Source organism: Cobetia sp. 2AS, from assembly GCF_029846355.1.
Classification (GTDB): domain Bacteria; phylum Pseudomonadota; class Gammaproteobacteria; order Pseudomonadales; family Halomonadaceae; genus Cobetia; species Cobetia amphilecti.
Map to the genome: position 1 here is coordinate 1 of NZ_JARWKQ010000007.1, position 115,343 is coordinate 115,343.

Sequence of the window (115,343 nt, forward strand, 5' to 3'; positions counted from 1 at the left end):
TGTGAGAGTAGGTCATCGTCAGGCACTTATCCCGAACCGCCCCTGCAGCCTTGCTGCAGGGGCGGTTCTCTTTGTGCTCAGGAAAAATTGGCGCAATAGAAAAGCCGTGAGCAGAAAGACGTGCATGGAAAAGTGGTGCGAGAGATAAGCCCTCCCAGGCTGCGCAAGAAGAAAGTCTTTGGCTCATCATCGTGCTGTGATGGTTCTGCCATTGATGGAAAATGATGTGCGCTTGTTATTTATCTCTGGTTTTGCCAAGAACCTCCCCTGCAGATTTTACTGTGGGGGTGTATTTTTATGCGGCTTAAAGTGCTTGGCATGGAGCTCTTAGCGGTGGGCCCATCATATTGATATTCATTTGGTAGTGTAGAGTTTCTTCATGTGAGAGTAGCGGATGGCCGCCCCGATTCTCGTCAGGCACTTATACCGAACCGCCCCTGTAGCCTTGCTGCAGGGGCGGTTCTCTTTGTGCTCAGGAAAAATGGTGCTCAGGAAGCGTTGGCGCAAAAGAACTGCCGTGCTGGGCTAAATGCGTATAGCACAAGACATAGCTACATGAGCTATATGATACAAAGATGCCTCTATCACTTCTGTGATAGAGGCATCTTTGTTTATGGATCAGTATCACTGAGAAAACGTGCTGGCTCTCCATTGAGTGTACTTGATCGACAAGCATTCCACGCTGTTGCGAGATATCTTTATCGGGAGATATCTTTACTGTTGCAGCACCTGCTCGGTGTCTGCGCTGTCATTGAATATCACTCATTGAAGTTAGCCATGAACAGGCGCAAGGAGGCGACATGTCGAGGGGCTTTTCATATTCGTTATCAAGGCTTCTAGTGGCAGGGATGATGGCCCTTTTGATGGGGCTGATGTCATCAGAAATGGTATCTGCCGGGGAGCGAGAGAGGAAGATAGAGCGCTGTCAGTTCATCAAGGACAAGATCGAATATTATACCGATAGGCGTCGCGGCGGCGGGTCGTCGGGCCAGATGCGAAGTTGGCAGTCCCAGCGCAATGACTACAAGCAGCGCTATCGGGATGAAAACTGCACGCGCGTCAGGACAGCACTGAAGTGACTCCTCTATTGACGCGATAATAGTGAATCGCAGTGCGCTATTCTCAGCGTTGTAGGTTGTAGATAGACGCAGCCAAACATGACAATGCCCCTCCTGAGAATGTCTCAGGAGGGGCATTGTTGTTCAGGACGATTAGCTCAGGATGATTCGTTCAGGGGCGTTTGCGCAGGCGTGTCAGGCCTTCCTGGGCGCTGGATGCCACCAGTTCACCGTGCCGGTTATAGAGGCTGCCACGAGCGAAACTACGTGCGCCTCCCGCCCACGGGCTATCCATCTCGTAGAGCAGCCAATCATTGACGCGTACATCGCGGTGGAACCATAGCGAGTGATCCAGGCTCGCCATTTGCAGTTCGGGCGAACCGAACTGCACACCATGTCCGCCGAGGCCGGTCGCCAGCAGGTTGAAGTCGGAGCTATATGTCAGCAGGTAGCGATGCAGGGCATCATCTTCCTGCAGCTCGCCTGCCAGTCGGAACCATAGCCGCTGGCGTGGTGGGGGGCAGGCGTCATCATCACTCGCCGTGATCGGCACCTTCAGGCGCAGGAACTCGATGGGATGGCCCTCGTAGCGCTCGATACGTGCCCCCTGTTCGATCAACTGCTCAGGGGATTCGATATCGGGCATGGCGAGCTGATGCTCGAAGCCTGCCTCCTTGCCATGGAAGGAGGCGCTGCAGAAGAAGATGGTATTGCCATTCTGGATGGCACTGATGCGGCGGGTCGTGAAGCTGCCGCCATCACGCACGCCATCAACCTGATAGATGACAGGCTTGTGGGCATCGCCCGGGCGCAGGAAGTAGCCATGCAGAGAGTGAACCTGGCGTTCGACCGGTACCGTGCGTGTCGCTGCGGACAGCGCTTGTCCGAGTACCTGTCCGCCAAACAACTGAGGGAAGCCGAGGTCCTGACTGTGCCCTCTGAACAGGTTCTCTTCCAGGGTCTCAAGACCCAGCAGGGTGACCAGTGCCTCAAGAGGCGCAGTGGCTGTTTGGGTCATGGATCTATCCTTGTACTGAGGGGCAGGCGCTCGGAGCAGTGCCAGGCTGCGCGGGTCGGCAATGCAGGAGGATGCGCGAGCGCCAAGCCGTTATCATGGTGAGCTAAACAATGGCTTCAGGATACCGGAGAACAACGGTGAGTGACGAGTTGGCGATAGCGCCGCAGGCCCGGAGTGGGCCACGTGGGGATCATTACTATATGCATCGGGCGCTGGACCAGGCGCGGCTGGCATTCGGGGCTGGCGAGGTGCCTGTCGGCGCGGTGGTGGTCAATCCCCAGGGCGACATCATCGGCACTGGCTACAATGCGCCGGTCAGCACCCCGGACCCGACGGCACATGCCGAGGTGCAGGCCTTGCGCGCGGCGGCGGCCCGTCTCGGCAACTATCGTCTCGACGATTGCACGCTGTATGTGACGCTGGAGCCCTGCATGATGTGCAGTGGCGCCTTGATCCACGCGCGGGTGAAGCGGGTCGTCTACGGGGCGGCAGAGCCGAAGACCGGCATGGTGGAATCGCGTGCCAATCTGTTTGCACAGCCCTGGCATAACCATCACGTCGTAGTGGAAGGGGGGCTATTGGCCGCTCACGCCAAGCGCTTGCTCAAGTCCTTCTTCGCGGAGCGGCGCGGTGAGCTTCCGCGCTGATCCTTTCACGCTGAACCTTCCGCTCAGATCCGCCCGAGCTGAACCTTCCGCTCAGCTCCACCCGCGATGAGCCTCCCGCACAGATCTCTCCGCGTTGCGATCGTGTTGGTCTCCATGAACCGTCAGGCGGCGACCTGAACCTGATTGCGACCACTGGACTTGGCGCGATACAGCGCCTCATCCGCTGCCTGCAGCAGTGCATCCAGCCTCAACGGAGCGCGCGCCACGCATGCCATGCCCACGGATACCGTGACGACGCTGTCCGTGGCAGGCTGCGGCAGTCCTGCAGCCTGCACGGCACGCCGCAGCTCTTCCGCCAGAGTGCGGCCTACCGCGCGCGGGCATTCCGGAATGCACACCACGAACTCCTCGCCACCGAAGCGCGCCAGTATGCCGCCGGCAGACTCCACGGGCGCCCGTGAGACGGCGGCAATCTTCTGCAGGTAGCGATCTCCCTCCAAGTGACCCAGTTTGTCGTTGATCGTTTTGAAGAAGTCGATATCCAGAATCATGACTGTCAGAGGCATCTTGCCGCTGAAGCTCTGCACCTGCTCGAGGAAATAGCGACGATTGGGCAGCTGGGTCAGCTCGTCATGACGCGCCAGCCACTGGATCTCGTTCTGCAGTCGCTCTCGCCGCACCATCTCTTCGCGAAGTGCATCGTTGGCATTCTTGACGATGCCGTGCTCCTGCGAGACGCGGCGATACATGTAGATCACGAGGAAGAGCAGGTAGGCCAGCAGCATGCCCGTCAGCAACGTCACCTCCGGCAGACGGCCACGAGTGGCCGCCAGGAACTGCTGTGTCGGCTGCAGGCCTAGTGTCAGGTCGGTGGCGGGCAGCTCGATGGGGATGCGATGCCCCCAGGGCGCCAGACGACTTTCCGGGCCGACATGGATATAGATGTTGCCGCGCTCTGACAGGGTGACCGCAAATGCCTCATTGCGTGCCGTGTCCATGGCCCTGTCGAGCAGAGGGGCCAGATCTACCACCATGGCGATCGCCCCCAGGATGGTGCCATCACGAGGATCGCGCACCGGCAGGTAGGACACCATGCCCTTGCCGCCCTGAATCAGGTCGATGATGCCGGTATGGCCCTCGATGCCGAGTTCCAGCGGATTGCGCAGCGGCGTGTCCGGCTGAGCATCCAGCAGGCGTACGCCCAGCACGTCATGATTGCGGCCCTTGTCCGGGAAGACGCGCGTTATCACGCTGTCCGGGTCGATGAAGGCGATGTTCTGGAAGTAATCGAAATCCTTGTAATAGCTGCGTGCCAGGCGTTGCCACTCTCCGCGTGACGGTGTCTGCCCCATCAGGCTCCAGAAACCGGCGAAACGCCGCATCGCATTGAGCTGGTCGTTGATCTCGCGAGACAGCTCCGTGGCGATCTTGTCGCCCAGTACGTAGGTCGACTGGTTGATGCGATTGTTCTCGTCCTGGCTCTGCTGCTGCCAGGCGAGCAGACATACCAGGGTGATCGAGGAGGAAATGATCAGCGGTATGAGATTGCGGCGCCACATCTGCATGAATGCCGGCTGTAGATCGATCCATTGAGCGATCAACAGCAGACTGACGAAGCTGGTCAGCGTGATGCGTTCCGGGCCTGCCAGCACCATGCTGGCGACGGAAAGACTGGCGTCGGACATCATGGCAAACAGCAGCAGCAGCGTGACTTGCGTCAGCTGGATGGCAGAGCCGAATCCCAGTCGCATGCGCAACAGGGCGCAGGTCGTGAGGCCGAAACAGGCAAACAGGATCAGGATAGGCGGGCGGATATTGGCGATATGCCAATCGCCCGGCAGATTGATCAGCAGGTCTCCCCAGTGGTCCACCCCCACCCAGCTTTCCGGTAGCAGGAAGGTACAGATCAGCAGGATATTGAGGATCAATGAGGCGCTGAGGAACAGCTGACTGAGGGAGGTATTGCGCCAATGCCAGGCAGCCTGGCCGGCGGCTTGCAGGGTCAACATCATCAGCAGTAGCGCATTGGCTTCATTGCCGGCAGACGGCCAGAGCCCCAGCAAGGCGATGCCGAACGCGATCAGGCTTAGCGACATCAAGACGAGTCTGCGTGTCATTCCCTGTCCTTAGAGGCTCTTGATGCGTGGTGAAGATGCGTGCACTTGAGGCACCGGAGTGCTGACGGTCCGAACTCCATCCTCAGAGAATCGGAGGCACAGTATCGAAGGGATTGCTGTCGCCTTCGTCGTCGGTAATCGGACGCTCATCCAGCTGATAGAACTGCTGCTGGCTACGGTAAACATAATTCAGTATTTCATAATAACGACGGATATTGCGGACATAGATGACAGGTTCTCCGCCGCGTGCATAACCATAACGGACTTTCTGGTACCACTCACGATTCTGCAGCAAGGGCAGGGCTTCGCGGACATCCTTCCAGCGATTCGGGTCACCGCCCTTCATCTTCACGATACGTCTGGCGTCAAACAGGTGACCCAGGCCGACATTGTAGGCCGCCAGCGTCATCCAGGTGCGATCCGGTTCCTTGATCTCGTCCGGCAAGCGTCCCTTTATACTCACAAGATAGCGTGAGCCACCATCGATGCTCTGAACGGGGTCCAAACGGTTGGCGATCTTCATTTCGCGCGCCGTCACATTGGTCAGCATCATCAGGCCGCGCACCCCTGTAGGAGAGGTGGCCTTGGGCTGCCAGTGCGATTCCTGATAGCCCGTGGCGGCCAGCAGTTTCCAGTCGATACCGGTTTCGCGTGCGGCTTCCTTGAAGGTATCGATATAGCGCGGCAGGCGGTCGCGTGCCTGGCGGATGAAGGTACGTGCGCCGACATACTCGAGATAGTCATCATGGCCGAAATAGCGTTCGACCAGTTGATCGAGGGTGCCATCCTGGCGGCGTGTCTCGAGAAAATCATTGGCGGCGGTCAGCAATGAGATGTCGCCATGTGCGGGGAAGGCCCAGGCCAGGGTCAGAGGATCGCCCACGTCGAAGCCGTTCTCCACATTGGGGAAGAACAGGCGATTGAGCTTGAATTGATGGGCATAGACGACCGCCGCATCCAGCTTGTCTTCCTCGATGCGTTGCAGCAGGTCCGCCACCTCAAGCTCGCCGGTTTCCATCCAGCTGAGCTCGGGGATGTCCTGCTGGACTTCCCGCAGTACCAGGCTGGTGCCGGCGCCCTTGATGACGCCGATGCGCTTGCCGACCAGGTCCTTCAATTCCTTGGGCGGATGCATCCCGCGCCGATAGACCACCATCGCCTGCAATTCGAGGATGGGGCGCGAGAAGCGCAGGTCCTGTTCGGAGAGATCCAGCGGCAGGGTAGCGGCCGCAAGATCGGCCTGATCATTGAGCACGCTCTGGGTCAGGCTCTCGATATTGTGCTCGGAATCCATCGACAGACTCACGCCAAGATAATCGGCGAAGTCCCGTGCCAGCTCGTATTCGAAACCGGTGGGCCCCTGACGGCCACGATAGAAGGTCGTGGGGGTATTGCGCGTGGCGACCTGAATGAAGTCGCGCGCGCGGACATCGTCCAGCCGCGTGGGCATCTCGATGAGGGTGCGCTCGGGCAGTATCAGCAAGGCGAGGGCCAGCGCCGCGACGAGGAAACGCCGCGCGTGGCGCAGCCGCTGTCGCACGGGCGGAATGAGAGAAGAGGGCGAAGTCTTGAGCATGCGTCAGCATCATTCACGGCAGGGCTTCCACCATACCGGCAGCTCAACACACTGTCATCCAACGCATGTCACCTGCGGGCTTCGTTAAGGCTCGCCTTTCACGTATGATATGCGCTTGCTGCCGCCGTTTGGCGGTTGTCCGTTCACGCTGCTTCAGAGGCTTTCCCTGACCATGCTCGAACTGCGAGGCGCGCCTGCCCTTTCCGCCTTCCGTCACACCCGTCTACTGGCTTCGTTACGCGAGCTGGTGCCGGAGGTGGAATCTCTTCATGCCGAGTACCTTCATCTGGCCGAGGTCGATGGTGAACTGAGCAGTTCCGATCGGACAACACTGGAGCGCCTGCTGGACTACGGCCCCAGTCGTGACGAGAGCGCTCCGGAAGGACATCTCTTCCTCGTCATCCCCCGCCTCGGCACGCTGTCTCCCTGGTCTTCCAAGGCCACGGATATCGCCGCCAACTGCGGCCTGCCGCAAGTCCGCCGCCTCGAGCGTGGCATCGCCTACCGCATCAAGCTGGACGCGCCCCTGAGCGAAGAGCTCTTCGCCACGCTGTCCTCCCGACTGCACGACCGCATGACCGAGACGGTATTGACCCGTACTCAGGACGCGGCACGTCTGTTCCAGCATCAGGCACCTGCCAAGCTTGCCCATGTCGACATCCTCGGCGGTGGCCGCGAAGCCCTGGCCAAGGCCAACGGTAGCCTGGGGCTGGCGCTGGCCGATGACGAGATCGATTATCTGGTCGAGTCCTTCAAGACTCTGGGCCGCAATCCTGCCGACATCGAACTGATGATGTTCGCTCAGGCGAACTCCGAGCATTGCCGCCACAAGATCTTCAATGCGGACTGGACCATCGACGGCGAAGCGCAGTCGCACTCGCTGTTCAAGATGATCAAGAACACCTACCAGCATCATCCGGATGGCGTGCTGTCCGCCTACAGTGACAACGCCGCCGTGATGGAAGGTCCGACTGCCGGGCGTTACTTCCCGACAGGCGAAGACCACATCTATCGCTACCATCAGGAACCGATCAACATCCTGATGAAGGTCGAGACCCACAACCACCCGACCGCCATCGCCCCTTATCCGGGCGCCGCGACCGGTGCCGGTGGCGAGATTCGTGATGAAGGCGCGACCGGTGTCGGCTCCAAGCCGAAAGCGGGTCTGACCGGCTTCAGCGTCTCCAACCTGCGTATCCCGGGCTTCGAACAGCCCTGGGAGCACGACTACGGCAAGCCGGAGCGCATCAAGACCGCCTACGACATCATGCTCGAAGGCCCGATCGGTGGCGCTGCGTTCAACAACGAATTCGGCCGTCCCAACCTCAACGGCTACTTCCGTACCTACGAGCAGGATGCCTTCGGTGCCGGCGGCATCGAGCGTCGCGGCTATCACAAGCCGATCATGCTCGCCGGCGGTTACGGCAACATCCGCAGCCAGCACGTCGAGAAGGGCGATATTCCGGTCGGCGCCAAGCTGATCGTGATGGGCGGCCCGGCGATGCTGATCGGTCTGGGCGGCGGTGCTGCCTCTTCCATGGCCTCCGGCAGCTCCAGCGAAGACCTCGACTTCGCCTCCGTGCAGCGTGACAACGCCGAGATGGAGCGTCGCGTGCAGGAAGTCATCGATCGCTGCTGGGCGCTGGATGACAAGAACCCGATCTGCTTCATCCACGACGTCGGCGCTGGCGGTCTGTCCAACGCACTGCCGGAGCTGGTCAAGGATGGCGGTCGCGGTGGCCTGTTCGATCTGCGCGCCGTGCCGAGCGCTGAATCCGGCATGAGCCCGCTGGAAATCTGGTGCAACGAATCCCAGGAGCGCTACGTGCTGGCGGTGGCACCGGAGAATCTGGCCACCTTCGAAGCCCTGTGCGAGCGTGAGCGTTGCCTGTACGCCGTGGTCGGTGAAGCCCTCGAGGAGCACGAGCTGGTCGTCAAGGATGGTCACTTCGATACGCGTCCGGTCGATCTGCCGATGGACGTGCTGTTCGGCAAGCCGCCCAAGATGTCACGCAGCTTCGAGCGCCAGACGCTGGAACTGCCGGCGTTGGGCCTCGACAACCTCGACCCGCGCGAAGCGATGACCCGTGTGCTGCAGCTGCCCACCGTCGCCTCCAAGAAATTCCTGATCACCATCGGTGACCGCTCGATCACCGGCATGGTCGCGCGCGACCAGATGGTCGGTCCGTGGCAGGTGCCGGTGGCCGATTGCGCCGTCACCACCAGCTCCCTCGACAGCCATGTCGGTGAAGCGATGGCGATGGGCGAGCGTACGCCGGTCGCGCTGATCTCGCCGGCGGCGTCCGCGCGTCTGGCCGTGGCCGAGGTGATCACCAACCTGGCCGCCGCGCCGATCGCCAAGCTGTCTGACATCAAGCTGTCCGCCAACTGGATGAGCGCTGCCGATCACACCGGCGAGAATCAGGCGCTCTACGAGGCCGTCCACGCCGTCGGCATGGAACTGTGCCCGGCGCTGGACCTGACCATTCCGGTCGGCAAGGACTCCATGTCCATGCGCACCGCCTGGCAGGACGAGAATGGCGAAGACAAGTCGATCACCGCGCCGCTGTCGCTGGTGATGACAGGCTTCGCGCCGGTCACCGATGCCATGCGTACCCTTACGCCGCAGCTGCGTCGCACGCTGAATGGCGAGGCCGTGGAGACGGACCTGATCCTGATCGATCTCGGCCATGGCGCTCACCGTCTCGGTGGCTCCGCGCTGGCGCAGGTCTATGGTCAGGTCGGCAATGAAGCGCCGGATCTTGCCAAGCCCGAAGACCTCAAGCACTTCTTCGAGGCCATCCAGCGCTTCAATGTCGAAGGCAAGCTGCTGGCCTATCACGACCGCAGCGACGGTGGTCTGTTGACCACCTTGATGGAAATGTCCTTCGCGGGACGTGTCGGTCTCGACATCTCCCTCGACTGGACCGCCGCCGAGCCGGGTCAGGCCACCGGCGCGCTGTTCGCCGAAGAACTGGGTGCCGTGGTGCAGGTGCGTCGCGAACATACCGAGTCCATCCTCGCCGAGCTCAAGGCCGTGGGCCTCGAGCACAGTGGCGTGATCGCCACGCCGCGTGCCGATGAGCAGATCAACATCACGCTGCTGGGCCAGAACCTGCTCTCCACCACCCGCGCCAGTGCCGAGCGCCTGTGGGCCGAGACCAGTTATCGCATGCAGGCCGCACGTGACAACGCCGATTGCGCCAAGAGCGAATTCGAGTCCATCAACGACGTGCGTGACCCGGGCCTTACCGCCCAGGCCACCTTCGACGTCAACGAGGATATCGCGGCGCCGTACCTGAACACCGGTGCACGTCCGCGCATGGCGATCCTGCGCGAGCAGGGCGTCAATGGTCAGCTCGAGATGGCGGCAAGCTTCGACCGTGCCGGTTTCGAGGCCGTCGATGTCCACATGAGCGACATCCTCGAAGGGCGTGTCGATCTGGACACCATGCGGGGGCTGGTCGCCTGTGGCGGCTTCTCCTACGGTGACGTGCTGGGCGCCGGCGGTGGCTGGGCCAAGTCGGTGCTGTTCAATGCGCGTGCGCGTGAACAGTTCGAGCGCTTCTTCAACCGCGACGACAGCTTCGCGCTGGGCGTCTGCAACGGTTGCCAGATGCTCTCCCAGCTCAAGGAGCTGATCCCGGGTGCCGAGGCCTGGCCGCGTTTCGTGCGCAACGAGTCCGAGCAGTTCGAGGCGCGTGTCGCGATGGTCGAAGTCGAGAAGAGCGCCTCGCTGTTCCTCGATGGCATGGAAGGCTCGCGCCTGCCGATCGCCATCGCGCATGGCGAAGGGCGTGCCGAGTTCCGCGACAGCGCTCACCTGCGCAAGATGCAGAGCAGCGGCCAGGTCGCGCTGCGCTACGTCGACAACTACGGCCAGACCACCACGCGCTATCCGGCCAACCCGAACGGCTCGCCGTCCGGCATCACCGGTCTGACCACCGATGATGGTCGCGTGACCATCATGATGCCGCACCCGGAGCGTGTGGCGCGTGCCGTCACCAACTCCTGGCGTCCGGACGACTGGCAGCAGGATGGCGCCTGGTTGCGCATGTTCCGCAATGCCCGTCGCTGGGTTGACTGAGCGACGTGACGCGCCAGCGACTCGGCCTCCTCGGTCGATGAGGCTGGCGCACGCCACCAGTGGCGAAATGCAGTAACGGGAGACGCCTTCGTGGTTCACGCCACGAGGGCGTCTTCTTGTTTACAGACATGCTGAGAGCACCGTGGTGCGACTGGCTCAACAGCGGATTCCACCGTTGAGCAGGACAGTCGGCCCGGCATGCGGCAGGCTGGCGTCATCGTGATGTCGCCATCGCCATCGCCATCGCCATCGCCATCGCCATCGCCATCGCCATCGCCATCGCCATCGCCATCGCCATCGCCATCGCTATCGCCATCGCTATCGCTATCGCTATCGATGATGATGCCTGCCTGCCTGACAGGCATGGTGTGTTCCGTGGCCGCTGCACTGGACGCAGCCCGTGGTCGCAACTCTTGATCGCAGTCCCTGGGCGCAACCCCTGACCGCAACCCCTGACCCGCCCACAACGACAGCCCTGACATTGCTGTTCGCTGGCAAAGGAAGCTTTGATGAAACTGAAATGGTCGCTGTTACCTCGCTACTCCGTCTTCGGGCTCTGTGTCCTCGGCTTGCTGGTCTGCCTGGGGCTGTCGGAGCTGACGCCCTGGATATGGCCGTTGACGCTGCTGATGGCCTTTCTGGTCGCCGTCGGCATCTACGACATGCAGCAGCCGGATTACGCCGTGCGTCGCAACTATCCGGTGATCGGCAACATGCGTTATCTGTTCAAGGCGCTGCGTCCGGAAATGCGTCAGTACCTGTTCGAGTCGGACACCGATCAGCTGCCGTTTTCCCACAAGCAGCGCGAGCTGGTCTATGCGCGTGGCCGTCAGCACAATTCCTCCCAGCCGTTCGGCACCTTGCTCGATGTCTATTCCGACAGCTATGAGTTCATCGGCCACTCCATGCAGACCTCGAGCGTGCCGGACCCCAAGGGTTTTCGTCTCAACGTCGGCAACTCCCAGTGCTCGCATCCCTACAATGCCTCGCTGTTCAATATCTCGGCGATGAGTTTCGGCTCCTTGAGCGCCAACGCCATCCGCGCCCTGAACAAGGGGGCCAGGCTGGGCAACTTCGCCCATGACACCGGCGAAGGTAGCATCAGCCCCTATCACCGCGAATTCGGGGGCGATCTGATCTGGGAGCTGGGCAGTGGCTACTTCGGCTGCCGCGACGAGGAAGGGCGCTTCGATGGCGAGAAGTTCGCCCGTCAGGCGGCCAGCGAGCAGGTCAAGATGATCGAGATCAAGCTCAGCCAGGGTGCCAAACCCGGCCACGGGGGCGTCTTGCCGGCCAGCAAGATCAGCGAGGAGATCGCCGAGACGCGCGGGATTCCGATGGGCAAGGACTGCATCTCGCCCTCCAACCACGGTGAGTTCTCCACACCCCTCGAGCTGTTGAGCTTCATCCAGCGCCTGCGCGAGCTGTCGGGCGGCAAGCCGGTGGGCTTCAAGCTGTGCCTCGGTCAGCCGTGGGAGTTCATGGCCATCGTCAAGGCGATGCTCGAGACCGGTATCGTGCCCGATTTCATCGTCGTCGATGGCAGTGAGGGCGGTACCGGCGCCGCACCGACCGAATTCACCGACCACCTCGGCACCCCGCTGCGTGAAGGGCTGCAGTTCGTCCACAACTCGCTGGTGGGCGCAGGGCTGCGTGATGAGGTGCGCATCGGGGTCAGCGGCAAGATCATCAGTGCCTTCGATATCGCCTGCGTGATGGCTCTGGGCGCGGACTGGGTCAATGCCGCACGCGGTTACATGTTCGCGCTGGGCTGCATCCAGTCACTGAGCTGCCACACCAACAAGTGCCCGACGGGGATCGCCACCCAGGATGATCTGCGCCAGAAATCGCTGGTCGTGGAAGACAAGGCCGATCAGGTGCGTCACTTCCACCACAACACCCTGCATGCGCTGGCCGAGATCCTGTCGGCGGCGGGCCTGCACACGCCCTGGCAGATCACCCCGGACCACCTGGTGCACCGTGTCTCCGAGAATGAGGTCAAGCTGTTCTCGCACCTGCATCCCTTCCTGACCAAGGGCGCACTGCTGACGCAAGGGGACGACTATCCCTTCTATCGCCGTGTCTGGGCGATGGCCCAGGCCGAGAGCTTCCAGCCGCGATCGCTGTCAGAGGTCTCGGGCGCCAAGCGCGAGTAGACAATCGTCACCTCTGCGACCAAACGACCGTTCAACAACCGGGCGCAGGCAGTCACACTGAGACGTAGCGAGTCATGCCCGTGGGCAGCTCGACGAACGCAGTGTGGTTGCCTGCGCCTTTTGGGTTTATCACTGGATGAATGCCATCGCTCGGCACTGTCGTGAAATCGTTCGAGCGCGTGCTTGCTCGTTATCCGTCGCAGGGAGACCGCCATGTCTGACGCTACCCACCTCACGCCTGAACGTTATGTGACCCTCTCGATCAGTGAGCATGTCGCCGACGTGCGCCTCAATCGCCCTGACAAGCACAACGGCATCGACTGGAAGATGATCGATGCCCTGCTGGCGGTACAGCAGGAGTTGCATGCCCGCGCCCGGGAATCAGGCCTGCGCGCCATCGTGCTGTCGGGCGAGGGGCCCAGTTTCTGTGCGGGGCTGGATATCGCCGCCATCATGGGCGACGCCGCCCGCGTACCGCAGTTGCTGGTCGCGGGGGCCAATGGCTGTGCGCCGCAGCGCAATACCGTGCAGCAGCTGGCGCTGGGCTGGCGAGATATCGGGGTGCCGGTCATCGCCGCCTTGCATGGCAACGTCTTCGGTGGCGGTCTGCAGATCGCGCTGGGGGCGGACATCCGCCTGTGTGATCCTGATGCGCGTCTGGCGGTGCTCGAGATCGACTGGGGCATCATTCCGGACATGGGCATCAGCGTCACCGCGCGTGGCGTGCGACCGGACTGGCTGCACGAGCTGACGTGGAGCGGACGCAAGGTCGAGGCCAGCGAGGCGCAGAGCGCCGGCCTGGTCACGCGCATCATCTCCAGCCCGCAGGAGGAGGCCTTGGCCTTGGCGCGCCAGATTGCCGGGCGCTCTCCCAGCGCCATCCGCGCGATCACGCGTCTCTATGACGAGGCCCTCGCTGCGCCGGAAGCCGAGGCGCTGGCGCTTGAGGCAGAGCTGCAGTCCTCGCTGCTGGGGCGCGCGGAGCAGACCGAGTGCATCAAGGCCAAGCTCGAGGGACGCGCGCCGCGCTTCTGATCCTGTCGGGCCAAGACTTACGGGCCAAGGTTGGCGGGCTCAGGTTATCCACACCCACTTTGCCGCTGCAGTCGCTGATGCGGATAATGGGGACATTGTCCCTTCCTGCGATTCGGCGGCCCCTTGATGTCAATGTTCCTGTCAGCCCTCACGCCCCTGTCAGTCCTCACGTCCCTGTCAGCCATCACTTCCCTGGGCCTGCCTGCCGGCTGCGCTCCCACTCGCGTATCTCGCTGGACGGCGCTGCATGTTTGAGCTGCGTCCGTATCAGCAGGAGGCCGTGCGGCGTACCGTCGAGCACTTTCGCCGCAGTGATGAGGCGGCGGTGATCGTGCTGCCCACCGGCAGCGGCAAGTCACTGGTGATCGCGGAGCTTGCGCGTATCGCGCGTGGCCGTGTGCTGGTGCTGGCGCATGTGCGCGAGCTGGTCGAGCAGAACCACGCCAAGTACGAATCCTATGGCAAGGACGCCGACATCTTCAGTGCCGGCCTCAAGCGCAAGCAGGCCTCGCGTCAGGTGGTGTTCGGCTCGGTGCAGTCAGTGGTGCGCAATCTTGATGCCTTCACGCCGGCTGAGCCGACGACTGAGGGGCAAGCGGCGCCCTTCACGCTGCTGGTGATCGATGAGTGCCACCGGGTCTCGCTGGAGAAGGACGCCAGCTATCGCAAGGTCATCAATCATCTGCGCGAGCACAATCCGCGTCTCAAGGTGCTGGGGCTGACGGCGACGCCGTATCGTCTCGGTCAGGGCTTCATCTTCCATCGTCACTATCACGGCATGGTGCGCGGGGATGACGACTGCTTCTTCCGTGATTGCGTCTTCGAGCAGCCACTGCGCCTGATGGTGCGGCAGGGCTTTCTGAGTGAGCCGCGGCGTGTCGATGTCGCGGTGGCGCGCTATGACTTCTCGCAGCTGGCGCCCGGTATCGGCGGCAGCTTCCAGGAGGCGGAGCTCAACGAGGTGGTGCAGGGCTCGCGCGCGACGCCGGGCATCGTGCTGGATATCGTCGCCCAGGCACGCGAGCGGCGCGGCGTGATGGTGTTCTGTTCCACCGTCGAGCATGCCGAGGAAGTCACCGCTCTCCTGCCTGACGGCGAGGCGGCGCTGATCACCGGCGAGACGCCCGGCGAGGAGCGCGAGCGGCTGATCAATGCCTTCAAGGCCCAGCAGCTCAAGTATCTGGTCAATGTCGCGGTGCTCACTACCGGCTTCGATGCGCCGCATGTCGACCTGATCGCCATCCTGCGGCCCACGGAATCCGTCAGTCTCTATCAGCAGATCGTCGGGCGCGGCCTGCGTCTGAGCCCCGGCAAGACGGACTGTCTGATTCTCGACTACGCCGGCAACCCCTGGGACCTCTACGCGCCGGAGGTGGCGACGCCGAAGCCGGCCGGCGACACAGAGGTCGTGCAGGTCGAGTGCCCGGTATGCGGCAATGCCAATCTGTTCTGGGGACGCAAGGATGGTGAGCTGGTGGTCGAGCACTTCGGGCGCCGCTGCCAGGGGCTGGTCGAGTCGCCGGAGGGCGAGGGCAGGCCGCTGGTGCAGTGCGACTTCCGCTATCGCGCCAAGGCCTGCCCGCAGTGTGGCGAGGCCAATGACATCGCCGCCCGCCATTGTCATGCCTGTCAGGCGCGACTGGTCGACCCGGATGACAAGCTGCGCGATGCGCTCAAGCTGCGTGACGCACGGGTGCTGCGCGTCAGCGGCTGGCAGCTGGAGGAGACGCGCAACGGGCGCGGCCTGCCACGTTTGAAGGTGACCTATTACGACGAGGATGGCACCGATCTGTCCGAGTGGTTCGCGCTCGAGACCTCCGCCCAGCGCCACGCCTTTCGTTTGAGCTTCCTCGCGCGTCATCTGCGCGCGCCGGGCAGTGACTGGGCGCCGAAGGACATCGCCGAGGTGCTGGCAGGCGAGGAGCGCCTCAAGGCGCCGGACTTCGTCATCGGGCGCAAGAGCGGGCGTTACTGGCAGATCCGCGACAAGCTGTTCGACTACGCCGGGCGCTATCGCACCGGTATCGCCGCCGGCTGACAGGCGCGCTGGCCGCTGCGTGATCCGGTCGCGTGGCGCATGTTGTCAGGGACACGACGTCGCGGGGATGCTGATCGGGGCCTCGGGTTGCTAGACTGGCGGCTTCATACGCCTCAGGGAGAACTCACAAGGTGAGTGCCACCGATACCTCGGCCAGGCTGGTGTCCGGCTTACGCCCCACCGGACACCTGCAACTCGGACACTATCAATCAGTGATCCGGCGCTGGACCGAGCTGCAATACCATCACGATGCCTATTTTCTGGTCGCCGACTGGAACGCGCTGGCGGTCAGCGGTCACGCGCCTCACGAGATCGAGCAATACAGCTGGGCGATGGTGATCGACTGTCTCGCCTGTGGGGTCAATCCCAAGGTCGCTACCCTGTTCATCCAGTCGTGGGTGCCGGAGCTGACCGACGTGCACATGATCCTGGCCAGCGTCACGCCCAAGGCCTGGCTGGAGCGTCTGCCCAGCTACCGCGAGATGGTCGCCGGGCTTGGTGAGCAGCAGGGTGCCAGTCTGGCCATGCTCGGTGCGCCCCTGATGCAGGCGGCCGACATTCTGGCGCTGCGGGGGCAGGTGGTGCCCGCCGGCCCCGAGCAGCGTGCGCATATCGAGTTCACCCGTGAGGTCGCTCGGCGCTTCAATCATCGCTATGGCCGCGATGCCGGCTTCGAGGAGCAGGCCGAACGCGCCATCGCGCGCCTGGGCAAGAAGAGCGGTCGCCTGTATCGCGAATGGTTGAGCGACTACCAGGAAGAGGGCGATCTCGAGGCTTTCGAGCGTGCGCGCGGCCTGCTGGCCGAGACCAGCAAGCTCAACCGCAACCAGCAGGAGCGCCTGCTCGGCTATCTGGAAGGTGGCGGGCGACGCATCCTCGGCGAGCCGGAACACTGGCAGGGCGAGGTCGAGCCGTTGCTGGGCATGGAGCTCAAGACGCACAAGGCCGCACGGGAAGACGCCATCTTCCTGCGCAGCGGGCGCGACGATATCGCGGCCTGCGTGCGCGAGATGCCCACCGACCCTGCGCGCGTGCGCCGCAAGGACCCCGGCGACCCGCAGCGCTGCCCGCTGTGGACACTGCATGAAAGCTTCACGCCCGCCTCGGACCGCCAGTGGGCGGAGGAGGGCTGCCGTGATGCCAGCATCGGCTGCCTGGACTGCAAGGGCTGTCTGATCGAGCATGTCGACGCGGCTCTGACGCCGATTCGTGAGCGTGCCGAGGCGCTGGAAGGGGAGCATGGCAAGGTGCGCACCATGATGACAGAAGGCGCCGAGCGGGCCCGCGACACCGTGCGTGACACCCTGGATGAGCTGCGGCGCGTGATCGGCCTGACCTATCGCTAGAGGCGGGCGGCGCCGAGCGCGGCCCCGGCGTATCACCGGCGGCGTAAAGACTTGGGGGATGGGGCGCGAGCCGCTAGAATGCCCGTCCCCCAGACCCACCTTCACCCGCCTCCTGCAGGAGATGTCATGAGCGACCTGCTCGATGGCGCCAGTTTTGCCCTCACCGATGGGCATCAGCCCGCACCTCTCGTCACGCCCCCGACGGCGGCGTCGACGGTGCTGGCGCGCGTCAACGACACCGCGCTCACCGAGATGCCGCAGGATCTGTACATCCCGCCGGAGGCGCTGCGTGTCTTTCTCGAGACCTTCGAGGGGCCGCTGGATCTGCTGCTCTATCTCATCCGTCGCCAGAATCTCGATATCCTCGCCATCAATGTCGCGGCCATCACCCATCAGTACATCGAGTATGTCGAGCTGATGCATGCCATGCAGATCGATCTGGCCGGTGAATACCTGCTGATGGCCGCGATGCTGGCGGAGATCAAGTCGCGCAGCCTGCTGCCGCGTCAGCCCAAGGCGAGTGATGACGACGAGGAAGAGGACCCGCGCGCCGAGCTGATTCGCCGCCTGCAGGAATACGAGCAGACCAAGCTGGCCGCCGAAGGGCTGGATGAGATGCCGCGTCAGGGCCGCGACTGGTTCGTGGCCACGGCAGACCTGCCCGAACTCGAGACGCGCGTGGTGCACCCTGATGTCGACCTGTCGGAATTGCTCGGCGCGTTGTCCGGCCTCCTGCGTCAGGCGGACCTCGTCCAGGCGCACACCATCTCGCGTGAGGTGATGTCGACTCGCGAGCGCATGCTGGCGATCATGAATCTGTTGACCCATGAGCACTTCACGCCCTTCGAGAAGCTGTTCACGCTCGAGGAAGGGCGTGCCGGGGTGGTGGTCAGTTTCATGGCGATTCTGGAACTGGCCAAGGAGTCGATGATCGAGATCGTCCAGAATGCGCCGCTGTCACCGATTCACGTGCGCGCCCGCACGCCGGAACCGGACCCCGAGGATGACGAGGACTGGCTGGCGCTGGAATTCGCCGACGAAGACGAGGTGGCGGCCGATCAGGGGGCGTTCGATGACGCAGCGTACGATGACGCAGCGTCCGATGATGCGCAGACGTCACCTTCCTTACCCCCATCCGACGAGCAGGAGAACGCGGCGTCATGAGTTTGCGCGATGTCCCGCTGGACCAGATCATCGAAGCGGCCCTGCTGGCCGCCGGCGAGCCGCTGACGCTTGAGCGCCTGGCCGGTCTGTTCGATGAGTATTCAAGCCCGACCAGGCCTGCGCTGCGCGAGGCGTTGGGCAAGCTGGAGGCGCGTCACCCGGCCGACAAGAGCGCGCTGGAGCTGATCGAGACCGCCAGTGGCTGGCGGCTGCGCGTTCGCCAGCAGTATTCCCCCTGGGTATCGCGGCTGTGGGAAGAGCGTCCGCAACGTTATTCGCGCGCCTTGCTGGAGACCCTGGCGCTGGTGGCCTATCGTCAACCGGTGACCCGCGGCGATATCGAGCAGGTGCGTGGCGTGACGGTCAGCTCCTCGATCATGCGTACCCTGGTCGAGCGCGGCTGGGTGAGAGTGGTCGGTCACCGTGATGTGCCGGGGCGCCCGGCGGTATTCGCCACCACGCGTCAGTTCCTCGATGACTTCGGGCTCAAGACGCTGGAAGAGCTGCCGCCGGTACATGAACTGAAAGGCTTCGAAGGACTCGAACAGCTTGAGGCAGACCTGTATGATGTGCCGCCCTCTCAGACCTTGCCATTGCCGGATGACCCGGACGGCGAGACGGAGGAGGCACCGGCAGACGGCGCTGATGCGGGGGCTGATCCAGAGCATGAGACAGCGCCTGAGTCAGCACCTGACGCAGAGACTGGGGAAAAGACTGAATCAAGCGCTGAGACAGGGCTTGAGACAGGTCTTGAGACAGGGCTTGAGACCGAATCTGGCACCCCGGTGCCCGACGACTGGCAGCCGCCGGACGTCACCGCCGAGCAGCTGGAAGAGGCGCTGAAGATGCGCGCACTCGATACCTCCGGCGCCTCGGCTGACACACCGAACACAGCAGCACCCTCCGCCTCACAGGCGGAAAATGACCACGCCGGGATGGCGTCCACCGGCTCGGGGTTCGACTTCGCCACACTCGAAGCGCGCCTCAGCCAACGTTTGCGCGGTGCAGACGAGGATGACGACGCTGCCGATGCGCAGCCGCACGACTCCTCCGCTGCCGGGACCGTCGATGATGACGACCCTGCGTAGGCGAAACTCCTATAGATGAAATGGTTCATGTCATGAGCAAGACAGACTCTGATAAGCGCAAGACCTCTCGCCCCGGCAGCAGCCAGGTAGGCAACAAGCAGGCTGGCGGCAAGCACGCCGGTGGCAAGGCCGTGACCGGCAAGGCCTTCGCGGACAAGAATGTCACGGACAAGCGCGCGGCAGATTCTGCCGACAAGCGTGGCGAGCAGGCCCGCCCGACCCGTGATACCGGCAAGTCCACGCGCGGCAGCAAGGCCAATGTCGGCAAGAAACCGGCCGCCGCCGACGCGCCGGAACTGCGTCCGTTGCCGCCGCAGGCCAAGGGCGACAAGCTGGTCGAGGACGAGAAACTGCAGAAGGTGCTGGCGCGCTCCGGTCTCGGCTCCCGCCGTGAGATGGAAGTCGCCATCAGTGCCGGTCGCGTCAAGGTCAACGGCAAGGTCGCCCAGCTGGGCGATCGCGTCGGCCCGCGTGACCAGGTCAGCCTCGATGACCGCCCGCAGAGCCTGAAGGGCGCCGAAGAGACGGCGCGTCGCGTCATCATGTACAACAAGCCGGAAGGCGAGCTGTGCACGCGCAAGGACCCGGAAGGCCGCCGCACCGTCTTCGAGCGTCTGCCGCGTCTGAAGGGCGAGCGCTGGATCGCGATCGGTCGTCTCGACATCAACACCAGCGGTCTGTTGCTGTTCACCACCGATGGTGAGCTGGCCAACCGTCTGATGCACCCGTCGACCCAGATCGAGCGTGAGTACGCCGTGCGTGTCATGGGTGAGGTCAAGCGCGAGCACGTCGTCAACATGGTCAATGGCGTGATGCTCGAAGATGGCCCGGCACGTTTCACCGATGTGCAGGAATTCGGTGGCGAAGGCATCAACAGCTGGTTCCACGTCGTGATCATGGAAGGCCGCAACCGTGAGGTTCGCCGTCTGTGGGATTCCCAGGGCCTGACCGTCAGCCGCCTGAAGCGCGTGCGCTACGGCAACATCTTCCTCGACAAGCGTGCTCGCGCCGGTGAGTGGGTGGAGATGGAGCAGAGCGAGATCGATGAACTGTCCACGCTGGCAGGTCTCGAGCATCGCAAGGCGCCGGCCCTGACGCCGGACGAGCAGAACCGCTGGAGCCGCGACAAGCAGAAGCGTCGTCCGGTGCGCGCCATGAAGAAGCCGCCGCAGCGTACGCGCAAGCCGCGCTGATGGCGCAGTCGGTGAGGGCGGCGATGCGCCGTCATTCACTGACATGGCATAAGCTCGTGGATATGCCACAAGCTCGTGCGACCTAAGTGGTAACCCGCAAGCCCGCGCCCATCGCGGGCTTGCGTGTCTTTGTCACAGGGGCTGGCCCACGCGCTGTGCATGCGCTGGCGCGGGCGTTTCGCGAGGTGCCAGCGGACAAGCTGGTCATTTACTTGAAGTTTTTTTGCAAAAGGCTTGCGTCGAAACGGGATCGGCGGTATCTTACGTCCCGCTTCGCAAGGGTCGTTAGCTCAGTGGTAGAGCAGTTGGCTTTTAACCAATTGGTCGAAGGTTCGAATCCCTCACGACCCACCATTCTCTGGAATGGTCTCTTGCAAGGCACCCGGCGGCGGGTCGTTAGCTCAGTGGTAGAGCAGTTGGCTTTTAACCAATTGGTCGAAGGTTCGAATCCCTCACGACCCACCATCCGCCACCCAGTTTTGGGTCGTTAGCTCAGTGGTAGAGCAGTTGGCTTTTAACCAATTGGTCGAAGGTTCGAATCCCTCACGACCCACCAGATCTTGCCCCGTGCCTTCATTGGCGCGGGGCAATTTTTGTTACGCGAAAGGAAAGAGTCCGTTGCCCCCAAGTCGACTGGAGCCGCGATCGCGCCAGGCGTATCCTTGTGGGCGAGCCGAGGCTCATGTCCGCCCAGTGCGGACGACGCTGCGGGCGATAGACGCCCAAGGCACACGCCGCAGTCTGGGGAGCCCAGCTGCAGCGCTGGCAGGGCCGCCACGGGCCGTTCGTGTCCGGGCCGAGTCCTGACCCACTCAGCACAGGGGGAGCCCCTGTGGGCTAGGTGAGAGACACATGAATAGCCTGACTAATGCCATGCCGGGTCGTGAGGCCCACAATGCCGTCCGTGAGCAGGTGCGCGAGCATCTGGCCCGCGCTTACTGCCCGACACGCCCCGCCGCCGAAGATGCCGCGCTGATCGACGAGATCAAGCAGCTGCTCATCGAGCGTGATGCCGCACTGGTCGCGCATTACTACTGTGACGACGCCATCCAGCAGCTGGCCGAGGAAACCGGCGGCTGCGTCGCCGACTCGCTCGAGATGGCACGTTTCGGTGCCCGCCATGACGCCTCGACGCTGATCGTCGCTGGCGTGCGCTTCATGGGTGAGACCTCCAAGATCCTGTCGCCGGAGAAGCGCGTGCTGATGCCGACGCTGGAGGCGACCTGCTCGCTGGATCTCGGCTGCCCGGAAGACGAGTTCGCGGCCTTCTGTGATGCCCATCCCGATCGCACCGTGGTGGTGTACGCCAATACCTCGGCGGCCGTGAAGGCGCGTGCCGACTGGGTGGTGACTTCCTCGATCGCCGTCGATGTCATCGAGCACCTGCACGCCCGGGGCGAGAAGCTGATCTGGGCGCCGGACAAGCATCTGGGCGCCTACGTGCAGAAGCAGACCGGTGCCGACATGCTGCTGTGGGACGGCGCCTGTATCGTCCACGACGAGTTCCGCGCCCAGGGCATCAGTGACCTGCTCAAGGTCTACCCGGACGCCGCGGTGCTGGTGCACCCGGAATCACCGCAGTCGGTGGTCGAGCTGGCTGATGTGGTCGGTTCCACCTCGCAGCTGATCAAGGCTGCCGTCGAGCTCGACAATCAGCAGCTGATCGTCGCGACCGATCGTGGCATCTTCTTCAAGATGCAGCAGGCCGCGCCTCACAAGCAGCTGTACGAGGCGCCGACCGCCGGCAATGGCGCGACCTGCAAGAGCTGTGCGCACTGCCCGTGGATGGCGATGAACGGCCTGGAGAATCTGGCCGCCGTGCTGCGTCGCGATCCGGCGGAAGCCAATGCCGAGGAAGTCTTCGTCGATGATGACCTGCGTGAGCGCGCCCTGAAGCCGTTGACGCGGATGCTGGAATTCAATCGCGGCTGAGCGCTGACGCTGATCGCTACCGATTGATGTATGCATGAACCAGAACCGCCGCTCCCGATTTCCCGGGGCGGCGGTTTTTGTTTGCCTGGTGAAGCGAGCGGGGGCTGCCTCAGAACTCCTCGATGGCGTTGCGGTAGCGCTTGAAGTCCTCCCGGCGTGAACTGATACGGTTGGCCATGCTGAAGTCGCCGTTCTTGCGTGCGGCCTCGTCGGCCAGCTTGAGCTGAGCGAAGGCCTTGTCCATGCGGCCCTCCAGCTGGTCGAATTCGGCGCGATACAGGAAGGCCTCGGCGGTGTGGCCGCTGCGCCCACTGGCCTCGGAGGCCAGGCTCCAGACCTTGGGGTCATCGGGATGATCGCGGCGCATGTCCTCCAGCTGCTGGCGCGCGGCGGCGGGGTCCTGTTGCAGCGCGACTTCCGCCATGGCCAGCCGGGTCGGCAGGTAGTCGGGTTGCAGGCGCAGCAGGCGTCTGGCGCGGCGGGTCGCCTCCTCATAACGCCGGGCATCCCGCGCGACCTCGACCGCACTGGCGCTGATCAGGGTCAGGTCAGGGTGCTTGTCGTGCAGGCGATCCAGCGCGGCCAGCGCCTTGTCGACCTGGTTGTGCTCCGCCGCGGCCAGCGCCTGGTAGTAGGCAATCGCGTCGGGGTCGGGGTTGTCTTCGCGCAGTGTCGTCAGCCCCTGCTCGGGCTGGCGCAGGTTGAGCGCCAGCAGGGCGCGGGCACGGATCATCGCGTAGGCGAGCTGCGCGAGCGGGTCGGGAGTCACCTTCTGCATGGCGTCGGCACGGGCCTGGGTGTCGCCGATGCGCGCCTCGGTCACCGGGTGCGTGAGCAGAAATTCCGGTGCGTTGCCGCCTTGCAGGCTGGCCATGCGTTGCATGGCGCGGAACATGCGCGGCATGGCTTCGGGGTCGAAGCCGGCGCGTGACAGCGCATCGATGCCGACGCGGTCGGCCTCCTGCTCGAAGCGACGTGAATAGGCCAGCTGGTCGGAAATGGCAGCGGCCTGGGTGCCGGCCATGGTCGCGATGCCCGCTGAACCGCCTCCGCCCGCCGCGATCACCATGCCGGCGAGGAAGCCGGCCAGTGTCGGCAGGCGTGTCTCGGCCTGGCGCTCCATGTTGCGCGCGAAGTGATGCTGGGAGAGGTGGCCCAGTTCGTGGGCGAGCACCGAGGCGAAGGCGTCGCGGTCCGGCGCGAAGGCGAACAGCCCCGTATTGACGCCGACCACGCCGCCGGGCACGGCGAAGGCGTTCAGCTGGCTGCTGGCGACCAGCGTGATGATGAAATTGCGCTCATCCAGCTCGCTCCACGGCGCCAGTTGACGCACGATGCTACCGATCCAGTCCAGAGTGATGGGATCATCCCATTCACGCACATGGGCGCGGAACTGACGCAGCCAGGCGCGACCGATACGATATTCATCGTTGCTGGAGATGCCGCCACTCGCACTCCCCAGGTCAGGCAGTCCATAGTCGTTGTGGGATGCGGCCGGCGCACTGGCGACCGGCGCGCCCATCAGCAACAGGCCGAGCAGGGCGCTCGACAGGGGGGCAAGCCCGCGGCGTCCGATGCGGATACGTCCGCTCAAGGGGGGCAGCAACGACATGCAGGCAATCCTCTTCGATATGGCGCAAGGTGCGGCCGGCTCGCAGGATTGCCGGGCGCCGCACTGGCGTTGACGGCCCTGCGCAAGTCCGGGCAAGACGCAGCCGCGCAGGGCGGAAAGTTGCTTTGTCAGGCAAGGTGCCCTTAAATCGGGGCGTTTTCAAGCTGCACCCTCCATGGCGTGCGGCAGAACATCATAACGAGAACGGAAGGGCAGATGGCATTCGAACGACCTGGCGCTGAGACTGCGAATCCGATGGCTGACTCCACGGCCGATACCCACCTGCAGACGCTGGATGCGCGCGGCCTGCACTGTCCGTTGCCGCTGCTGCGCACCAAGCTCAAACTGGCTGGCATGAGTGCCGGCGAGCAACTCGAGGTCCTCGCCAGTGACGCTGGCGCCTGGGGCGACATCCCTGCCTATCTGGCGCTGAGCGATCACGCGCTGGTCTCGCGTGAAGAGACGCCAGAGGGCGATTATCGCTTCGTGATCAAGGCGCTGTGCGAGGAAGATCCGTCATGACCATGAAGACGTTGTTGCGTGGCTGGATCGAGCGCTATTTCTCCGACGAAGAAGCGGTGGTGCTGTTTCTGGTGCTGGTGCTGGTGTTCGCCGCCGTCATTCTGCTCGGCAGCATGCTGGCGCCATTCTTCACCGCCCTGATCGTCGCCTTCCTGCTGCAGAGTGGCGTCAGCTGGATGGAGCGCCGTGGCCTGCCGCGCCTGGCGGCGGTCAGCCTGATGACGCTGGTGTTCATGGGCATCATGCTGGCCAGTGCGCTGATCCTGCTGCCGCTGGTCTGGCATCAGCTGGCCAACCTGATACAGGAGATTCCCGGCATGTTCGCCTCCGGGCAGCGCTGGCTGGGCGAGCTGCAGGAGCGCTTCCCCGGCCTGATCACGCCGGAGCAGGTCCAGCAGTGGGTCGGTGCCGCCGGACGAGAGCTGACCCAGTTCGGGCAGCGCGCGGTATCGCTGTCGCTGGCGTCGCTGGGCAACCTGATGGGCGTGGTGATCTACCTGGTGCTGGTGCCGATCCTGGTGTTCTTCATGCTCAAGGACCGCGAGCGGCTGGTGGACTTCACGCTGGCGCTACTGCCGCGCAAGCGTCTGCTGATGAGCCGGGTCTGGAACGAGATGGATGACCAGATCGCCAACTTCGTGCGCGGCAAGGTGATCGAGATCGTCATCGTCGGCGGCGTCAGCTACGTCACCTTCGTCGCCTTCGGGCTGCCGTATTCGGCGCTGCTGGCGATCGTGGTCGGCTTCTCGGTGCTGATTCCCTACATCGGCGCGGCAGGGGCGACCTTGCCGGTCGCCGCCGTCGCCGGTTTCCATTACGGGCTGGGCGACACCTTCATGTACGTGATGATCGCCTACGGCATCATCCAGGCGCTGGATGGCAACGTGCTGGTGCCGCTGCTGTTCTCGGAGGCGGTCAATCTGCATCCGGTGGCGATCATCCTCGCGGTGCTGTTCTTCGGCGGCATCTGGGGCTTCTGGGGGGTGTTCTTCGCTATCCCGCTGGCGACCCTGATGAAGTCGCTGCTCTATGCCTGGCCGCGCCGTGCGCGCGCCGAGGAGAATCGGGTCGCGGACAAGAGCGCCTGATCGAAAAAGCCCCGCCAATCGGCGGGGCTTTTTCATGGCTGAGGCGGCTGGCGCACAGGCGCACTCCGCTCAGCTGTTTCTCCACGAGCTGCTGTCACACGGACCGCTGCCACTCGAGCTGCTGCCATTCGAGACTAGCGGTCAGCGTTGAGCTCGCGGGCGGCTGCCAGCACTTCCTCGACATGGCCCTTGACCTTCACGCCACGCCATTCGCGCGCCAGATTGCCGTCGGCGTCGATCAGGAAGGTGGAGCGCACCACGCCGAGACTTTCCTTGCCCATGAATTTCTTCATGTGAATGACGTCAAAGATCTTGCACAGGGTCTCGTCCGGGTCGCTGATCAGCTCGAACGGGTAGCCCTGCTTGGCGCGAAAGTTCTCGTGGGTGCGCAGGCTGTCGCGGGAAACGCCGAGAATCACGGTGTTGGCCGCTTCGAATTCCTCGAGGTTGTCGCGGAAGTCACCGCCTTCGGTGGTGCAGCCCGGCGTGTGGTCCTTCGGGTAGAAATAGATGACGGCTTGCTTGCCCTTGAGGCTGGCCGGAGTGACTTCGGTGTCACTGGTGGCCTGGGCGGTAAAGTCGGGAATTGGCTGACCGAGGCTGACGCTCATCGTGCTCTCCTGGCGATGACTGGCGGCCATGTGGCGGCTGACAGTGCTGAATGATGAAAAAAACTGGCAGTGATGGGCATCGCGCTTGCCCGCTTCTGCGGCGTGTCCTGCATTACACGCAGGGCGTCCTGACTTGTCAAAGACAGGGCAGAACTCTTGTGTTTCACCGTCTTGGCGACCGACGCCATCGCGCCCATCCGCCGTGCATCTGCCCCATGGACAGGCGAGGGAATCCACCGCTTTGCACAACGGGTGCAGATGGCGTCTGTACAGGCTTCGATGGTCTTTGTAACATCATCACCCTTGACGCGACTCGCGTGTCGGCGTGCCCACGCAATCAGAGTCCTGCGTCAACCAATTTATGTCAGATGTCTGTCCCCGAGATCCGTTGTTTCAACAGCGCAGGGACACGCCTGGCGCATCAGGCACCAGAGGAGAATTCGAGGGATGATCACAGGTAGCATTGTCGCACTGGCGACCCCGATGAAGGCCACCGGCGAGATCGACTGGGACGCCCTGCGCCAGCTGGTCGCCTTCCACCTCGAAAATGGCACCGATGCCATCGTCGCCGCCGGCACCACCGGCGAACCGACCACCATGTCCTTCGCGGAGCACTTCGATGTCATCCGCTGTGTGGTCGAGACGGTCGCCGGCAAGATTCCGGTCATCGCCGGCACGGGCGCCAACGCCACCTCCGAAGCGGTCGAGCTGGCTCGCTACGCCAAGGAAGTCGGTGCGGATTACTGCCTCTCCGTGGCACCGTACTACAACAAGCCGACCCAGGAAGGGCTCTACCAGCACTTCAAGGCCGTCGCCGAGCAGGCCGGTATCCCGGTCATTCTCTACAACGTGCCGGGTCGTACCTGCTCCGATATCTACAACGAGACGGTCTTCCGTCTCGCCGAGCTCGACAACATCGTCGGCCTCAAGGATGCCACCGGCAACCTGGAGCGCGGTCAGGAACTGATCGACCGCCTCAAGGGCACTGACTTCGCGCTCTATTCCGGCGATGACCCCACGGCCTGTGACTTCATCCTGATGGGCGGTCACGGCGATATCTCCGTGACGGCCAACGTCGCGCCGCGCCTGATGCACGAGATGTGTGAAGCCGCCGTGGCCGGCGATGCCGAGCGCGCTCACCAGATCAACACGCGCCTGATGCCGCTGCACTCCGCGATGGGCGTCGAGTCCAACCCGATCCCGGTCAAGTTCGCCATGCACCGCATGGGCCTGTCGCCGGAGTCCGGCGTGCGTCTGCCGCTGACCTGGCTGTCCGAGCAGTATCACTCCACGGTCGAGGAAGCACTGCAACTGGCAGAGGTGCTCAACTGATGAGTCAGCGTTTCGTGCCACTGGCCCTGCTGACGGCGCTCGCGGTCGCAGGCTGTTCCAGTGATGGCTACTACTACGATCGCAACAGCGAGTATGCCGATGCCAGCATCGCGCCGCCGCTGGAGCTGCCGGACACGATCAATCGTGGTGATTACCAGGATTCCATGCCGGTGCCGCAGGCCAGCAGTGACTTCCTGGCCAGCGACGACTTCGAGGCACCGCGTCCCCAGCCGCTGGCGACCAGCGAGCAGGGCGGGCGTGAGTTCGTCGCCATGCGTCAGAGCGGCGATGCCCGCTGGTTGGCCGTGAACGCCGCGCCGGCAGCGGTGTGGACGCGTCTGCAGTCCTTCGTGCGCGACCAGGGCCTGGATGTGCAGAGCATCGATGCCGGCAAGGGCGAGATCACCACGGCCCAGGGCATCATCAGCGTCAGCCAGGGGCTGCGTGCCGATGCCTCCGAAGTGCGTTGTCAGCAGGGCGGCGATGTCGCCGGCAGCTGCCTGAACGCGTTGAGCGGCTATCTGGCCGCGTCTTCCGCCGATAGCGGCGTCTCGCTGGCGGCCCAGTCGCTCAGTCGTGATGACCGCGTGCGCCTGGAAGGCCGCGATGGCACCTGGCAGGTTGATCTGGCGCTGGACACCGAGCGCAGCTGGGCCGAGCTGCTCTATCAGTTGCAGAAGAACTTCAACACCGACTACCAGACGCTGACCGATCAGGACCGCTCGCGTGGCGAGTTCATGGTCGATTACATCCCGCGTGAAGAGCGTGATGGCGGCTGGTTGGGTATCGGCGGCGATGGTGACCCGGTGCCGATGGTACTCAAGCTGCGCGCCGAGAATGACCACACCCTGGTCACGGCGACCCGTGCCGATGGTGAAGAGACCACGCCGGCACTGGCGCGTGAGCTGCTCGACGCCGTGGCGTCGACACTGCGCTGAGCATGTGGCTCGACACGCCTTGCGCCGCCTCATCTGACGACTCGTCGGGTGAGGCGGCTGCGTCGTTTCAGATCCCCCTCCCGGTGGCAGGCAGTGGGGCGCTGGCGGCTGGCCTGACGGCCGCCCGTGGGCCGAGTGACGGCGCCCAGGGCGTGATGGCGATGGCGTCTCTGGGCAGCGGCAGCAAGGGCAACGGCACGCTGATCCGCACCCGCGAGGCACTGGTGCTGGTCGATTGCGGCTTCACCCTCAAGGAGACCGAGGCCCGCCTGGCGCGCCTCGGGGTGCATCCCTCGCAGCTGGACGCCGTGCTGGTCACGCATGAACATGGTGATCACCTGAGCGGCGTGGGGCCGCTGGCGCGTCGCCATGGTGTGCCGGTGCATCTGACCACCGGCACCTGGCTTGCCGGGCGTGCCAAGAAGCTCGGCGCGCTGCCGAGTCGTCATCTGATCACGCCGCAGCAGGAGTTCGCGATCAAGGATCTCGAGATTCTGCCGGTCACGGTGCCCCACGATGCGCGTGAGCCGGTGCAGTTCGTGTTCAACCGGCGCGGTGAGACGGCCACGCGTCGCCTCGGCGTGCTGACCGATCTCGGCCATGTCAGTGAGCATGTGCTGCAGTGCTTTGCCGATTGCGATGCGCTGGTGATGGAGTTCAACCACGATCCGCAGATGCTGGCCAGCGGGCCGTATCCGCCCAGCCTCAAGCGGCGGGTCGGGGGGCGGCTCGGTCACCTGGCCAATGCCCAGGCGTGCGCCGCCTTGCCCTATCTGGGGCTGGCGCGCCTGCAGCGGCTGGTGGCCTCGCACCTGTCGGAGAGCAACAACCATCCGTCATTGGCCCGGGAGGCACTGGCCCCCTGGCTTGCGGATGACGATAGTCGCCTGATCATCGCCGCGCAGGACAGCGGCTTTGGCTGGCAGGCCATCGCCTGATATTCATGACGCCCGGTCGCTTCGCGATCGGGCGTTTGTGATTCTGGATGAGCTGACCAGATGGACAGCTCTCGAATCACGCCATACACCAACGCCACAGTCCTTCTCGACTGGGCGTGACAGATTCAAGCGTGATCGATTCATCGTCGACCGCCTCAACACTCGACGCGTCTAGCGTCATCAGGGGGAATCTCATGGAAAAGCGTGAAGAGCTCTACGCTGGCAAGGCCAAATCCGTCTTCGTCACTGACGACCCGGATCTTCTGCTGCTGGAATTCCGCGACGATACCAGCGCCTTCGACGGCAAGCGTATCGAGCAGCTGGATCGCAAGGGCATGGTCAACAACAAGTTCAATGCCTTCATCATGGAGAAACTCAAGGCGGCCGGTATCCCGACCCACTTCGAGCGTCTGGTCAGTGACAACGAGTGTCTGGTCAAGCGTCTCGACATGATGGCAGTGGAGTGCGTGGTGCGTAACATCTCCGCCGGCTCACTGGTGCGTCGTCTGGGTGTCGAGGAAGGCATCGAGCTCAATCCGCCGACCTTCGAGCTGTTCCTCAAGAACGACGAGAAGGGCGACCCGATGATCAACGAGTCGCTGGTCGAGACCTTCGGCTGGGCAGAGCCCAAGCACCTGGCACGCGCCAAGGAACTGACCTTCCAGGTCAACGACATCCTCAAGCAGCTGTTCCTCGACGGCGGCATCCTGCTGGTCGACTACAAGCTCGAATTCGGTGTCTTCAAGGGTGAGGTCGTGCTGGGTGACGAATTCTCGCCGGACGGCTGCCGTCTGTGGGATGCCGAGACGCGCGAGAAGCTCGACAAGGACCGCTTCCGTCAGGGTCTGGGCGGCGTGATCGAAGCCTACGAGGAAGTCGGTCGCCGTATCGGTATCGATTTCTCGGCCTGAGCCTGAATCTGGGTCTAAGTCTGAGGTGATGCACTGACGCTCTGACGTCACAGACAGCGCATCAAGGAACGACCCCCTGCCAATGGCAGGGGGTCGTTCCTGTTTGGCAGGCGCCAAGTGTCTGGCCGGGAACGTAGCTGTGAGGAAAGAGGCGTGGCGCTTCAGGAGGCGCGCAGACTGGCCAGGTCGATCACCTGGCGGGCGACAGCCGCGAGGGCGTGGTCCTGGCCTTCGTCATCCAGGCTGCCATCCTCGTGGAAGGCGCTGGCGGCACGCGAGACCGCGATCTGCTGTGGCGCGACCAGCATGCCGAGATTGTTCAGGTACAGGCGCACGAAGGGCAACGCCCGCATGCCGCCCATGGCGCCGGGGGAGGCCGAAACGATGCCGACCGGCATGCCGCGCAGGGCGTCCATGCCGCTCTGGCCATCCGCCGCCGGGCGTGACAGCCAGTCGAAGGTGTTCTTGAGCAGCGGACTGAAGAAGCCGTTGTATTCCGGCGTCGCCAGCAGAAGCCCCTGATGGCTGGCCAGCATCTCCTGCAGGCGGTCGGCGCTGGCGGGACGGCCATTGGCCTCTTCGCTGTCGCCATCGTAGAGCGGCATCGGGAAGTCGTTGAGATCGAGCAGACTGATCTCGGCACCTTCCTGCCGGGCGTGGTGCGCCAGGCGCTCGATCAGGCGTCGATTGACGGAGGCCTTGCGGGTACTGGCGGCAAAGGCAAGCAGACGGATACTCATGCGGCGGACTCCCGGTGAAACGAGTGGAGATGAAGGAACGCACGCCCAGTATGGTCAGGTCTCGTGACGGTTTGCCAATCCAATCTGGCATTGTCTTGATCTGGCGCGCGCAATCCTTCGATCAGCTTCATGCAAGGCGTGGACCCCCACTGGGCAAGGCGCTGCTCTGACTCGCGCAGGGGGTTGATCAGACGGTCACGATGGCCGCGACCTCCATCGTCAAGGAGCCATCGGGTTGCGTGCGGGCCGTGAAGCGCACATCCACGTCCACCAGCCGCACGCCATACTGGCGCTTGCCATCGGCGGGCCTGGCGGCGTGATAGGCGGGGCGCGGGTCCTGGGCGAGCACTTCCTCGATCAGGGCGCGCAGCGTGGCGCTGTCGGCCCGGGTCGCCAATGTCTGCTCGGCCGGTGCGCTGAAGGCGACGGCGTGACGTGGCGGTGGCGCAGGCGCGTAGCCGGCACGCGCCTCGGGCACCGCATCGACCCACGGCAGATACGGCTTGATGTCCATCACCGGCGTGCCATCGAGCAGGTCGTGGCCGCGCAGCAGCAGGCGCACGCCGTTGCGCTTGCCCGACTGCCCGCCATCCGGCGTGGTATTGGCCGCCGTCTCGACGCCTGCCAGTTCGACCACCGACTGCCCCAGTCGGTTGGGACGGTGGGTGCTGCGCGAGGCGAAGACGCCGGTGCGCGCGTTGCCCCCCAGGCGCGGCGGGCGGATCAAGGGCGTCCAGCGTGTGGGGCTGGCGTGGAACAGGAAGTGGATCCATAGATGGCTGAAGCCCTCGATGTCGCGCACACAGTCCGGATCATCGAAGGGTGGCAGCAGATGCAGTATGGCGGTGGCGTGGCGCGCCAGCCCCGGCTGGCGGGGAATGCCGAACTTGTCCGGGTAGCAGCTTTCGATGATGCCCACCGGCTGCATGGCCTGTTGCCCCAGCGCCGCGGTCTGCTCACGCAGATGAGGGGGCAGCAGCGGCAGGCGCCTGGCCAGTGCGGCGTCGCTCATCGGGCGCTCGGCCGTGTCGGCGGTCGGGTGGGGGCTGGCGGGCTGATCGGAAGAGGACATGGCAAGACCGTGGCAGAGGCTGAAGTGATGATGGCGCAGAATGTCGTGTGACATTCCAGGCCGCCATGATGCCATGCCCGTCGTCGCGCGGCATGACTGGTCTCACTGGGTCGGCTTGTGTAGTCTGCCGCGAGAGCAGCGCCGCGTGGCGCTGAATCGTGATGCTGGCGACGGGGCGTGAATGCCCCGCGCGACTCTTGAGGGCAACTTTGATCATGTCAGACCCTATCGCCATTGCCGCTGCCGACGGCCTGCCGTCGACACTGGACCTCGACCGCCTTGCACTGGCGAGCCAACAGTTGATCGAGGCCGGTCAGGCGCTGGATGCTGCCGGGCAGGTGCCGGCCACCGGAGGCAACTTCTCCTGTCGTCTCAGTGATCGCCTGATGGCGGTCACCGCCTCGGGTTGCCACAAGGGCCGCCTGACCAGTGGCGACATTCTGGTCAGCGATTTTGCCGTCAGGCTGCAGGGCACTTCCCGCAAGGCCTCTGACGAGGCGCGCCTGCATGGTCAGCTCTACGAAGACCTGCCCCACGCGCAGGCGATTCTGCATACCCACTCCAGGGCCGCCACCGTGCTGTCGCTGTGCCATGAGGGCGACACCCTGAGCCTGGAGGGTTTCGAGCTCAACAAGGCGCTGGAAGGCGTCAAGAGTCATGAGACGGCGGTACGTCTGGCCGTCTTCGACAATACTCAGGATATCGAGGCGCTGGCGCTGGACGTGCGCGCCCGCCTGGCCGCCGATGCCGGTCTGCACGGCTACCTGATTCGCGGCCATGGTCTCTACACCTGGGCCAGCAGCATGACGGCCTGTCGCCGCCATGTCGAAGCGCTCGATTTCCTGATGGGTTGTGAACTGGAACTGAGGAGACAGCGATGAGCTTTCTGGCCATCTACGCCGAGCAGGACGCCTCGCGTCCGCAGTTGATCACCAATGATGGCGCGCAGATCGCCAGCGAACTCGAGGCCGAAGGCATTCGCTTCGAGCGCTGGACGGCGGGCTGCGAGATGAGTGACCCCACCGACCAGACCCAGGTGCTGGCGGCCTACGCCGACGATGTCGCGCGTCTCAAGTCCGAGAACGGCTTCGTCACTGCCGACGTGATCGGCCTGACGCCGGATCATCCTGACCGCGACGCTCTGCGCGGCAAGTTCCTCGATGAGCACCGCCACGCGGAGCATGAAGTGCGCTTCTTCGTGCGCGGCAGCGGCATCTTCTATCTGCATCTGGGCGAGCGCGTGCTGGCGGTCGGTTGCGAGAAGGATGACCTGATCGCCGTACCAGCCGGCACGCCGCACTGGTTCGACATGGGGCCGACGCCGGACTTCACCGCCATCCGACTGTTCACCAATCCGGAAGGCTGGATCGCCAACTTCACCGACAATGACATCGCCGCCCGCTTCCCGCGTCATGAAGCGCTGGCCGAGCACTTTACCCAGACCGCAGCCCCGCATTCCCAGGAGTCCGCATGATTCGCGCCATCGTCACCGACATCGAGGGCACGACCGGCTCGATTCGCTTCGTGCATCAGGTGCTGTTCCCCTATGCGCGCGCCAATCTGGGCGATTTCGTGCGTGCCAACGCCGAGCGTGAGGACGTCGCCGAACAGCTGGCCGCCACCCGCGAGCTGGCCGAGGCGCCGAAGGCTGATCTCGAGGCCGTGATCGCCATTCTGGAAGGCTGGATCGACGCTGACCGCAAGGCCACGCCGCTCAAGGCGCTGCAGGGCATGGTCTGGGCACAGGGCTACGCGGACGGTGACTTCACCGGCCATGTCTATCCCGATGCCGTGAAGGGATTGCGTGACTGGAAGGAACGCGGCCTGTCCTTGTATGTCTACTCTTCAGGCTCCATCCAGGCCCAGAAGCTGCTGTTCGGGCATTCCGATGTCGGCGATCTGACTCCGCTGTTTGCCGGCTACTTCGACACCACTACGGGCCCCAAACAGGAAGCCGAGAGCTATCGCCGCATCGCCGGTCAGCTGGGCATTCCGGGCGCGGAGATCCTGTTCCTGTCGGATGTCGTCGCCGAGCTGGACGCCGCTGCCGCCGCCGGCTTCCATACCTGGCAGCTGGTGCGAGAACCGGACATGGTCACGGGAGATCACCCCCGGGCCAGCCGCTTCGATGAGGTGTCCTTCAGCGGCTGAGCAGGGCGCTTCAGTGACAGGTGACAGCCGTGAGCCTGTCAGGGTTTCATGAATACATCGTCCTCGTTCGAGGACACAAGGAGGACGAACGATTGCACAGCCAGACCGATAGCCGTGAAGTGGCCAGGGAGCGTGTTCATATCGTGGCGGCGCAGCCGAAGCATGCTGCGGATCAGGCTGAGGTGTTCTACCAGGCCGTCATGCAGGGCGCTGCCGGTCATTATGATCTGGCGCAGCGACAGCAGTGGGCCTCGCGTGTCCCGCGCGACGCCGAACGCTGGGCCGCGCGTCAGCATCGCTTCGAGGTGCTGGTGGCGGAGCGTGATGGCCGCTGCATCGGCTTCTGCGAGTACGCCCCCGAATGGCCGCTGGCGCGCATCGAGATGCTTTACGTCTATCCGAGTCTGATGGGGCAGGGCATCGGCAGCCAGTTGCTGGCGGCAGCCGAGCGCGACCTGCGCGAGCGCAAGGTGCGCGTGATGAGTCTGGAGGCCAGTCTGACGCTGTCGCCGGGCCTGGCCCGCCGTGGTTGGCACAGTCTGGGGCTTGAGCACGTCAAGCGTGATGGTATCTGCCTCAAGCGCGAGCGCTTCGAGAAACGTCTCGACGAGTGAAGCGCCTGGAGGAGTGAAGCGCACAGCACTGTGATGCTGAACATGAAGAAGCCCCCACCGGTCGCCCGGTGGGGGCTTCTTGTGTCTGGCATGGTGTCGCCTCTGGCATGGTGTCAGTCATGCCGCGTGATCAGACGATCAGGCCATGGTGTCGACGATGCCGCCTTCCACACGCAATGCGGCGCCGGTGGTGGCGCTGGCCTGCTCGGAGGCAGCGTAGACGCTCATGTTGGCGACTTCCTCGGGGCTTGCCAGGCGCTGCAGGATGGAGGTCGGGCGGGCCTGTTTGACGAAGTCGGCCTCGACCTCTTCAAGTGACCTGCCTTGCTCCTCGGCGTTCTGCTTGAGCATCTCGAGCACGCCCTCGGAACGGGTCGGCCCCGGCAGGATGGCGTTGACGGTCACCCGGGTGCCGGACAGCACCTTGGCGAGCCCGCGCGAGACGGACTGCACCGCCGATTTGGTCATGCCGTAGTGGACCATCTCGCTGGGGATGTTGAGCGCCGATTCGCTGGACAGGAACTGGATGCGGCCCCAGCCGCGCTCCTTCATGCCGCGCGCATAGTGGCGGGACAGGCGTACCGCCGACATCACGTTGACCTGGAAGAACTGCTCCCAGGTGTCGTCGTCGGTGTCGAAGAAATCCTGCGGGGCGAAGATGCCGACATTGTTGATCAGAATGTCGGTGTCCGGCACGGCGTGAATCAGCGTGTCGCAGCCTTCGCGTGTGCCCAGGTCCGCGGCCACGCCCTGTACCTCGCTGCCGGGCGCCTTGTCTCTGAGGCTGGCGACGGCCTCATCGACACGCGCCTGGGTGCGGCCGGTCAAGGTGACGCTGGCGCCTGCGCGGGCAAGCCCTGTGGCGATGGCGAAGCCGATACCGGCAGTGGAACCACTGATGATGGCGCTGCGGCCGCGTAGATCAATCTGCATGCAAACCTCCTTGCAGGGAGCGACGGCGACGAGAGCCCAGGCGGGTGCCTCGAGCCGTGCCGCTTTCGTCATCCGGGTGTGCTCATTGCGTGGCGATGCCGAACGCGCAATGCAAGGGGGGAGCGGCGGTGCAGATCAGATCTTGCGCAGATGCATGTGGCGCAACGCCCCGCCGGGGCCGAGGTCGCGGTCCTCGAGTCGCTGCACCGCATGGCCCTCCAGCAGGTTGTCCAGCGGCACATTGAGGTTGGTCGCCACCAGCCGGGCCAGAGGATTGAGCAGACGACGCAGCCGCCCGGCAGGGCGATTGCCGCGCAGGCCCTTGTCGAGCAGTGACAGCTCGCCATCACTGGCCAGCACGCGCAGCGCTTCATCGAAGGCGCGCTGGGGCTGGGGCACCACGGCGATGATCAGGTGGGCGATGACGACATCGAAATAGCCATCGGGGAAGTCGAGCGCCATGGCGTCGCCCAGCTTGACGTTGGCATCGAAGCCCAGCGTCTCGGCGCGCTCGCGACAGCGGCGCAGCATGGCGGGGGAGGCGTCGATCACCTCGAGCTCGATGTCGCGGGGCAGGAAGGGCAGGTCGAGCCCGGTGCCACCGCCGAGCAGCAGCACGCGGGTGCCCGCCTGGATATCGAGGGTCGCGATGGCGTCGCGCCGCGCGGAGCGCAGGATGCGAGCGGCCACACGGTCATAGATCGGCGCGTAGAGGCTCCAGCGGCGAGTCTGCCAACCGCCGCCTGATGACCTTGGGGCTTCAGGCGGCGGCTGATGAGGAGATGGCGGGGACATGGGGCGCCTCCCTGGCGGCATGGCAATGTGTCGTGACAGATGGGCCGGCGTCAGCGGCGACCTCTGCAGGACAGGAGTTGGCCAGCAGGAAGGCATTCACCTGACGTTGGCTAGCGGGTCTCGACAGTGTAGATGCGCATCGACAGGTCGATGGAGGTCACGTCCTTGGTCAGTGCGCCGATCGAGATGCAATCCACGCCGGTGGCGGCGATACCCGGCAGGGTCGCCTCGCTGACGTTGCCGGAGGCTTCCAGCACGCCCGGCTTGGCATGCGCCTTGTTGCGCGCCACGGCCTCGATGAGCTGATCGTTGTCGAAGTTGTCGAGCATGATGACGTCGGCACCGGCATCCAGCGCCTGGGCCAGCTCCTCGAAATTCTCGACTTCCACTTCACAGGTGACGTCGGAGGCGATGTCGCGCGCCTCACGTACCGCCGCCGCGATGCTGCCACAGGCGGCGATATGGTTTTCCTTGATCAGGAAGGCGTCATAGAGGCCGATGCGATGATTGTGGCCACCGCCGCAGCTGACGGCGTACTTCTGGGCGACACGCATGCCCGGCAGGGTCTTGCGGGTATCGAGCAGGCGCACGCCACTGCCCTCGACCAGCGAGGCATAGTGGCTGGCGCGGGTCGCGGTGCCGGAGAGCGTCTGCAGCAGGTTGAGCGCCGCACGCTCGCCGGTCAGCAGCGAACGTGCCGGGCCTTCCAGCTCCAGGAAGGGCGCATCGGCCTCGAGGCGATCACCGTCGCTGGCCAGCCACTTGAGGCTGACGCGCGGATCGAGGCGCCGAAACAGCTCATCGACCCAGGGCACACCGCACAGGATGGCCGGTTCGCGACTGATCACGCGCGCCTTGGCCCACTGGCGCTCCGGAATCAATTCGGCGGTGATATCGCCACCGCCGACATCCTCGGCGAGCAGGCGGGCGGCGCTGGTACGGATATCCTCGGCGAGGGCGTCGTGGAAGTTCATGCGCGTCTGATCCTTGTACGAAGAGTGCTGCCGGAGCCGGGGGCTGTGCGTGTGCCGGGGCAGTGACACAGACCCGTGGCTGCCGAGCATGCCATAATGTGCGCCATTATAGGAAAAGCCACGCGAGCGGTCAGTCCCCGCGTGCGACGACCTTCCCGTCTGGAGTCTTCGATGCCCCCCTTGTCCTCTTCCCCGCGGTCGGGCCACCTGACGCGTCTGGCGGTCACCCCCGAGCACTGGCTGGAGAGCGCCCGTCAGGTGCCGTCTCCCAATCACAATGCTCGTCCCGAGGGAGAAGTCTCGGCGCTGGTGCTGCATTCCATCAGCCTGCCGCCCGGACGCTTCGGTGGCCCGGCCATCGAGCAGCTGTTCACCAACCAACTCGATCCCGGCGCCCACCCTTACTTTGCCGATATCCATCAGCTGCGCGTCTCGGCGCACGTGCTGATCCAGCGCGACGGTCGCCTGGTGCAGTTCGTGCCCTTTGATCGTCGAGCCTGGCACGCCGGTCGCTCGCGCTGGCATGACGGTCAGCGTGAACGCGTCGAGCTCAATGACTTCACCATCGGCATCGAGCTCGAGGGCGATGAGGTGCATCCCTATCGCGATGTCCAATATCGCACCCTGGCACGCACCGTGGCCGGCCTGATGGCGAGCTATCCCGCGCTGACGCGCGAGCGCATCACCTCGCATGCGCGGATTGCGCCGTTGCGCAAGACGGATCCTGGCCCGGCCTTCGATTGGGCTTACTTCGATCGCCTGCTGGACGACATTCAGGACTAAGGTCGCAGGTGCCTCGCGATGGTGCATTGCAGCATTATGTGGCGTCTCCAGGCAGGAAACGCCCAGTGGCGGGGCGCGTTGGTAGTTTTACTACATCACGGCTATCGAGGGCGGCTCAGTCTGGCGTATGAGTCCCGACCGCAAGGCGCATGAGGCCAGTGCTGCCGCGGGGCAGCCAAGCCTTGCACCTGCCCGGTGAGTCTTGCTGCCCTGAATTGGCACGCGGGGGTGTTTGCGGTATCTTTCACGCCAAATGACTGCATCTTGTGCCCTGCTTTGGCGCAGGATGCGCGTCGAGATTGACGGCCGGCAAGACCCGGTCACGACAGGTCTATCGGAGATGCGACCCACTCAGAAGGTCGTGCCCACACTGAAGAGCGCCACTGGTTTCGATATCGCTGTTCGTCGAAACGTTTGACAAAAAATTTCTTCACTCGGAGAGACGTCTATGAGTCTGGAGGCAAGAGAAGATCTCGATCCGATCGAAACCACGGAATGGTTGGACTCCCTGGAATCGGTTCTGGATCGTGAGGGTGAGGATCGTGCCCAGTACCTGATGTCACGCCTGGCCGACCGCCTGCGTCGTGATGGCCATCAGGTGCCCTTCTCGGTGACCACGCCCCATCGCAACAGTATCCCCGTGCACCGCGAAGCGCGCATGCCGGGCGACCTGTTCATGGAGCGTCGTATCCGTTCGCTTATCCGTTACAACGCCATCGCTCAGGTGATCCGCAACAACCGTGCCCACAAGGGCCTGGGCGGTCACATCTCGAGCTTCATGTCCAGTGCGACGCTTTACGACGTAGGCTTCAACCACTTCTTCCGTGCACCGGAAGGAGATTTCGAAGGCGATCTGCTTTACATCCAGGGTCACGTGGCGCCGGGCATCTACGCCCGTTCATTCCTGGAAGGTCGTCTCAGCCAGGAGCAGATGGACAGCTTCCGTCAGGAAGTCGACGGCAACGGCCTGTCTTCCTATCCGCACCCGTGGCTGATGCCGGATTACTGGCAGTTCCCGACCGTCTCCATGGGTCTGGGCCCGATCCAGGCGATCTACCAGGCGCACGTCATGAAGTACCTCAACTCGCGTGAGTTGAAGTCCATGTACGACCGCAAGGTGTGGTGCTTCATGGGTGACGGCGAGTGTGACGAGCCGGAATCCCTGGGTGCCATCTCGCTGGCTGGCCGCGAGAACCTCGACAACCTGATCTTCGTCATCAACTGCAACCTGCAGCGTCTTGACGGCCCGGTGCGCGGCAACGGCCGTATCATGGACGAGCTGGAAGGCGTCTTCCGTGGTGCCGACTGGAACGTGCTCAAGGTCACCTGGGGTCGCTTCTGGGATCCGCTCTTCGAACAGGACAAGAAAGGCATCCTGCAGAAGCGCATGGACGAAGCGGTCGACGGCGACTACCAGAACTACAAGGCCAATGGCGGCGCGTACACGCGTGAACACTTCTTCGGCAAGTACCCGGAGACGGCCGATCTGGTCAAGGACATGTCAGACGACGATATCTGGCGTCTGAACCGTGGTGGCCACGACCCGTACAAGGTCTACGCGGCGTATCACGAGGCGGTCAACAACGCCAATGGTCGTCCGACCGTCATCCTGGCACACACCGTCAAGGGTTACGGCATGGGCATGGGCGATGGCGAAGCAGCCAACGAAGCCCACCAGGTCAAGACCATGGAACACGAAGCGCTGAAGACATTCCGCGATCGCTTCGGTATCCCGCTGACCGACGAGCAGCTCGAGGAAGTGCCGTACTACAAGCCGGCGGACGACAGCCCGGAAATGAAGTACATGCACCTCATGCGCGAACGTCTGAACGGCTACCTGCCGCAGCGTCGCACCGAGTATGAAACGCTGGAAATCCCGCCGCTGGACGACAAGATCTTCGCGTCCCAGCTCAAGGGCTCCAACGGCCGCGAAGTGTCCACCACCATGGCCTTCGTGCGCGTGCTCAACGGTCTGGTCAAGCACAAGACCCTCGGCGAGCGTGTCGTGCCGATCATTCCTGACGAAGCGCGTACCTTCGGCATGGAAGGCATGTTCCGTCAGCTGGGCATCTACACCGCGGCAGGCCAGAAGTACGAGCCGGTCGACAAGGGTCAGATCATGTATTACCGCGAGGACCAGAAAGGTCAGGTCCTCGAGGAAGGTATCTCCGAAGCAGGCGCCATGTCTGCGTGGGTGGCGGCGGCAACGTCCTACGCCAACCACAACCTGCCGCTGATGCCGTTCTACGTCTACTACTCGATGTTCGGCTTCCAGCGCATCGGTGACCTGGCGTGGGCCGCAGGCGATCTGCAGGCACGTGGCTTCCTGGTCGGCGGTACTGCCGGTCGTACCACCCTGAACGGCGAAGGTCTGCAGCACCAGGATGGCCACAGCCATATCCTGGCCTCGACCATCCCGAACTGCCGCACCTACGACCCGACCTACGCTCACGAAGTGGCGGTCATCGTGCAGGACGGCATGAAGCGCATGTTCGAGCAGCACGAGCCGGTCTTCTACTACCTGGCGGTGATGAACGAGAACTACGAGCAGCCAGCACTCGAGACGGTGCCCGCAGAGGACATCATCAAGGGGATGTACCTGCTCAAGGAAGGCGGCAAGGACGGCAAGGCACGCGTTCAGCTGCTGGGTTCCGGCACCATCCTGCGTGAAGTCGAGGCAGCCGCCGAGATGCTCAAGCAGGACTACGGTGTCGACGCCGACATCTGGAGCGTCACCAGCTTCAACGAGCTGCGTCGCGAAGCGCTGGAACTGGATCGTCAGGCCTTCCTCAAGCCGGAAGAGACCCCGGCCAAGCCGCACATCACTCAGTGTCTGGAAGGACGTGACGGCCCGGTCGTGGCTGCCACTGACTACATGAAGCTGTTTGCTGACCAGGTTCGTGCCTGGGTGCCGGCTGACTATCACGTGCTCGGTACCGACGGTTTCGGTCGTTCCGATACCCGCGAGAAGCTGCGTCACTTCTTCGAAGTCGACCGCAACTTCGTCACCGTCCAGGCCCTGAAGGCGCTGGCGGATCGTGGTGAGATCGACCGCAAGGTGGTCGCGGAAGCGATCAAGACCTACGGCATCGACCCCAACAAGCCGAATCCGCTGAACGTCTGAGCGGAGATCGCGGAACAGGCGAGCGGCACTCCCTCCTCGACATCATGATGATGCGCAGGTGATTCGGGTGTCGCTCCCCGTGCACGTTTTGGAAGGAGCACGATCTTGAGCAGCGAAATCATCAAGGTTCCCGACATTGGCGGTAGTTCCGATGTCGAGATCATCGAGATAGCGGTGGCGGTGGGAGATGTCATCTCCGCCGAAGACACCATGATCACTCTTGAGTCCGACAAGGCCAGCATGGATGTGCCGGCACCGAAGGGCGGCAAGGTGGTGAAGATTCTCGTCAAGGAAGGCGACACCGTCTCCGAAGGCGACGATATCCTGGAGCTGGAAGCCGAAGGCGGTGGTGACACCTCCTCTGACGCTTCTGGCGAGCAGGAAGCGCCGAAGGAAGAGGCTCCCAAGCAGGAAGCCTCTGAGCAGCAAGCGCCGAAAGAGTCCGCTTCTGCGCCGAAGGCCGCTTCCGGTGGCACCCAGACCGTCGACATCGTCGTGCCGGACCTGGGCGACTCCGAAGCCGTGCCGATCATCGAGATGGCCGTCTCCGAAGGCGACGAAGTCGACGCCGAAGATGCGCTGATCACGCTGGAATCCGACAAGGCCAGCATGGACGTCCCGAGCCCGCACAAGGGCAAGATCGTCAAGCTGACCGTCAAGGAAGGCGACAGCGTCGCTTCCGGTGATGTCATCGGTCAGATGGAAATCGCCGGTGAAGGCGGCGACAGCGCGTCTTATTCCGCGCCGGCCGAGCAGGCTTCCTCCTCCGAGTCCACCTCTGAAGACACGTCTTCCGAGGCACCGGCTGCTGAAGAAGAGCCGGCCTCCGGTGAGCCGGAGCGCAAGGAATTGCGTGTCCCGGATCTGTCCGGCAGCGACAGCGTGCCGATCATCGAGATGGCCGTGGCCGTCGGCGACGAGGTCAACGAGGAAGACGCGCTGATCACGCTCGAGTCCGACAAGGCGACCATGGACATCCCGAGCCCCTACAAGGGCAAGGTGGTGGAGCTTTCCGTCAAGGAAGGTGACACCGTCTCCGAGGGTGACCTGATCGGTTACATCGAGGTCGCGGGTGCCGCGCCTGCGCCGAAGGCTGCCAAGTCCGAAGCGCCGGCTGCTCCCAAGGCGGAGAAGAGCGAGCAGAAGCCGGCTCCGACACCGGCCGGTGCGCCGAGTCCGGAAGCCCAGATGGCCGCTCACAAGCCGAGCAAGGGTGCCAAGGTCCACGCAGGGCCTGCGGTTCGCCTGCTGGCACGTGAGTTCGGTGTCGACCTGGCGGACGTCTCCGGCAGCGGTCCGAAGGGCCGTGTGGTGAAGGAAGATGTCCAGGCCTACGTCAAGCAGATGATGCAGAAGGCCAAGTCCGCACCGGCAGCCCCTGCCGCGCAGGCCACCGGCGGTGCCGGTATCCCGCAGGTGCCGGATCAGGACTTCAGCCAGTTCGGTGAGATCGAAGAGAAGAAGATGGGCCGCCTGATGAAGGCCGGTGCCACCAATCTGCATCGCAGCTGGCTCAACGTCCCGCACGTGACCCAGTTCGATGAAGCCGATATCACCGAGCTCGAGGCCTTCCGCAAGTCCATGAAGGCCGAGGCGGAAGCGGCAGGTGCCAAGCTCACGCCGCTGCCGTTCATGATCAAGGCGGCGGCTCACGCGCTGGCCAAGTATCCGCAGTTCAACGTCAGCCTCAAGGCTGACGGCGAGACCCTGGTGCACAAGAAGTACGTGCACATCGGTATCGCGGTGGATACGCCGGACGGCCTGATGGTGCCGGTGATCCGCAATGCGGATCAGAAGAGCCTGCTGGACCTGGCCAAGGAGTCCGTGGAACTGGCCAAGAAGGCGCAGACCAAGAAGCTCAAGCGCGAAGAGATGACCGGTGGTTGCTTCACCATCTCGAGCCTTGGCTCCATTGGCGGTACTGCCTTCACGCCGATCGTCAACACGCCGGAAGTCGCCATCCTGGGCGTCTCCAAGGCGCAGATGAAGCCGGTGTGGGACGGCGCTGCCTTCCAGCCGCGTCTGATGATGCCGCTGTCACTGTCCTACGATCACCGTGCGGTGAACGGGGCGGATGCAGCACGCTTCACGGCGTATCTGGCTCAGGTGCTGACCGACGTGCGTCGCATGCTGCTCTGATGATGCCTGTGGCATGAAGCGCGGGTGCCGTGACCTTCCTGGAAGGTTTCGGCATCCGTCGCTGACAGGTCTGGCTGACAGAACGGCCTCCTTCGGGAGGCCGTTTTTTTTGTGCATGTCCGTTGGCGTGGCAGGGCGGCGACCGCTGTTGCTGCCCTGCACAACATGCGATGCTTCACGCCAACCTACCGTGATCTGTCGCATCGTGCTGGCACGACCCGGGAAGGCCGGTTCTCGCAACACACAAGGAGCAAGACAATGGAATGGTTGATGGACCCTTCGGCATGGGTGGCCCTGGCGACCCTGACCGCGCTTGAGATCGTGCTGGGCATCGACAACATCATCTTCCTGTCGATTCTGGTCGCGCGGCTGCCCGAGTCCCAGCGTCAGCGCGGGCGCATGATCGGCCTGGGCCTGGCGATGGGCATGCGCATCGTGCTGTTGATGTCGCTGTCGTGGCTGATGTCGCTGACCGCGCCACTGTTCAGCGTGGCCGACTTCAGCTTCTCGGGACGCGATCTGATTCTGGTCTTCGGGGGCCTGTTCCTGCTCGGCAAGAGTACCCACGAGATCCACGCCAACCTGGAAGGCGAAGATCCCGCCGAAGAGGGCGCGAAGAAGGGCAGCGCCAGCTTCATGGCAATCATGGTCCAGATCGCCTTGATCGATATCGTCTTCTCGCTGGATTCGGTGATCACGGCGGTGGGCATGGTCGACCACCTGATGGTGATGGTCATCGCCATCGTCATCTCGGTGGGCATCATGATGGTGGCCGCCAAGCCCATCGGCGATTTCGTCGATCGTCACCCGACCATCAAGATGCTGGCGCTGTCCTTCCTGATCATGGTCGGCATGATGCTGATGGTCGAAGGCTTCGGTGTCCACGTGCCCAAGGGCTACATCTACGTGGCGATGGCCTTCTCGCTGGCGGTGGAAATGCTCAACATCCGTCTGCGCAGCAAGCGCGCCAAGGCAGTGCGTCTGCGTCGCAGCAGCCAGGCGGAAGACGTCACCGAGTGAGACATTGGCACAGCAACGGCTGACATGACCCAGCCTGATCACGCCACGGCGACTGAGCAAGGTGGCCCGGCGTGAGTGGAAAGACGCCCTCTGCGACCGCGTGCCGCAGGGGGCGTTTTGGTGTCATGACAGCCGTGTATGGCAGGTCGGCAACCGGCGAGGAGGGCGACAGGCCCTCCTGCGCGCCAAAACAGTGCCAAAGGGCGGCATACGCGCCTTTGGTGTGCTTGTGCCGGCGTCGTGTGAACGGTATCGTCAGCTCTACATTGCATGGCGATGACATAATGAGATCATCCGTGCGCGCCGTCATTTCGCGCAGCATATATTGGTCCGCTACCCATATTCATCCTGGTCATCGATACGCTCGATGCGTTCGGCCCTCATGAGGTAGTCGAGCGTCTCGACGCCGCGAGTTTCGCCGCTTCACCTCGATCGTGTCGACGACCAGAGCGCCTTGGATGGCTATCTGCCGCCGAGGGCAAGGTGCACCAGCGCCAGATGACCCTTTACACCGTTTGATGCTTTTCATTTGCACACTCAAGGAGCAGTACCGATGCGTTTGATCCTGTTGGGCGCCCCCGGCGCCGGCAAGGGCACCCAGGCCCAGTTCATCTGCGAGCGTTTCAACATCCCGCAGATCTCTACCGGAGATATGCTGCGCGCCGCGGTCAAGGCCGGCAGCGAGCTGGGACTCAAGGTCAAGGAGATCATGAACACCGGCGGACTGGTGTCCGACGAGATCATCATCGCCCTGGTCAAGGAGCGCATCAGCCAGCCCGATTGCGAGAACGGCTTCCTGTTCGACGGCTTCCCGCGCACCATTCCGCAGGCTGACGCCATGAAGGAAGCGGGCGTGAAGCTGGACCACGTGGTCGAGATCGCCGTCGCTGACGAAGAGATCGTCAAGCGCCTGTCCGGTCGTCGTGTGCACCCGGACTCCGGTCGTGTCTACCACATCGAGTACAACCCGCCGCGCGAAGAAGGCAAGGACGACGTCACTGGCGAAGCCCTGATCCAGCGTGAAGACGACCGCGAAGCCACCGTGCGCAACCGTCTGTCCGTCTATCACGAGCAGACGGAACCGCTGGTCGAGTACTACTCCAGCTGGTCTGCCACTGGCGATGCCCAGGCACCGGCCTACCACCGCATCGAAGGCGTCGGCTCCGTCGACGACATTCGTGCTCAGCTGGTCAGCGCGCTGGAGCACTGATTGCCTGGCACGCCTCAGGTGGCTCAGCTGCAACAGATCTGATCGCGCTGGTGAAGCCGGCCGCCTGACGAAGAACGCCCGTAGACATTGTCTGCGGGCGTTTTTTTGTTCTTCGCATACTGGCGCGAATCAGGAATCAGGCGTTGCGGCAGGCCGCTTGACGGCGTGGGCGTGGGGGTTGCAGCAGGAGTGACGCCCGCGACCGACACCAGCCGTGGACAGCCTGCGTCTTTTGCTGCCCGCGGGGGACGGGTAGAATCGCGTCACATTTTTCTGACGACGAACCGCCCATGACCACGCTTCTGGCCATCGATGCATCCTCTTCCGCCTGTTCCGTTGCCCTGTGGCAAGACGGCGTTGTTACTGCCGAGCGCTGTGAGGCTCCCCGTCAGCACACCCAGCGCATGATGCCGATGATCGAGGCGCTGCTGGCCGCTGCCGATCTGACCCTCAATGACCTCGACGCCCTGGCCTATGGCCACGGACCGGGCTCGTTCACCGGGTTGCGCATCGCCGCTGGCACCATCCAGGGCCTCGCCTTCGGTCTCGATGTGCCGGTGATCGGCGTCTCGACGCTGGCGGCCCTGTCACTGCAGGCCCACCGCCTGCATCACGCGCGTTTCGTGCTGCCGATGCTGGATGCACGCATGGGCGAGCTCTACACCGGCGCCTATCGTGTCGTGACGCGCGCTGACGGCGAGATCGAGGTCGAGCAGGTGCTACCCGAGCAGGTCTGCGCTCCGGGCCTGCTGGAGCTGCCTGCGGCGCTGCGCGAACACGACTGGCTGGCGGTCGGTTCGGGGCTGGTGATGCACGACGAGCTGCCCGAGAGCGTGCGTGCCAGCCTGGCACTGCAACTGCCCGAGCCGCAACCGGATGCCGAAGCCATGGTGATGCTGGCCGCCCAGGCATATGCCCGCGGTGAAGCGGTGTCGGCGGTCGAGGCCCAGCCGGTCTATCTGCGCAATGAGGTGGCATGGCGCTGATGGCGCCAGGGATTGCCATCTCGTTGCGTCATCGTGGGTTCAGCCAAGGCTGACATAAGGTTCGCGCATCATCATGTCGCGCCCGACACTCGCGGCGCGGCTTGACGCAAAGCGTTGTTCTGTCACTACGGCACGTGCAGTGCCACAGACGATGTCTGTCGTCCGTGTGGGCCACTGAGGCCCGTCTCTCTTAAAAGGATGTTTCATGGAACTCATGCATGTGGTGGCGTTGGCCGTCATTCAAGGTCTGACGGAATTTCTGCCGATTTCCTCCTCCGCCCACCTGATTCTGCCCTCCCAGGTGTTCGGCTGGCCGGACCAGGGGCTGGCGTTTGATGTCGCGGTACACGTCGGTACCTTGCTGGCCGTGGTGATGGCCTTCCGCAAGGATGTCGCCAACATTCTCGCTGGCTGGTTTGGTCAGTTCAGCGGCAGCGGCACGCTGGCGGCGCGCCAGACCGAAGACAGCCGTCTGGGCTGGGCGGTGTTGCTGGCGACGCTGCCGGCCGTGATCTTCGGCGGCCTGCTGGGCGATGTGGTGGAAACGGCCGGGCGCTCGATCGCGGTGATCGGTACCACCACCATCGTCTTCGGTCTGCTGCTGTGGTGGGCGGACGTCAAGGGCGCCCGCACGCGTGACCTGGCGACGCTGACGCTCAAGGGCGCGCTGATCATCGGCCTGTTCCAGGCGCTGGCCCTGATTCCCGGCACCTCGCGTTCGGGCATCACCATCACCGCCGCGCTGCTGCTGGGCTTCGAGCGTCAGAGCGCCGCGCGCTTCTCCTTCCTGCTGTCGATTCCGCTGATCGTCGCGGCCGGCCTGCTCAAGGGCCTGGAGCTGATCGAGACCGGCAGTGAGGCGCAGCTGTTCGATGTCGCCCTCGGCGTGGTGCTGTCCTTCGTCTCCGCGCTGGTGTGCATCAAGCTGTTCCTCAAGGCTATCGACAGCATCGGCATGCTGCCCTTCGTCATCTACCGCCTGCTGCTGGGCATGATGCTGTTCGGCATGCTGTTGCTGCTGTAAGCCATGCGCGCGATGACGTAAGCTTGTCCCCTGACGGCGTCGCTCTTGCGGCGCCGTCGGCGTTTGTCAGCCTGATCGCATGCCATGCGAGTTTCTCTTTTCCTGCGTTCACCGTTCCTCTTCACCGTTTCTCATAGAGCCGATCCATGCTGCCACCCGAAGACTCTCTCGTTGCCCATGATGCAGCGGCCGATGCCGCTCCCGTGATCGCCATTGCCCGTTCACGGCTGCAGGCGCGCCCGGAACTCGCCATGCTGGCGGCACATTTCGGTATCGCACTGCGGGAAGATGACGAGATGCCGGCGCTCAAGCTCGAGGTGGCGCTGGACGAGCAGGGCGCACCGCGCCTGGTGATCGCCGGAGACGAGCGCGAATACGGCAAGCCGCTGTGCGTCGACTTCGTCGCCGGTCGTGCCGATCATCGCCGTCGTTTCGGCGGGGGGCGCAACCAGCTGATCGCACGCGCCTGTGGTCTGAACCGAGGCGCACTGCCAAGCATCGTCGATGCCACCGCAGGGCTCGGGCGCGATGCCTTCGTGCTGGCGAGTCTCGGGGCACCGGTATTGATGATCGAACGCGTGGCGGCCACGGCGGCGATTCTGGTCGATGGTCTGACCCGGGCACAGGGCTGCGCAGATGATGAGATTCGCGAGATCGCGCTGCGCATGCAGGCGCTGCACGGTGATGCCACGCGGGAGCTCGGGGAGTTGGTAGCGCAGTGGGACCAGCCGCCTCAGGTGGTGCATCTCGACCCGATGTACCCGCATCGTGACAAGTCGGCACTGGTCAAGAAGGAGATGCGTGTCTTCCGCGCCCTGGCCGGCGATGATGCGGATGCCCCGGCGTTGCTCGAGGCGGCGCTGGAGGTCGCGACGCATCGCGTGGTGGTCAAGCGGCCACGCAAGGCCGAGCCGATCGGCGGGCTCGCGCCGAGTCATGTGGTCGAGGAGAAGACCAGCCGCTACGACGTCTATGTGAAGCAGGCGCTGCGCTGATAGCGCTGCCGCCTGACGATGGCGGTCCCAGCGCGCTCTCCCGCCAAACGCAAAAGCCCCCGCTCGCGATCTGATCGCGGCGGGGGCTTTTTTGCTCTATGGGCCTCGGCCCATCATCTCATTCGCGCTGAGAGGAGGTGTCGGACGCCTTGCGGTCTGCTGATGCAGTTTCGTCAGCGGCCTCGCTGTCGTCGAGGGCTGGAGCCTGCTCCTCGTCCATGCCTTCAGTCGGGGCGTCGTTCTCTTTCTCGGTCTCGTTCTCGCTGTCGCTGTCGCGCAGGCGCACATGCTGCAGGCGGTGGCGCAGGGCGGGATCGAACAGATCACGCCCGTGCACCTGCAGGTCTTCCAGCGCTTCGCCAAAGCATAGCTGGCCGCTCTCCAGCCAGATGAACTCCAGCTCCAGCAGGGTATCGAGCAGGCCGCTGAACAGACGCTTGTCGAAGAACTCCGGCGCATTGAGGCCCGACAGCAGGGTCAGGCGTTCGGCCAGGGCGCCGGAATGGCTCTCGAGGGACTCGCGGTCCAGCGTGCCGCTGCCGTGCTGCAACAGGGCGGCGATCAACAGATAGCCGCGTTCCAGCGTCGGTTGTACCGGCTGAGCCAGCAGGCGCAGCTGCTCGGAAGGCTCCTGACTGGCCACCGGACGTGACCAGCGCTCCGGAGTGTCGCCAGTCGCGGCTTGATGCTCCAGCAGACCTTCCTCGCTCATCAGAGCCAGCGTGGCGGCGATATCCGCCTTCAGCTCAGGGGCCTCGGGGACGAACAGCTCGCGCACCAGCAGCGGCCAGGCGGGACTGATCTGGTCTTCCAGTGCCTCGAGGGTGTACTGGGCCGTATTGCGGAAGGCGAAGGCGATCAGCGCCGGCAGCGCCAGCAGGTGCAGCACGTTGTTGCGATACCAGGTCAGCAGACTGGCCTGCTCCGGGGTGGCGATCACCAGCTCGCCAAGACTCTGCGGGCGCAGGGTGACCAGCCCCAGATGGGCACAGTGTGCGACCCACTCTTCCGGCGTGCCCTCGGGCAGGCTGTGGTCATGGCGACCCGGCAGCTTGTCGGCGAGACGCACCAGCATCGCCAGCTGGCGTTGCAGCAGGCTGGCCTCGATGGCGTGGTGGGCGGTGGACAGCAGCACCAGCGCCGTCAGCGAGACCGGATTGAGCGCGGCGGCGGCATTGATGCGCGTGGCGATTTCATGCCCCAGTTGCGGCACCGCCTGGGTCAGCCATTCTGGGCGGCGCTGATGACGGCTGGCCTTCCAGTCCGGCGCGGTCTCATCCAGCCATTCGCCCAGCTTGAGCGGCTCGCCGATGTTCAGGTAGACCTTGCCGAAGGGTTGCTTGAGCTGGCCGAGCACGCGGATGAGGTCCAGCGGTGATTCCTTCTTCTTGCTGGCCCCCGACAGCTCGCGCTGATAGCTCAGGCTCTCGAAGACCTTCTCGTAGCCGATGTAGACCGGCACGAAGGCCACTTCGCGGCGCGTATCACGCAGGAAGGAGCGCAGGGTCATCGCCAGCATGCCCGGGCGTGGGGGCAGCATGCGGCCGGTGCGCGAACGGCCCCCCTCGATGAAGTACTCCAGCGGGTGGCCACGGGTGATCAGCTGGTGCACGTACTCGTCGAAGACGGTGGCATACAGGCGATTACCGCGGAAGCTTCTGCGCAGGAAGAAGGCGCCGCCACGGCGCAGGATCGGGCCGATGATCGGCATGTCGAGATTCTTGCCTGCGGCGACGTGGGGCGTCATCAGGCCCTCGTGGAACAGCACGTAGGACAGCAGCAGGTAGTCGATATGGCTGCGATGACAGGGCACGTAGATCAGCTCGCAGTCGCCGGCGATGGCCTTGACCTGCGACATTCCACGCACCTCGACGCCGTCGTAGAGCTTGTGCCACAGCCGCTTGAGGGCATGCGCCAGAAAGCGCTGCACCGGATAGCCCATGTTGGAGGCGATCTCGCGACCATACTGCAGGGCGCGCTTCTCCAGGCGTGCCGGCGGCTGATTCTGCTCGCGTGCCAGCTCGCTGATCACGTCCTGCACGGCGGGCGCCTTCTGCAGGTTGCGAATCATGGTGTGGCGGTGGGAGAGGTCTGGCCCCAGCAGGCGGGTACGCACGCGCCGGAAGTGCACGCGCAGCAGGCGCGAGATGCGGCGATGCGCCAGCGCCGAGTCCTGCGGGCCTTCCCTGAGCGCTTCATGCAGCCTGAGCGGCTGACCGAAATGCACATCCACCGAGCGCCCATGCGCCAGAATCGCGATGGCGCGGCGCAGCACGCCCGTCACCCGCCAGCTATCGGCGGAGATGAACTTCCAGAAGCCGAACTCCTTGCCCGGGGCACGCCCCCAGAACACGCTGACCGGCACCAGCTGCACCTCGACATCACTCGGGGCGTCTTCCAGTGCGGCGATCAACTTGGCCAGTCGACGTGACAGCAGGCTCCTGTCGCTGCGCGAGCGCCGCAACAGACGGAGACGGGAGTGGCTCAGGCGCAGGTCGCCTATGCTCAGAGGCAGAGTCGGCGAGGGCAGGCCGCGTGCCTCGCACAGCTGCTCGACCACCAGCTCGTCGGACAATGCCTGGTACGGGAAGACGTAGACCACCGGCAGCGTCGGATCGAGGTTCAAGGCGCTGTGGTCCAACGCATTGATGTCGGGCTCCACCGCGCGCAGCTCCACCCACTTGTCCAGCAGACGGCGACTGACATTGCGCAACGGGCGCAAGACTAAGGTGACTGGCGACATGGTGAGGCTCTCGCAGGTGTGGACAAGGACGGACTACCGGAAACGACAATCTGTCGGCGTTCACGAATAAAGCATCGGGACGATGAATGAGGGTTGATTGCGACGTTTTCATGGTCTGGCTGGTAGCGCTCAGCGCGAGCATGATATTGAACATTATACGCATTCTGCCCGCAGACGCCGTGCAGAGTGCGTAGTGACGAAGCGCACAGTGGCGGCATCTGGCGGTGCACCGTCATGGGCATCGTCATCTGTATCGTGCCGTGCAGGGAAATGACGGGAGGCAAGGCATGCTGGGAATGTGGCGATCAGGCAATCGATTCACCTTGCTGCCGGAAGGCGCGCGTTTTCTGCCCAGCATGCTGGAGGCGGTGGAATCCGCGCGCCATTCCATCCTGCTCGAGCTGTATCTGGCCGAGAGCGGCCACCTCAGTCGCGTCCTGATCGATGCGCTGTGTGGCGCGCGCCGCCGCGGCGTGACGGTGCTGGTGCTGCTGGATGGCTTCGGCTCGCTGGGCCTCGAGGAAGTTGATCGCCAGCGCATGATCGAGGCCGATATCCAGCTCAGGATCTACAACCCGCTTTCCTGGTGGCGGCTGGGGCGCAATCTGACGCGTGACCATCGCAAGCTTTTGGTGGTCGATGGGGAGGTGGGCTTTACCGGCGGCTTCGGTGCGGTGGACGTCTTTGCCGAGGCCTGGTCGGAAGTCGCGATACGCATCGAGGGGCCGTGCATCAGTGACTGGGTGCGCCTGTTCGCACGCGTGTGGGACTCCGCGGCCAGTCGTGGTCATGGCAGTCGGCTGGCGGTGCGCAGCATCAATGTGCGGGCGTGCCGGGTCGAGGGCTATCTGAGCATGCGTGGGCGGGTGGTCTGGGGGCATGGTTTCCGCTATCAGGCCATCCGTCATTCCCTGCAGCATCAGGCCAGCAGCTCACGCAAGCGGCTGTGGATCTGCACGCCATACTTCGTGCCGACCTTCAGCATGCGGCGGCGCCTCAAGCGTGCGGCGCGCCGGGGTGTCGATGTCCGTTTGCTGATCGCCGGGCAGCATCATGATCACCCGGGCGTGCGCTCGGCGGGGCAGCGCTTCTACGCCGGGCTGCTCAAGGCGGGCGTGCGTATCCATGAATTCCAGCCCCGCTTTCTGCATGCCAAGTTCTCGCTGGCGGATGACTGGGTGACGCTGGGGTCGTGCAACTTCGATCATTGGAGCCTGCAGTGGAATCTGGAGGCCAATCAGGAAGTGCAGGACCATCGCTTCGCCGCCGACGTCGCCACGCTGTTCGAGCATCATTTCGCCCACAGTGTCGAGATCACCCAGGCCGCCTGGCAGCGTCGGCCGCTGATGCAGCGCTGTCGCGAGTGGGGCTATGGCACTCTGGATAGCCTGGTGACGCGGCTGCGCTGACCGGTTCGCAGCTGTTTCAACAGACGCGGCTGCGTGGAACCAAAAACGCCGGACGACCCATGAGGTCGCCCGGCGTTGTCGTTTTCAAGGCTGCATGGCGTTAAGAGCGCCATGGCGGGATCAGCGCTTCTTGCCGCCGCCCTTGCCACCGTTCTTGTTGCCACCCTTGCCAGCGCCCTTGTTGCCGGCGTGCTTGCTGCGCGGAATGCCGGCTGCGCCCGGTGCGGCGGAACCCTTGCGACGCGGCGACGGCTTGGGGCTTTCCGGCGGGACACGGTAGAGCAGGTAGAGGTCCAGCAGCAGTTCCGGCAGCTGGTTGACGAAGCGCTGGGCACCGATCGGGTCGGCGATCAGCTCGCCGATCTCCGGGTCTTCATCGTCGAAGACGCCGGAGATTGCCATGAACGGCAGCAGCAGTTCGGCGGCCGCCTCTTCCTGGGTGCCGAACCAGGCCTCCTCGTCCATGAACACGCCTTCCATGAAGCCGGCGCACCAGTCGCCGATCGGTGTCTCGACCGGGTCGGCACCGCCCAGTTCCAGCTCGAACAGCAGTTCCGGCAGCACGCCGTGCTCGAGGGCATCGATGGCGTTGGCGCGCATCTGCTCGAACAGGGAGACGACTTCTGCTTCCTGCTGCGGGCTTTCGTAGCTTGGCTGCCCCTGGAAGAGTTCCGGCAGCCACAGGCTGGAGGGCACTTCGCGCGGTGCGATGGCCAGTGCCAGCATGAAGCCATGCGCACTGATGATATCGAGAGCTTCCGGGCCGACGATGTCGGACTCGAGGAATTCGTCGAGGATGTCGAGGGATTCATCATCCAGCAGCGGCTGGGTCTGGACAGGCTCGGCCATGGGGGAGTCTCACGTGCGATAAGGGGAGAAGTCGAACAGTGCTGCCTGGCTACCAGGGTGAACCAAGGGGAACCGGGCAGGCGTGAATGGCGCTAGTGTATCATTTCACGCCTCGAGGAGTGGTACGCTCGCTCGTCATCAGCTCATCCGTTCCATCGCTCTGCTGTCTGGTCATCGTGTCATGTCATCATCCACTCGTCGTGTCGTCAGTCGACACCGATTTGCGCCCGATCATGCCCTGGCCTGCCTGGGGGAGACCCCCGCGACGCCACTGCCGCTGGCCGATGCCGCCGCGCTTGAGGCGCTGACGGCGCCTGCCCTGCACGCGACACTGGAGGCGCAGGTGCTGGCATGTCTGGCACGCGCGCGTGCCCTGTTCCCCGAGCTGCGCATGCCGTCGGTCTCCTGCCGCCTCAAGGGACGCACGGCGGGCACGGCGGATTCGGCGCGCCAGCGGCTGCGCTTCAATTGGCAGCTGCTCAGCGAGAACCGCCATCACTTCCTCAGCCAGACCGTCCCCCACGAGGTCGCGCACTGGGTGGTGATGGAGGTGGTCGAGCGCGCCGGCAAGACACGCGTCAAACCACATGGCCCCGAGTGGCAGCAGGTGATGACCAACCTCTACGGCATCCCGCCGGAGGTGACGCATCGCATGGATGTCTCGACTGCCAGTCCGGCGCCCTGGGCCTATGGCTGTGGCTGCGATACCGCGCACTATTTCAGCTCGCGACGCCACGCCAATGCCCAGCGCGGCCACCGCTATCGCTGTCGACGCTGTGGCCAGGAATTGAGCGGTCCCTTGAATGACCCGGCGCGCAATGCGTCGACTGCGCGTTGACGATCATTTCACTCGCTGGCGCGTCATTGCAAAGTGCGAGTCGCGCCAGAAGGTGCCTTTTCAGGCGGTTTCTGTCCTCCGAACGTCGCTGTGACCTTGGTGTAATTTGTTGATAAACAGTTGAAATAATTAGTAAAAATTTATCTACCAAGGTCTAGTGTGTGGCCCCCCCATGCTTGGGTTTAAGCTGAAATGGACTTGCCTCGGCTCGCCTGCGCTTCACGCATGCCGCGTGGGACAGCGAGTCGCCAGCCAATCCGTCAGAGGTCACGCCACATGAGCGAACATGCCAAGGTTCATCCGGTCACTCCCGATGCCGCCGCCCACGCCTGGGCAGACCGCGAGCGCTATCAGGCCATGTATCAGCAGTCCGTCGAGGCGCCGGAGACATTCTGGGCCGAGCAGGCCCAGTCACTGGACTGGTTCGATGCGCCCTCGGTGATCCGCAATACCAACTTCGGCCCCGGTGATGTCGATGTGCGCTGGTTCGAGGACGGCAAGCTCAACGTGGCGCACAACTGCCTCGATCGCCACCTCGCCGAGAGGGGCGATCAGGTCGCCATCATCTGGGAAGGGGACGACCCGAACGAGTCCCAGTCGATCACCTATCGCGAGCTGCACGCGCGTGTCAGCCAGTTTGCCAATGGCCTCAAGGAGTTGGGCGTCAAGCGGGGCGATGTGGTCACGCTGTACATGCCGATGATTCCCGAAGCCGCGATGGCGATGCTGGCCTGTACGCGCATCGGTGCCGTGCACTCGGTGGTGTTCGGTGGCTTCTCGCCGGACGCGCTGGCGGGGCGTATCGTCGATTCCAGCTCGCGCATCGTGATCACCGCCGATGAGTCACTGCGGGGTGGCAAGCGCGTGCCGCTAAAGGAAAACGTCGATGAGGCGCTGGAGCGTGATGGCACCGACTGTGTCGACCACGTGCTGGTGGTGCGGCGTACCGGCGGTGAGGTGAACTGGGGCAGTCGCGATGCCTGGTTCCATGAGCTGGTGGACCGCCAGTCCAGTGACTGCCCGGCCGAGGCGATGGGCGCGGAAGACCCGCTGTTCATCCTCTACACCTCTGGTTCCACCGGCACGCCCAAGGGCCTGAAGCACACCACGGGCGGTTATCTGCTCTATGCCGCGATGACCCATCGCTACGTGTTCGATTATCACGATGGCGATATCTACTGGTGCACGGCGGATGTCGGCTGGGTGACCGGCCACAGCTATATCGTCTACGGGCCGCTGGCCAATGGCGCGACCACGCTGATGTTCGAGGGCGTGCCCAGCTATCCGACCCACGGGCGCATCGGCGAGATCGTCGACAAGCACCAGGTCAACATTCTCTATACCGCCCCGACCGCCGTGCGTGCGCTGATGGCACACGGTGACAGCGTGATGGACTCAAGCTCGCGCACGAGCCTGCGGCTGCTCGGCTCGGTGGGCGAGCCGATCAACCCCGAGGCCTGGGAGTGGTTCCACCGCGTGATCGGCAATGGCAATTGCCCGCTGGTGGACACCTGGTGGCAGACCGAGACCGGCGGCATCATGATCGCGCCGCTGCCGGGCGCGACCGATCTCAAGCCGGGCTCCGCCACGCTGCCGTTCTTTGGTGTGCAGCCGGCGCTGGTCGACAACGAGGGCAACATCCTCGAGGGCGCGACCGAAGGCAACCTGGTGATTCTCGACAGCTGGCCGGGGCAGGCACGTTCGATCTGGGGCAATCACGAACGCTACGTGCAGACCTACTTCTCCACCTATGCGGGCATGTACTTCACCGGTGATGGCTGTCGTCGCGACGAGGATGGCTACTACTGGATCACCGGACGCGTCGATGATGTGCTCAACGTCTCTGGCCACCGCATGGGCACCGCCGAGATCGAGTCCTCGCTGGTGGCGCATGAGGCGGTCGCCGAGGCCGCCGTGGTCGGCTATCCCCATGACATCAAGGGTCAGGGCATCTACATCTACGTGACGCTCAACGACGGCATCGAAGCCAGTGATGAGCTCAAGAAGACGCTGACCCAGTGGGTGCGCAAGGACATCGGCCCGATCGCCTCGCCGGATGTCATCCAGTGGGCGCCGGGGCTGCCCAAGACGCGTTCCGGCAAGATCATGCGCCGCATCCTCAGGAAGATCGCCGCCAACGAGACCGACGGCCTCGGCGATACCTCGACCCTGGCGGACCCGTCAGTGGTGGATGATCTGATCGAGCAGCGCGCCAACCGCTGAACGCGTCGAGTGACAGTCATCGAGGCCTGACAAGACACGCAGCGACAGCGAAGCGCGGGAGCCTGGCTCCCGCGCTTTTTTGTGCGCCTGTCTGGGGGCATCTGTCTGTTCGTATTCCTGGCCCGCGCTTTTGCGCTGTGCGAGACGTGAAAGGTTGGCCATCGAGGAGGCGCTGGCTTGATAATGATGCGCCGGCGCATGTGCCCGCGGAGTCCATTCGCGCCTCGCTGCGCATTTCCCCAATCAATTCATGATCAAGGCCGCCCCCATGTCAGCAGGCAAGTCGGATGCATCCTGCCCCGCCTCTCAGCCAGCCCGTTCTCCCGCCAGTTCTCCCGCCGCCGCGTCGTCCACTGAGGGCGAGAATCGTCCTCGCGCGGTCATCCTGATGTGCCTGTCGGCGATCTCGTTCGCGCTGATGGGGGCAATGGTCAAGCTGAGCGGCGACCTGCCGCTGTTCGAGAAGGTCTTCGTGCGCAACCTGGTCAGTCTCGGCGTGGCGGTGGTGATGGTGCGCATGGCGGGCGCGCGTCTGCTGGGTCACTGGCATCACCAGCCGATGCTGATGGCGCGGTCACTGATCGGCCTCGGCGGCGTGATGAGCTTCTTCTACGCCATCGATCATCTGCTGCTGGCAGATGCGACTATTCTGAATAAGCTATCGCCGTTCTTCGTCAGCCTGTTTGCCGGCCTCTTCCTGGCCGAGCGCCTGGGTGGCTGGCGGCTGGTCGGCATGCTGGTCGCCTTCTCTGGCGCGGCGCTGGTCATCAAGCCGCAACTGGCATTTGCCGAGGGTGGGGTGGAGGCATTGTTGCCCGCCATGGTCGGGTTGGGTTCGGCAATGCTGGCGGGGGCGGCCTATACGCTCATCCGTGCGATGAGAGGGCGCGAGGCCTCGGCGACCATCGTGCTGCATTTCTCGCTGGTCTCCAGTGTGGTGACATTGGTGCCGATGTTGATGAATCCGGTGATGCCGAGTGGCCCCCAGGCGCTGGCCTTGCTGGGCATCGGCATCTTTGCGGCCGGCGGTCAGATTCTGATGACCACCGCCTATCGCCTCGCACCGGCGGGGGAAGTGTCGATCTATTCCTATCTGACCATCGTGTTTTCGGCACTGGCGGGCTGGGCCATCTGGGGGGAGGTGCCGGATATCGCCAGTCTGATCGGCTTCGTGCTGATTGCCGGTGTCGCATTGATCGGCTGGTATGCCAGTCGCGTTGCGGGTAGGGTTGTCTGACTCACCATCCCCAGGATGCTGTCAGAATCAGCGCACGGATTGTTCGCTCGCCGGGCATCAATCCGTGCGATACTCGTGTTCCCCGAGCGAAACATCAGTACATCTTCCGATGGTGGGCTGCTTTGTTAAACGCACGTTTTATGGGGTAACATGCCAGAAAATAACGGCGATTGTTGACCGGCCAGGAAGGTCGGTGATGATCACCATCGGGGTTTTGGAGGAGACTCAATGGCCTTTGCCCAGAAGTTCATCGTTGCAGACGATCACCCGCTCTTTCGTGCCGCACTGACCCAGGCGCTTAGACAAGTCGCCTCTCAGGCGGAGATCGTCGAGGCTGACAGCATGGAAGCGACCAACGAAGTCGTTGCCCGCCATCCCGATGCCGACCTGATCCTGTTGGACCTGCACATGCCGGGAGCCCACGGCTTCTCCGGTCTGATCCAGTTGCGTGGCCAGACACCGGACATCCCGGTGGCGGTCGTGTCCGGTAGCGAGGAGCCCTACGTGGTGCGCCGCGCCATCGATTATGGGGCCTCCGGCTTCATTCCCAAGTCCGCCAGCCTCGACGTCATCGCCGAAGCCATCGGCGAGATCCTCGAAGGTGAGGTCTGGCTGCCGACGGATATCGCCGAGGCCATGGGCGAGTCTTCCGAAGATGAATCGCGCTTCGCCGAGGCGATCGCGTCACTGACGCCGCAGCAGTTCCGCGTGCTCAACATGCTGACGGAAGGTCTGCTCAACAAGCAGATCGCCTATGAGCTGAATGTGTCCGAGGCCACCATCAAGGCCCACGTGACCGCCATTCTGCGCAAGCTGGGCGTGCATTCGCGCACCCAGGCCGTCATCGCGGCCCAGCGTCTGGAAGTCGAGCCGCCGAAAGTCCGCTCCTGATCCTGCGTCAGCGCTTGAGCTGAGGCTCTCCTCGAGAGTCGCGCCTTCAAGCCGCAAAAAGCCCGCCCTGTCGCTGACAGGGCGGGCTTTTTGCGTCATGGATAAAAGAGTTAAGGACGAAAGAGCGACAGGCCAGCCCGCCTGATCAGGGGGCTGGGTCATCCGTCGCGGCGTCGGGGGCATCACTCGCGCCACTGGTGTGCTTCTCGGCGCGGTTGGCCTGCAGGGTGCGCGTCAGCAGCGCACGCAGCGCGGCGGGTCGCACCGGCTTGAGCAGCAGGTGATAACCCGCACGGCGCACTTCCTCGGCGACCTCATCGGTGCGGTCAGCGGTGATCACGATGCCCGGCACCGAGCCTGCCAGACGTTCATCCAGCGCATCCAGCGCCATCAGGCCAGTCACCTCGTTGTCGAGGTGGTAGTCGGCGAGGATGGCATCCGGATCACCATCCAGGTTGCGGATCACCGACTTGGCGCCGCCGATCGAGGTCGCCGTGAATACCTCGCAACCCCAGCCGGACAGCATCGCCTTCATGCCCTCGAGAATCAGGCTCTCGTTGTCGATGCACAGGACACGAGTGCCGGTCAGCTTGTTGCCGGCGCGCTTGCGAGCCGGCACGGCATCCGGCAGCTCGGCCGCCGGCAGCTCCTTGCTGATCGGCACGCTGACGGCGAAGACGGTGCCGATGCCGACCCAGCTGCGCACCGTGATCGGGTGGTCGAGCACCCGGCTCATGCGTTCGGCGATCGACAGTCCCAGGCCGAGCCCCTTCTCGCTTTCCTTGTGACGCTCGGTCTGGTCGAGACGCCGGAATTCCTGGAAGATCTCGGTCAGCTTCGACTCGGGAATGCCGGGGCCGGTGTCCCAGACCTCGATGCGAATGCGATCGCCCAGACGGCGACAGCCCAGCAGCACATGGCCCTGGCGGGTATAGCGCACCGCGTTGGAGAGGAAGTTCTGCACGATGCGTCTGAGCATCTGGCCATCGGAATCCACCGCCAGCTGCGTCATTACCACTTTCAGGTCCAGTCCGCGGTCTTCCGCCATTACCTCGAACTCGGCCTTGAGCGGCTTGAGGATGTCGGAGAGGCGGAACACGCTGCGGCGTGGCGCCAGTGCCCCGGCATCCAGCTTGGAGATGTCGAGCAGGGTGCTGAGCAGTTCCTCGGCGGCCTGCAGCGAGTTGTCGATGTGATTGGTGGTGGTCTTCATCTCGCCTTCGACCTGCTGGGCGAGGGCGGAGGTGAACAGACGCGCCGCATTCAGTGGCTGCAGCAGGTCGTGGCTGGCCGCGGCCAGGAAGCGTGTCTTGGAGGCGTTGGCATCCTCGGCCAGTTGCTTGGCCTGACGCAATGCCTGCTCGGCTTCGGCGCGCACGCGGTTCTCGGTGCGCAGGGCCTCATTGACCTGTGAAAGTTCCTGGGTACGCACGCGCACGCGCTCCTCCAGGTTCTCGTTGGTCTCCTTGAGGGCGATCTCCGCCAGGCGTCGCTCGGTGATGTCCTGATAGAGCGCGAAGAAGCCGAGGATGTTGCCCTTGGTGCTGAAGTGCGGCGTATAGGTGACCAGCATGTAGCGCACGCCGCCTTCCGGGGCTTCCAGCGAGATCTCGAAGGAGACCCGTTCACCGGATAGCGCGCGCGTCATCCACGGCGCGCGTTGGCGATAGATGTCTTCCGGCATCGCCTCTTCGGCGGGCTCGCCGATCACGGCGGTACGGTCGATGCCCATCACCGCTTCATAGGCACGGTTGGTGAAGAGGTAGCGACACTCCTTGTCGAAGTAGGCGATCAGCGCCGGCACGTTATCGGTGTAGATGCGGATGTTGTTTTCCGAGCGGATCAACGCCTCTTCGGTGCGCTTCTGCTGGGTGATGTCCTGATAGGTGTAGACGAAGCCGCCACCGGGCATCGGATTGCCCTGGATCTCCATCACGCTGTCATCCTGGCGATAGCGCACGTAGCGGTGCGGCTCGCCGTTGCGGATGGCGTCCAGCAGCTGGTCGACGTGCTCTTCGGGGTCGCCCGGGCCGTATTCGCCGTTGTGGGCGTTGTAGCGGAAGATGCGATCGATGGGCGCGCCGACCCGGATCAGGTTGTCAGGGAAGCGGAACATGTCCAGGTAGCGCTGGTTCCACACTACCAAGCGCATGTGCTGGTCGACCACGCTGATGCCCTGGTGGATGTTCTCGATGGTCGCCTGCAGCAGGGCGCGGTTGAATTCGAGCACCTGCGAGGCTTCATCGACGATGGAGATGACATCCGAGATGCCGATGCCGCGACCCTGCAGCGCCGAGTTGACGACGATGCGTGCCGAGGAGGCGCCGAGTACCGAGGCCAGGAAGCGCTCGGTGAACTGGATCAGGTCGATGGAGGCGCGTGCATGCAGCTCCAGCGGCTGGCCGCTGCGGCGTGCGTAGTCCTCGAAGGCGCGCTCGACCTGCTCGTGGCTGAGGAAGCGCTCGCACAGGACGCGCAGGTCCGAGACGGAGGTGGAGCCGGTCCAGGGGCGCGAGACGCTGGTCTGGCGGGTCTCGACACTGTCGACGAACAGCGAGGCCTGGATGCGCTCGACCACGCGCTGCGGCGTCATCTGCGAGACGAAGATGTAGCAGAACAGGTTCAGGCCGAGCGACAGCATCACGCCGTGGGTCAGCGGGTCATTGAAGCGGAAGCCGAACAGGCCATGCGGCGACAGCCAGTCGATGCCCAGCGGCCCTTGGTTGACGATCTCGGCCGGCATCAGGCCCGCCTGTGCCAGTGCCGGCACGAGCAGGGTCCAGGCCCAGACCGCGAAGCCGACATTCAGGCCGACGATGACGCCGAGGCGATTGCCGCGCTTCCAGTAGAGGCCACCCATCAGCGAGGGTGCGAACTGGGCGACGGCGGCAAACGACAGCAGGCCGATGGCAGAGAGGGTGCTGTATTCGGCGATCAGCAGATAGAAGCCGTAGGCCAGCGCCAGGATCATCACGATGGTCAGACGGCGCGCCAGCAACACGATATGGCTGTAGTCGCGCGCCTCGGTATCGAACCAGCGCAGGCGGAACAACAGCGGAATCACGATCTCGTTGGAGATCATGATCGAGACCGCGACGGCGGCGACGATCACCATGCCGGTGGCGGCGGAGAAGCCGCCGATGAAGGTCAGCAGGGTCAGCCAGGTCTGGTCCGCTGCCATCGGCAGCGCCAGCACGAAGCTGTCCGGTGACACCGAACCATCGGGGAACATGGTCAGGCCGGCGGCGGCGATCGGCAGCACAAAGAAGGAGATGGCGACCAGGTAGATCGGGAACATCCAGCGCGCACGGCGGGCGTCATCGTGGTGGGTGTTCTCGACCACCGCGACGTGGAACTGACGCGGCAGGCAGAAGATCGCCAGCATCGCCAGCAGCGTCTGGGCCCAGAAGCCGGTGCCGAAGGTCTGGGTCTCCAGCTGCTGTTGCAGCTCCAGATAGGTATCGGCCTTGGTGAACAGATCGCCCAGGCCATTGAACATGCCCCAGGTGACATAGACGCCCAGGGTCAGGAAGGCGACCAGCTTGACCAGCGATTCGAAGGCGATCGCCTGCAACAGGCCGACATGGTGCTCGGTGGCGTCGGTGTGGCGGGTGCCGAACAGGATGGCGAACAGCGCCATGATCGCCGCGACATAGAAGGCAGTATCGCCCAGCCAGGCGGTTCGCGTGACATCGCTGGTGTCGGTGAGTACCTGATAGGCGCTCGAGACGGCCTTCAGCTGCAGGGCGATGTAGGGCAGGGTGCCGACCAGGGCCACCAGCGAGGCGAACACCGCCAGCGACTGCGTCTTGCCGTAGCGCGAGGCGATGAAATCGGCGATCGAGGTGATGTTCTGGCGCTTGGCGACCCGAATCATCTTGAGCAGGATCGGCCAGAACAGCAGACAGGCCAGAATCGGCCCGATGAAGATGCTCAGATAACTCCAGCCGCTGGTCGCGGCCTGCCCGACGCTACCGTAGAAGGTCCAGCTGGTGCAGTAGACCGCAAGCCCCAGACTGTAGACCGCTGGGCGCCGATTCGGCGACCCGTGTTTCTTGGCGTTGCGATCCCCCCGCCATGCAATCGTGAACAGCACCGCGATATATGCGAGTGCCACTGCGATCAGCCACCAACCCTGGAACATGTCGCTCTCCTCTCTGGAAGCGCCATTCTACGCAGCCCCGCCACGAGTCCCAAGCATTGTGCATGACAGACTCAGCGTCTTGAGAGTCGTGGGGAAGAGGCCGTGTCATCCATTGCCACGCAGACGCCTCGATGATTGGCGTCAAGAAGCCGGAAATGGCGTCTGCACAACGGGCCTGTTTTCCGGCATTGGCCAATGTCATGCGCGCAATACGTCGAAGCTTTCGCCGATCATTCTTCGCCCATTTGGCCAATAGACCAAGGGATTGCATCTTTAGGATATGAATCAACTTGTTGATTTCAAATGAATTGCATCGTTCTCAACTTTGCTCCATCAGGGATGGCTGACATTCTCGACTAAAGTCAGCCTGCAGCGTTGCAGGGCCTTGTCTACTGTCAGATTCGAGTCGCCAAGTTTCCTGTCATGCCTTGAAAGGCGCAGGAAATACCCATCAGCCGCCGAGAAAGGATCATCCGCTGACGGGTGGTCATCGATCTCCGGATCGCCAATCACTCCACTTCGCCAATCACAATAACAATGCGAGAACACCATCATGAAGGAAGCGAATGCCAAGGCGTATTGGTCCGCCAATATCAAACTGATCATGGGCTATCTCGTGGTCTGGTTCGTGGTGTCCTATGGATGCGGGATATTGCTGGTGGACGTGCTGAACAACATCCAGTTCTTCGGTTTCAAGTTGGGCTTCTGGTTTGCGCAACAGGGGGCAATCTACTTCTTCCTCGCGCTGATCATTCTGTATGCCCGTTCGATGAACAAGCTCGATGAGCGCTTCGATGTTCACGAGCAATGAGTCAGTGACACGCCGGGCACAGGCCGCTCGTCGTGCCGCGCCGTTGTGTGAATAAGAACAATATGATCGACATCGCCAAGGACACTGCCAATGGATGTTCAACTGCTGACCTATCTGTTCGTGGGCGCGTCATTTGCGCTCTATATCGGGATCGCGGTGTGGTCGCGAGCCGGTTCCACCAAGGAATTCTATGTCGCCGGGGGTGGCGTTCACCCCATCGCCAACGGGGCAGCGACCGCCGCTGACTGGATGTCGGCAGCCTCGTTCATCTCGATGGCGGGCATCATCGCCTATGTCGGCTATGACGCCTCCGTCTACCTGATGGGCTGGACCGGCGGCTACGTCCTGCTGGCCATGCTGCTGGCGCCGTACCTGCGCAAGTTCGGCAAGTTCACGGTGCCCGACTTCGTCGGTGACCGTTACTACTCCAGCGTCGCGCGCACCGTGGCGGTGGTCTGCGTCATCTTCATTTCCTTCACCTATGTCGCCGGCCAGATGCGCGGTACCGGCATCGTCTTCGCGCGCTTCCTCGAGGTGGACGTGAACGTCGGCGTGGTGATCGGCATGGCGATCGTCTTCTTCTATGCGGTACTCGGCGGTATGAAGGGCATCACCTATACCCAGGTGGCCCAGTACTGCGTGCTGATCTTCGCCTTCCTGGTGCCGGCGGTGTTCCTGTCGATCATGATGACGGGCCACGTGCTGCCGCAGACCGGTTTCGGCGGCACCCTGGTCGATGCCCAGGGCAATGACACCGGCGTCTATCTGCTGCACAAGCTCGATCAGGTGGTGACCGATCTCGGCTTCCGCGAGTACACCGAGGGTTCCAAGTCCACCATCGATGTCTTCTTCATCACCGCCGCGCTGATGTGCGGTACCGCGGGCCTGCCCCACGTCATCGTGCGCTTCTTCACGGTGCCGACGGTCAAGGATGCACGTATCTCCGCCGGTTGGGCGCTGTTCTTCATCGCACTGCTCTATACCACTGCGCCGGCCGTGGGTGCCTTCGCGCGGGTGAATCTGGTCGAGACCGTCAACGAGACGGCCTATGAGGAGCTGCCGGGCTGGTTCTACAACTGGGAGAACACCGGGCTGATCGGCTGGGTCGACAAGAATGGCGACGGCATCATCCAGATGCGTGGCGGTGATCCCTTCGCGGGCAAGCCGAGCTACGAAGGCAGCGCCGACAGCCAGGCGGCCCGCGGTGAGTACGGTCAGCGTCTGGTGAGCAACACGCCTACCGACAACGAGAGCGAGGTCTACATCGATCGCGACATCATCGTGCTGGCCAACCCGGAGATCGGCAACCTGCCGGCATGGGTCATCGCGCTGGTGGCGGCGGGTGGGGTGGCGGCAGCACTCTCGACGGCGGCCGGTCTGTTGCTGGTCATCTCGTCGGCCATCTCGCATGACCTGCTCAAGAAGACCTTCAAGCCAGACATCAGCGAGAAGCAGGAGCTGATGGCGGCACGCATGGCGGCGGCCGTGGCCATCGTGATCGCCGGTTACTTCGGCATCAATCCGCCAGGCTTCGTGGCGCAGGTGGTGGCCTTTGCCTTCGGGCTTGCGGCATCGAGCTTCTTCCCGGTCATCCTGCTGGGGATCTTCTCCAAGCGCATGAACAAGGAAGGTGCCATCGCGGGCATGCTGGTCGGCCTGGTCTTCACCTTCAGCTACATCGTCTACTTCAAGTTCATCTCGCCGGAACTCAACAGCGCCGAGAACTGGTTGCTGGGTGTGTCGCCGGAGGGGATCGGCTCGCTGGGCATGGTGCTCAACTTCGTCGTCGCGGTCATCGTCTGCAAGATGACTCCGCCGCCGCCCGAGCACATCCAGCATATCGTCGAGGACATTCGTGTTCCGCGCGGGGCCGGAACAGCAGTGGATCACTGATTCAGGCAGCAGGGCCTGTTCGCGCAGCACGCAGCATCGGTGCGAACAGGCCCCCGTTTCCCGAAGCCCCGTCTTGCACCTGCAGGCGGGGCCTCGTGGTTTGAGGGCTCGTGCATCGATCAGCGCTGCACGCGCAGAGGGGAGTCGCTGTCATGCAAGCGTCACTGGTGGATATCGCGTTCGAGGAGCCGCCGTTCAGTCTGCTGGATGAGCGTCTTCGGCAACGGCTGGCCGAAGGGGTGGACCTTCACTATTTCGAGGCGCTGGCGCAGCCGCTGGTGCCGGGGGCCGTCGGTGAGGCGGTCTACATCATTCACAAGGGCGAGGTGGCGGAACTGGCCGCCGATTCGGCACTGCCGGACGCCGCCACGCTCGACAAGGCGCAGCGCGAGGGGCTGGATGCCTGGGTCAGCCTGCGCATCGGTCATTACACCGCGGGGGACCTGTTCGGGGCGCTGACGCTGCTCAATGGCCATTGCCGCACCCGCTTCGTCTGTGAGCAGGAGACGCTGTGCTATCAGCTGCCCGCACAGCTGTTCTTCTCGCTGTGCGACGAGTGTCCTGACTTCGGTGAGTACTTCCAGCACAGCCTGAGTGACAAGGCGCGGCTGCTGGCGGCGCAGCGTGACACCCGTCAGGGCGCGAGTCGCGACCAGGCGGGCTTCATGCTGGCGCGGGTGATGGACTGTATGCGTCCGCCGCTCAAGCTGGCGGCCAGCGCCAGTATCGAGCAGGGCGTCAAGGCCATGCAGACGTCGGGGGCGGACAGCCTGATCATCTCTGTCGAGGGGCGTCAGGGCGTGGTGACACGCACGGACCTGCTCAATGCGCTGGTGATTCAGGGCTTGGCTGCCAATCATCCGCTCGCCTCGCTGGGCAGCTTTGCGCTGGTGGCGGTCACGGCGGAGGAATATCTGTTCCAGGCGCTGGTGCAGATGACTCGCCACCGGGTCGCGCGGGTCGTGGTCAAGGAGCGCCTGACGCCTGACGCGGCGGTCGTCGGGGTCATCGAGCTGACCGACGTGCTGGGGTTCTTCTCCAATCGCAGTCAGCTGGTGAGTCTCGAGATCGAGCGCGCCTCTGACATGGCGGCGCTTGAGCAGGCCAGTGCGCGTCTGCCGGAAATGGTCAGGGCGCTGGCGATGCAGGGAGTCCACATTCGCCATGCCATGGCGCTGTTGAGTGCGCTCAACGGGCGCCTGATCGAGCGCACCTTCGCCATGCTGGTGGAGGAGGAGCACCGGACCTCGAGTTGCCTGATGCTGATGGGCAGCGAAGGGCGCGGCGAACAGATCCTCAAGACCGATCAGGACAATGGGCTGATCATCGCCGATGGCCACCAGTGGCCCGAAAACGAGGACACCCTGCAGCGCTTCAGTGACGCCCTGGCGGGTCTCGGCTATCCACCATGCCCGGGCAACATCATGGTCTCCAATCCGGAGTGGGTCGCCACCGAGTCGCGCTGGCGCGGCAAGATCGCACGCTGGTGCGCCGGGCGCGATGGCGAGGCGCTGATGAATCTGGCCATCGTCTTCGATGCGCGCGCCAGCGGCGGCAATGAAGCGCTGGTCGACAGCTTGCGCGGCCACCTGGTGCGCCACGCCACGCGCGATGAACTGCTGCTGTCGCACTTCGCGCGCCCGGCGCTGCATTTCTCGACCCCGCTGACGCTGTTCGGCTCCTTGCGCTCGCCGCGCCACGGCATCGATATCAAGAAGGGCGGCATCTTCCCCATCGTGCATGGCGTTCGCACCATGGCGCTGGAACGCGGAGTGATGGCCACCGGCACCTTCGCGCGGCTTGAGGCGCTGGTCAGTGATGGGCGTATCGAGGCCAGCGACAGCGCCGACCTTGCCGAGGCACTGTCGCTGTTTGCCGAGTTGCGTCTGCGCCAGCAGCTGCACCATCTGGAAGAGGATGAACACGGCGCTGCTGCCGGCGGGGCTGGCGACTCGCGAAGGGATGGCCAGGACAAGACCACGGCGGCGCGGGAGGCGGGGAGTCGCAACCTGATCATCACCCAGTCGTTGTCCTCGTTGGAGCGTGATCTATTGCGCGATGCCCTGAGTCGGGTCAAGGACTTCAAGCAGCGCCTGTCACATCGTTATCACCTGGAATACTGAACCGGCCTCAAGGCCGAGGGGAGGTGGCATGTTCGAACAACTGAGACGCGCCAGTGATCGTCGTCGTCATGCGCAGGGCGAGTTTGCCGAGCTCTTTCGTCCCTGGCATGCCGCCGAGCGGGGGGGGGAGCGTGTGGCGCTGGACTGCGAGACCACCAGTCTCGATGTCGGCCACGCCGAGCTGGTCTCGCTGGCGGCGGTGCGTTTCGATGCGCGCCATATCCATACCTCCAGCGCACTGTCGCTCTACCTGCAATGCCCGCAAGGGCTGCAGGGCGACTCGATCCGCATCCATCGTCTGCGCGGTATCGATCTGCATGGCGGAGAAGCGCTGGGGGATGCGCTGCGACAGCTGCTGGAGTTCATCGGCAATCGTCCGCTGGTGGGCTGGTGCATCGACTTCGATGTCGCGGTGATCAACCGTCACCTGCGGCCACGCTTCGGCTTTGATCTGCCCAACCAGCGTCATGATCTGGCGCGCGATTACGCCCGGCGCTGCAAGCATGAGCAGCCGGACGCCGCCCCGGACCTGCGCTTCGAGGCGATGGCTGACGCCCTGGGCGTGCCGGTGATCGGTCGCCACAGCGCGCTGGGGGACGCCGTGACCAGTGCGCTGATGGCGCAGCGCCTGATGCAGGCACCGCTGTCGCCCTCGCTGGCCAGCCAGGCCTGAGCGAGGCTTATGTCAGGTGCTCTGGCAGGTGCTCTGGCAGGGGCTTATGTCAGGGGCCTGGGTAGGCGCTGGGCAGGCTCTGAATGCGTGTCAGGCCCGGTATCAGACGTCTCATCAGCCGACATCATCCTCAAGGCTATTATTCCAAGGTCTGTTGCCGGAATGTCCAATGGCCCGGCTCACTGCCTTTGTCCACACTGGCTGCCATACGACACGCCCACTGCGGCGAGAGGTCGACTCTGATTACACGCCAGTGCACTACCGGCCAGCAGGACGGCCAAGCCATGCAGGATGCAAGACCGAGCAGCTTTGATAACCATAATGAAGCGGCGACAGCGAGCAAAGGCCACGCGTGATACGGACCTGCTGTCAGCCAGCCTCTGTCAGGCCTGAGGACGGCATCATTCTCTTCAGGATCGTCATCACTGCGCCAGGTGATGACTGTCGGGCCCCGGGCATCTGCTCGGGGCCCGGCTTCAGATAAGGCATCCGCCCACGATTGCCTTCCTTATGACTCAGGGGTACTTGCCCACGAGGTGCGACATGCTGATCGCGACCAATACGCTGTTGATTCTTGGCCTGGCCATCGTGCTGTTTGCCTACGGCCTCTATATTCGCCGGACACAGGACATGCGCGGTGTGCTGATGTTCTGGTCTCGCAAGCTTGCGCTCACTGCGCTTGAATTCAGACTGCAACGCTTCGGTATCCTCGTGATGCTGGGCGGGGTGGTGATCCGCTATCTGGAAGTGCTGCGCCTGTTCTAGCCTGCGCCTTTTCTAGCTTGCGCCTTTTCTAGCTTGCAGGAAGTCCGCGCAAGCGCCGCTGTTCCCCACAGCGCATGCCACACGCCAACGCCCGCTGACTGCGGGCGTTGGCGTATCTTGCGTCGGCGTCACGCCACCTGGCCCGACAGGGGCAGGCACCCCCGCCTGAAGCGCGCTGCCTCTGTGACCGTCTACTGGCCAATGCTAGACTGTGCGCCCTTCCAAACTGCCAGCCTGATGCCCCATGTTCACACCCGATAGCGAGCTTTCGTCCAGCCCCACTGATGCGGCCACTGCCAAGCGCGAACTGAACAAGTTGCAGAAGCGCCTGCGGCGCAATGTCGGTACCGCCATCACCGATTACGGCATGATCCGTGATGGTGACAAGGTGATGGTGTGCCTGTCCGGGGGCAAGGATTCCTACACCATGCTGGATATCCTGATGAACCTGCAGCGCAATGCGCCGGTGCAGTTCACGCTGGTGGCAGTGAATCTCGACCAGAAGCAGCCCGGCTTCCCGGAGCATGTGCTGCCGGCATGGCTCGAGTCGGTGGGCGTCGAGTACCACATCCTCGAGCGCGACACCTATTCCATCGTCAAGGAGAAGGTGCCGGAGGGCAAGACGACCTGCGGGCTGTGCTCGCGCCTGCGTCGCGGCTCGCTGTATGGCTTCGCCGCCGAGATCGGCGCGACCAAGATCGCCCTCGGTCACCACCGCGACGACATCCTCGAGACGCTGTTCCTGAACATGTTCTTCGGTGGCAAGCTCAAGACGATGCCGCCCAAGCTGCTCTCCGATGACCAGCGCCATATCGTGATTCGCCCGCTGGCCTATTGCCGTGAGTCCGATATCGAGGCCTATTCCAACGCCCGCGAGTTTCCGATCATTCCCTGCAACCTGTGCGGCTCGCAGGAGAATCTGCAGCGTCAGGTGGTCAAGGAGATGCTGCAGGACTGGGAGAAGAAGCATCCGGGGCGGCTGGAAACCATGTTCCATGCCGTCACCTCGGTGGCGCCGTCACACCTGGCGGACCGCGACCTGTTCGATTTCGCGGGCCTGGATGAGCAGCGTGACCGCTTCCAGGCCTCGCGCATCGATGCGCTGGACATGAGTTCCGAGCAGGCCGGCATGGCCGATGACCTGTTCGAGGCCGAGCGCCGCGTCAAGCCGCTGGCCGACTCGGCGGCCTCGCTGGGGCATGAGCTGTAAGCCACGCGCCCCTGGCCATCGTCAGACATCATGAACGCCACCTCGCTTGCGGGGTGGCGTTCTGCGTTTCAGGCGGTCCGCTGCCATCCCGGCCTTGATGGATGGCGCACCTAGCGTGAGTCAGGGTTGAAGGCCCGCGACCATTGTCGTCTCGCTTGCTGGCGCGACAGTCCGCATGCTTTGGTCATGTCAGGTGACTGAAGGGCAGGGAGGCGGCGATGGGCAATGATGTGGACAGTGACGAGCGCGGCAATGGCCAGCAGGGCCAGCGACTGGCGGCGACCGTGTTGCATGGCTTCGATGAATATCGATCACGCTTCAAGCAGATCTCCAGTGATGCGCGGCGCCGCTTCATCGAGGCCGACTGGCGGGAAGCCCAGCAGGCCTCCGCCGCGCGTATCAACCTCTACGACGAGAAGGTCGCCGCCACCATGGAGCGGCTGGAGCGCGCCTTCGAGCCCGACCGCCTGTGCGAGTGCACCCTGTGGGGTGAGGCCAAGCGGCAGTACATGGCGCTGATCGATCAACGCCTCGACTACAAGCTGGCCGAGACCTTCTACAACTCCATCTTCTGCAGCGTGTTTTCCCATCGTCACATCCGAGACGACTGGATGTTCGTCTCGCCATCCCGCCAGAGGCCGGCACGCCATTCCGGCTTGAGCATCAGTCATCGTGTGCCGGTAGAGGGTGACTGGGCCGGGGCACTCGAATCCGTGCTCAACGAGGCGCCGCTGGGGATCGCCTTCGAGCATCAGGGGCGCGATGTGACGCTGGGCGCCGAGATGTTGCTCGCGACGCTGCCTGAGGCGGTGCGCGATGCGCCGGACGCCGCCTTCGAGATGCTGCGCAGCGTCTTCTATCGCAACAAGGGGGCCTATCTGGTCGGGCGCATCGAGGGTGGCGGCCAGACCCTGCCGCTGGTGTTGCCGGTGCTGCATACCGAGCGCGATGGCGTCTATCTGGATACCGTGATCATCGAGCCGGAAGAGGTCTCGATCATCTTCTCCTTCACGCGGGCCTATTTCCAGGTCGAGATCGAAGTGCCCAGCGAGGTGGTCGGGTTCCTGCAGACCCTGATGCCCGAGAAGCCCATCGGCGAGCTGTACGCTGCCATCGGCTTCTACAAGCATGGCAAGACCGAGCTGTTCCGCGGCCTCAACCAGCATGTGGCGAGTCGCTCCGATCAGTTCATCATCGCGCCGGGCGTACGCGGCATGGTGATGGCGGTCTTCGTGCTGCCCAGTTACCGGCTGGTGTTCAAGCTGATCAAGGACCGCTTCGCCCCCGGCAAGGACATGAGTCGTGATCAGGTGCGCGAGAAGTACCGTCTGGTCAAGCGCCATGATCGGGTCGGGCGACTGGCCGATACGCAGGAATTCTCGAACTTCACCGTCGGCAAGGACCACTTCGACCCGGCCTGCCTCGAAGAGTTGCTGGAGGTGTGCAGCTCGTCGATCAGCCTGCGCGGCAACAAGGTGCTGATCCGTCACTGCTATACCGAGCGCATGATGACGCCGCTCAACCTGTATCTCGAGGAGTGTGACGCCGAGGAAACCCGCGCGGTGCTCAATGATTATGGCAATGCGATCAAGCAGTTGGCTGCCGCTGACATCTTCCCCGGCGACATGTTGCTCAAGAATTTCGGCGTCACGCGCCACGGACGGGTGGTCTTCTATGACTACGACGAGATCAGCTACCTGACCGAGTGCAACTTCCGTGAGATTCCCGAGGCACGTTACCCTGAGCAGGAACTGGCCAGCGAGCCCTGGTATTCGGTGGGGCCCAACGACATCTTCCCCGAGGAGTTCGGCCCCTTCCTGTTTGCCGATATTCAGCTGCGCAAGCTGTTCTACGAGCTGCATCCCGAGATCTTCCAGGCCAGCTGGTGGCGTGGCCTGCAGGACGCCATCGCGCAAGGGCGCGTGATCGATGTCTATCCCTATCGCAACAAGCGGCGCTTCGGTGTCGATCGCAGTCAGGATTTCATCGATGACTGAGTGTGATCGCCATGCCCGCTGTTCGATCCTGTCCAACGCCAGAGAGAGTGCTAGATGAGTGAAGGCTTCAAGGACCCCGGTGCACGTCACGGACGCCACCTGGTCGTGTTGAGTGGCGCCGGCATCAGCGCCGAGAGCGGCCTGCGCACCTTTCGTGCCGAGGATGGCCTGTGGGAAGAGCATCGTCTGGAAGACATCGCGACGCCGCAGGCCTTCCGACGTGACCCCCAGCAGGTGCTGCGCTTCTACGATGACCGCCGCACCCAGGTACGCCGCGCCAGGCCCAACGCGGCCCACAAGGCATTGGCTGAGCTGGAGCAGCACGGCTTTCGCGTCTCGGTCATCACCCAGAACATCGACGACCTCCACGAGCGAGCGGGTTCGCGCGAGGTCGTGCATCTGCATGGCGAGATTCTCAAGGCGCGCTCCAGCGTCGACCATGGCCTGCGCTATCCCTTGCCGCGTGGCGGCATTCGCCTCGGGGACCTGTGTGACAAGGGCAGTCAGCTGCGCCCGGATGTGGTGTGGTTCGGTGAGGCGGTGCCGCTCTATGCGGTCGCCGAGGAGATCGCCGCCGAGGCGGACCTGCTGTTGATCGTCGGCACCTCGCTCAAGGTCATGCCGGCGTCCAACCTCTATGCAGCAGCGCCGCTGGATGCCCCCATCGTGCTGGTCGACCCGAATGCCGATGAACTGGCCGAGCCCGGCGTGCTGCCGCTGGCCGAAAGTGCCGGTCAGGCGGTACCGCGCCTTGTGCGCCATTGGTTGTATCAGGGCCACCTGGGGCTGCCTGATACGTTATGATGCGCGCCTTCAGGCCTGCCATGGGAGGCGGGCCAGCAATTTCCGGGAAATCGATGCCCCGGGCGACCGAAAAGTGAAAAGCATGTTCGAGACGCTGAATCGTTTCTTCCCCTTGTGGGCGCTGGTCTTTGCCGGCATCGCCGTGGTGGCTCCGACGCCGTTCGTGGCGCTCAAGGACACCATTCAGCCTCTGCTGGCGCTGATCATGTTCGCCATGGGCCTGACCCTGTCGCGTGACGACTTCATACGCGTGGCACGTCGCCCCGGCCCGATCGCGCTTGGGTTGCTGCTGCAATATAGCGTGATGCCGCTGGCCGCCTTCCTGATCGCGCGTCTGCTGGGGCTGGACCCGGCGCTAACGGTGGGCATGGTGCTGGTCGGTGCCACGGCAGGGGGAACCTCCTCCAACGTGATGACTTGGCTGGCCGGCGGGCACGTGGCGCTATCGGTCTCGATGACCATGGCCTCGACGCTGCTCTCCATCGTGATGACGCCGCTGCTGACCTGGTGGCTGCTGGGCACCGATATCAACGTGCCGGTCAGCGGCATGCTGCTGAGTATCGCCAAGCTGGTGGTCGCCCCCATCGTGCTCGGCGTGGTCGTGCACCACTTCGCGCGAGACCTGATCCGCGAGTGGGAGTCGGCATTGGCGAGTCTGGCCATGCTGGCCATCGTGCTGATCATCGCCATCGTGGTCTCGCTCAATGTCGGGCGCCTTGCCACGCTGGGCCCGCTGGTCGCGCTGGCGGTCGTGGCACACAATGCCATCGGCCTGAGCGCTGGCTATGGCCTGTCGCGTCTGTTCGGGCTGGATGAACGCACCTCGCGCACCATCGCCATCGAGGTCGGCATGCAGAATTCCGGCCTAGCGGCGTCACTGGCCAGTCAGTTCTTCTCCGCCACGGCGGCGCTGCCGGGGGCGATCTTCTCCATCTGGCACAACGTCTCGGGGTCGCTGCTGGCAGGCTACTGGAAGCGTCGTCCGCCCAAGTTCGTGACCGGCAGCAAGCACCGCTACGAGGTCTGATCCCGCGAGTTGGCCGCCTGAGCTGTGATAGAGGAATTGGAGAAAGGGACGCGCATGCTAGAATGCGCGTCCCTTTTTCTTTGGTTCTGACTGCTCATCATGTGTGATTCCCGCCCCCCGCCGGCTGATGGCGACGATATCGCCGCCTGTGCGCCTCAATCTGCTTCCGCTGTCGCCTCCAGCGTCGATGGCGACGCTGTGGCAATCGATACCGTCGCGCCAGGCGAAGGCAGTGGCATCACCACGCTGCCCAGCGGCGAGCCGGAGGCGTGGCACGGACGGCATCCGCGCCGCGAGTTCAAGGCGCGCGGCAGTCAGGTGATTCGCTGTGAGGCGTGCCGCCTGCCCAGGCTCAATTGCCTGTGTCCCTATCAGGTCACCGCCGAGTCGCGGATCAAGTTCTGGCTGATCACCCATCCGCTGGAGCATTACAAGCCGACCAATACCGGGCGCCTGATCTCGGATGTGCTGGCGGGCACCGAGGTCTTCAGCTGGTATCGCGTCGAGCCGGACCCGCGCCTGCTGGCGCTGCTGGAAGATGAGCGCTATCAGCCCTTCATCATCTTCCCGGATGACCAGCCCGACTACGCCGATCGCGTGGTCGACGTGGATGCCATCGCCGGCGTCGGCGCCGATGTGGCGACGCATACCGCCAGTGGCGAGGCGCGCATTCCGGTGTTCATCCTGCTCGATGGTACCTGGCGTCAGGCGCGGCGCATCTTCCGCAAGAGCCCCTATCTGGACGGCCTGCCGGTCCTGCCGCTGCACACTCAGCGCCTGACCCGCTATCACCTGCGCAAGCCTGCCTCCGAGGCGCACCTGTGCACGGCGGAAGTGGCGGCGGAGCTGCTGCGTCAGGCGGGGGAGGAGAATGCGGCCAGCGTGCTGGATGACTACTTCGATGCCTTCAACGACTGCTATCGTGCCAGCCGCATCCACTATGTGCTGGAGCCGACCGCGCCGATGCGCCGCCTGCTGGCGCGCCGTGACGCCACTACCGGCGAGTCATAGTCGAAGCGCCACAATGAAAACGCCCCCGTCGGAGTCCTCCGGCGGGGGCGTTTGCGTTCAAGGTGATGCTCTGGGCACGCTGGGGGGGCTATCAGAGCGGCTGTCAGCGCCGCCAGAAGGCCGGCGTGAACAGCACCAGGATGGTGAAGATCTCCAGACGCCCCAGCAGCATGGCGAGGATCAGGATGCCCTTGGCGGCCCCCGGGATATCGCCGTAGTGGGTCGCGACCTCACCCAGTCCCGGCCCCAGATTGTTGAGCGCCGAGCCGACCGCTGACCACGCCGTCACCTGGTCAAGCCCGGTGGCCAGCATGCCCAGCATCATCAGCACGAACAGCATCAGGTAGACGGAGAAGAACCCCCATACCGCCTCAGCCACGCCCTCCGAGATGCGCATCTTGCCGACCTTGACCGACAGGATGGCATTGGGGTGGATAAGACGATGGATCTCGCGCACGCCCTGCTTGAGGATCAGCAGGATGCGGATGACCTTCATGCCGCCACCGGCGGACCCGGAGCAGGCACCGATGAAGGCGGCGATGAACAGCATCATCGGCAAGACACCCGGCCAGCCGGTGAAATCGGCGACGCCGAAGCCGGTGGTGGTGGCCACCGAGACGGCTTCGAACAGGCCGTGGCGCAGCGCCTTGCTGTCATCGTAGCTGCCGGTGAGCAGCAGGCCGGCGATGGTGACGCAGGTCAGGATCAGCAGCAGGATCAGGAAGAAACGTGTCTCCGGGTCGCGCAGATAATGGCTGATACGCCCCTCGCGCCAGGCGGCGAAGTGCAGGCCGAAGCTGATCGAGGACACCACCATGAAGAACACGCAGATCATCTCGATGCTGGCGGAATCGAAGTAGCCGATGCTGGCGTCATGAGTCGAGAAGCCACCGACCGCGACGGTCGAGAAGCTGTGGCCCAGGGCATCGAACCAGCTCATGCCGGCCGCCCAGTAACTGGCGAAGCACACCAGCGTCAGCGCGGCGTAGATGTACCACAGCGCCTTGGCCGTCTCGGTGATGCGCGGCGTCAGCTTGGAGTCCTTCAGCGGGCCGGGAATCTCGGTGCGATAGAGCTGCATGCCGCCGATGCCGAGTGTCGGCAGGATCGCCACCGCCAGCACCACGATCCCCATGCCGCCCAGCCATTGCAGCTGCTGGCGATAGTAGAGGATGGAGTGGGGCAGCAGATCGAGCCCCGTCATCACCGTGGCGCCGGTGGTGGTGAGGCCCGAGAACGACTCGAACATGGCATCGATGATGGTCAGGTTCGGGTCTTCGGCGAGCAGGAAGGGCAGCGAACCGAAGGCTCCCAGCACGGTCCAGAACAGCACCGTGATCAGGAAGCCATCGCGGTTGCGCAGCTCCTTGCGGGCGTGCCGATTGGGGTAGAAGAGCGCAAAACCGGTCAGCAGGGTGATGCCCATCGCCACGGCGAAGGCGCTCAGGGTGTCGTCCTCGAAGACCCTCGAGATCAGCATCGGCGGCACCAGCGTCAGGCTGAACAGCATCAGCAGAATACCGAGGATGCGAGAGATCACGCGTAGGCTCATGCGGCGCCTCCCTGAGAGAGGCGCAGCGTGGCGAGGCCACCGAGTGACGTTCGGGGCGGGCGCGGGGCGGAAGTCATGGAGGCCGGCATCAGAAGAAGGTCAACCCGACCTGGAACAGACGCTCCACTTCGCGGATGCGACGCTTGTCGACCACGAACAGGATGACGTGGTCGTTGGATTCCACCACCAGGTCATGATGCGCCACCAGCACTTCCTTGCCGCGCACCACGGCACCGATGGTGGTGCCCTCCGGCAGGTTGATATCCTCGATGCGTCTGCCCACCACCTTGGAGGAGCGCTCATCGCCGTGGGCGATGGCCTCGATGGCTTCCGCCGCACCACGGCGCAGCGAGTGGACATTGACGATGTCACCCTTGCGCACGTGGGTCAGCAGGCCGCCGATGGTCGCCTGCTGGGGCGAGATGGCGATGTCGATCTCGCCGCCCTGCACCAGGTCCACGTAGGCCGCGTTGTTGATCAGCGTCAGTACCTTCTTGGCACCGAGCCGCTTGGCCAGCATCGACGACATGATGTTGACCTCGTCGTCGTTGGTCAGCGCGCAGAAGATGTCGCAATCCTCGATGTTCTCCTCCAGCAGCAGACGCTTGGAGGTGGCGCTGCCGTGCAGGACCACGGTGCGATCGAGGCGCTCGGAAAGGTCGGTGCAACGCGCCAGCGAGTGCTCGATGATCTTGACCTGATGACTGTGCTCCAGCGTCTCGGCCAGACGCTCACCGATATGGCCGCCACCGGCGATCACCACCCGGCGGAAGTTGCGATCGACGCGTCGCAGTTCGCCCATCACGGTGCGGATGTCCTTGCGTGCCGCGATGAAGAACACCTCGTCATCGGCCTCGATCACGGTGTCACCGCGCGGGATGATCGGACGATTGCGGCGATAGATGGCGGCGACGCGGGTATCCACGTTGGGCATGTGGCGACGCAGGAAACCGAGCTCCTGACCGACCAGCGGCCCGCCGTAATAGGCCTTGACCGCGACCAGCTGGGCGACGCCATTGGCGAAGTCGAGCACCTGCAGGGCGCCGGGATATTCGATCAGGCGGCGGATGTGGTCCGTCACCACCTGCTCGGGGCTGATCAGCACATCGACCGGGATGGCGTCATGCGAGAACAGGCCCTTGCGGGTCAGATAGGCGGTCGAGCGCACACGCGCGATCTTGGTCGGCGTGTGGAACAGGCTATGGGCGATCTGACAGGCGATCATGTTGACCTCGTCAGAGTTGGTCACCGCGATCAGCATGTCGGCATCCTCGCCACCCGCCTGCCGCAGGATCTGCGGATAGCTCGCCGGCCCCGTGACCGTGCGGATGTCGAGTCGGTTGTGCAGCTCGCGCAGCCGTTCGCTGTCGGTATCCACCACCGTGATGTCATTTTCTTCATGGGCCAGATGTTCGGCGAGCGTTCCGCCGACCTGACCTGCGCCCAGAATGATGATTTTCATGTCCGGCTCGTCCGCTGTTGCTCAGTCGGCACAGGATAAACCAGTGCCAGGACGGAAGACAGCCGCGCCCCGAGAGTCGGGGCGCGGCTGTCCGGGAATGTCAGGCGTGGCGTCTCATGTCATCACGGACGTCGCGCCGACACGGCTCACCTGGCTGTGATCAGGCGCTGGCCTTGGTGATGTGGGCCAGGTAGAAGCCGTCGTGACCATTGACCTGTGGCAGCATCTGGCGGCCAGCACCGGAGACACGGCCCCAGTCGGCCTTGATGGTCTCGGCCTTGGCGTCCGGCGTCGCGGCCAGGAAGCGGTCCATCACGCGGGCGTTTTCCTGGGTGATGATGGAGCAGGTGCCGTAGACCAGGGTGCCGCCGGGCTTGAGCATGCCCCACAGATTGGCCAGCAGCTTGCCCTGCAGGCGCGCCAGATCGCCGATGTCGTTCGGGCGACGCAGCAGCTTGATGTCCGGGTGACGACGGATGACGCCACTGCCGGAGCAGGGCGCGTCGAGCAGGATGACATCGAAGGCTTCGCCGTCCCACCAGTCGCGTTCGCTGGCATCGGCACACACGACGCCGGCACCCAGTTCCAGACGCTCCAGCGTCTCTTCCACACGCTCGAGGCGTTCGCCGTCGATGTCGATGGCGGTGGCGTCCAGGCCCGGGAAGCGCTCCAGCATGTCCGCCAGCTTGCCGCCCGGCGCGGTGCAGGCATCCAGCAGGCGCACGCCTTCACCCTCGGCGTTGATGGCCGTCACGGCCGGCGCCAGCAGCTGACCGGCCAGCTGTGCCGCTTCATCCTGCACACTGACCAGGCCTTCCTCGAAGCCCGGCAGGGCGCTGACATCGCAGGCGCTGGTCAGGGTGATGCCGTGCTCGGCGAACGGGCAGGCCACGCCTTCGATCTCGGCTTCCGCCAGCTGGGCGAGGTAGTCGTCGCGGCTGATGGCGGCGACATTGACGCGCAGCGTCATCGGCGCCTGGGCGTTGTTGGCCTCGGCGATGGCCTGCCAGTCGTCCGGCCAGTTGCGCTGGAAGGTATCCAGCAACCACTGGGGGTGGGACAGGGCGACGGCGGGGTCCTTGTCGACCTCGGCTTCCAGCGCTTCCTGCTCACGCTGGAAACGACGCAGACAGGCGTTGAGCACGCCGGTGGCCCAGCCCTTGCCCAGGCCACGGGCAGCGCCAGCGGTCTCTCCGACGGCGGCGTGCGGGGCGATGCGCATGTACAGCAGCTGATAGAGGCCGAGCAGCAGCAGGGCGTGGATGTCCTGATCCTGCGACTTGAAGGACGACTTCAAAAGCTTGCCCGCCAAGGCATCCAGACGCGGCAGCTGACGGCAGACGCCGAAGCACAGTGCCTTGTAGAGGCCCTGGTCACGCCCGGCGACGCCGGACGGCAGGCTGTCCAGGTTCAGCGAGGTGCGCGCGGCCAGCACCGGGGCCAGCGTCCGCGCAGCCGCGACACGCACCGCAGCGCCCGGCGAGGCCGGTGCATTGTCAGGCTTGCGACGGGCGCCGCCATGCTTGTGAGCGCCGCCCTTGCTGCGGGCCGGCGGCAGGGAGTTGCGCTTCTTGCCGTTGCCCTTGGAGGACGGGTTGTCTGACTGGCTCATGCGGAAGTCTCGGTCTGGGAATCGGTATCAGGGGCGTGATCTGCGCCGAGGACGAGGCCCTCGGGGAAGCGCGCAGCACGGGAATTGAGCAGGTCCTTGACGGACAGCGGCTTGGCGCCGGGCAGCTGGGCGCGAGTGATCTCGAGCACCTCATGGCCCTCGCCGCAGGCGATGCGCAGGCAATCCTTGCCGGGCGCCAGCAGTGTGCCGGGCGTCACGCTGTCGGTGAGGCGTTGCTCGCCGGTGCGGGACATCCACAGGCGCAGCGGCTCGCCTTCAAGGCGGGTCCAGGCCACCGGCCACGGATTGAAGGCGCGGATGCGCGCGTCCAGCTCGGCGGCAGGGCGGGTGAAGTCGAGTTCGGCCTCGGCCTTGGAGAGCTTGGCGGCGTAGGTCACGCCGTCTTCCGGCTGGCGGGTCGCGGGCAGGTCGCCGGCGGCGATGGCGTCGAGAGCCGTGACGATGGCCTCGCCACCCTGGGCTGCCAGCGCATCGTGCAGCTCGCCACCGGTGGTGCTGGCGGTGATCGGGGTGCGGCGGATCAGCAGCATGTCACCGGTATCCAGGCCGGCATCCATCTGCATGATGGTGACGCCGGATTCGCTGTCACCGGCTTCGATGGCACGCTGGATCGGCGCGGCACCGCGCCAGCGCGGCAGCAGAGAGGCGTGGATGTTCAGACAGCCCAGACGCGGAATATCGAGCACCGCCTGCGGCAGGATCAGCCCGTAGGCCACCACCACCATGATGTCGGCCTCGAGGTCGCGCAGGATCTGACGATCGGCCTCGTCCTTGAAGTTGAGCGGCTGATGGACGGGGATATCGTGCTGGAGCGCCAGCTGCTTGACGGGGCCCGGGGTCAGCTTGCGACCACGTCCGGAGGGGCGATCAGGCTGGGTGTGGACACTGATGATCTCGTGGCGACTGCCCAGCAGGGCGGACAGACACTCGGCGGCGAAATCGGGGGTGCCGGCAAAGGCGATGCGCAGGGCTTTCGACATGTGCTATGACTCATGTAGGAGCACGGAGGCGGCCGTGCTCAAGGTGCTGACGGTTGCGGCAGGACGGCCAGCGCGACAGACGCGGCTGATGGACCAGTAACCGCACGAAGGCCGAGGGGATGCCCTCGGCCTTCGTGCGGTGCCGCCATGCGCTCAATATCGGCCGTGTGGCCGAGCGTGAGGGATCAGGCTTCTTGCAGCTTGTGACGCTTCTGCATCTTCTTCATCACCCGATCACGCTTGAGCGGGGAGAGGTAGTCGACGAACAGCTTGCCTTGCAGGTGGTCGTGCTCGTGCTGGATGCAATGTGCCAGCAGGCCATCGGCTTCCAGTTCGTAGGCATCGCCGTTGCGGTCCTGAGCCTTGAGTCGTACCTTCAGATAGCGCGGGACTTCGGCATAATATTCAGGAATCGACAGGCAGCCTTCCTGCATCGGTTGCTGTTCATCACCGATCGGGGTGTATTCCGGGTTGATCAGCACCAGCGGCTGGGACTGATCTTCGCTGACGTCGATGACGATGAGACGGCGATGTTCGTCGACCTGTGAAGCGGCGAGGCCGATGCCGCGGGCGTCATACATGGTCTCGATCATGTCGTCGATCAGGGTCTGCAGCTCGGCATCGATCGTGTCGATCGGGGCGGCAACGTTGCGCAGACGCTCATCAGGGAATTCAAGGATTTCGCGTTTGGCCATGGCTGGTGTAATTACCGTTGTGCTGTCAGAAAGGATTTGCCTGATATTGTAGTGTGCGCAAGCGAGGAACGGAACCGAATGCCGTCAATGCTGCTACTATCGCGGCAATAGTCAGGATTGATCTGACATGGCGATGGACAGGGGTCAGCAGCCACCAGGCGCGGGGCAGAGCGGGTCTGCGCGGTGCGGAGTTCAGAACAAGACCATCACCACCGAGCGATGGGTGGCAATAACGCAAGGGACGCAGGAATGGGCATGAAACGACTGGTCGGCAATGCCGTCTTCACGGCACTCCTCGGCATGGCGACGCTGGGGGCAAGCGCAGGGATGTCGCTGGCACAGGCAGCAACCGTGCGTGATGACGTACCTTCCACCTACGTGGTGGTGCGTGGCGATACGCTCTGGGACATCTCCGGGCGCTTTCTGCGTGAGCCTTGGCTGTGGCCGGAAGTCTGGCGCGCCAATCCGCAGATCAAGAATCCGCATCTGATCTATCCGGGCGATCGCATCTCGCTCTACTACGAGAATGGCGAGCCACGTCTGCGCCTGGAGCGCGGCCAGGGCGGGGTCGTCAAGCTGTCTCCCCAGATCCGAAAGATTCCCAAGCGCGAGGCGGTGCCGCCGATCCCGCTGGAGAAGATCTCGGCCTTCTTGAAAGAGCATCGCGTGATTGACCCGGCGCTGCTCACCGATGCGCCCTATATCGTGGCCGGGGATGACACCCGCCTGATCAGCGGCGCCGGCGATACCATCTACGCCCGTGGCAACTGGTCCGCCAATGACACCTACAGCGTCTATCGCAAGGGCCAGCGCTATCTGGACCCGGACACCCAGGAGTTTCTGGGGCTGGAGATGATCAGCATCGGCGACATCAAGCTTGAGCGTCGCGAAGGCGATATCGGCGTGCTGCGCGTGCTGTCGGCCAATCGCGAGATTCTCAATGGCGATCTGCTGCTGCCGGCGGACGGTGGTGCGATCACCACCAGCTTCCAGCCGCAGCCGCCCGAAGAAGATGTGGGTGGTGTCATCCTCGCGGCCCCCGATGGACTGCGCAACATCGGTCGCAATGACATCGTGGCGCTCAATCGCGGCAGCCGTGAAGGTATCCAGCCGGGGTACGTCTTCGGTATCGAGCGCCGCGGCGAGACGATCACCGACCCCGTCACCGGCGAGCCGATCACCCTGCCCGGTGAGGAAGGTGGCCTGGTGATGGTATTTCGTATCTACGACAAGGTCAGCTACGCGCTGGTGATGCAGGCCGGCCGCCCATTGAGCGTCGGTGACAAGCTGCTGGAGCCCCACGGCTGATCGAAAGCCCCTGTCATCCGCAAGCAACGGCGTGGTGAAACGACTCGTCGTGCTGAAGTGAACAACCAGGGTGAGTCAATAATCCGCTCGGGAGGTATGGCGTGTCGATCGATGTCGAACAACGCGGCCCCTCGCGGGCGGATTTCGTCTTTCTGGCGCGCCTGCCGGGTTTTGGCACGCATACCGCGGCCAAGCTGCGTGAGCGGGCCGACTGGCCGCAGGGCTGGCTGGCGGTGTTGCCGCCACGTCTCGCGGCACCGCTGCGCCTGTGGTGCGAGCGCCCTGAATCCTCGCCGCTCTATCAGCAGGTGATGGCAGACCTTGCCTGGCATGCGCCGGCACAGGGCTATCATCTGCTCACCCCCGCGGACCCCGAGTGGCCAGCCATGCTCGACACCCTGCCGGACCCGCCGTTGGCGCTCTGGGCGCTGGGGCGCCAATCGTTGCTTGAGTTGCCCATGCTGGCCATCGTCGGCGCACGCAAGGCCAGTCAGGCAGGCCTGCGGCATGCACATGACTTCGCGGCTGAGCTGGTCTCACGTGGCTGGAGTGTCGCCAGTGGGCTGGCGCTGGGAGTCGATGCCGCGGCGCATCAGGGGGCCCTGGCGGCGTCAGCGCGTCTCGGTGCGCACGACTATGCGGCCAACCCCTCGACGCTGGCGGTGCTCGGCTGTGGGGTCGATGTGGTCTATCCCGCTCAGCATCATCATCTTCGCCAGCGGTTGCTGGAGGGTGGCGGTCTGCTGCTCTCGGAGCATCCGCCTGGCACCGGCGCGCATGCGCGCCACTTTCCTCGCCGCAATCGGCTGATCACCGGCCTGTCACTTGGCGTGCTGGTGGTCGAAGCCACGCTGCGCAGTGGCTCGCTGGTCAGTGCCCGGTTGGCGATGGAGCAGAATCGCGAGGTGTTCGCGCTGCCGGGACGCATCGATGACATCACCGCCAGCGGTTGTCTGGAGTTGATCCGTCAGGGGGCGACGCTGGTACGCGATGTCGATGACATGCTGGCGGAGCTCGAGCACCTGCTGCCGGCTCACTCGGCCGAGCACACAGCAGTGCAGCCCCGGGTGGCGTCATCCAGGCAGCCCGCTGCCACCTCTGCGGCCTCTCGCTCCGCCACTTCGGCTCGGCAAGCGACAACCTCCGCCACCTTCGCGACACCCACGACATCACTGCCCTTGCCGTCCCTGGCGCTGCCAGCGTCACGCGCTGCCACGCCGCCTGTCAGTCAGGAGGCGTCGCCATTGTGCTTTCTGGGGGCCGTGCCGCTGGCGCTGGACAAGCTGGTCGAGCTGAGCGGCACCTCGGTCAGTGAGCTGAGCATGCAGTTGCTGGAACTGGAGCTCGAGGGGCGAGTCATGCAGGCACCGGGCGGCTGGAAACGACTCTGACGTTCTGAGCAAAAGTCGCCGACCTGGCATTGATGATCCGAGATTGCCGACCTGACAGTGATGATCCGGGAGGCCGGCAACCTGAACTCATTTGCCGAGGCTGACCTTGCCGCTCTCGGGCTGCCAGGCATTGAGCGCCGCATCACGCATGGCGCGCTTCTCGCGCTCACTGGCACTCCAGTTGCCATCGTAGAGTACGCCTTCCCACTCGCCGTAGGTCGGGTTGGGCAACAGCACGAAGCGACGGCCGAACTGATCCGCCTGGCGGGCGACCTCGGCATTGCGTGCGCGGGTGGTGGACTGCTGGAAGGCCTGATCGAAATCGCCGAGGTTATCGCCCATCAGCAGCGCGATGTCATGCTCCTGCGTGACCCGCGCGCGGCGTGCGGTCTTGTCGGAGCTGTCGGTGCGCGGCATCACGTGCTCGGCATTGGCCTGCGGGAAGCCCAGCGCGGCGAGATTGGCGATGGTAGCCTGCTTGCCGGCCGCCTTGCGGTTGGTGATGTAGTAGACATCGACGCCGCTGGCGTGTGCGTAGTTGAGGAACTCCACGGCGCCTGGTGAAGCCGTGGAGACGGCATCATCCACCCAGTCAGCCCAGCTCTGGCTGTCGTAGGTACGGCCTTCACGCAGTGCCCAGCCGCCGTAGCTGGTGGTGTCGAGCACGGTGTCATCGACATCGACGACCACCGCCAGCGGCTTGTCCTGCGCGTGGCGACGCGCCAGCGCCAGATTCAGGCGGTCGTGGGCCACGTTGAAGGCTTGCAGTGACAGGGCATGAAACTCCGCGCTGCGCTGTATCCACAGGGTCGCCAGCATCGCCTGGTCGCTCAAGGGCGCCTGCGCCGCGGCATCCTGCAGCGGGGCAGGGCGTGGCGCCGGCGCGGTCGGCGTCTGGGGACCAGAGCTGGCACAGCCTGCCAATGCCAGCAAGAGAGCGGCTGAGGTGGTCAGTGAGAAAGCGCGACGCATGGATCACATCCTTGTCTGAAGAAAAGGGGGAGGAAAAGTGGGGGTGAAACGCCATCAGGCCCGGCGCTGGAGACTGTCCAGCAAAGCGTTCAAATGAGCTCGATAGTCTTTTGAAACAAGCCTTTGCGTCAGTTTCGCAATACCCTGAGGGCGATGGACCCGTTCATCATGCCGTGAACCGGGCGGTGCGCCTATGCCACCCCGACGCGACGCCGTGTTGCGTCGATGTGCAGCGTCGGTCTCGCGCCGGTGAGCGTGCTAGAATCACCGCCATTGTGTTGCCGCAGCTAGGAGTTCGAGCAGATCATGAATGTCAGTGATGTTTCGCTGGATCAGCGTGCCCTCGACGGCGCCGCTGCCTGTCTTCGCAATGGGGGCATCGTTGCCTATCCCACCGAGGCCGTCTGGGGGCTGGGGTGTGATCCCGACGATGGTGAGGCCCTGGCTCGGCTGATCAAGCTCAAGTCCCGCGACGCCGCCAAGGGCCTGATCCTGATCGCCGGTGATATCGCCCAGCTGGAACCCTGGTTGGCGGGAGTCACCGTCGGGCAGCGTGAGCAGCTGCTGGCCAGCTGGCCGGGACCCTATACCTGGCTGGTGCCTGACAATGGCCGTGCGCACCCCTTGCTGCGCGGTGAACACGTCAGCCTGGCTGTGCGCGTGACCGATCATCCGCTGGTTCAGGCATTGTGCGCTGCCTTCGGCGGACCGCTGGTGTCGACCTCGGCCAACCGTGCAGGCGAATCGCCTGCCATGACCGCAGACGAGGTGCGTGACGCCTTCGGCGACGCGCTGGTCAATGACGTGATCCTCGAAGGGCCGCTCGGCGGCAATCCGCGTCCCAGCACCATTCGTGATCTCGCGACCGGCAAGGTACTGCGCGCCTGAGCAGCAGGATCGCCCCTCGAGTTGATCCAGATCAGTGCCGCGTCATCCAGACGCCCAAGAGGGGCATTTTCCGACCTGCCGAGCGCAGCGTGTCGCGGTAAGCTGGCAGTTCACCGCCAGCAGCGGCCAACGACGGGTGTCGCCCCGTCATCATTCATTCCCGTTCTACCGGAGGCATCGTGGCCCACGCCAATCTCGAAGACGTCAAGGTCTACCTGCTCGATCTGCAAGACCGCCTGTGCGAGGCGCTGCAAGCCTGCGATGGCCAGGCAAGTTTCCGTGAAGACAGCTGGGAGCGTGCCGAGGGTGGCGGTGGTCGCTCACGGGTCATCGAGAATGGCGGCGTGTTCGAGAAGGGTGGCGTCAACTTCTCGCATGTCTTCGGGCATGAATTGCCGGCTTCCGCGACGGCGGTGCGTCCGGAGCTGGCCGGTCGCAGCTTCCACGCCGTCGGAGTCAGCTGGGTGCTGCATCCGCACAACCCGCACGTGCCGACCAGCCATGGCAATGTGCGCTTCTTCATCGCCGAGAAGGAGGGCGAGGCACCGGTATGGTGGTTCGGGGGCGGCTACGATCTGACGCCGTTCTACCCGCATGAAGAAGACGCGCGTCACTGGCACCAGACGGCCTACGACGCCTGCATCGCCTTCGGCAGTGATGTCTATCCGCGCTACAAGGCCTGGTGTGACGAGTACTTCTACCTCAAGCACCGCGACGAGACGCGGGGCGTGGGTGGCCTGTTCTTCGATGACCTCAACGAGTGGGGCTTCGAACGCTGCTTCGCCTTCCAGCAATCCGTCGGTGACAGCTTCCTCGAGGCCTATCTGCCCATCGTCGAGCGCCGCCGCGACACGGCCTATGGCGAGCGTGAACGCAACTTCCAGCTCTATCGTCGCGGGCGCTACGTGGAGTTCAACCTGGTCTGGGACCGCGGCACGCTGTTTGGCCTGCAGAGCGGCGGACGTACCGAGTCGATCCTGATGTCGATGCCGCCGGTGGTGCACTGGGAGTACGGCTACGAGCCCGAGGAAGGCAGTGCCGAAGCGGTGCTGTATCGTGACTTCCTGCATGCCCGCGACTGGCTGGGCGAAGAGGCCTGATCGCCGCATTGACCTGACGCTTTTCTGTGATTGTCCCGGAGTCCTGATGTCCCGTTACGCTGTATTCGGCAACCCGATTGCCCACTCGAAATCCCCGTTGATTCATCGCTCCTTCGCTGAGCAGCTCAAGGACTCGCTGAGCTACGAGGCACGACTGGCGCCGGTCGATGACTTCGCGGCCGGTTGGGCCGAGTTCGTCGCCGAAGGCGGCCAGGGGGCGAATGTCACCATGCCCTTCAAGGAGCAGGCCTTCCGGCTGGTCGATGTGCTGAGCCCGCGTGCCCGTCGCGCCGGCGCCGTCAATACGCTGATGCTCGGCAAGACCGGTCAGCTGTATGGCGATACCACCGATGGTGTCGGCCTGACCCGTGATCTCGAGCGCCTCGAGGCGCCGCTCACGGGTGCGCGCATCCTGATTCTCGGCGCGGGTGGCGCCGTGCGTGGTGTGCTGGAACCTCTGCTGGCCAAGCAGCCGGCGGCATTGGTGATCGCCAATCGCACCGCCGCCAAGGCCAGTGCGCTGGCCGAGGACTTCGCCGACCTGGCGGGGCAAGGCTGCCTGCTGTCCGGTGGCAGCTATGCGGCCATCGAGGGTGAGTTCGATCTGGTCATCAATGGCACCAGCGCATCGCTGGGCGGCGAGCTGCCGCCGTTGCCGGATTCGCTGTTCTCTCCGCAGGCGCTCGCCTACGACATGATGTATGCCGCCGAGCCGACCGTCTTCATGCGCTGGGCCAGCGAGCGCGGTGCGCGGGTCGAGGATGGTCTCGGCATGCTGGTGGAGCAGGCGGCCGAGTCCTACTTCCTGTGGCGTCACAAGCGCCCGGAGACGGGGCCCGTGGCAGACATGTTGCGCAGGATGCTGGCGGAGGGGTGAATCGCGTGCGCTTGCCGGGCATGCACGTCGATTCAGATGGCCGCCAGATGACCAGCTAGCCGACCAGTCAGACGACAGACGATGAAAAAGGAGCGGGGGACTCGACAGAGTCCCCCGCTCCTTTTTGGTTGGCCACGGTCCAGCGTGCTCACGCCCTCGCTGTTGGCGCTCAGCTGCTCTTGACGGGGGCCGTGGCACAGGATTCGAGCCGATATCCGTACTGATAGACGCTTTTCAGTCTGAGCCCACGACTGCCGTTCAGTCCCAGCTTGCGCCGCAGGCGGCTGACGTGGGTGTCGACCGTCCGGGTCGAGATATCCCCGTTGACCCCCCAGATCATCTCCAGCAGGTAGGCGCGTGAGTAAAGCTCTCCAACGTGGCGCAGCAGCAGGGAGGCCAGCTGATATTCGCGCTGGGTCAGGGCGACCGGCTCCTCGCCGCACCAGATGGTGTGTTCATCCGGCTCGATCCGATATTGATCGCTGATGGCCACCTTGGGCTGCAGGTAATTGGTGTCGGAGGTGACGAAACGCCTGCCCAGCGCTTCCACACGGGCCGTGAGCTCGGCAGGGCGGATCGGCTTGGCCAGGAAATCATCGGCGCCATGCTGAAGCGCATGCACGACATCCTCCTCCCCCTGGCTTGCGGTGATGAACAGGATCAGCCCTCGCCAGCCGTGCTCGCTGCGCAGTGTGCGCGTCAGCTCCATGCCGCAGGCATCCGGCAGTTGCCAGTCGATGATCAGCAGGTCGAAGCTGCGCTCGCGCAGTGCGCGCAACAACTGGCTGGCGCGCTCGAAGCCTGCCAGCTCATGTCCCTGGGCCTCGAGACACAGGGTCAGGTAATCACGTTGATCATGATCATCTTCCAGAATGCCGATTTGCATGTCGCTGTCTCCCCGCGTGGGTATCGCAAGCAGTCTACGCATCTCTTGCGTGAGACCGCGTCACAATGGTTCACGTTTGGCAGGACGATGGCGACATATACTCGTGTTCATCCCCTCTCGCTGCTTCATGGCGCGGTGCCGCTGCTGGCCCGTGAATGGCGAGGATGAAACGAGACGGTGAATCTCCGGCCGTCATCCATGGTTGTCCATGACCCCTGGAGTCTTCCCATGCCGCTTCTCATTCTCCTGCGATGTCTCACCACGGCGTTACCACGCTTGCGCCACTGGCTTCTGTTGCTGACGCTGTCGTTTTGCCCCTTTGCCATGGCCCTGGAGGCTCCGCAGGGGCCGGTGGTGCTGCGCGTCACCGGGGATGTCGCCCATGCCAACGCCGGAGGCGAGGCACATTTCGACCGCGCCATGCTCATGGCGCTGACGCAACGGGAAACCGTGACCACCACCCCCTGGCATGACGGCGAAGTGAGCTTCAGCGGTCCGCTCGGTTCGGCGCTGATGGAGGCGGTGGGCGTCGAGGATGGCACCATGCGTATCGTGGCGCTCAACGACTACGCCGCCACCGCACCGGTGCAGGACTATTTCGATCATCCGGTGATACTGGCCATGGAAGTCGATGGCAAGCGACTGCGTGTGCGCGACAATGGCCCCATCTTCATCATCTACCCCTTCAGTGAGCAGCCGGATCTCCTCAACGAGGAAATCATGACCCGCTCTGTCTGGCAGGTGAAGCGAATCGACATCGAACGCTGAACCCGCCTCTCCTGCTCCGTTTCATGAGCGCTGCCAGGATGCTCGTGCATGAATCCACTCCGTTCTCTGCATTTCAGAACCGCCATCGCCATTGCCGCGACGTTGTTCTTCGTCTCGGCATTGGTGACTGGCGTTCTGGTCTATCAGCGTCAGCAGGCACTCGAGCACAAGCTGCGTGAGAATCTGATCTGGGCGGTCTATCAGTTCGACAGGGAAGTGCGCGAGCTGCGCATGGTGGTGGCCGAGGAGCAGAAGACCCCGGCGCCGCCCGCCTTGATGGATGACAGCGAGCTGCTGTTGCGGCTCGACATCCTCTATAGCCGGGTGCAGCTGCTGCAGAGCGGCCAACTGGGCAGCATGCTGGCGGGGATGCCCGACCTGCATGCCCAGCTGATGGCCATGCTGCCCAGAATCGAGGTGCTGGACAGCGCCATCATGGACCTGGCGAGTCGTCAGGAGCGTGATGCGTCCCTCTATGTGCAGATACTCAGCCGGCTTGCCTCGCTTCAGGAGCAGACCGGCGAGCTGCTGCTCAACATCAATGCCGAGGCCGCTATACAGCGCACCAAGGAGCGCTCGGAGCTCCTCAACCTGTATGCCCTCGCGCTGTCGCTGGTGCTGCTGATGACGTTGAGCGGCATCGTGCTGGTGGTCGCGCTGATCGTCGAGAGTCGCGGACGGGCCTACAAGACCCGCAAGCTGGAGGAGCGCACCCAGGAGCTGGATGGCATGGTGCAGCTGGCGCAGGCGGCCAGTCGAGCCAAGTCGGAATTCATGGCGATCATGAGCCATGAGATACGCACCCCGCTCAATGGCATGGTCGGCGTCTCGGACCTCATCGGCGAGGAAGTCTCGACCCGGCGTGGCCAGCAATACCTGACGATGCTGCGCCAGAGTGCCGAGAGCCTGCAGGCCGTCATCAATGATGTGCTGGATTATTCCAAGATCGAAGCCGGCAAGCTGGAGCTGGATCAGCGTTGCTTCTCGCTGCCCGAATTCCTCGATTCCCTGGCCGCGCATTACCATCGCCAGACAGGCAGTGCTGGCAAGGGATGCTCGCGCATCTTCCTCGAAGAACGTGCCGATGATCTGCCTGTCTGGGTCAAGGGTGACGTCAATCGCCTGCGTCAGGTACTGACCAACCTGCTCAACAACGCCTTCAAGTTCTGTCCCCAGGGCACCATCCGGCTGAGGGCATCACTGGAAGACAGCGAGACGCTTCATTTCGAGGTTCACGACAGCGGTTGCGGGATCGCCGCCGAGCAGGTGAGCCAGTTGTTTGCCCCCTTCACCCAGGTGGATACCTCGATTGCGCGCCGTCATGAAGGCACCGGGCTCGGGCTTGCCATCTGCAAGCGACTGGTGGAGGCGATGGGGGGCGAGATCGGCGTCGAGAGCCATCTCGGGCTTGGCAGTCGCTTCTGGTGCCGCGTGCCGCTGCCGGTATTGACCGCCGCCGAGGCATGCCCGCAGCAGGCGGTGGGAGACGCGCCCTTGCCCCATGCAAGCGTGCTGGTGGTGGAAGACAACGAGGTCAATCAGTCACTGGCGCGGGCCATGCTCGAGTATCTGGGGCAGCAGGTCACGGTGGTGGAAGACGGTGAACAGGCACTCGAATGGCTGGCGCAGGCTGGCAACGATGTCGATCTGGTGTTCATGGACATGCAGATGCCGGTACTGGATGGCGTCGAGACGACACGTCGCTGGCGTCAGCACGAGTCCGAGCAACCCGCCAGCGCTCGTCTGCCGATCATCGCGATGACCGCCAACGTGATGCAGGAAGATGCCCGCCGCTGCATCGAGGCTGGCATGCAGGGGGTGCTGCACAAGCCGTTCACGCGTGATGATCTGCATCGGGTGCTGCAACAGTATCTGGTCCAGGCCTCTGATTCGCAGGCCTCTGATTCACAGGAGGCTGAGTCACAGAAGTCTGATTCGCAGCAGAAGGCGCTCGAGCCAGACAAGCCAGAGGCTTCGGCTGGCGAGCCGTCTGCCGCCCTGCAGGCACCAGGCGATGATGGCACCAGCGCGTCAGCGGCTGAAGATCAGGACGCGCAGAGCGACGCTGCTCCGGCGCTCGATGTGGCAACTGACGACTCAGGCGCGCGCGCTCTGCCCGATGCCGTGCCTTCCTTGCTGCAACACGCGACCTGTCAGGAGCTGCTCACGACCCTGAGTGGCGAGGCTTATTCACGACTGCTGAGCAATTATCTGACGCGCCTCGAAGGACGCCTCGACGTGATGGTGACCTTGCTGAAGCAGATGGATCTCACCGAGCTCAAGCGCGAGGCACACTCCCTGAAGGGGGCGTCAGCCTCGCTGGGATGCAGCGGCATAGCCAGTGGCGCCAAGGCGCTGGAGGAGGCCGTGATCAGCGAGGACCTTCCTGAGGTTCACCAGCATGTCGCCACATTGCGCTCCTTGAGTGTGCCGACGCGGGACAGCCTTCTCGCAGAGGGCTATCTGTTCTCCTGACGGTATTGGGACGTGATGGTGTGATAGACAGCCGACAGCATTCCACTAGCGTCCCTCTGGTTCTCCCGTTCCCGCCTTCTCTCGCTCTCTTCATCCTGGCCTTCACGATTCATCCTGGCCTTCACTACACAGCCGCCATCCATGGTGACATGGGTGGCGGCTGTGTAGTGGGGGTGTTGCGGCATTCCCGCTGTCTGTGCTGCGCTGCGGGGGGACGCCAGTCTCCTCAATGGACAGCGGAGACGTGGCGCTGGCTGAGTGCATTGACGGCGCTGGGCGGGCAGCGGCTCCAGGCATTGAAGTCGCTGACGGGCATGGGGCGCGCGAACAGATAGCCCTGGCCGATATTGCAGCGGGTATCACAGAGGTAATCGCGCTGTTCCGCGGTCTCGATGCCTTCGCCGACCACGGCGAGATTCAGACGCTGGCCCAGCTCGACGATGGTACGCGTGATGGCGCGCGCTTCCGGGTGGCTGTCGCTGCGCCCGACGAAGCATTGGTCGATCTTCAATTCGTCGAACGGCAGGTTGTAGAGCTGCATCATCGAGGAGAAACCGGTGCCGAAGTCATCCAGCGCCAGGCGATAGCCGCGGTCGCGAATGGCATTCAGCAGGTGGCGAGCGTAGGTGAGGCAGTCGATTCCGCAGCTCTCCGTGAGTTCCAGCGTGATGGAGTGCGGATCGACATGATGTTGACTGGCCAGCGCATCCAGCGTCTTCAGCATGTCGCGGGTGCGCAGCAGCTGGGGTGACAGATTGAGCGCGAGGTCAAGGTGAAGGCCCTGGGACTGCCACTGGCCCTGTTGGCGGAAGCCATGCTCGATGACCTGCCAGGTGAGTGCCTCGATGCGGTTGCTGCGTTCCGCCAGGGCGATGAACTGGTTGGGCATGACCATGCCGCGCAGAGGATGCTGCCAGCGCACGAGAGCTTCCGCGCCGCTGAGCCGGCCGCTGGCGAGGTCGATCTTGGGCTGATAGACGAGATGCAGCTGGCGCTCGGTCAGGGCATCATCCAGTTCATCGAGTGACAGCGGATTGCGTTGCTTGTCCAGCTCTGCCAGTAGCGAGGCCAGGTGCATGATATCGAAGGGCTTGCCGAGCTGGCCCAGCATCTCCAGGCCGCTGCGCTTGCCCCTGGCGACCATCGCTTGCATGTCGTCGTTGTGACAGGCGCTCATCAGGATGATACCCGCCTCGACATTGCGTTCGCGCAGATAGCCGAGCACATCATCGCCGGTGAAGTCGCCCAGTTCGTAGTCCACCAGGATGAGGTCCGTCTCCAGACAGGCGGGATTGCAGGCGATGTCCTGCAGCCCTTCGCTCTGCGTGCAGCCGAACCCATGGGCGGAAAGCAGCCCGCTGATGAGTTCACGAAAATCCGGATCGTCGTCAATGATGAGTGCGTGTCGAGTCATGTAAGGCATCCTCAAGCGAGTGTCGGGAATACGCTCGCGCCGCTGTGCATGAAGTGTCTGCATGAGCAGTGCGCAGGCGAGCAGGTGATCCCAGATTAGCAATGCGGTTACATGATTCGCGGATATCGACACATTTGACGGCTTCTTTTTACATTCGAACTGTCAGGTCGATGGATAAGAGGGCGGGTAGTGTGAGCCGGCCAGGGAGAGGCCTCCAGGGTGAGCCAACCAGGAAGAGGCGGGGAGGGGCGGGGGTTAGCAAACAAGGAAGAGGCGGGTAGCTGGATGGAGGTCGCCACACGCTCGCGCAGCCCCAGGTTCTCCAGGGGCCGCGCGAGCGTGTGTTACCTGAGACTGATGACGCCACGCCAGACTGGCGGGGTCAGCGCAGACGATCGCAGTTGGGCTTCTCGCCGGTGGCGCGGGCCTGCTGATAGGTCGGCAGAGCGGTCTCGAGGCGCTCGTTGAGGGCCGCCATGCGCTGCTCATCACTCGGATGCGTCGACATCCACACTGGCGGTTGCGCGCCACCGGCAGCGTTCATGTTGGCCCACAGCTTGATGCTGGCGCGCGGGTCGAAGCCGGCTTCGGCCATCAGGTCCAGCCCCAGCAGGTCGGCTTCGGACTCGTGGGAGCGCGAGAACGGCTTGAGCACGCCATATTCCGCGCCCATGCCCAGCAGCCCCATGAGCTGGTCGCCGCCGGTGCCTTCGAGGCCGGCCAGTGCCTGGGTCAGTGACAGTCCGGCGGAGGTCAGCGATTGAGTCGAGACACGTTCGTTGGCGTGGCGCGCCAGCACGTGGGCGATCTCGTGGCCGATGACGGTGGCCAGCTGGTCCTGATTCTCGGCGACCTCCAGCAACCCGGTGTTGACGCCGATGTAGCCGCCCGGCAGCGCGAAGGCATTGGCGGAGTCATCCTCGAATACCTTGACCTGCCAGCCGCTGATGCCATAGCTGGCGGGCACCTTGGCGGTCACCGCATCCGCCACGCAGCTGACGTAGGCATCCTGACGACCCTCCACCACCGGCAGCTCCTGCTGGTACTTGCTGAAGCTGGCTTCCCCCATCTTCTCCAGTTCCTGGTCCGAGTAGAGGGTCAGCTGGCTGCGGCCCAGCGGAGAGCTGGCGCAGGCACTCAGGGTGATGGACGCCGCAAGGGCCGCCAGCGGGAGTAGACGACGCAGGGCGCGGGGAGATGAGAGATCGAGCAATCCTGGCATTGGGGCCTCCTGGCAAGATGACGTGACAACCTTCGAGCGCACGGCAGGGCGACGCTGAACGTGCAAGAAACGTGCAGACAGCATAACCGGATAGGCGCAGTGGTGCAGTCAGCGAAATGATACGTTGCTGAGATCACAGCATCGTCAGGCCAGACGGCCCCGCCGGGCATGAGATACTGGGCGTGATCTGATGGGCCTGCCACGGCCCGGACCCCATGTATCTGACAGGGAATCACCATGTCGCCAGAGTTTGAACGCCGCCTCTCGCATCTGCTGGACCGACTCGAACCGATGCTGCCGCCGACGGCTGTCGAAGTGGACTGGACACGCGATGTCGCCGCCTTGTGGACTCGCCACCCCCTGGGAGGGCGCCTGACGCCGATCGCGCCGCGTGATGCCCTGACACTCGAGGATCTGCTCGGCATCGCACGCCAGAAGCGTGAGCTGCTGGCCAACACCCGTGCCTTCCTTGCGGGCAAGCCGGCCAACCACGCTCTGCTGTGGGGCGCCCGTGGCACCGGCAAATCATCACTGGTCCGCGCATTGCTCAATACCCTGGGCCGCGAGGGGCTGCGTCTGATCCAGATCGATCGCCACGACCTGCCGGCACTGCCGGCGCTGGTCGCCGAGCTGGCCCAGCAGCCGCATCGCTTCATCGTCTATTGCGATGACCTGTCCTTCGAGGGCAGCGATGACGCCTACAAGGCGCTCAAGAGCGTGCTGGATGGCACCCTGACCGGGCCGCCGGAGAACGTGCTGCTGTATGCCACCTCCAACCGTCGTCATCTGCTGCCGGAACACATGAGCGACAACCAGGCCACCCACATCGTCGATGGCGAGCTGCATCATGGCGATGCAGTGGAAGAGAAGATCTCGCTGTCGGACCGCTTCGGTCTGTGGCTGGCCTTCCATCCCTTCAATCAGGACGCCTATCTGGAGACCTGTCAGCATTGGGTGGAATGGCGTCTCGGCGCTGGCAGCTTCGATGAGGCCGCGCGTGGCGAGGCGCTGCGCTACGCCACCCAGCGTGGGGTGCGCAGCGGGCGTGCCGCCTGGCAGTTCGCCAATCTCTGGGCGGGGCAGAAGACGCTGGAGGCGTGAGCCTGGTGCTTGAAGCCCTTGAGATGATTGCGGCGCTTGAGGTGCTTGAAACGTCAGTGCTCGCGACATGAAAAAGCCGCCCCTGCAGTCATCTGCAGGGGCGGCTTTTTCATGGGGCAGGCTGGCGGATCAGATCCGCTGGCCTGCCATCACGCACGGGCGCAGTTCACGCCATCAACGGCGCTGCTTGCGTTCCTTGCGAGCTTCCTTGGTGCGCGCCAGTGAACGCTCTTTCGCGCGCTCGCGGTCGTCAGCCCCCTGGGCCCCATCGAAGGGGTTGTCGCCGGAGCGGAACTCGAAGCGCATCGGCGTGCCCTTGACCTTGAGCACCTTGCGGAAGGTGTTGGTCAGGTAGCGCTTGTAGGCTTCCGGCAGACGGTTGGTCTGGTTGCCGTGCACCACGATCAGCGGCGGATTGGCGCCACCCTGGTGAGCCATGCGCAGCTTGATGCGACGGCCGTTGACCATCGGCGGCTGGTGCGCCTGGGTGGCGTCCTGCAGCAGGGTGGTCAGACGCTTGGTCGACCAGCGGGCCACGGCGCTTTCGAAGGCGCGGTCGATGGACGGGTAGAGGTCACCCACCGCAGTGCCGTGCAGCGCGGAGATGAAGTGCAGGTCAGCGTAGTCGGCAAAGCCCAGACGACGCTTGATCTCGGAGCGCATCTTCTCCTTGGCTTCGCTTTCCAGGCCATCCCACTTGTTGACCACCAGCACCAGCGCGCGGCCGCTGGTCAGCACGAAGTCAAGAAGATGCAGGTCCTGCTCGACGAGTCCCTGGCGGGCATCGAGCACCATCACGGCGACGTTGCACTTCTTGATCGCTTCCAGCGTCTTGATGATGGAGAACTTCTCCACCACTTCGCGCACGTTCTTGCGACGACGGATCCCGGCGGTATCGACCAGCAGGTAAGGCTTGCCACGACGCTCGAAGGGAATCTCCACGGCGTCGGTGGTGGTGCCGGCCTGGTCATAGACGACCACGCGCTCCTCGCCCAGCAGGCGATTGACCAGCGTCGACTTGCCGACGTTCGGGCGACCGATGATGCCGATGCGCACGCCGCGATCATCCAGCTCCGGGTGCAGGTCCTCGTCTTCGCCTTCCTCGACTTCAGGGTAGGGCGAGAGCACCTCTTCCAGCAGCGTGGTGACGTTGCGGCCATGCTCGGCGGCGATGGCGCGCGGATCACCCAGACCCAGGGTCCAGAAGTCGGACTTGCCGATCTCCTCGTCCATGCCGTCGGTCTTGTTGACCACCAGCCAGGTCTTCTTCTGGTTGACGCGCAGATGGTTGGCGATGGCCTCGTCCGCCATGTTCAGGCCGGCGCGCGCATCGACCATGAACAGCACGATGTCGGCTTCGTCGATGGCGGCCAGTGACTGGCCGGCCATCATCAGGTCGATGCCTTCCTCGTCACCGCTGATGCCGCCGGTGTCGATGACGGTGTAGGGCTTGCCGCCGACCTTGCCGGTGCCGTACTTGCGGTCACGGGTCAGGCCGGGGAAATCGGCGACCAGAGCATCACGGGTCTTGGTGAGGCGATTGAATAGCGTCGACTTGCCGACATTCGGGCGGCCGACCAGGGCGATCACGGGGTTCATGGAATCTCACAGCATTCGCAGGGATAGCATCGATGCCGGCCCCGTACGGTCTGCTTCGAACCATGATGGCTGGAAAGCACCTTGTGCAGGCAGGGCGATAGCGATGATATCGAACTTGGGGCACTGGATGACGACGCAGGCGTCGCATGCATCCAGTATGGTCCGCCGACAGGGGGTTAGCACTGTCGGCGGAAAGATCTCGTGGCTGAATCAACGGCTGCGTCGTGCGGCAGGCCTGATCAGCGGGGGCAGCATTCTAGCATTGACAGGGAGTTGCTACCAATGGCGCATTACGACAACGGCAGCCAGGTGGCTGCCGTTGTCGTGACGAGGGCTGAGCGAGGCGCATGTCAGATTGCGGGGCAGGCTGACAGGCGCGCTCGATCAGTGGCTTAGGGCGCTTCGAGATCCAGCGCCGTCAGCTCGCCATCGTTGGTGTAGACGTAGATGCGCTTGCCTTCGGTCAGCGGGGTGATGCTGATGCCATCGCCCCCCACGTCATAGCGGCCGGCCATCTCGCCGCTCTGGGCGTCGATCAGGTGCACATAGCCTTCGTAGTCACCGACCACCAGCTTGCCATCGACGAAGGCCGGAGAGGTCAGCCAGCGGCCTTCCAGGTCTTCGGACTTCCACAGCACGTTGCCCGTGTTGGCATCCATCGCCAGCACATGGCTGGCATTGTCGATGCTGAACAGGTAATCGCCGACCACGATGGGCGTCAGATAGCTGGAGGACGGCTTGTCCCACAGCGGCTCGCCGTTGCGGGCGTCCAGCGCGATCAGACGACCGTTGTAGCTGGTGACGAACAGGCGACCATCCTGGGTCAGCACCGGCTGGCCATCGAGATCGACCAGCTGGTCCACCTCGGTACGACCGGCCGGCACGGCGACGCGCAGGTCCCACAGTTCCTGACCTGAGCGGTTGTCGAGCGTGACCAGCTTGCCGTTGGCGAAGCCCGCGAAGGTGACCGGCTGGATGACGCGCGGCGCGCCGGTGCCACGCAGCGTCAGGGCCGGAATCGTGGCCGAGTAGGCCCACTGCTCTTCGCCGGTGAAGCGATCAAGCGCGGTCACGGTGCCATCGACGCTCTGCACCACGACCAGTTCGTCGTTGTACTGCGGCGCGGCCAGCACTTCACTGGAGACACGCGTGCTCCATTCGATGCTGCCATCTTCCTGGCTGACGGCGCTGACCTTGCCATCGCGCGTACCGACGTACAGGCGAGAGGCATCGGCATTCAGTGCGCTGGTGATGCCAGCCGGCAACCGTGTCTGCCAGATGTCGTCGCCACTGTCGGCAGCGAGGGCTTCCAGCTCACCGCCTTCGGCACCGACGAACAGCTTGTCGTTGGCGAAGATCGGTGACAGCGGATAGTGGGCACGGCCCAGGCCATTGCCGACCGATTCGCTCCAGACGGAATCCAGCGCGACCTGGCGATCGAAATCGACCAGTTCCTTGGGCGCATATTCCGGTTGGGCACTGCTGGCACAACCGGCCAGCAGACTCACGGCCAGCAGCGAGGCCGGTACGCTCAGACGACGAGTGACGCTCATGAAGAAGACTCCGCAGCCAGATCGGCGAGTTTCAGGTCGAGACCGTAGACCGGCTGACCACTTTCCTGCGACAGGGTGCTGGCCTGCTGATAGGCGGCGATGGCCTCATCGCGCTTGTCCTGTGCGGCCAAGGCATCGCCGCGCACCGCAGCCGCCTGCGCTGCCAGCGGCGCCGGCGGGCTCTTGAGCAGGGCGAGTGCCGCGTCGTTGTCGCCGCGCTCGACATTGATGCGCGCCAGACGCAGGCTGGCCAGCCCCTGCAGGTAGCTGTCGTCACTGTTGTCGATCACGCTCTGCAGCGCCGTGGCGGCTGCATCGAGATCGTCGGCCTTGACCGACATGCTGGCATCCAGCAGGTGCGCCATCTGGGTGTAGAGGCTGTCGCCGTGCTCGCTTTCCAGTTCGCCGATCAGCGTACGCGCCTGCTTGACGCCGGCGTCTTCCAGCTTGGGCTGGCTGACGAGGCTGACCAGTTGCTGGTAACGCACGGAGGCCGCTTCGGACTGGCTGGCGTCGTAGTTCTGCCAGGCCTTGAAGGCAAAGACACCGGCGCCGGCCAGTACGACACCGGCAATCAGTGACTTGCCGTTCTCGCTCCACCAACGCTTGATGGCTTCAAGCTGTTCTTCTTCGCTTCTGAGCTCTTCCGCCACGGGCGGTCTCCTTGACCTGGCCGGCATGCCGGCACTTGCATTCGTGAGGCGGAGAGCTGGCTCTCCGCCCGATATTCATTGGCAGTCTCAGGCGCCGAAGACGCTGTCGAGACGTTCGCCCAGCGCACGCTGGTTCAGCGTTTCCTGGTCGCGTTCCTCGCGCAGGAACTTGAGCGCCACCGTGCCTTCGATGACTTCATTCTCACCGAGAATCAGCGCGATGCGAGCACCGCTCTTGTCGGCCTTCTTCATCTGGCTCTTGAAGCTGCCGCCACCGCAATGCAGCACCAGACGCAGGCTGGGCAGGGCGGTGCGCAGCTCTTCGGCCAGACGCATGGCTTCGCCTTCGGCCTGCTCGCCCATCGACATCAGGTAGACATCGACGGTCTCGCGGACGTCCTGCGGTACCAGTTCCAGTGTCTCGAGCAACAGGATGAGGCGCTCGACGCCCATCGCGAAGCCGACCGCCGGTACCGGCTTGCCGCCCAGTTGTTCGAACAGGCTGTCGTAGCGGCCGCCGGCACACACGGTGCCCTGGCTGCCCAGCGCGGTAGTGGTCCATTCGAACACACTGCGCGAATAGTAATCGAGGCCACGCACCAGGCGCGGGTTGATGACGTACTCGATGCCGGCGGCGTCGAGACGTGCCTTGAGGCCCTCGAAGTGCACGCGGGATTCTTCATCCAGGTGATCCCCCAGGCGCGGCGCGGCGTCGACGACGGCGGCCATGTCCGGGTTCTTGGTGTCGAGGATGCGCAGCGGGTTGCTGTGCAGACGACGCTTGGAGTCTTCGTCGAGGACATCCAGGTGCTGTTCGAAGTATTCGACCAGCAGGTCACGATAGGCAGCACGCGCCTCGAGGCTACCCAGCGAGTTGAGCTCGAGCGTGACGTGCTCCAGCAGACCCAGCTGGCGCCACAGACGTGCGGAGATCAGGATCATCTCGGCATCGATGTCCGGACCTTCCATGCCGTAGGCTTCAACGCCTACCTGATGGAACTGACGATAACGGCCCTTCTGCGGGCGCTCGTGGCGGAACATCGGGCCGGTGTACCACAGACGCTGGATCTGGTTGTGGACCAGGCCATTCTCCATCGCCATGCGCACGCAGCTGGCGGTGCCTTCCGGACGCAGGGTCAGGCTGTCGCCGTTACGGTCGTCGAAGGTGTACATCTCCTTCTCGACGATGTCGGTGACTTCGCCGATGGAGCGCTTGAACAGCGCGGTCTGCTCGACGATGGGGGTGCGGATCTCGCGATAGCCGTACTGGCCCATCAGCGCTTCCACCTGGTGCTCGAAGTATTGCCATACCGGTGACTGGTCCGGCAGCAGGTCGTTCATGCCACGAATGGCCTGGATCTTGGTACTCAACGTTCTCTCCTGAATCCTTGCGCGTCTCCCCACGGCGCTCGCATGACGTCATGCAGGCGGGTGGGGAGACGAAGGCGCGTCAATCACGACGCGCAAGCCAGCCGAGACAAGCTCAACTCTGGCGGATGATAGTGTCGGCCTCACGGGCCTCTTTTTCCGCGACCTTGTCACGGATGAGTCGCTCAAGATCGTCAACCAGGGTGTCATTGGTCAACTTGCTGGCCGGCTTGCCGTCCAGGTAGACCAGGTTGGCGGGGCTGCCGCCGGTCAGACCGACATCGGTCTCCTTGGCTTCGCCGGGGCCATTGACGACACAGCCGATGACCGAGACGTTCAGCGGCGTCATCACGTCTTCAAGACGTGTCTCCAGCTCGTTCATGGTCTTGATGACGTCGAAATTCTGACGCGAGCAGCTGGGGCAGGCAATGAAGTTGATGCCCTTGGCGCGCAGCTTGAGGCTCTTGAGCATGTCGAAGCCGACCTTGATCTCCTCGACCGGGTCCGCTGCCAGCGACACGCGGATGGTGTCACCGATGCCATCCATCAGCAGCATGCCCAGGCCGATGGAAGACTTGACGGTGCCCGAGCGCAGGCCGCCCGCTTCGGTGATGCCCAGGTGCAGCGGCTGTTCGATGCGCGCTGCCAGGTCACGATAGGCGGCGACGGCCATGAACACGTCGCTGGCCTTGACGCTGACCTTGAAGTCCTGGAAATCGAGGCGATCCAGATGGTCGATGTGACGCATGGCAGATTCGACCAGCGCCGCCGGCGTCGGTTCGCCGTATTTCTTCTGCAGGTCCTTTTCCAGCGAGCCTGCGTTGACGCCGATGCGGATCGGGATGCCGTTGTCGCGGGCGGCGCTGACCACGGCGCGCACGCGGTCTTCACGACCGATGTTGCCCGGGTTGATGCGCAGGCAGTCGACGCCAAGTTCCGCCACACGCAGGGCGATCTTGTAGTCGAAGTGGATGTCGGCCACCAGCGGGATGTTGCTCTGCTGCTTGATGCGGCCGAAGGCTTCGGCGGCATCCATGTCCGGCACGCTGACACGCACGATATCGGCACCGGCATCCTCGAGGCGCTTGATCTGCGCGACGGTGGCGGCGACATCGTTGGTATCGGTGTTGGTCATGCTCTGCACGGAAATCGGTGCATCGCCGCCGACGGCCACATTGCCGACATGAATCTTGCGCGAGACGCGGCGCTTGATGGGGGAGTGACTATGCATGGGATTCCGGATCATTCACCGAGGGTAAGTTTGGCGACACTGCCGCGCGTGACGCGCGTGAGGTCGACCGCTTCATTCATGTAACGCAATTCGACGCCAGAGGCATTGCCGATGGTCAGCGTGAAGGGCGGCTTGCCTTCCAGCGTCGTGCTGGTGCCGGCCTCGTTGTTGCCGCGCAGCAGGCGCTTGCCATCGGCATCACGAATGTCGGTCCAGGAATTGATGTTGAACGTCAATTCGAGCTTGCGCGGGTCTGCCGCCGGCGCAGCTTCTTCTGCTGCGCTCTCTTGTGTGGTGTCGGCACTGGCATCGGCGACAGCACTCACGTCAGTGGCAGCGGCGCTATCCGTGGCAGCGCCAGACGCTGACGTGCCAGCCTCTGCAGCGCCCGGCGTGGCCGCGGTTGCGCCTGTATCGAGCGCGTCAGCACTCTGCGCTGTCGCCTCGGAAGATGCTCCTGTCTCGACGGCAGACGCATCACCGGTGGCGGTAGCAGTGGAGGACGGCGCCGATTCGCTGGCAGAGGACTGCGAGAGCGAAAGCTCGATGGAGCCATCGGCGTTCACGACCGGTGCGGCGTTGTCCGCCTCGCTGCCACCTTCGAGGGCGGAGGTTTCCGCCGGCGAGGTGCGGCCATAGTCGCCACTCTGCCACCACACGTAGCTGAGACCGATCAGACCGGCGATGACCAGCAGGCTGACGAGGCGGAACAGGTACTTGCCCATCTTGCCCGGTGGGCGCACCGACGGCGTGGAACTGGGGGTGTAGCGCTCGGCTTCGGTGGTGCCGAACTGGGCATTGTACTGCCCGACGATCGCCTTCTCGTCCATGCCCAGCAGGCGGGCATAGGCACGCAGATAGCCGCGACGGTACGCGGCGATGGGAATCTGGTCGTAGTGGTCGCGTTCCAGGTCATCGACCAGGCTGGGGCGCAGGTTGAGCTGTGTCGCCACCTCATCACGCGACAACCCCTGATGCTCGCGCTCCAGCTTGAGGCGCGTGCCAGGCAGTGCATCACTGGCGTGCTGATCAGGGGCGGGTTGATGTTCGCTCATGGCGCATCCTTGTAAGGAAAAACTGTCTACCGAACGCACATCCGGGCGCTCTTCCGGTACTGCGGGAAACTGCTCCTGACACTGATGCTGGAGCATGCTGACTGATGCTGTCGCGCGATTGGCCGGGTGCTGCACGACTCGCTGATCATCATGCGAGTGAGCAGCGTGAAAAGCGATGACCTCCCATGCCAATCGACGCGCACGAACACACGTTCGTCCGCGTCGGCACTATACCAAGCCCGCGCCGAGATTTTCACCGGCATTTCGGTCTTCTCGGTCCTGCTTGCAGCGACCCCGCCCATGAGATGGCGCCATCAGCGGCGTCGTTGCGCCTCGCTCAGGGAGTGCGAATCACCGCGCGACCGGATTCACGTGTCATGACCTGCTCCAGCTGACGGCTGTAGAGATCTGCCAGACGGCTGTCGCCGCGAGCCGTGGCCACATCGACGGCCAAGGCGAGACTGTCGCTATCGGTGCCTGCCAGACGGAAGTAGCGGCTCAGCGCCGACTGGGCGGCGTCATTGTCGCCGGCGTCATGTGACATGCGTGCCACCGCCAACCAGGCCTCTGACTCACGCGGATTGATCTTGACGGCGCGTTCGAAACTCTTCGCGGCCTCGCTGGTCTTGCCCAGCTGCAACTGACAGCGGCCCAGATTGGTATAGAGCTGGCCACGATTGTCGTAGGTCAGGTCTTCCGCCGCGATCTCGAGCTGCCGACAGGCCTCGACGTATTCACCGCGAGAGTAGAGAAAGGCCGCGTAGTTGTTGCGCGCACGGGTAAAGGACGGATCGCTGGAAATGGCCTGATTGAAATAGTCATCGGCGAGCACGTTCTCCCCCTGGCGCTGATAGATCATCGCCAGCCCGGCCTTGGCCTCGGCATTGCTGCTCTGCAGCTTGAGTGCCTTCTGGAAGGCGCTGTCGGCACGTTGCAGCTGATTACGACCCAGATAGGCCTCTCCGAGTTCCACGTAGGCGTTCGAGGCCTTGTTGTCATCCGGCGGGGCGTAGGGGTCGTTGGTTTCCACGCGTGTCGCGCAACCTGCGAGGGTCAGGCCGGCAAATCCGAGGCACAGCAGCAGGGCTCTGGTGCGGCGAGTGATGCCGCGAGCAGCGGTGCGGGTGTGGGAATCATGCTGGCAGGGGCCCTGGGTGACAGTGCCATGGGCGACAGTGCCCTGTGCGACAGAGTGATGGGCGACAGGGTCATGCTCATTGGTGCGATGACGGGGCAGACGACTCGGCATGCAATCCTCGCGTGAATGAAGGCTCATGATGTGCCTGCGGGCGAGGGTCGCGGCAGGCAACAAAAGCGCCCCCATCAAAGCGCCGCACCTGCCACAAGTCAAGGTGGCAGGGCGGCGCATGGCTATGGCGATAGCGTCAGGTCAGGGCTGGCAGCCGCTCAGTCGGCGTCGAGCTGGATGGCGTTGATGTAACGCTCGGCGCGACGGGTGCGGTCCTTGACCTGACCGACCAGCTGGCCACAGGCGGCGTCGATGTCATCGCCACGGGTGGCGCGCACCGGTGCGGTGTAGCCCAGTTCATAGAGACGCTGCTGGAAGCGCATCACCTGGTTGCGTGACGGCTTCTCGTAACCGGAATGCGGGAACGGGTTGAACGGGATCAGGTTGATCTTGCACGGCAGCTCGTCGAGCAGCGCGGCCAGTTCCTCGGCGTGCTGGATCTGGTCGTTGACGTCCTTGATCAGGGTGTACTCGATGGTGACGATACGCGCGTCGTCACACTTGGCCAGGTAGCGATGGCAGGAGTCGAGCAGCGCGCGGATGTTCCACTTGCGGTTGATCGGCACCAGCACGTTGCGCAGTTCATCGTTGGCCGCGTGCAGCGAGATCGCCAGGCTGACGTCCATCTCGTCGCCGAGCTGGTCCAGCTTGGGCACCACACCGGAGGTGGAGAGGGTGACGCGACGCTTGGACAGGCCATAGGCGTTGTCGTCCAGCATCAGCTTCATCGCCGGCACGACGTTGTCGTAGTTCATCAGCGGCTCGCCCATGCCCATCATCACCACGTTGGTGACCGGACGCTTGCGGGTGTCCTTGCGGTCTTCGGCGCCACGGGTGGCGACCCACACCTGGCCGATGATCTCGGCGGCGGTCAGGTCACGCTCGAAGCCCTGCTTGCCGGTGGAGCAGAAGCTGCAGTCCAGCGAGCAACCGACCTGGGAAGACACGCACAGGGTGCGACGGTTGCCGTTCTCGGACGGGATCAGCACGGTCTCGACATAGCTGCCATCGCTGACTTCCAGCACCCACTTGCGGGTGCCGTCCTTGGACTCGCCTTCATAGACGATGCCCGGCGCACGGATCTCGGCGACCTGCTTGAGGCGCTCGCGCAGCGGCTTGGCGAGGTTGGTCATCTCGTCGAAGCTGTCGACGCCTTCCTGGTGAATCCATTTCATCACCTGGGTGGCGCGGAATTTCTTCTCGCCGATGCTCTCGAAGAAGGCTTCCATCGCCGGGCGCGGCAGGCCCAGCAGGTTGGTGAGCTTGACGGCGGCAGGGGCCGCGGCATCGGTGGCAGTTGCAGTGGTATCAGTCATGGTATGGGCCGGTCGTGTCAGGGATGGGCAGGCGTCACACAAAGGATAGACGTCTGCAGGGCGACGCTGTCAGCGGAGGTGGCGATGGCTCGCAGACCTCAAGAGGCTCTCGTCATCAGCGCAGTGCGCGTGGGCGTCACATGGCGTGGGGAGAGGGCGCTGCAGCGGCTTTCAGAAAAGCGTATCGGACCTGCTCAAGCGTCGAATCTGCTTCAGGGGGTGCATGCTGTCGCGCGACGCTTCAGCACGTCCGATACCACGACGGCCCCGCCTCGCAGGCAGGGCCGTCGTGTCATGCACGGCTGAAAGGCGCGTGCCCCGAAGGGCCGGGCTTCTCAGTCGTACAAGGCGAAATCAACCGCGCGGGCAGATTTCGTTGTCGCCGAAGAAGTAGGCGATTTCGCGAGCAGCAGATTCCGGCGCGTCAGAACCGTGAACGGCGTTGGCGTCGATGGAAGTGGCGAAGTCTGCACGGATGGTGCCGGCTTCTGCTTCCTTCGGGTTGGTAGCGCCCATCAGGTCGCGGTTCTTGGTGATGGCGTCTTCGCCTTCCAGCACCTGGATCATGACCGGGCCGGAAGTCATGAAGCCGACCAGCTCACCGAAGAAGCCACGTTCGCTGTGCTCAGCGTAGAAGCCTTCGGCCTGTTCCTTGGACAGGTGAACCATCTTGGAAGCGACGATCTGCAGACCGGCCTTCTCGAAGCGAGAGTAGATTTCGCCGATCACGTTCTTGGCAACGGCATCCGGCTTGATGATGGACAGAGTACGCTGAGTCATGGTGAATCTCCTGAGACAAGCTTTGAAGAGCCGTACGGCAGATGCCGAACGGCGGAAAACGGGCTCTGTCGGCATGCGCGCGACAAAAGTGGGCGGCATTATAGCGGCAAGTGCCACCGGCTGCATCCATCATGCCTGAGTCGCATGACGCGCAGATGGCAAGCGCCTCGTCGGCATGGGCTGGCGAGGCGCTGAGGGTCGGCTCGGACGTTGAGTCTGGCCTGGACGCTGAAGCTCTATTTACAAGCTGAAGCCTGGTCTAGACGCTGAAGCTCTCGCCACAACCACACTCGTCCTTGACGTTGGGGTTGTTGAAGCGGAAGTAGCGGTTCAGGCCGTCCTTGACGTAGTCCACTTCGGAGCCGTCGAGCACGGTGAGGGCTTCGGTGTCGACATAGACGGTGGCGCCGTGATCGACGAAGACGGCGTCTTCCTCGTTGACCTCGTCAGCGAAGTCGAGCACGTAGCTGTAGCCGGAGCAGCCGCTGGGCTTGACCGAGACGCGCAGGCCAAGGCCGTGGCCGCGCTCGGCCAGCACGACGCGGATCTGGTCGGCGGCGGAGGAGGAAATCGACAGATGTGCCATGAGCAGTCTCCCGGGTCAGGCGCGCAGCGACGTCAGGGCATGCCTGAGTTCGCCGAGCGCGGATTCGATGTCGGCAGCGGTGGTGAAACGACCGAAGCTGAAGCGCAGTGATGCCAGCGCCAGCGGACGGGGCACCCCAATGCCGGTGAGGACGAACGACGGTTCGACACTGGCGGAATTGCAGGCCGAGCCGGTGGAAATCGCGATGCCGCGCAGCGCCATCAGCATCGCCTCGCCATCCACGCCCTCGAAGGCGAGATTGACGATGTTGGGCGCGCTGACCTCTATATCGGTATTGAAGTGCACGCCTTCAAGGCCGGCAAGCCCGGCGACGAACTGATCACGCAGCGCGACGAGGTGCTGGTGATCGGCGTCGAACTGCTCGGCGCTCAGGCGGTAGGCCTCGCCCATGCCGACGATCTGATGGGTCGGCAAGGTGCCGGAACGCATGCCGCGCTCATGACCACCGCCGTGGATCAGGGCATCGACCTTGATCTGCGGCTGGCGACGCACGTACAGCGCGCCGATGCCCTTGGGGCCGTAGGCCTTGTGGGCGGACAGTGACAGCATGTCGATGGGCTGACGTCTGACATCGATCTGCACCTTGCCAGGCGCCTGGGCGGCATCGACATGGAAGGCCGCGCCATGCGAGTGGGCGATGTCGCCCAGCGCATCCAGGTCATTCAGGCTGCCCAGCTCGTTGTTCACCGCCATCAGCGATACCAGGATGGTGTCGCTGCGCAGGGCGTCGCGCAGGCTGTCCGGGCTGATGCGGCCGTCAGGCTGCGGCGCGATGCGCGTCACCTCGAAGCCTTCCGTCTCCAGCGCACTGGCGGTATCCAGAATCGCCTTGTGCTCGATGGTCGAGGTGATCAGATGGCGGCCACGCTCGGCATTGGCACGCATGTAGCCGGTCAGCGCCAGGTTGTCGGCTTCGGTGGCACCGCTGGTCCAGACGATCTCGCGCGGGTCGGCACCGATCAGCTCGGCGACCTGACGACGCGCGCCCTCGACGGCCTGCTCGGCCAGCCAGCCCGGCATGTGACTGCGCGAGGCCGGATTGGCGAAGGTGCCGTCCTGCGTCAGGTGACGCATCATCAGCTCGGCGACGCGTGGGTCGACGGGCGTGGTGGCGGCATAGTCAAGGTAGATCGGCTGGGACATGGTGACTTCCTGAAGACACGACAGACAGTGATGACGGTGAACGTGATGAAGGCGATCTCGAAGGCGATGGGGCGCGGCGAGCATCGCCTCGGCTGGCCGTGCTCAGCCTGGCTGGCAAACGCCGCTCAGCTGCCTTGCATGACGGTGATCGGTGTCGGCTCGCACGCCTTGCGCTGACGACTGGCGATCTGGCGAATCTCTTCGCGCGCGACCAGGTCGGCCAGGCTGATGCCGTCGAGAAAGCCGTGGATCTCGTCGGACAGATCACACCACAGATGGTGCGTCAGACAGGTGTCACCGGCCTGACAGTCCGACATTCCCTGACAGCGTGTGGCATCGACTGACTCGTTGACGGCGTCGATGATGCACGCCACCGAGGTGGTCTCGAGTTCGGTATCCAGCAGATAACCGCCACCGGGGCCACGCACGCTCTTGACCAGACCTGCACGCCGCAGACGCGCAAACAGTTGCTCCAGATACGACAGCGAGATGCCCTGGCGTACGGAAATATCGGCCAGACAGGTCGGGCCGCAACTGGCATGCAGGGCCAGATCGAGCATCGCGGTGACGGCGTAGCGTCCCTTGGTGGTCAGGCGCATGACAGAGTCCGTGAGCAGATGGAGCCTGCGACGTTGAGGACGAGGCCGGGCGTAGTCGCCGCCTCTGGCGAGGCGGCGTATCAATGCGCCCCATTATGGTGGGGTGGTCTGGCGGGGTCAATCCCGACTGAATTGGTCAACTTTAGCCATGCTGACGTTCGGCGGGCTCCTGCGTATCGCTTGCCTGCTCGGTCGGTGATTGCTCAGTCGGTGCCTGCTGGGTCGAGGTCTGCTCGGAGCGCGGCTGGTCATCAGGGGCAGTGCCCTGCGATGCGCTGGATGCTGCGGCTCCGGCCTTGGGCGAGGTGCTGCCCTGGGCCGCGGCCACGTCAGCGACGGTGGTCTCGCCACCGCAGGGCCCCAGTTCATCGATCAGCTGGGCGAAGTCGGCGTCATCGAGCTCCGGCAGGCGCCCGGCGCGATAGCTTGCATCCAGCTTGCGCAGCGTGCCGCACATCTGTTCGATGCGCTTGTCTACGGCATGCATGTGATCGAGCATCGCGTGCATGGAGCGCGCGACCGGGTCGGGCATGTCTTGGCCCATGCCGTAGGCATCGAAGCCGAACTTCTCCTTCATGGCCTCGCGGCTTTCCGGGTCGACCGACGGCTCCTCCGCCACATCCGGCTCGGCGCGCTTGACGATTTTGCCGGGAATGCCGACGACGGTGGCGCCGGCAGGCACTTCACGCGTGACCACGGCATTGGAGCCGACCTTGGCGCCGGCACCGACGGTGAATGGGCCGAGAATCTTGGCGCCGGCACCGACGATGACACCATCGCCGAGGGTCGGGTGGCGCTTGCCGGCGTTCCAGGTGGTGCCGCCGAGAGTGACGCCGTGATAGAGGGTCACATCATCGCCGATCAGGGCGGTCTCGCCGATCACGACGCCCATGCCGTGGTCGATGAAGAAGCGCCGACCGATGGTGGCACCCGGGTGGATCTCGATGCCGGTCAGCCAGCGCATCAGGGTCGAGCCGGTGCGCGCCAGCCATTTGGCGTTGTGGCGCCATAGCCAGTGATTGATGCGATGGGCCACCAGCGCATGCAGGCCCGGATAGTTGGTCAGGACTTCAAAGAAGTTGCGCGCCGCCGGGTCACGGGCAAACACGCTATCGATGTCTTCACGCAGTCGAGTGAACATGGCGTGTCCTCAGGAAGTGCGGTTGGCCGTGTCGGCTTGTGCCAGGCGAACCTGCTTGTCCACCGCGGAAAGAATGCCGCGCAGAATGTTGATTTCCATGCTGTCCGGACGCGCGCGCAGATAGAGGCGACGCAGGCGTGCCATCAGCTGGCGCGGCTGTTCCGGATCGAGGAAGTCGACGCTGATCAGTGTCTTCTCGAGATGCTCGAACAGGCGCTCGAGGTCGGCATGGCTGGCCAGCGGGCTGTCCCAGTCGATACCGAACGGCTGGTCATCCTCGGCCCGCGGCGTCTCGCCGGCGGCTTCCTGGTCGGCCAGCCATGCCTGGCGGCACTCATAGGCCAGCACCTGCACCGCCGCGGCCAGATTCAGCGAGCTGAAATCCGGGTTGGTCGGGATATGCACGTGGCGGTGACAGCGCTGCAGCTCTTCATTGGAGAGGCCGGAATCCTCGCGGCCGAAGACGATGGCCACACGGGCATCCGGCAGGCGGGCTTCATCGGCCAGGGTGGCACCGAAGGCGCGCGGCGTGATCATCGGCCACGGCAGGTTGCGGGAGCGTGCGCTGCAGCCGACCACCAGACTGCAATCCGCCACGGCCTCTTCCAGCGTCTCGTGCACCGAGGCGCTGGCGACGAGTGCATCGGCACCCGAGGCGCGTGAGGCGGATTCCTGGCATTGCACCTGACATCGCGGCGCGACCAGTGCGAGATCGGCCAGGCCCATATTGAGCATGGCGCGGGCTGCACCACCAATGTTGCCGGGATGGCTGGTGCCAATCAGGACAATGCGCAGACGTTCAAGCATGAGGACTTCCAGGATAGCAATTGAAGGGCGGGTCGGCCGACGCGGCTGGCGCAGTGCGTGGTCCGCATACGCAGACTTAGCGATAAATCGCGCGTCAGGACCCGATATCCTAGCATGAAGCCGCGTCAGGGAGCAGTTTCCCGCCGGTGTTGAGGGCAAGAGCGGCGCGAGCGGGCAGGGCGCAGGGACGCGACGCGCAGGCAGAGGGTGGCCGCAGGCAATGGCAGCTCGAGCCGAGCTCTGATAGACTACGCCGTCCCGTCATGTCGCAACATGTGTTCGCCCTCGCTGGCGCCGCGTGCTGTGGCGGCTGGCAGCCTGCATACATTGCACTATGCAGCGCGCCCCGCGCCGTATCAGGATTCCTGTACGGCTACATGACCGCCTGATCTGATTGCACCCAGTTTCGCTCGATCCGTGTTGCGCCGCGTTGAAGTCTCACGCGCCGTGGCACCCGTTCTTTAACAGCTCCCGACTCGTCAAGGCCTTGATCATGCATCCGATGGTCCAATTTGCGCTGCGTGCTGCACGCGGTGCCGCAGAGCAGTTCGTCCGTGCTCGTGAACGTATCGAAGTCGCCCGTGGCGACAACGATCTCGACACCTTCATTGCAGACACTGCACGTCGCGCCGAAGCGCACATCGTGCGTCAGCTGGAGCGCGGTTATCCGCAACACGGCCTCTCCGGCCGTTATACCGACCATCGCGATGGTGAAGGTCAGGGCTCTGACTATCACTGGCGTATCGAGCCGGTGCACGGTTACTCCAACCTGGCATCCGCGGCCTCCGGCTTCGCGCTGTCCGTGGTCTGCCTGTTCAAGGGCCGTGCCGAGCACGCCGTGGTCATCGCACCGTTCACTGACGAAGAGTACATCGTCAGCCGCGGTCGTGGCGCCCAGCACTCCGGTCACCGTATCCGCGTGACCAACGCCACCTCCATCGAAGGTGCGCGTCTGGCGATGGGCCTGCCGGAAAGCTGGCAGCGTCCGCGTCACCTGCCGACCTACCTCTCCATCGTTCAGCAGGTCGGCCCGCAGGTCGAGATGCTGCGCACCAGCGGCTGTGCGCTGCTGGACGTGCTCGAGCTGGCCTCCGGCCGCGTCGATGCCGTCTATGTGCTGGGTCTGGATGCCGGTGACAGCGAGATCGTCAGCCTGTTCCTGAAGGAATGTGGCGCTCTGGCAGGCAGTGCCGACGGCACGCCGGTCGTGGTTGCCGAAGGCACTCTGATGGCCGCTGGCGCACGTCTGTACAAGGCGCTGGCGCAGACCATGCAGCCGCACCTGTAAGACCCTGCAAGACGACGTGACCTGACAGCCCTCGGGGCCGTCTGGAGAACGAAAAAAACCCCACCTCGCATGAGGTGGGGTTTTTTTATGCCTGGCGATCCGTGCCGGGCTTAACGAGTGGAGGCGCTTACGGCGCGCCGTCCTCGAACTGCTCCTTGGGCGGGGGGATCAGATCCACACGCTTCAGGCCGACCACCAGCAACAGCGCCGCTGCCACGTAGATGGACGAGAAGGTCCCCGCGACCACACCGATGATCAGTGCGATGGCGAAGTTGTGGATCATGTCACCGCCGAGGAAGTACAGCGCCAGCAACACCAGCAAGGTGGTGCCGGAGGTGGACAGCGTGCGTGACAGCGTCGCGTTGATGGCGTCATTGAAGATCGACGGCATGTGATCGGTTCGCGATTTGCGGATGTTCTCGCGAATGCGGTCGTAGACGATGATGGTGTCGTTCAATGAGTAGCCGATCACGGCCAGCACCGCGGCCAGTACCGTCAGGTCGAAGTCGAGTCCGAACAAGGCAAAGATGCCCAGCAGGATGATGACGTCATGACCCAGCGAGATGAGTGCGCCGAGGGCGAACTTGTACTGGAAGCGGAAGGCCACGTAGACCATCACCACGGCCAGGGCGAGCAGCATGCCGAGACCGGACTGGTCACGCAGCTGATCACCGACCTGGGCGCCGACGAACTCGGCGCGGATCAGGTTGACGCTGTCACCGGTGGCCTGCAGATGCGCCACGATGTCATTGCCGATGCCGGCTTCGAAGCTCTGCTGCAGACGCACCAGAATCTCGTTGCTGGCACCGAAGGTCTGGACCGAGACATCCTTGTAGCCGGCGGCTTCCAGTGTCTGGCGCACGCTATCCAGCGCCGGTGCTGCCTGGTATTTCACTTCCACCAGGGTGCCGCCGGTAAAGTCGAGGCCCAGGTTCAGGCCATGAATCACAAGGGCGCCAATGGCCACGATCGTCAGCACGATGGAGACGATGAAGGCCGCGCGCCGCTTGCTCATGAAGTCAAACTGTCGCATCACGATGGCCCCTCAGATCCAGAGTTTCTTGAGTGTCTTGCCGCCAATGGCAAGATTGATGATGCCGCGCGAGACCATGATCGCCGTGAACATCGACGTCAGGATGCCGATGGACAGCGTTACCGCGAAGCCCTTGACCGGGCCACTGCCGATGGAGAACAGGATCACCGCGACCAGCAGGGTGGTGATGTTGGCATCGACGATGGAGGTGAAGGCGCGCTCGAAGCCGGTATGCACGGCTTGATGCAGCGGCATCTTGGAGCGCATTTCCTCGCGGATACGCTCGAAGATCAGCACGTTGGCATCCACCGCCATGCCCAGCGTCAGCACGATACCGGCGATACCCGGCAGGGTCAGGGTGGCACCCAGCATCGACATCGCGGCAATCAGGATCGCCAGGTTGGCGGTCAGGGCCACGTTGGCGACGACACCGAAGGCCTTGTAGCGCGCCAGCATGAACAGCACGACCAGCAACAGGCCCAGCTCGACGGACAGGATACCGCGCGAGATGTTCTCGGCACCGAGGCTCGGGCCGATGGTGCGTTCCTGCACGAAGTAGATCGGCGCGGCCAGTGAGCCGGAACGCAGCAGCAGCGACAGCTCCTTGGCTTCCGTCGGCGAGTCGAGGCCGGTGATGCGGAAGCTGTTGCCCAGTGCACTCTGGATCGTCGCCAGGCTGATCAGCCCCTTCTCGGTGTACGGGATGCGCTTCTCGACCTTCTCGCCGTCTTCCATCACGGTGCGCGTGCGGGTCTTGTGCTCGATGAACAGCACCGCCATGTTGCGGCCGATCGCGGCACGCGTGACGCGGTTCATGATCGAGCCACCGGTACCGTCCAGGTTGATGTTGACCTGCGGACGGCCGCTTTCATCGAAGCTGGTGCTGGCGCTGGAGACGCTGTCACCGCTGATGATCACGTCCTTCATGATGTTGGCGGTGCGGCTCGGCTGGTTGCGGAACGCGAAGCTCTCCATCTCGCTGGCCGGCGTGTCGCTGGCCGCTTCCAGACGGAATTCGAGGTTGGCGGTGGCACCCAGTACGCGCTTGGCGGCGGCCGTGTCCTGCACGCCCGGCAGCTCGACCACGATGCGGTTCGGGCCCTGGCGCTGAACCAGCGGCTCGGACACGCCCAGCTCGTTGACGCGATTGCGGATCGTGGTCAGGTTCTGGTTGACCGCGTAATCCTGAATCTCCTTGACGGCGGCGGCGGTCAGGGTGAGGTCCAGTACGGCCCCACGCTCGACATCGCGCTCGTCGTATTCGAAGTTCTGGAAGTCGCGCGAGATCAGTGAGCGCGCCTTCGAACGGTCTTCCTCATCGGAGAACGTCAGGCTCAGGGTACCGTCGTCGACTTCGCTGCCGCGGTAGCGGATACGCTCCTCGCGCAGGGTTTCCTTGATGGCGCTGGCGTTGACTTCCAGGCGCTGCTTGACCGCGGCGTCCATGTCGACTTCCAGCTGGAAGTGGACACCACCGCGCAGGTCAAGGCCCAGCTTCATCGGTGAGGCACCGAGGCTGGCCAGCCACGACGGCGTGGCGTCGGCCAGGTTCAGCGCGACGATGGCGTCATCGCCGAGCGTCTCGCTGATCAGTTCCTTGGCGCGCAGCTGCTGGTCGTTG

Annotated in this window: 91 protein-coding genes, 3 tRNA genes and 1 pseudogene (1 of these 95 running past the window's edge); 56 read left to right on the plus strand and 39 right to left on the minus strand. The window is 64.0% G+C overall.

Annotation, left to right across the window (positions count from 1 at the left end; all coding sequences use genetic code 11):
* The first annotated feature begins 800 nt into the window (after positions 1–800).
* On the plus strand, positions 801–1,079 hold the full coding sequence (locus QD356_RS15795; protein WP_192839375.1) for a hypothetical protein: 279 nt from the start codon (positions 801–803) through the stop codon (positions 1,077–1,079).
* A 151-nt stretch (positions 1,080–1,230) separates the two neighbouring features.
* On the opposite strand, the gene QD356_RS15800 is transcribed toward QD356_RS15795, so the two are convergent.
* Entirely contained in the window at positions 1,231–2,076 is an 846-nt protein-coding gene (locus tag QD356_RS15800; protein ID WP_192839376.1) for an acyl-CoA thioesterase II, read from the minus strand.
* A 200-nt stretch (positions 2,077–2,276) separates the two neighbouring features.
* Between QD356_RS15800 and tadA the strand changes: the two genes are divergently transcribed.
* The gene (tadA, locus tag QD356_RS15805) at positions 2,277–2,723 is read left to right on the plus strand and encodes a tRNA adenosine(34) deaminase TadA (protein ID WP_192839377.1); all 447 of its coding nucleotides are present in this window, start codon (positions 2,277–2,279) and stop codon (positions 2,721–2,723) included.
* A 122-nt stretch (positions 2,724–2,845) separates the two neighbouring features.
* Here tadA and QD356_RS15810 read toward each other — a convergent pair whose 3' ends face one another.
* Together QD356_RS15810 and mltF are read right to left on the minus strand one after the other, a co-directional pair.
* Positions 2,846–4,801, minus strand: a complete 1,956-nt coding sequence (locus tag QD356_RS15810) for a diguanylate cyclase (RefSeq protein WP_052384859.1) — start codon at positions 4,799–4,801, stop codon at positions 2,846–2,848.
* 82 nt (positions 4,802–4,883) lie between these two features.
* Positions 4,884–6,377, minus strand: a complete 1,494-nt coding sequence (mltF, locus tag QD356_RS15815; protein ID WP_192839378.1) for a membrane-bound lytic murein transglycosylase MltF — start codon at positions 6,375–6,377, stop codon at positions 4,884–4,886.
* 172 nt (positions 6,378–6,549) lie between these two features.
* Here mltF and purL point away from each other — a divergent pair, with 172 nt between their 5' ends.
* The gene (purL, locus tag QD356_RS15820; protein WP_192839379.1) at positions 6,550–10,464 is read left to right on the plus strand and encodes a phosphoribosylformylglycinamidine synthase; all 3,915 of its coding nucleotides are present in this window, start codon (positions 6,550–6,552) and stop codon (positions 10,462–10,464) included.
* Between the two features lie 95 nt (positions 10,465–10,559).
* On the opposite strand, the gene QD356_RS15825 is transcribed toward purL, so the two are convergent.
* Entirely contained in the window at positions 10,560–10,829 is a 270-nt protein-coding gene (locus QD356_RS15825; protein ID WP_192839380.1) for a hypothetical protein, read from the minus strand.
* Between the two features lie 144 nt (positions 10,830–10,973).
* Between QD356_RS15825 and QD356_RS15830 the strand changes: the two genes are divergently transcribed.
* The 11 genes and pseudogenes from QD356_RS15830 to nadA all read left to right on the plus strand — a co-directional run bounded on the left by QD356_RS15830 (position 10,974) and on the right by nadA (position 22,416).
* Positions 10,974–12,620: an FMN-binding glutamate synthase family protein gene (locus QD356_RS15830; protein ID WP_199852285.1), complete on the plus strand. Its 1,647-nt coding sequence runs from the start codon at positions 10,974–10,976 to the stop codon at positions 12,618–12,620.
* A 213-nt stretch (positions 12,621–12,833) separates the two neighbouring features.
* On the plus strand, positions 12,834–13,655 hold the full coding sequence (locus QD356_RS15835; protein ID WP_192839381.1) for a crotonase/enoyl-CoA hydratase family protein: 822 nt from the start codon (positions 12,834–12,836) through the stop codon (positions 13,653–13,655).
* A gap of 247 nt (positions 13,656–13,902) precedes the next feature.
* Complete coding sequence (locus tag QD356_RS15840; RefSeq protein ID WP_192839382.1) at positions 13,903–15,693, plus strand: DEAD/DEAH box helicase; 1,791 nt, start codon at positions 13,903–13,905, stop codon at positions 15,691–15,693.
* A gap of 131 nt (positions 15,694–15,824) precedes the next feature.
* Complete coding sequence (locus QD356_RS15845; RefSeq protein ID WP_043336371.1) at positions 15,825–17,039, plus strand: hypothetical protein; 1,215 nt, start codon at positions 15,825–15,827, stop codon at positions 17,037–17,039.
* A gap of 126 nt (positions 17,040–17,165) precedes the next feature.
* Entirely contained in the window at positions 17,166–18,203 is a 1,038-nt protein-coding gene (locus QD356_RS15850) for a ScpA family protein (RefSeq protein ID WP_084589624.1), read from the plus strand.
* Positions 18,200–18,721, plus strand: a pseudogene (gene scpB / locus QD356_RS15855) (SMC-Scp complex subunit ScpB); the annotation flags it as partial. The gene QD356_RS15850 and the pseudogene scpB, both read left to right, overlap by 4 nt.
* Positions 18,722–19,623: 902 nt before the next feature.
* A complete protein-coding gene (gene rluB / locus QD356_RS15860; protein ID WP_043336411.1) occupies positions 19,624–20,484 on the plus strand; it encodes a 23S rRNA pseudouridine(2605) synthase RluB in 861 nt (286 codons plus the stop codon).
* Positions 20,485–20,763: 279 nt separating this feature from the next.
* Positions 20,764–20,838 (plus strand) — tRNA-Lys (locus QD356_RS15865).
* A gap of 36 nt (positions 20,839–20,874) precedes the next feature.
* Positions 20,875–20,949, plus strand: a tRNA-Lys gene (locus tag QD356_RS15870).
* A gap of 16 nt (positions 20,950–20,965) precedes the next feature.
* A tRNA-Lys gene (locus QD356_RS15875) sits at positions 20,966–21,040 on the plus strand.
* Between the two features lie 317 nt (positions 21,041–21,357).
* The gene (gene nadA / locus QD356_RS15880; protein WP_043336416.1) at positions 21,358–22,416 is read left to right on the plus strand and encodes a quinolinate synthase NadA; all 1,059 of its coding nucleotides are present in this window, start codon (positions 21,358–21,360) and stop codon (positions 22,414–22,416) included.
* 109 nt (positions 22,417–22,525) lie between these two features.
* Here nadA and QD356_RS15885 read toward each other — a convergent pair whose 3' ends face one another.
* Positions 22,526–24,028: a M48 family metalloprotease gene (locus QD356_RS15885; RefSeq protein WP_192839384.1), complete on the minus strand. Its 1,503-nt coding sequence runs from the start codon at positions 24,026–24,028 to the stop codon at positions 22,526–22,528.
* 255 nt (positions 24,029–24,283) lie between these two features.
* On the opposite strand from QD356_RS15885, the gene QD356_RS15890 reads away from it, so the two are divergent.
* A complete protein-coding gene (locus tag QD356_RS15890; RefSeq protein ID WP_043336423.1) occupies positions 24,284–24,550 on the plus strand; it encodes a sulfurtransferase TusA family protein in 267 nt (88 codons plus the stop codon).
* Positions 24,547–25,638 (plus strand): AI-2E family transporter, encoded by a 1,092-nt coding sequence (locus QD356_RS15895; RefSeq protein ID WP_043336373.1) that lies wholly within the window; start codon positions 24,547–24,549, stop codon positions 25,636–25,638. The genes QD356_RS15890 and QD356_RS15895 overlap by 4 nt, the downstream gene beginning before the upstream one ends.
* Before the next feature lie 134 nt (positions 25,639–25,772).
* Here QD356_RS15895 and QD356_RS15900 read toward each other — a convergent pair whose 3' ends face one another.
* On the minus strand, positions 25,773–26,249 hold the full coding sequence (locus QD356_RS15900) for a peroxiredoxin (protein ID WP_192839385.1): 477 nt from the start codon (positions 26,247–26,249) through the stop codon (positions 25,773–25,775).
* 447 nt (positions 26,250–26,696) lie between these two features.
* Between QD356_RS15900 and dapA the strand changes: the two genes are divergently transcribed.
* From dapA to purC, 4 genes are all read left to right on the plus strand, one after another.
* Entirely contained in the window at positions 26,697–27,581 is an 885-nt protein-coding gene (dapA, locus tag QD356_RS15905; RefSeq protein WP_043336386.1) for a 4-hydroxy-tetrahydrodipicolinate synthase, read from the plus strand.
* Positions 27,581–28,519 (plus strand): hypothetical protein, encoded by a 939-nt coding sequence (locus QD356_RS15910; RefSeq protein WP_054556839.1) that lies wholly within the window; start codon positions 27,581–27,583, stop codon positions 28,517–28,519. The genes dapA and QD356_RS15910 overlap by 1 nt, the downstream gene beginning before the upstream one ends.
* 155 nt (positions 28,520–28,674) lie before the next feature.
* Positions 28,675–29,457 carry an MBL fold metallo-hydrolase gene (locus tag QD356_RS15915; protein WP_043333823.1) on the plus strand — a complete coding sequence of 261 codons (783 nt, stop codon included), beginning with the start codon at positions 28,675–28,677 and terminating at the stop codon, positions 29,455–29,457.
* A 194-nt stretch (positions 29,458–29,651) separates the two neighbouring features.
* On the plus strand, positions 29,652–30,368 hold the full coding sequence (gene purC, locus QD356_RS15920; protein WP_043333774.1) for a phosphoribosylaminoimidazolesuccinocarboxamide synthase: 717 nt from the start codon (positions 29,652–29,654) through the stop codon (positions 30,366–30,368).
* A gap of 161 nt (positions 30,369–30,529) precedes the next feature.
* Here the strand turns inward: purC and QD356_RS15925 are convergent, their stop codons facing one another.
* Positions 30,530–31,108 (minus strand): NAD(P)H-dependent oxidoreductase, encoded by a 579-nt coding sequence (locus QD356_RS15925; RefSeq protein WP_192839386.1) that lies wholly within the window; start codon positions 31,106–31,108, stop codon positions 30,530–30,532.
* A gap of 187 nt (positions 31,109–31,295) precedes the next feature.
* Positions 31,296–32,036: a tRNA (N6-threonylcarbamoyladenosine(37)-N6)-methyltransferase TrmO gene (tsaA, locus tag QD356_RS15930; RefSeq protein ID WP_192839421.1), complete on the minus strand. Its 741-nt coding sequence runs from the start codon at positions 32,034–32,036 to the stop codon at positions 31,296–31,298.
* A gap of 359 nt (positions 32,037–32,395) precedes the next feature.
* Between tsaA and QD356_RS15935 the strand changes: the two genes are divergently transcribed.
* From QD356_RS15935 to QD356_RS15950, 4 genes are all read left to right on the plus strand, one after another.
* Entirely contained in the window at positions 32,396–33,061 is a 666-nt protein-coding gene (locus tag QD356_RS15935; RefSeq protein WP_175089099.1) for a methylthioribulose 1-phosphate dehydratase, read from the plus strand.
* Positions 33,058–33,654, plus strand: coding sequence for a cupin (locus QD356_RS15940; RefSeq protein ID WP_052384566.1), 597 nt, complete (start codon positions 33,058–33,060; stop codon positions 33,652–33,654). The genes QD356_RS15935 and QD356_RS15940 overlap by 4 nt, the downstream gene beginning before the upstream one ends.
* Positions 33,651–34,331: an acireductone synthase gene (gene mtnC / locus QD356_RS15945; RefSeq protein ID WP_107335985.1), complete on the plus strand. Its 681-nt coding sequence runs from the start codon at positions 33,651–33,653 to the stop codon at positions 34,329–34,331. The genes QD356_RS15940 and mtnC overlap by 4 nt, the downstream gene beginning before the upstream one ends.
* 92 nt (positions 34,332–34,423) lie before the next feature.
* Complete coding sequence (locus tag QD356_RS15950; RefSeq protein WP_225996666.1) at positions 34,424–34,945, plus strand: GNAT family N-acetyltransferase; 522 nt, start codon at positions 34,424–34,426, stop codon at positions 34,943–34,945.
* Positions 34,946–35,083: 138 nt separating this feature from the next.
* Here QD356_RS15950 and QD356_RS15955 read toward each other — a convergent pair whose 3' ends face one another.
* The 3 genes from QD356_RS15955 to nadC all read right to left on the minus strand — a co-directional run bounded on the left by QD356_RS15955 (position 35,084) and on the right by nadC (position 37,647).
* Entirely contained in the window at positions 35,084–35,878 is a 795-nt protein-coding gene (locus tag QD356_RS15955) for an SDR family oxidoreductase (protein WP_192839387.1), read from the minus strand.
* Between the two features lie 135 nt (positions 35,879–36,013).
* Positions 36,014–36,673 carry a class I SAM-dependent methyltransferase gene (locus tag QD356_RS15960; RefSeq protein WP_192839388.1) on the minus strand — a complete coding sequence of 220 codons (660 nt, stop codon included), beginning with the start codon at positions 36,671–36,673 and terminating at the stop codon, positions 36,014–36,016.
* A gap of 110 nt (positions 36,674–36,783) precedes the next feature.
* A complete protein-coding gene (gene nadC / locus QD356_RS15965; protein WP_192839389.1) occupies positions 36,784–37,647 on the minus strand; it encodes a carboxylating nicotinate-nucleotide diphosphorylase in 864 nt (287 codons plus the stop codon).
* A gap of 171 nt (positions 37,648–37,818) precedes the next feature.
* On the opposite strand from nadC, the gene ampD reads away from it, so the two are divergent.
* The 8 genes from ampD to QD356_RS16005 all read left to right on the plus strand — a co-directional run bounded on the left by ampD (position 37,819) and on the right by QD356_RS16005 (position 48,928).
* Positions 37,819–38,430 carry a 1,6-anhydro-N-acetylmuramyl-L-alanine amidase AmpD gene (ampD, locus tag QD356_RS15970; RefSeq protein WP_052384569.1) on the plus strand — a complete coding sequence of 204 codons (612 nt, stop codon included), beginning with the start codon at positions 37,819–37,821 and terminating at the stop codon, positions 38,428–38,430.
* Between the two features lie 448 nt (positions 38,431–38,878).
* On the plus strand, positions 38,879–41,554 hold the full coding sequence (gene aceE / locus QD356_RS15975; protein ID WP_043333779.1) for a pyruvate dehydrogenase (acetyl-transferring), homodimeric type: 2,676 nt from the start codon (positions 38,879–38,881) through the stop codon (positions 41,552–41,554).
* A 105-nt stretch (positions 41,555–41,659) separates the two neighbouring features.
* Positions 41,660–43,693, plus strand: a complete 2,034-nt coding sequence (aceF, locus tag QD356_RS15980) for a pyruvate dehydrogenase complex dihydrolipoyllysine-residue acetyltransferase (protein WP_192839390.1) — start codon at positions 41,660–41,662, stop codon at positions 43,691–43,693.
* Between the two features lie 258 nt (positions 43,694–43,951).
* Positions 43,952–44,713 carry a TerC family protein gene (locus QD356_RS15985; RefSeq protein ID WP_043333781.1) on the plus strand — a complete coding sequence of 254 codons (762 nt, stop codon included), beginning with the start codon at positions 43,952–43,954 and terminating at the stop codon, positions 44,711–44,713.
* A 553-nt stretch (positions 44,714–45,266) separates the two neighbouring features.
* Positions 45,267–45,923 (plus strand): adenylate kinase, encoded by a 657-nt coding sequence (adk, locus tag QD356_RS15990; protein WP_131432716.1) that lies wholly within the window; start codon positions 45,267–45,269, stop codon positions 45,921–45,923.
* A gap of 290 nt (positions 45,924–46,213) precedes the next feature.
* The gene (tsaB, locus tag QD356_RS15995; RefSeq protein WP_054556848.1) at positions 46,214–46,909 is read left to right on the plus strand and encodes a tRNA (adenosine(37)-N6)-threonylcarbamoyltransferase complex dimerization subunit type 1 TsaB; all 696 of its coding nucleotides are present in this window, start codon (positions 46,214–46,216) and stop codon (positions 46,907–46,909) included.
* A 205-nt stretch (positions 46,910–47,114) separates the two neighbouring features.
* The gene (locus QD356_RS16000) at positions 47,115–47,933 is read left to right on the plus strand and encodes an undecaprenyl-diphosphate phosphatase (RefSeq protein ID WP_043333784.1); all 819 of its coding nucleotides are present in this window, start codon (positions 47,115–47,117) and stop codon (positions 47,931–47,933) included.
* 296 nt (positions 47,934–48,229) lie between these two features.
* Entirely contained in the window at positions 48,230–48,928 is a 699-nt protein-coding gene (locus QD356_RS16005) for a class I SAM-dependent methyltransferase (protein ID WP_225996674.1), read from the plus strand.
* A 118-nt stretch (positions 48,929–49,046) separates the two neighbouring features.
* On the opposite strand, the gene plsB is transcribed toward QD356_RS16005, so the two are convergent.
* Positions 49,047–51,671, minus strand: a complete 2,625-nt coding sequence (plsB, locus tag QD356_RS16010) for a glycerol-3-phosphate 1-O-acyltransferase PlsB (protein WP_192839391.1) — start codon at positions 51,669–51,671, stop codon at positions 49,047–49,049.
* A 287-nt stretch (positions 51,672–51,958) separates the two neighbouring features.
* On the opposite strand from plsB, the gene QD356_RS16015 reads away from it, so the two are divergent.
* Positions 51,959–53,080 carry a phospholipase D-like domain-containing protein gene (locus QD356_RS16015; protein WP_043333785.1) on the plus strand — a complete coding sequence of 374 codons (1,122 nt, stop codon included), beginning with the start codon at positions 51,959–51,961 and terminating at the stop codon, positions 53,078–53,080.
* Positions 53,081–53,200: 120 nt separating this feature from the next.
* Here QD356_RS16015 and QD356_RS16020 read toward each other — a convergent pair whose 3' ends face one another.
* The gene (locus tag QD356_RS16020; RefSeq protein WP_064503292.1) at positions 53,201–53,929 is read right to left on the minus strand and encodes a YecA family protein; all 729 of its coding nucleotides are present in this window, start codon (positions 53,927–53,929) and stop codon (positions 53,201–53,203) included.
* Positions 53,930–54,110: 181 nt separating this feature from the next.
* Between QD356_RS16020 and QD356_RS16025 the strand changes: the two genes are divergently transcribed.
* From QD356_RS16025 to QD356_RS16040, 4 genes are all read left to right on the plus strand, one after another.
* Positions 54,111–54,767, plus strand: a complete 657-nt coding sequence (locus QD356_RS16025) for a SprT-like domain-containing protein (protein ID WP_192839392.1) — start codon at positions 54,111–54,113, stop codon at positions 54,765–54,767.
* A gap of 276 nt (positions 54,768–55,043) precedes the next feature.
* Positions 55,044–56,990 (plus strand): acetate--CoA ligase, encoded by a 1,947-nt coding sequence (gene acs / locus QD356_RS16030; protein WP_175089115.1) that lies wholly within the window; start codon positions 55,044–55,046, stop codon positions 56,988–56,990.
* Between the two features lie 268 nt (positions 56,991–57,258).
* Complete coding sequence (locus QD356_RS16035) at positions 57,259–58,227, plus strand: DMT family transporter (RefSeq protein WP_225996667.1); 969 nt, start codon at positions 57,259–57,261, stop codon at positions 58,225–58,227.
* 228 nt (positions 58,228–58,455) lie between these two features.
* Positions 58,456–59,118, plus strand: a complete 663-nt coding sequence (locus QD356_RS16040; RefSeq protein WP_043333788.1) for a response regulator transcription factor — start codon at positions 58,456–58,458, stop codon at positions 59,116–59,118.
* 145 nt (positions 59,119–59,263) lie between these two features.
* Here the strand turns inward: QD356_RS16040 and QD356_RS16045 are convergent, their stop codons facing one another.
* Positions 59,264–63,262 (minus strand): NahK/ErcS family hybrid sensor histidine kinase/response regulator, encoded by a 3,999-nt coding sequence (locus tag QD356_RS16045; protein WP_153636534.1) that lies wholly within the window; start codon positions 63,260–63,262, stop codon positions 59,264–59,266.
* 553 nt (positions 63,263–63,815) lie between these two features.
* Between QD356_RS16045 and QD356_RS16050 the strand changes: the two genes are divergently transcribed.
* From QD356_RS16050 to QD356_RS16095, 10 genes are all read left to right on the plus strand, one after another.
* A complete protein-coding gene (locus QD356_RS16050; protein ID WP_043333789.1) occupies positions 63,816–64,073 on the plus strand; it encodes a DUF4212 domain-containing protein in 258 nt (85 codons plus the stop codon).
* Positions 64,074–64,163: 90 nt separating this feature from the next.
* The gene (locus QD356_RS16055) at positions 64,164–65,966 is read left to right on the plus strand and encodes a sodium:solute symporter family protein (RefSeq protein ID WP_054556853.1); all 1,803 of its coding nucleotides are present in this window, start codon (positions 64,164–64,166) and stop codon (positions 65,964–65,966) included.
* A gap of 152 nt (positions 65,967–66,118) precedes the next feature.
* Positions 66,119–68,089: a DUF294 nucleotidyltransferase-like domain-containing protein gene (locus QD356_RS16060; RefSeq protein WP_225996668.1), complete on the plus strand. Its 1,971-nt coding sequence runs from the start codon at positions 66,119–66,121 to the stop codon at positions 68,087–68,089.
* 28 nt (positions 68,090–68,117) lie between these two features.
* Positions 68,118–68,762: a 3'-5' exonuclease gene (locus QD356_RS16065; protein ID WP_131432712.1), complete on the plus strand. Its 645-nt coding sequence runs from the start codon at positions 68,118–68,120 to the stop codon at positions 68,760–68,762.
* A gap of 543 nt (positions 68,763–69,305) precedes the next feature.
* On the plus strand, positions 69,306–69,527 hold the full coding sequence (locus QD356_RS16070) for a hypothetical protein (protein WP_043333792.1): 222 nt from the start codon (positions 69,306–69,308) through the stop codon (positions 69,525–69,527).
* 244 nt (positions 69,528–69,771) lie between these two features.
* The gene (gene ttcA / locus QD356_RS16075) at positions 69,772–70,737 is read left to right on the plus strand and encodes a tRNA 2-thiocytidine(32) synthetase TtcA (RefSeq protein WP_082388814.1); all 966 of its coding nucleotides are present in this window, start codon (positions 69,772–69,774) and stop codon (positions 70,735–70,737) included.
* Between the two features lie 218 nt (positions 70,738–70,955).
* Positions 70,956–72,734 (plus strand): bifunctional isocitrate dehydrogenase kinase/phosphatase, encoded by a 1,779-nt coding sequence (gene aceK / locus QD356_RS16080; protein WP_192839393.1) that lies wholly within the window; start codon positions 70,956–70,958, stop codon positions 72,732–72,734.
* A gap of 54 nt (positions 72,735–72,788) precedes the next feature.
* Positions 72,789–73,538, plus strand: coding sequence for a Sir2 family NAD-dependent protein deacetylase (locus tag QD356_RS16085; RefSeq protein ID WP_052384572.1), 750 nt, complete (start codon positions 72,789–72,791; stop codon positions 73,536–73,538).
* Between the two features lie 82 nt (positions 73,539–73,620).
* On the plus strand, positions 73,621–74,565 hold the full coding sequence (locus QD356_RS16090) for a bile acid:sodium symporter family protein (RefSeq protein WP_043333793.1): 945 nt from the start codon (positions 73,621–73,623) through the stop codon (positions 74,563–74,565).
* A gap of 99 nt (positions 74,566–74,664) precedes the next feature.
* Entirely contained in the window at positions 74,665–75,576 is a 912-nt protein-coding gene (locus QD356_RS16095) for a DTW domain-containing protein (protein WP_192839394.1), read from the plus strand.
* Positions 75,577–75,679: 103 nt separating this feature from the next.
* Here QD356_RS16095 and QD356_RS16100 read toward each other — a convergent pair whose 3' ends face one another.
* The 5 genes from QD356_RS16100 to def all read right to left on the minus strand — a co-directional run bounded on the left by QD356_RS16100 (position 75,680) and on the right by def (position 81,898).
* Positions 75,680–77,128: a TrkH family potassium uptake protein gene (locus QD356_RS16100; protein WP_043333794.1), complete on the minus strand. Its 1,449-nt coding sequence runs from the start codon at positions 77,126–77,128 to the stop codon at positions 75,680–75,682.
* Positions 77,129–77,216: 88 nt separating this feature from the next.
* Complete coding sequence (trkA, locus tag QD356_RS16105; RefSeq protein WP_043333795.1) at positions 77,217–78,590, minus strand: Trk system potassium transporter TrkA; 1,374 nt, start codon at positions 78,588–78,590, stop codon at positions 77,217–77,219.
* Between the two features lie 160 nt (positions 78,591–78,750).
* Complete coding sequence (gene rsmB / locus QD356_RS16110) at positions 78,751–80,202, minus strand: 16S rRNA (cytosine(967)-C(5))-methyltransferase RsmB (RefSeq protein WP_107336004.1); 1,452 nt, start codon at positions 80,200–80,202, stop codon at positions 78,751–78,753.
* Positions 80,199–81,203, minus strand: a complete 1,005-nt coding sequence (gene fmt / locus QD356_RS16115; RefSeq protein WP_192839395.1) for a methionyl-tRNA formyltransferase — start codon at positions 81,201–81,203, stop codon at positions 80,199–80,201. The genes rsmB and fmt overlap by 4 nt, the downstream gene beginning before the upstream one ends.
* 185 nt (positions 81,204–81,388) lie before the next feature.
* Entirely contained in the window at positions 81,389–81,898 is a 510-nt protein-coding gene (gene def / locus QD356_RS16120) for a peptide deformylase (RefSeq protein ID WP_043333797.1), read from the minus strand.
* 255 nt (positions 81,899–82,153) lie between these two features.
* On the opposite strand from def, the gene QD356_RS16125 reads away from it, so the two are divergent.
* Positions 82,154–83,206, plus strand: coding sequence for a LysM domain-containing protein (locus QD356_RS16125; protein ID WP_054556857.1), 1,053 nt, complete (start codon positions 82,154–82,156; stop codon positions 83,204–83,206).
* A gap of 101 nt (positions 83,207–83,307) precedes the next feature.
* On the plus strand, positions 83,308–84,597 hold the full coding sequence (dprA, locus tag QD356_RS16130) for a DNA-processing protein DprA (RefSeq protein WP_279878325.1): 1,290 nt from the start codon (positions 83,308–83,310) through the stop codon (positions 84,595–84,597).
* Positions 84,598–84,684: 87 nt separating this feature from the next.
* Here the strand turns inward: dprA and QD356_RS16135 are convergent, their stop codons facing one another.
* Entirely contained in the window at positions 84,685–85,569 is an 885-nt protein-coding gene (locus QD356_RS16135) for a 5'-nucleotidase, lipoprotein e(P4) family (RefSeq protein ID WP_192839396.1), read from the minus strand.
* A gap of 306 nt (positions 85,570–85,875) precedes the next feature.
* Here QD356_RS16135 and QD356_RS16140 point away from each other — a divergent pair, with 306 nt between their 5' ends.
* The 3 genes from QD356_RS16140 (at position 85,876) to aroE (ending at position 88,434) form a co-directional block, all read left to right on the plus strand.
* Complete coding sequence (locus tag QD356_RS16140; protein ID WP_192839397.1) at positions 85,876–86,457, plus strand: Sua5/YciO/YrdC/YwlC family protein; 582 nt, start codon at positions 85,876–85,878, stop codon at positions 86,455–86,457.
* A 179-nt stretch (positions 86,458–86,636) separates the two neighbouring features.
* On the plus strand, positions 86,637–87,557 hold the full coding sequence (gene hemF, locus QD356_RS16145; RefSeq protein WP_107336010.1) for an oxygen-dependent coproporphyrinogen oxidase: 921 nt from the start codon (positions 86,637–86,639) through the stop codon (positions 87,555–87,557).
* A gap of 43 nt (positions 87,558–87,600) precedes the next feature.
* Complete coding sequence (gene aroE / locus QD356_RS16150) at positions 87,601–88,434, plus strand: shikimate dehydrogenase (RefSeq protein ID WP_192839427.1); 834 nt, start codon at positions 87,601–87,603, stop codon at positions 88,432–88,434.
* Between the two features lie 169 nt (positions 88,435–88,603).
* On the opposite strand, the gene QD356_RS16155 is transcribed toward aroE, so the two are convergent.
* The gene (locus QD356_RS16155; RefSeq protein WP_043333802.1) at positions 88,604–89,320 is read right to left on the minus strand and encodes a response regulator transcription factor; all 717 of its coding nucleotides are present in this window, start codon (positions 89,318–89,320) and stop codon (positions 88,604–88,606) included.
* 276 nt (positions 89,321–89,596) lie between these two features.
* On the opposite strand from QD356_RS16155, the gene QD356_RS16160 reads away from it, so the two are divergent.
* Together QD356_RS16160 and QD356_RS16165 are read left to right on the plus strand one after the other, a co-directional pair.
* Positions 89,597–90,088: a hypothetical protein gene (locus tag QD356_RS16160; RefSeq protein WP_225996669.1), complete on the plus strand. Its 492-nt coding sequence runs from the start codon at positions 89,597–89,599 to the stop codon at positions 90,086–90,088.
* A gap of 48 nt (positions 90,089–90,136) precedes the next feature.
* Positions 90,137–92,563, plus strand: coding sequence for an ATP-binding protein (locus QD356_RS16165; RefSeq protein WP_192839398.1), 2,427 nt, complete (start codon positions 90,137–90,139; stop codon positions 92,561–92,563).
* Between the two features lie 226 nt (positions 92,564–92,789).
* Here QD356_RS16165 and QD356_RS16170 read toward each other — a convergent pair whose 3' ends face one another.
* Positions 92,790–93,977, minus strand: a complete 1,188-nt coding sequence (locus tag QD356_RS16170) for an EAL domain-containing response regulator (protein ID WP_192839399.1) — start codon at positions 93,975–93,977, stop codon at positions 92,790–92,792.
* A 382-nt stretch (positions 93,978–94,359) separates the two neighbouring features.
* Entirely contained in the window at positions 94,360–95,199 is an 840-nt protein-coding gene (locus QD356_RS16175) for a M48 family metallopeptidase (RefSeq protein WP_192839400.1), read from the minus strand.
* A 237-nt stretch (positions 95,200–95,436) separates the two neighbouring features.
* On the opposite strand from QD356_RS16175, the gene QD356_RS16180 reads away from it, so the two are divergent.
* Positions 95,437–96,300, plus strand: coding sequence for an ATP-binding protein (locus tag QD356_RS16180; protein ID WP_043333805.1), 864 nt, complete (start codon positions 95,437–95,439; stop codon positions 96,298–96,300).
* Between the two features lie 174 nt (positions 96,301–96,474).
* Here the strand turns inward: QD356_RS16180 and der are convergent, their stop codons facing one another.
* From der to QD356_RS16250, 14 genes are all read right to left on the minus strand, one after another.
* Positions 96,475–97,899: a ribosome biogenesis GTPase Der gene (gene der, locus QD356_RS16185; protein ID WP_043333806.1), complete on the minus strand. Its 1,425-nt coding sequence runs from the start codon at positions 97,897–97,899 to the stop codon at positions 96,475–96,477.
* Between the two features lie 392 nt (positions 97,900–98,291).
* Positions 98,292–99,452 (minus strand): outer membrane protein assembly factor BamB, encoded by a 1,161-nt coding sequence (gene bamB, locus QD356_RS16190; RefSeq protein WP_043333807.1) that lies wholly within the window; start codon positions 99,450–99,452, stop codon positions 98,292–98,294.
* Entirely contained in the window at positions 99,449–100,105 is a 657-nt protein-coding gene (locus QD356_RS16195) for a tetratricopeptide repeat protein (RefSeq protein ID WP_279878332.1), read from the minus strand. The genes bamB and QD356_RS16195 overlap by 4 nt, the downstream gene beginning before the upstream one ends.
* Positions 100,106–100,192: 87 nt before the next feature.
* The gene (gene hisS / locus QD356_RS16200; protein WP_192839402.1) at positions 100,193–101,476 is read right to left on the minus strand and encodes a histidine--tRNA ligase; all 1,284 of its coding nucleotides are present in this window, start codon (positions 101,474–101,476) and stop codon (positions 100,193–100,195) included.
* Between the two features lie 112 nt (positions 101,477–101,588).
* Positions 101,589–102,704 carry a flavodoxin-dependent (E)-4-hydroxy-3-methylbut-2-enyl-diphosphate synthase gene (gene ispG / locus QD356_RS16205; protein WP_043333809.1) on the minus strand — a complete coding sequence of 372 codons (1,116 nt, stop codon included), beginning with the start codon at positions 102,702–102,704 and terminating at the stop codon, positions 101,589–101,591.
* 11 nt (positions 102,705–102,715) lie between these two features.
* The gene (locus QD356_RS16210; protein ID WP_192839403.1) at positions 102,716–103,759 is read right to left on the minus strand and encodes a RodZ domain-containing protein; all 1,044 of its coding nucleotides are present in this window, start codon (positions 103,757–103,759) and stop codon (positions 102,716–102,718) included.
* A gap of 337 nt (positions 103,760–104,096) precedes the next feature.
* Positions 104,097–105,035, minus strand: a complete 939-nt coding sequence (gene pilW / locus QD356_RS16215) for a type IV pilus biogenesis/stability protein PilW (RefSeq protein WP_192839404.1) — start codon at positions 105,033–105,035, stop codon at positions 104,097–104,099.
* Between the two features lie 131 nt (positions 105,036–105,166).
* A complete protein-coding gene (gene rlmN / locus QD356_RS16220) occupies positions 105,167–106,324 on the minus strand; it encodes a 23S rRNA (adenine(2503)-C(2))-methyltransferase RlmN (protein ID WP_043333811.1) in 1,158 nt (385 codons plus the stop codon).
* A 354-nt stretch (positions 106,325–106,678) separates the two neighbouring features.
* Positions 106,679–107,104 (minus strand): nucleoside-diphosphate kinase, encoded by a 426-nt coding sequence (ndk, locus tag QD356_RS16225; RefSeq protein WP_043333812.1) that lies wholly within the window; start codon positions 107,102–107,104, stop codon positions 106,679–106,681.
* A gap of 259 nt (positions 107,105–107,363) precedes the next feature.
* Positions 107,364–107,690 carry an iron-sulfur cluster assembly accessory protein gene (locus tag QD356_RS16230; RefSeq protein WP_043333813.1) on the minus strand — a complete coding sequence of 109 codons (327 nt, stop codon included), beginning with the start codon at positions 107,688–107,690 and terminating at the stop codon, positions 107,364–107,366.
* Positions 107,691–107,705: 15 nt separating this feature from the next.
* Positions 107,706–108,854: an aminotransferase class V-fold PLP-dependent enzyme gene (locus tag QD356_RS16235; protein WP_192839405.1), complete on the minus strand. Its 1,149-nt coding sequence runs from the start codon at positions 108,852–108,854 to the stop codon at positions 107,706–107,708.
* A 125-nt stretch (positions 108,855–108,979) separates the two neighbouring features.
* Entirely contained in the window at positions 108,980–109,453 is a 474-nt protein-coding gene (locus tag QD356_RS16240) for a Fe-S cluster assembly transcription factor (protein ID WP_043333815.1), read from the minus strand.
* A gap of 142 nt (positions 109,454–109,595) precedes the next feature.
* The gene (gene cysE, locus QD356_RS16245) at positions 109,596–110,594 is read right to left on the minus strand and encodes a serine O-acetyltransferase (protein ID WP_192839406.1); all 999 of its coding nucleotides are present in this window, start codon (positions 110,592–110,594) and stop codon (positions 109,596–109,598) included.
* A gap of 9 nt (positions 110,595–110,603) precedes the next feature.
* Positions 110,604–111,401, minus strand: a complete 798-nt coding sequence (locus QD356_RS16250) for an RNA methyltransferase (protein WP_054556868.1) — start codon at positions 111,399–111,401, stop codon at positions 110,604–110,606.
* Between the two features lie 493 nt (positions 111,402–111,894).
* Between QD356_RS16250 and QD356_RS16255 the strand changes: the two genes are divergently transcribed.
* Positions 111,895–112,689, plus strand: a complete 795-nt coding sequence (locus tag QD356_RS16255; RefSeq protein ID WP_043333816.1) for an inositol monophosphatase family protein — start codon at positions 111,895–111,897, stop codon at positions 112,687–112,689.
* A gap of 127 nt (positions 112,690–112,816) precedes the next feature.
* Here the strand turns inward: QD356_RS16255 and secF are convergent, their stop codons facing one another.
* Both secF and secD read right to left on the minus strand, forming a co-directional pair.
* Positions 112,817–113,722 (minus strand): protein translocase subunit SecF, encoded by a 906-nt coding sequence (gene secF, locus QD356_RS16260; protein ID WP_054556869.1) that lies wholly within the window; start codon positions 113,720–113,722, stop codon positions 112,817–112,819.
* A gap of 12 nt (positions 113,723–113,734) precedes the next feature.
* Positions 113,735–115,343, minus strand: partial view of a protein translocase subunit SecD gene (secD, locus tag QD356_RS16265; protein WP_054556870.1) — the 3' portion only. 242 nt of this gene lie beyond the right edge of the window; 1,609 of the gene's 1,851 nt are visible here — the last part of the coding sequence; its start codon lies beyond the right edge, outside the window — the gene reads right to left on this strand; the stop codon is at positions 113,735–113,737.

Excerpts from the sequence above, each read along its gene's own strand:
- QD356_RS15915 (WP_043333823.1), top strand. The coding sequence starts at position 28,675 with ATGGCGATGGCGTCTCTGGGCAGCGGCAGCAAGGGCAACGGCACGCTG.
- mtnC (WP_107335985.1), top strand. The coding sequence starts at position 33,651 with ATGATTCGCGCCATCGTCACCGACATCGAGGGCACGACCGGCTCGATT.
- QD356_RS15825 (WP_192839380.1), bottom strand. The coding sequence starts at position 10,829 with ATGCCTGTCAGGCAGGCAGGCATCATCATCGATAGCGATAGCGATAGC.
- QD356_RS16025 (WP_192839392.1), top strand. The coding sequence starts at position 54,111 with ATGTCATCATCCACTCGTCGTGTCGTCAGTCGACACCGATTTGCGCCC.
- QD356_RS16060 (WP_225996668.1), top strand. The coding sequence starts at position 66,119 with ATGCAAGCGTCACTGGTGGATATCGCGTTCGAGGAGCCGCCGTTCAGT.
- QD356_RS15885 (WP_192839384.1), bottom strand. The coding sequence starts at position 24,028 with ATGTCGTTGCTGCCCCCCTTGAGCGGACGTATCCGCATCGGACGCCGC.
- QD356_RS15955 (WP_192839387.1), bottom strand. The coding sequence starts at position 35,878 with ATGCAGATTGATCTACGCGGCCGCAGCGCCATCATCAGTGGTTCCACT.
- QD356_RS15835 (WP_192839381.1), top strand. The coding sequence starts at position 12,834 with ATGTCTGACGCTACCCACCTCACGCCTGAACGTTATGTGACCCTCTCG.
- QD356_RS16035 (WP_225996667.1), top strand. The coding sequence starts at position 57,259 with ATGTCAGCAGGCAAGTCGGATGCATCCTGCCCCGCCTCTCAGCCAGCC.
- QD356_RS15895 (WP_043336373.1), top strand. The coding sequence starts at position 24,547 with ATGACCATGAAGACGTTGTTGCGTGGCTGGATCGAGCGCTATTTCTCC.
- QD356_RS16100 (WP_043333794.1), bottom strand. The coding sequence starts at position 77,128 with ATGAGCCTACGCGTGATCTCTCGCATCCTCGGTATTCTGCTGATGCTG.
- QD356_RS16235 (WP_192839405.1), bottom strand. The coding sequence starts at position 108,854 with ATGTCCCAGCCGATCTACCTTGACTATGCCGCCACCACGCCCGTCGAC.
- aceE (WP_043333779.1), top strand. The coding sequence starts at position 38,879 with ATGAGTCTGGAGGCAAGAGAAGATCTCGATCCGATCGAAACCACGGAA.
- QD356_RS16070 (WP_043333792.1), top strand. The coding sequence starts at position 69,306 with ATGCTGATCGCGACCAATACGCTGTTGATTCTTGGCCTGGCCATCGTG.
- QD356_RS15830 (WP_199852285.1), top strand. The coding sequence starts at position 10,974 with ATGAAACTGAAATGGTCGCTGTTACCTCGCTACTCCGTCTTCGGGCTC.
- bamB (WP_043333807.1), bottom strand. The coding sequence starts at position 99,452 with ATGAGCGTCACTCGTCGTCTGAGCGTACCGGCCTCGCTGCTGGCCGTG.
- QD356_RS15910 (WP_054556839.1), top strand. The coding sequence starts at position 27,581 with ATGAGTCAGCGTTTCGTGCCACTGGCCCTGCTGACGGCGCTCGCGGTC.
- QD356_RS16040 (WP_043333788.1), top strand. The coding sequence starts at position 58,456 with ATGGCCTTTGCCCAGAAGTTCATCGTTGCAGACGATCACCCGCTCTTT.
- QD356_RS15900 (WP_192839385.1), bottom strand. The coding sequence starts at position 26,249 with ATGAGCGTCAGCCTCGGTCAGCCAATTCCCGACTTTACCGCCCAGGCC.
- QD356_RS15960 (WP_192839388.1), bottom strand. The coding sequence starts at position 36,673 with ATGTCCCCGCCATCTCCTCATCAGCCGCCGCCTGAAGCCCCAAGGTCA.
- mltF (WP_192839378.1), bottom strand. The coding sequence starts at position 6,377 with ATGCTCAAGACTTCGCCCTCTTCTCTCATTCCGCCCGTGCGACAGCGG.
- QD356_RS15925 (WP_192839386.1), bottom strand. The coding sequence starts at position 31,108 with ATGAGTATCCGTCTGCTTGCCTTTGCCGCCAGTACCCGCAAGGCCTCC.
- rsmB (WP_107336004.1), bottom strand. The coding sequence starts at position 80,202 with ATGAGCCAGTCAGACAACCCGTCCTCCAAGGGCAACGGCAAGAAGCGC.
- ttcA (WP_082388814.1), top strand. The coding sequence starts at position 69,772 with ATGTTCACACCCGATAGCGAGCTTTCGTCCAGCCCCACTGATGCGGCC.
- rlmN (WP_043333811.1), bottom strand. The coding sequence starts at position 106,324 with ATGACTGATACCACTGCAACTGCCACCGATGCCGCGGCCCCTGCCGCC.
- QD356_RS16140 (WP_192839397.1), top strand. The coding sequence starts at position 85,876 with ATGAATGTCAGTGATGTTTCGCTGGATCAGCGTGCCCTCGACGGCGCC.
- nadA (WP_043336416.1), top strand. The coding sequence starts at position 21,358 with ATGCCGGGTCGTGAGGCCCACAATGCCGTCCGTGAGCAGGTGCGCGAG.
- QD356_RS16175 (WP_192839400.1), bottom strand. The coding sequence starts at position 95,199 with ATGCCAGGATTGCTCGATCTCTCATCTCCCCGCGCCCTGCGTCGTCTA.
- purC (WP_043333774.1), top strand. The coding sequence starts at position 29,652 with ATGGAAAAGCGTGAAGAGCTCTACGCTGGCAAGGCCAAATCCGTCTTC.
- QD356_RS16005 (WP_225996674.1), top strand. The coding sequence starts at position 48,230 with ATGCCGGCGCTCAAGCTCGAGGTGGCGCTGGACGAGCAGGGCGCACCG.
- QD356_RS16000 (WP_043333784.1), top strand. The coding sequence starts at position 47,115 with ATGGAACTCATGCATGTGGTGGCGTTGGCCGTCATTCAAGGTCTGACG.
- QD356_RS15985 (WP_043333781.1), top strand. The coding sequence starts at position 43,952 with ATGGAATGGTTGATGGACCCTTCGGCATGGGTGGCCCTGGCGACCCTG.
- adk (WP_131432716.1), top strand. The coding sequence starts at position 45,267 with ATGCGTTTGATCCTGTTGGGCGCCCCCGGCGCCGGCAAGGGCACCCAG.
- pilW (WP_192839404.1), bottom strand. The coding sequence starts at position 105,035 with ATGAGCCTTCATTCACGCGAGGATTGCATGCCGAGTCGTCTGCCCCGT.
- ampD (WP_052384569.1), top strand. The coding sequence starts at position 37,819 with ATGCCCCCCTTGTCCTCTTCCCCGCGGTCGGGCCACCTGACGCGTCTG.
- QD356_RS16210 (WP_192839403.1), bottom strand. The coding sequence starts at position 103,759 with ATGAGCGAACATCAACCCGCCCCTGATCAGCACGCCAGTGATGCACTG.
- QD356_RS15940 (WP_052384566.1), top strand. The coding sequence starts at position 33,058 with ATGAGCTTTCTGGCCATCTACGCCGAGCAGGACGCCTCGCGTCCGCAG.
- QD356_RS16230 (WP_043333813.1), bottom strand. The coding sequence starts at position 107,690 with ATGGCACATCTGTCGATTTCCTCCTCCGCCGCCGACCAGATCCGCGTC.
- QD356_RS16240 (WP_043333815.1), bottom strand. The coding sequence starts at position 109,453 with ATGCGCCTGACCACCAAGGGACGCTACGCCGTCACCGCGATGCTCGAT.
- QD356_RS16170 (WP_192839399.1), bottom strand. The coding sequence starts at position 93,977 with ATGACTCGACACGCACTCATCATTGACGACGATCCGGATTTTCGTGAA.
- cysE (WP_192839406.1), bottom strand. The coding sequence starts at position 110,594 with ATGTTCACTCGACTGCGTGAAGACATCGATAGCGTGTTTGCCCGTGAC.
- secF (WP_054556869.1), bottom strand. The coding sequence starts at position 113,722 with ATGCGACAGTTTGACTTCATGAGCAAGCGGCGCGCGGCCTTCATCGTC.
- QD356_RS15840 (WP_192839382.1), top strand. The coding sequence starts at position 13,903 with ATGTTTGAGCTGCGTCCGTATCAGCAGGAGGCCGTGCGGCGTACCGTC.
- QD356_RS15850 (WP_084589624.1), top strand. The coding sequence starts at position 17,166 with ATGAGCGACCTGCTCGATGGCGCCAGTTTTGCCCTCACCGATGGGCAT.
- QD356_RS15890 (WP_043336423.1), top strand. The coding sequence starts at position 24,284 with ATGGCTGACTCCACGGCCGATACCCACCTGCAGACGCTGGATGCGCGC.
- acs (WP_175089115.1), top strand. The coding sequence starts at position 55,044 with ATGAGCGAACATGCCAAGGTTCATCCGGTCACTCCCGATGCCGCCGCC.
- QD356_RS15795 (WP_192839375.1), top strand. The coding sequence starts at position 801 with ATGTCGAGGGGCTTTTCATATTCGTTATCAAGGCTTCTAGTGGCAGGG.
- QD356_RS16125 (WP_054556857.1), top strand. The coding sequence starts at position 82,154 with ATGAAACGACTGGTCGGCAATGCCGTCTTCACGGCACTCCTCGGCATG.
- aceK (WP_192839393.1), top strand. The coding sequence starts at position 70,956 with ATGGGCAATGATGTGGACAGTGACGAGCGCGGCAATGGCCAGCAGGGC.
- QD356_RS16090 (WP_043333793.1), top strand. The coding sequence starts at position 73,621 with ATGTTCGAGACGCTGAATCGTTTCTTCCCCTTGTGGGCGCTGGTCTTT.
- QD356_RS16015 (WP_043333785.1), top strand. The coding sequence starts at position 51,959 with ATGCTGGGAATGTGGCGATCAGGCAATCGATTCACCTTGCTGCCGGAA.
- QD356_RS16055 (WP_054556853.1), top strand. The coding sequence starts at position 64,164 with ATGGATGTTCAACTGCTGACCTATCTGTTCGTGGGCGCGTCATTTGCG.
- QD356_RS16045 (WP_153636534.1), bottom strand. The coding sequence starts at position 63,262 with ATGTTCCAGGGTTGGTGGCTGATCGCAGTGGCACTCGCATATATCGCG.
- der (WP_043333806.1), bottom strand. The coding sequence starts at position 97,899 with ATGAACCCCGTGATCGCCCTGGTCGGCCGCCCGAATGTCGGCAAGTCG.
- tsaA (WP_192839421.1), bottom strand. The coding sequence starts at position 32,036 with ATGCAGCCGGTGGGCATCATCGAAAGCTGCTACCCGGACAAGTTCGGC.
- tadA (WP_192839377.1), top strand. The coding sequence starts at position 2,277 with ATGCATCGGGCGCTGGACCAGGCGCGGCTGGCATTCGGGGCTGGCGAG.
- QD356_RS16095 (WP_192839394.1), top strand. The coding sequence starts at position 74,665 with ATGTGTGATTCCCGCCCCCCGCCGGCTGATGGCGACGATATCGCCGCC.
- ndk (WP_043333812.1), bottom strand. The coding sequence starts at position 107,104 with ATGACTCAGCGTACTCTGTCCATCATCAAGCCGGATGCCGTTGCCAAG.
- QD356_RS16250 (WP_054556868.1), bottom strand. The coding sequence starts at position 111,401 with ATGCTTGAACGTCTGCGCATTGTCCTGATTGGCACCAGCCATCCCGGC.
- trkA (WP_043333795.1), bottom strand. The coding sequence starts at position 78,590 with ATGAAAATCATCATTCTGGGCGCAGGTCAGGTCGGCGGAACGCTCGCC.
- fmt (WP_192839395.1), bottom strand. The coding sequence starts at position 81,203 with ATGTCGAAAGCCCTGCGCATCGCCTTTGCCGGCACCCCCGATTTCGCC.
- nadC (WP_192839389.1), bottom strand. The coding sequence starts at position 37,647 with ATGAACTTCCACGACGCCCTCGCCGAGGATATCCGTACCAGCGCCGCC.
- QD356_RS16050 (WP_043333789.1), top strand. The coding sequence starts at position 63,816 with ATGAAGGAAGCGAATGCCAAGGCGTATTGGTCCGCCAATATCAAACTG.
- plsB (WP_192839391.1), bottom strand. The coding sequence starts at position 51,671 with ATGTCGCCAGTCACCTTAGTCTTGCGCCCGTTGCGCAATGTCAGTCGC.
- dapA (WP_043336386.1), top strand. The coding sequence starts at position 26,697 with ATGATCACAGGTAGCATTGTCGCACTGGCGACCCCGATGAAGGCCACC.
- QD356_RS16085 (WP_052384572.1), top strand. The coding sequence starts at position 72,789 with ATGAGTGAAGGCTTCAAGGACCCCGGTGCACGTCACGGACGCCACCTG.
- QD356_RS15800 (WP_192839376.1), bottom strand. The coding sequence starts at position 2,076 with ATGACCCAAACAGCCACTGCGCCTCTTGAGGCACTGGTCACCCTGCTG.
- QD356_RS15810 (WP_052384859.1), bottom strand. The coding sequence starts at position 4,801 with ATGACACGCAGACTCGTCTTGATGTCGCTAAGCCTGATCGCGTTCGGC.
- QD356_RS16180 (WP_043333805.1), top strand. The coding sequence starts at position 95,437 with ATGTCGCCAGAGTTTGAACGCCGCCTCTCGCATCTGCTGGACCGACTC.
- def (WP_043333797.1), bottom strand. The coding sequence starts at position 81,898 with ATGGCCAAACGCGAAATCCTTGAATTCCCTGATGAGCGTCTGCGCAAC.
- purL (WP_192839379.1), top strand. The coding sequence starts at position 6,550 with ATGCTCGAACTGCGAGGCGCGCCTGCCCTTTCCGCCTTCCGTCACACC.
- QD356_RS16255 (WP_043333816.1), top strand. The coding sequence starts at position 111,895 with ATGCATCCGATGGTCCAATTTGCGCTGCGTGCTGCACGCGGTGCCGCA.
- ispG (WP_043333809.1), bottom strand. The coding sequence starts at position 102,704 with ATGCATAGTCACTCCCCCATCAAGCGCCGCGTCTCGCGCAAGATTCAT.
- QD356_RS16065 (WP_131432712.1), top strand. The coding sequence starts at position 68,118 with ATGTTCGAACAACTGAGACGCGCCAGTGATCGTCGTCGTCATGCGCAG.
- tsaB (WP_054556848.1), top strand. The coding sequence starts at position 46,214 with ATGACCACGCTTCTGGCCATCGATGCATCCTCTTCCGCCTGTTCCGTT.
- QD356_RS16155 (WP_043333802.1), bottom strand. The coding sequence starts at position 89,320 with ATGCAAATCGGCATTCTGGAAGATGATCATGATCAACGTGATTACCTG.
- QD356_RS16135 (WP_192839396.1), bottom strand. The coding sequence starts at position 85,569 with ATGCGTCGCGCTTTCTCACTGACCACCTCAGCCGCTCTCTTGCTGGCA.
- QD356_RS16165 (WP_192839398.1), top strand. The coding sequence starts at position 90,137 with ATGAATCCACTCCGTTCTCTGCATTTCAGAACCGCCATCGCCATTGCC.
- QD356_RS15935 (WP_175089099.1), top strand. The coding sequence starts at position 32,396 with ATGTCAGACCCTATCGCCATTGCCGCTGCCGACGGCCTGCCGTCGACA.
- QD356_RS16020 (WP_064503292.1), bottom strand. The coding sequence starts at position 53,929 with ATGGCCGAGCCTGTCCAGACCCAGCCGCTGCTGGATGATGAATCCCTC.